This window comes from Polaromonas sp. P1_F8, from assembly GCF_056405635.1.
In genome coordinates this window covers 230,687-339,552 of the sequence record NZ_JBFUBS010000003.1, presented here as the reverse complement: position 1 = coordinate 339,552, position 108,866 = coordinate 230,687, and the positions used below count along the sequence as shown (strand labels likewise).

117 protein-coding genes (2 of these 117 running past the window's edge) are annotated in these 108,866 nt (G+C 62.6%); 69 read left to right on the top strand and 48 right to left on the bottom strand.

Annotation, left to right across the window (positions count from 1 at the left end; translation table 11 throughout):
* On the top strand, positions 1-293 hold the 3' portion of the coding sequence (locus AC1D1J_RS13435; protein ID WP_457279199.1) for a 2Fe-2S iron-sulfur cluster-binding protein. 19 nt of this gene lie to the left of the window's left edge; the window shows 293 of its 312 coding nt (coding positions 20-312); its start codon lies beyond the left edge, outside the window; its stop codon occupies positions 291-293.
* On the opposite strand, the gene AC1D1J_RS13430 is transcribed toward AC1D1J_RS13435, so the two are convergent.
* The gene (locus AC1D1J_RS13430; RefSeq protein WP_477694912.1) at positions 233-904 is read right to left on the bottom strand and encodes an N-acetyltransferase family protein; all 672 of its coding nucleotides are present in this window, start codon (positions 902-904) and stop codon (positions 233-235) included. The genes AC1D1J_RS13435 and AC1D1J_RS13430 overlap by 61 nt on opposite strands.
* A 73-nt stretch (positions 905-977) precedes the next feature.
* On the opposite strand from AC1D1J_RS13430, the gene AC1D1J_RS13425 reads away from it, so the two are divergent.
* From AC1D1J_RS13425 to AC1D1J_RS13380, 10 genes are all read left to right on the top strand, one after another.
* Positions 978-1,910 carry a LysR family transcriptional regulator gene (locus AC1D1J_RS13425; RefSeq protein ID WP_477666325.1) on the top strand — a complete coding sequence of 311 codons (933 nt, stop codon included), beginning with the start codon at positions 978-980 and terminating at the stop codon, positions 1,908-1,910.
* 34 nt (positions 1,911-1,944) lie between these two features.
* The gene (locus tag AC1D1J_RS13420) at positions 1,945-3,042 is read left to right on the top strand and encodes a M14 family zinc carboxypeptidase (protein WP_477694911.1); all 1,098 of its coding nucleotides are present in this window, start codon (positions 1,945-1,947) and stop codon (positions 3,040-3,042) included.
* A 1-nt stretch (position 3,043) separates the two neighbouring features.
* Positions 3,044-3,802 (top strand): alpha/beta fold hydrolase, encoded by a 759-nt coding sequence (locus AC1D1J_RS13415; protein ID WP_477694910.1) that lies wholly within the window; start codon positions 3,044-3,046, stop codon positions 3,800-3,802.
* A 255-nt stretch (positions 3,803-4,057) separates the two neighbouring features.
* On the top strand, positions 4,058-5,143 hold the full coding sequence (locus AC1D1J_RS13410) for a hypothetical protein (protein ID WP_457279203.1): 1,086 nt from the start codon (positions 4,058-4,060) through the stop codon (positions 5,141-5,143).
* A 145-nt stretch (positions 5,144-5,288) separates the two neighbouring features.
* On the top strand, positions 5,289-5,708 hold the full coding sequence (locus AC1D1J_RS13405; protein ID WP_457279204.1) for a hypothetical protein: 420 nt from the start codon (positions 5,289-5,291) through the stop codon (positions 5,706-5,708).
* A gap of 116 nt (positions 5,709-5,824) precedes the next feature.
* Positions 5,825-6,652, top strand: a complete 828-nt coding sequence (locus AC1D1J_RS13400) for a c-type cytochrome (RefSeq protein WP_477694909.1) — start codon at positions 5,825-5,827, stop codon at positions 6,650-6,652.
* A complete protein-coding gene (locus tag AC1D1J_RS13395) occupies positions 6,649-7,935 on the top strand; it encodes a c-type cytochrome (protein WP_477694908.1) in 1,287 nt (428 codons plus the stop codon). The genes AC1D1J_RS13400 and AC1D1J_RS13395 overlap by 4 nt, the downstream gene beginning before the upstream one ends.
* Positions 7,936-8,128: 193 nt before the next feature.
* Positions 8,129-8,680 (top strand): DUF4166 domain-containing protein, encoded by a 552-nt coding sequence (locus tag AC1D1J_RS13390; protein ID WP_477687859.1) that lies wholly within the window; start codon positions 8,129-8,131, stop codon positions 8,678-8,680.
* Positions 8,681-9,031: 351 nt separating this feature from the next.
* Entirely contained in the window at positions 9,032-9,469 is a 438-nt protein-coding gene (locus AC1D1J_RS13385; protein ID WP_477694907.1) for a DUF6678 family protein, read from the top strand.
* A gap of 48 nt (positions 9,470-9,517) precedes the next feature.
* Positions 9,518-9,835 (top strand): hypothetical protein, encoded by a 318-nt coding sequence (locus tag AC1D1J_RS13380; RefSeq protein WP_477687861.1) that lies wholly within the window; start codon positions 9,518-9,520, stop codon positions 9,833-9,835.
* Here AC1D1J_RS13380 and AC1D1J_RS13375 read toward each other — a convergent pair.
* The gene (locus AC1D1J_RS13375; RefSeq protein ID WP_477687862.1) at positions 9,825-11,069 is read right to left on the bottom strand and encodes an MFS transporter; all 1,245 of its coding nucleotides are present in this window, start codon (positions 11,067-11,069) and stop codon (positions 9,825-9,827) included. The two genes, AC1D1J_RS13380 and AC1D1J_RS13375, sit on opposite strands and share 11 nt — an antisense overlap.
* 333 nt (positions 11,070-11,402) lie before the next feature.
* Between AC1D1J_RS13375 and AC1D1J_RS13370 the strand changes: the two genes are divergently transcribed.
* The 3 genes from AC1D1J_RS13370 (at position 11,403) to AC1D1J_RS13360 (ending at position 13,258) form a co-directional block, all read left to right on the top strand.
* Positions 11,403-12,713, top strand: a complete 1,311-nt coding sequence (locus AC1D1J_RS13370) for an NAD(P)/FAD-dependent oxidoreductase (protein WP_477687863.1) — start codon at positions 11,403-11,405, stop codon at positions 12,711-12,713.
* 61 nt (positions 12,714-12,774) lie between these two features.
* Entirely contained in the window at positions 12,775-12,918 is a 144-nt protein-coding gene (locus AC1D1J_RS13365) for a hypothetical protein (protein ID WP_164483755.1), read from the top strand.
* Between the two features lie 7 nt (positions 12,919-12,925).
* Positions 12,926-13,258 (top strand): VF530 family protein, encoded by a 333-nt coding sequence (locus AC1D1J_RS13360; protein WP_477694906.1) that lies wholly within the window; start codon positions 12,926-12,928, stop codon positions 13,256-13,258.
* Here the strand turns inward: AC1D1J_RS13360 and atpE are convergent.
* Positions 13,255-13,491 (bottom strand): F0F1 ATP synthase subunit C, encoded by a 237-nt coding sequence (atpE, locus tag AC1D1J_RS13355; protein ID WP_007868318.1) that lies wholly within the window; start codon positions 13,489-13,491, stop codon positions 13,255-13,257. The two genes, AC1D1J_RS13360 and atpE, sit on opposite strands and share 4 nt — an antisense overlap.
* A gap of 41 nt (positions 13,492-13,532) precedes the next feature.
* On the opposite strand from atpE, the gene AC1D1J_RS13350 reads away from it, so the two are divergent.
* Complete coding sequence (locus AC1D1J_RS13350; RefSeq protein ID WP_477694905.1) at positions 13,533-14,240, top strand: pseudouridine synthase; 708 nt, start codon at positions 13,533-13,535, stop codon at positions 14,238-14,240.
* A 40-nt stretch (positions 14,241-14,280) separates the two neighbouring features.
* Positions 14,281-15,045: an SDR family NAD(P)-dependent oxidoreductase gene (locus AC1D1J_RS13345; RefSeq protein WP_477694904.1), complete on the top strand. Its 765-nt coding sequence runs from the start codon at positions 14,281-14,283 to the stop codon at positions 15,043-15,045.
* A 234-nt stretch (positions 15,046-15,279) separates the two neighbouring features.
* On the opposite strand, the gene ppk2 is transcribed toward AC1D1J_RS13345, so the two are convergent.
* The 10 genes from ppk2 to AC1D1J_RS13295 form a co-directional block, all read right to left on the bottom strand.
* A complete protein-coding gene (ppk2, locus tag AC1D1J_RS13340) occupies positions 15,280-16,185 on the bottom strand; it encodes a polyphosphate kinase 2 (protein ID WP_477695082.1) in 906 nt (301 codons plus the stop codon).
* A 256-nt stretch (positions 16,186-16,441) separates the two neighbouring features.
* Complete coding sequence (locus AC1D1J_RS13335; RefSeq protein WP_457279214.1) at positions 16,442-16,681, bottom strand: HP1242/YdcH family protein; 240 nt, start codon at positions 16,679-16,681, stop codon at positions 16,442-16,444.
* 42 nt (positions 16,682-16,723) lie between these two features.
* The gene (locus AC1D1J_RS13330) at positions 16,724-17,161 is read right to left on the bottom strand and encodes a universal stress protein (protein WP_477694903.1); all 438 of its coding nucleotides are present in this window, start codon (positions 17,159-17,161) and stop codon (positions 16,724-16,726) included.
* 187 nt (positions 17,162-17,348) lie between these two features.
* Positions 17,349-18,323 (bottom strand): Bug family tripartite tricarboxylate transporter substrate binding protein, encoded by a 975-nt coding sequence (locus AC1D1J_RS13325; RefSeq protein ID WP_477694902.1) that lies wholly within the window; start codon positions 18,321-18,323, stop codon positions 17,349-17,351.
* A gap of 28 nt (positions 18,324-18,351) precedes the next feature.
* Positions 18,352-19,068 (bottom strand): class II aldolase/adducin family protein, encoded by a 717-nt coding sequence (locus AC1D1J_RS13320; RefSeq protein ID WP_477694901.1) that lies wholly within the window; start codon positions 19,066-19,068, stop codon positions 18,352-18,354.
* A gap of 157 nt (positions 19,069-19,225) precedes the next feature.
* Positions 19,226-19,507 carry a DUF427 domain-containing protein gene (locus AC1D1J_RS13315; protein WP_348047097.1) on the bottom strand — a complete coding sequence of 94 codons (282 nt, stop codon included), beginning with the start codon at positions 19,505-19,507 and terminating at the stop codon, positions 19,226-19,228.
* Between the two features lie 305 nt (positions 19,508-19,812).
* Complete coding sequence (locus AC1D1J_RS13310; protein ID WP_477687869.1) at positions 19,813-20,475, bottom strand: glycine zipper 2TM domain-containing protein; 663 nt, start codon at positions 20,473-20,475, stop codon at positions 19,813-19,815.
* A 178-nt stretch (positions 20,476-20,653) separates the two neighbouring features.
* Positions 20,654-21,208, bottom strand: coding sequence for a cupin domain-containing protein (locus tag AC1D1J_RS13305; protein WP_477687870.1), 555 nt, complete (start codon positions 21,206-21,208; stop codon positions 20,654-20,656).
* A gap of 86 nt (positions 21,209-21,294) precedes the next feature.
* Positions 21,295-22,338: a methionine synthase gene (locus tag AC1D1J_RS13300; protein ID WP_477687871.1), complete on the bottom strand. Its 1,044-nt coding sequence runs from the start codon at positions 22,336-22,338 to the stop codon at positions 21,295-21,297.
* A gap of 57 nt (positions 22,339-22,395) precedes the next feature.
* Complete coding sequence (locus tag AC1D1J_RS13295) at positions 22,396-23,397, bottom strand: LLM class flavin-dependent oxidoreductase (RefSeq protein ID WP_477694900.1); 1,002 nt, start codon at positions 23,395-23,397, stop codon at positions 22,396-22,398.
* Between the two features lie 125 nt (positions 23,398-23,522).
* Between AC1D1J_RS13295 and AC1D1J_RS13290 the strand changes: the two genes are divergently transcribed.
* Positions 23,523-24,083: a YaeQ family protein gene (locus tag AC1D1J_RS13290; RefSeq protein ID WP_457279222.1), complete on the top strand. Its 561-nt coding sequence runs from the start codon at positions 23,523-23,525 to the stop codon at positions 24,081-24,083.
* On the opposite strand, the gene AC1D1J_RS13285 is transcribed toward AC1D1J_RS13290, so the two are convergent.
* From AC1D1J_RS13285 to AC1D1J_RS13275, 3 genes are all read right to left on the bottom strand, one after another.
* Positions 24,080-25,021 (bottom strand): ion transporter, encoded by a 942-nt coding sequence (locus tag AC1D1J_RS13285; RefSeq protein ID WP_477694899.1) that lies wholly within the window; start codon positions 25,019-25,021, stop codon positions 24,080-24,082. The genes AC1D1J_RS13290 and AC1D1J_RS13285 overlap by 4 nt on opposite strands.
* A gap of 167 nt (positions 25,022-25,188) precedes the next feature.
* Positions 25,189-26,301 (bottom strand): mandelate racemase/muconate lactonizing enzyme family protein, encoded by a 1,113-nt coding sequence (locus AC1D1J_RS13280; RefSeq protein ID WP_477688804.1) that lies wholly within the window; start codon positions 26,299-26,301, stop codon positions 25,189-25,191.
* A gap of 54 nt (positions 26,302-26,355) precedes the next feature.
* The gene (locus AC1D1J_RS13275) at positions 26,356-28,110 is read right to left on the bottom strand and encodes a long-chain fatty acid--CoA ligase (RefSeq protein ID WP_477694898.1); all 1,755 of its coding nucleotides are present in this window, start codon (positions 28,108-28,110) and stop codon (positions 26,356-26,358) included.
* 263 nt (positions 28,111-28,373) lie between these two features.
* On the opposite strand from AC1D1J_RS13275, the gene AC1D1J_RS13270 reads away from it, so the two are divergent.
* From AC1D1J_RS13270 to AC1D1J_RS13230, 9 genes are all read left to right on the top strand, one after another.
* Positions 28,374-29,327 carry a Bug family tripartite tricarboxylate transporter substrate binding protein gene (locus AC1D1J_RS13270; RefSeq protein WP_477695081.1) on the top strand — a complete coding sequence of 318 codons (954 nt, stop codon included), beginning with the start codon at positions 28,374-28,376 and terminating at the stop codon, positions 29,325-29,327.
* 186 nt (positions 29,328-29,513) lie between these two features.
* The gene (locus AC1D1J_RS13265; RefSeq protein WP_457279226.1) at positions 29,514-30,299 is read left to right on the top strand and encodes a GntR family transcriptional regulator; all 786 of its coding nucleotides are present in this window, start codon (positions 29,514-29,516) and stop codon (positions 30,297-30,299) included.
* Complete coding sequence (locus AC1D1J_RS13260; protein ID WP_457279227.1) at positions 30,296-31,084, top strand: transporter substrate-binding domain-containing protein; 789 nt, start codon at positions 30,296-30,298, stop codon at positions 31,082-31,084. Before AC1D1J_RS13265 ends, AC1D1J_RS13260 begins: the two co-directional genes overlap by 4 nt.
* Before the next feature lie 137 nt (positions 31,085-31,221).
* Complete coding sequence (locus AC1D1J_RS13255) at positions 31,222-31,884, top strand: amino acid ABC transporter permease (RefSeq protein WP_457279228.1); 663 nt, start codon at positions 31,222-31,224, stop codon at positions 31,882-31,884.
* Positions 31,885-32,013: 129 nt separating this feature from the next.
* Complete coding sequence (locus AC1D1J_RS13250) at positions 32,014-32,694, top strand: amino acid ABC transporter permease (protein ID WP_457279229.1); 681 nt, start codon at positions 32,014-32,016, stop codon at positions 32,692-32,694.
* On the top strand, positions 32,684-33,469 hold the full coding sequence (locus tag AC1D1J_RS13245) for an amino acid ABC transporter ATP-binding protein (protein ID WP_457279230.1): 786 nt from the start codon (positions 32,684-32,686) through the stop codon (positions 33,467-33,469). The genes AC1D1J_RS13250 and AC1D1J_RS13245 overlap by 11 nt, the downstream gene beginning before the upstream one ends.
* Positions 33,470-33,481: 12 nt before the next feature.
* A complete protein-coding gene (locus AC1D1J_RS13240) occupies positions 33,482-34,150 on the top strand; it encodes a DUF1989 domain-containing protein (protein WP_477694897.1) in 669 nt (222 codons plus the stop codon).
* 200 nt (positions 34,151-34,350) lie between these two features.
* Positions 34,351-35,517, top strand: a complete 1,167-nt coding sequence (locus AC1D1J_RS13235; protein ID WP_477687883.1) for an MFS transporter — start codon at positions 34,351-34,353, stop codon at positions 35,515-35,517.
* Between the two features lie 28 nt (positions 35,518-35,545).
* Entirely contained in the window at positions 35,546-35,824 is a 279-nt protein-coding gene (locus tag AC1D1J_RS13230; RefSeq protein ID WP_477688801.1) for a hypothetical protein, read from the top strand.
* A gap of 33 nt (positions 35,825-35,857) precedes the next feature.
* Here the strand turns inward: AC1D1J_RS13230 and AC1D1J_RS13225 are convergent, their stop codons facing one another.
* Positions 35,858-36,916 carry a DMT family transporter gene (locus tag AC1D1J_RS13225; protein ID WP_477694896.1) on the bottom strand — a complete coding sequence of 353 codons (1,059 nt, stop codon included), beginning with the start codon at positions 36,914-36,916 and terminating at the stop codon, positions 35,858-35,860.
* Between the two features lie 130 nt (positions 36,917-37,046).
* On the opposite strand from AC1D1J_RS13225, the gene AC1D1J_RS13220 reads away from it, so the two are divergent.
* The 18 genes from AC1D1J_RS13220 to AC1D1J_RS13135 all read left to right on the top strand — a co-directional run bounded on the left by AC1D1J_RS13220 (position 37,047) and on the right by AC1D1J_RS13135 (position 54,946).
* A complete protein-coding gene (locus AC1D1J_RS13220; protein ID WP_477687886.1) occupies positions 37,047-37,484 on the top strand; it encodes a hypothetical protein in 438 nt (145 codons plus the stop codon).
* Positions 37,485-37,597: 113 nt separating this feature from the next.
* A complete protein-coding gene (locus AC1D1J_RS13215) occupies positions 37,598-37,933 on the top strand; it encodes a hypothetical protein (RefSeq protein WP_477687887.1) in 336 nt (111 codons plus the stop codon).
* A gap of 8 nt (positions 37,934-37,941) precedes the next feature.
* Complete coding sequence (locus AC1D1J_RS13210) at positions 37,942-39,111, top strand: TolC family protein (RefSeq protein WP_477694895.1); 1,170 nt, start codon at positions 37,942-37,944, stop codon at positions 39,109-39,111.
* A gap of 25 nt (positions 39,112-39,136) precedes the next feature.
* Positions 39,137-40,522, top strand: a complete 1,386-nt coding sequence (locus AC1D1J_RS13205) for a multicopper oxidase family protein (protein ID WP_477694894.1) — start codon at positions 39,137-39,139, stop codon at positions 40,520-40,522.
* Positions 40,523-40,543: 21 nt separating this feature from the next.
* Positions 40,544-41,131, top strand: a complete 588-nt coding sequence (locus AC1D1J_RS13200) for a Spy/CpxP family protein refolding chaperone (RefSeq protein ID WP_477694893.1) — start codon at positions 40,544-40,546, stop codon at positions 41,129-41,131.
* A 50-nt stretch (positions 41,132-41,181) separates the two neighbouring features.
* Positions 41,182-41,676, top strand: coding sequence for a cupredoxin domain-containing protein (locus tag AC1D1J_RS13195; RefSeq protein ID WP_477694892.1), 495 nt, complete (start codon positions 41,182-41,184; stop codon positions 41,674-41,676).
* Between the two features lie 22 nt (positions 41,677-41,698).
* Positions 41,699-42,181: a DUF411 domain-containing protein gene (locus AC1D1J_RS13190; RefSeq protein ID WP_477687892.1), complete on the top strand. Its 483-nt coding sequence runs from the start codon at positions 41,699-41,701 to the stop codon at positions 42,179-42,181.
* A gap of 11 nt (positions 42,182-42,192) precedes the next feature.
* Entirely contained in the window at positions 42,193-42,492 is a 300-nt protein-coding gene (locus tag AC1D1J_RS13185) for a copper-binding protein (protein WP_477687893.1), read from the top strand.
* A 139-nt stretch (positions 42,493-42,631) separates the two neighbouring features.
* Positions 42,632-44,029 (top strand): TAXI family TRAP transporter solute-binding subunit, encoded by a 1,398-nt coding sequence (locus AC1D1J_RS13180; protein ID WP_477687894.1) that lies wholly within the window; start codon positions 42,632-42,634, stop codon positions 44,027-44,029.
* A gap of 248 nt (positions 44,030-44,277) precedes the next feature.
* Complete coding sequence (locus AC1D1J_RS13175; RefSeq protein WP_477687895.1) at positions 44,278-45,258, top strand: ABC transporter permease; 981 nt, start codon at positions 44,278-44,280, stop codon at positions 45,256-45,258.
* 72 nt (positions 45,259-45,330) lie between these two features.
* Entirely contained in the window at positions 45,331-46,914 is a 1,584-nt protein-coding gene (locus AC1D1J_RS13170) for an ABC transporter substrate-binding protein (RefSeq protein WP_477694891.1), read from the top strand.
* Positions 46,915-47,060: 146 nt separating this feature from the next.
* Positions 47,061-47,978: an ABC transporter permease gene (locus tag AC1D1J_RS13165; protein ID WP_477687897.1), complete on the top strand. Its 918-nt coding sequence runs from the start codon at positions 47,061-47,063 to the stop codon at positions 47,976-47,978.
* Between the two features lie 116 nt (positions 47,979-48,094).
* The gene (locus AC1D1J_RS13160; RefSeq protein ID WP_477687898.1) at positions 48,095-49,072 is read left to right on the top strand and encodes an ABC transporter ATP-binding protein; all 978 of its coding nucleotides are present in this window, start codon (positions 48,095-48,097) and stop codon (positions 49,070-49,072) included.
* The gene (locus AC1D1J_RS13155) at positions 49,069-50,169 is read left to right on the top strand and encodes an ABC transporter ATP-binding protein (protein WP_477687899.1); all 1,101 of its coding nucleotides are present in this window, start codon (positions 49,069-49,071) and stop codon (positions 50,167-50,169) included. The genes AC1D1J_RS13160 and AC1D1J_RS13155 overlap by 4 nt, the downstream gene beginning before the upstream one ends.
* A gap of 79 nt (positions 50,170-50,248) precedes the next feature.
* On the top strand, positions 50,249-51,463 hold the full coding sequence (locus AC1D1J_RS13150) for a M20 aminoacylase family protein (RefSeq protein WP_477687900.1): 1,215 nt from the start codon (positions 50,249-50,251) through the stop codon (positions 51,461-51,463).
* A 16-nt stretch (positions 51,464-51,479) separates the two neighbouring features.
* Complete coding sequence (locus tag AC1D1J_RS13145; protein WP_477687901.1) at positions 51,480-52,577, top strand: M14 family metallopeptidase; 1,098 nt, start codon at positions 51,480-51,482, stop codon at positions 52,575-52,577.
* Between the two features lie 74 nt (positions 52,578-52,651).
* Positions 52,652-54,415 (top strand): sensor histidine kinase, encoded by a 1,764-nt coding sequence (locus AC1D1J_RS13140; protein ID WP_477687902.1) that lies wholly within the window; start codon positions 52,652-52,654, stop codon positions 54,413-54,415.
* Between the two features lie 165 nt (positions 54,416-54,580).
* Positions 54,581-54,946 (top strand): response regulator transcription factor, encoded by a 366-nt coding sequence (locus AC1D1J_RS13135; protein ID WP_477671428.1) that lies wholly within the window; start codon positions 54,581-54,583, stop codon positions 54,944-54,946.
* Between the two features lie 10 nt (positions 54,947-54,956).
* Here the strand turns inward: AC1D1J_RS13135 and AC1D1J_RS13130 are convergent, their stop codons facing one another.
* Both AC1D1J_RS13130 and ettA read right to left on the bottom strand, forming a co-directional pair.
* The gene (locus AC1D1J_RS13130) at positions 54,957-55,493 is read right to left on the bottom strand and encodes a DUF1415 domain-containing protein (RefSeq protein WP_477687903.1); all 537 of its coding nucleotides are present in this window, start codon (positions 55,491-55,493) and stop codon (positions 54,957-54,959) included.
* A 143-nt stretch (positions 55,494-55,636) separates the two neighbouring features.
* On the bottom strand, positions 55,637-57,298 hold the full coding sequence (gene ettA, locus AC1D1J_RS13125) for an energy-dependent translational throttle protein EttA (protein WP_457279253.1): 1,662 nt from the start codon (positions 57,296-57,298) through the stop codon (positions 55,637-55,639).
* A gap of 381 nt (positions 57,299-57,679) precedes the next feature.
* Here ettA and AC1D1J_RS13120 point away from each other — a divergent pair, with 381 nt between their 5' ends.
* Positions 57,680-59,413 (top strand): DEAD/DEAH box helicase, encoded by a 1,734-nt coding sequence (locus AC1D1J_RS13120; RefSeq protein ID WP_477694890.1) that lies wholly within the window; start codon positions 57,680-57,682, stop codon positions 59,411-59,413.
* Positions 59,331-59,981: an NAD-dependent epimerase/dehydratase family protein gene (locus AC1D1J_RS13115; protein WP_477694889.1), complete on the top strand. Its 651-nt coding sequence runs from the start codon at positions 59,331-59,333 to the stop codon at positions 59,979-59,981. The genes AC1D1J_RS13120 and AC1D1J_RS13115 overlap by 83 nt, the downstream gene beginning before the upstream one ends.
* Positions 59,982-59,988: 7 nt before the next feature.
* Here AC1D1J_RS13115 and AC1D1J_RS13110 read toward each other — a convergent pair whose 3' ends face one another.
* From AC1D1J_RS13110 to AC1D1J_RS13070, 9 genes are all read right to left on the bottom strand, one after another.
* Complete coding sequence (locus AC1D1J_RS13110) at positions 59,989-60,738, bottom strand: FadR/GntR family transcriptional regulator (RefSeq protein ID WP_457279256.1); 750 nt, start codon at positions 60,736-60,738, stop codon at positions 59,989-59,991.
* A gap of 9 nt (positions 60,739-60,747) precedes the next feature.
* Positions 60,748-61,131 carry a cupin domain-containing protein gene (locus tag AC1D1J_RS13105; protein WP_457279257.1) on the bottom strand — a complete coding sequence of 128 codons (384 nt, stop codon included), beginning with the start codon at positions 61,129-61,131 and terminating at the stop codon, positions 60,748-60,750.
* A gap of 37 nt (positions 61,132-61,168) precedes the next feature.
* A complete protein-coding gene (locus AC1D1J_RS13100; RefSeq protein ID WP_477687906.1) occupies positions 61,169-62,215 on the bottom strand; it encodes an L-idonate 5-dehydrogenase in 1,047 nt (348 codons plus the stop codon).
* 36 nt (positions 62,216-62,251) lie between these two features.
* A complete protein-coding gene (locus AC1D1J_RS13095; RefSeq protein ID WP_477694888.1) occupies positions 62,252-63,007 on the bottom strand; it encodes a glucose 1-dehydrogenase in 756 nt (251 codons plus the stop codon).
* Positions 63,008-63,025: 18 nt separating this feature from the next.
* Positions 63,026-64,096 (bottom strand): ABC transporter ATP-binding protein, encoded by a 1,071-nt coding sequence (locus AC1D1J_RS13090; protein WP_477687908.1) that lies wholly within the window; start codon positions 64,094-64,096, stop codon positions 63,026-63,028.
* Between the two features lie 122 nt (positions 64,097-64,218).
* On the bottom strand, positions 64,219-65,070 hold the full coding sequence (locus tag AC1D1J_RS13085) for a carbohydrate ABC transporter permease (protein WP_477687909.1): 852 nt from the start codon (positions 65,068-65,070) through the stop codon (positions 64,219-64,221).
* Complete coding sequence (locus AC1D1J_RS13080; RefSeq protein ID WP_477687910.1) at positions 65,067-65,939, bottom strand: carbohydrate ABC transporter permease; 873 nt, start codon at positions 65,937-65,939, stop codon at positions 65,067-65,069. Before AC1D1J_RS13080 ends, AC1D1J_RS13085 begins: the two co-directional genes overlap by 4 nt.
* Positions 65,940-66,011: 72 nt before the next feature.
* Complete coding sequence (locus AC1D1J_RS13075) at positions 66,012-67,388, bottom strand: ABC transporter substrate-binding protein (protein ID WP_477687911.1); 1,377 nt, start codon at positions 67,386-67,388, stop codon at positions 66,012-66,014.
* A gap of 130 nt (positions 67,389-67,518) precedes the next feature.
* On the bottom strand, positions 67,519-68,481 hold the full coding sequence (locus AC1D1J_RS13070) for a 2-hydroxyacid dehydrogenase (RefSeq protein WP_477694887.1): 963 nt from the start codon (positions 68,479-68,481) through the stop codon (positions 67,519-67,521).
* A 90-nt stretch (positions 68,482-68,571) separates the two neighbouring features.
* On the opposite strand from AC1D1J_RS13070, the gene AC1D1J_RS13065 reads away from it, so the two are divergent.
* The 7 genes from AC1D1J_RS13065 (at position 68,572) to AC1D1J_RS13035 (ending at position 76,794) form a co-directional block, all read left to right on the top strand.
* Positions 68,572-70,311 carry an IlvD/Edd family dehydratase gene (locus AC1D1J_RS13065; RefSeq protein WP_477687913.1) on the top strand — a complete coding sequence of 580 codons (1,740 nt, stop codon included), beginning with the start codon at positions 68,572-68,574 and terminating at the stop codon, positions 70,309-70,311.
* Between the two features lie 136 nt (positions 70,312-70,447).
* Positions 70,448-71,380, top strand: coding sequence for a sugar kinase (locus AC1D1J_RS13060; protein ID WP_477687914.1), 933 nt, complete (start codon positions 70,448-70,450; stop codon positions 71,378-71,380).
* Positions 71,377-72,258 (top strand): 2-dehydro-3-deoxygalactonokinase, encoded by an 882-nt coding sequence (locus tag AC1D1J_RS13055; protein WP_477694886.1) that lies wholly within the window; start codon positions 71,377-71,379, stop codon positions 72,256-72,258. The genes AC1D1J_RS13060 and AC1D1J_RS13055 overlap by 4 nt, the downstream gene beginning before the upstream one ends.
* A 35-nt stretch (positions 72,259-72,293) precedes the next feature.
* Entirely contained in the window at positions 72,294-72,935 is a 642-nt protein-coding gene (locus AC1D1J_RS13050; protein WP_477687916.1) for a 2-dehydro-3-deoxy-6-phosphogalactonate aldolase, read from the top strand.
* Positions 72,932-73,726 (top strand): SDR family NAD(P)-dependent oxidoreductase, encoded by a 795-nt coding sequence (locus AC1D1J_RS13045; protein ID WP_477687917.1) that lies wholly within the window; start codon positions 72,932-72,934, stop codon positions 73,724-73,726. The genes AC1D1J_RS13050 and AC1D1J_RS13045 overlap by 4 nt, the downstream gene beginning before the upstream one ends.
* Positions 73,727-73,932: 206 nt before the next feature.
* Positions 73,933-76,302, top strand: a complete 2,370-nt coding sequence (locus tag AC1D1J_RS13040; RefSeq protein ID WP_477687918.1) for a heavy metal translocating P-type ATPase — start codon at positions 73,933-73,935, stop codon at positions 76,300-76,302.
* Between the two features lie 90 nt (positions 76,303-76,392).
* Positions 76,393-76,794, top strand: a complete 402-nt coding sequence (locus tag AC1D1J_RS13035) for an SRPBCC family protein (protein WP_477687919.1) — start codon at positions 76,393-76,395, stop codon at positions 76,792-76,794.
* Between the two features lie 2 nt (positions 76,795-76,796).
* Here the strand turns inward: AC1D1J_RS13035 and AC1D1J_RS13030 are convergent, their stop codons facing one another.
* The gene (locus AC1D1J_RS13030; protein WP_477694885.1) at positions 76,797-77,423 is read right to left on the bottom strand and encodes a LysE family translocator; all 627 of its coding nucleotides are present in this window, start codon (positions 77,421-77,423) and stop codon (positions 76,797-76,799) included.
* Positions 77,424-77,542: 119 nt separating this feature from the next.
* On the opposite strand from AC1D1J_RS13030, the gene AC1D1J_RS13025 reads away from it, so the two are divergent.
* Positions 77,543-78,223, top strand: coding sequence for a DNA-3-methyladenine glycosylase I (locus tag AC1D1J_RS13025; protein WP_477687921.1), 681 nt, complete (start codon positions 77,543-77,545; stop codon positions 78,221-78,223).
* A gap of 1 nt (position 78,224) precedes the next feature.
* On the opposite strand, the gene AC1D1J_RS13020 is transcribed toward AC1D1J_RS13025, so the two are convergent.
* The 3 genes from AC1D1J_RS13020 to AC1D1J_RS13010 all read right to left on the bottom strand — a co-directional run bounded on the left by AC1D1J_RS13020 (position 78,225) and on the right by AC1D1J_RS13010 (position 81,033).
* The gene (locus tag AC1D1J_RS13020) at positions 78,225-79,199 is read right to left on the bottom strand and encodes a magnesium and cobalt transport protein CorA (protein WP_477687922.1); all 975 of its coding nucleotides are present in this window, start codon (positions 79,197-79,199) and stop codon (positions 78,225-78,227) included.
* Between the two features lie 84 nt (positions 79,200-79,283).
* Positions 79,284-80,564: an MFS transporter gene (locus AC1D1J_RS13015; protein ID WP_477687923.1), complete on the bottom strand. Its 1,281-nt coding sequence runs from the start codon at positions 80,562-80,564 to the stop codon at positions 79,284-79,286.
* On the bottom strand, positions 80,554-81,033 hold the full coding sequence (locus tag AC1D1J_RS13010) for a MarR family winged helix-turn-helix transcriptional regulator (protein WP_477687924.1): 480 nt from the start codon (positions 81,031-81,033) through the stop codon (positions 80,554-80,556). Before AC1D1J_RS13010 ends, AC1D1J_RS13015 begins: the two co-directional genes overlap by 11 nt.
* A gap of 48 nt (positions 81,034-81,081) precedes the next feature.
* On the opposite strand from AC1D1J_RS13010, the gene AC1D1J_RS13005 reads away from it, so the two are divergent.
* The gene (locus tag AC1D1J_RS13005) at positions 81,082-81,636 is read left to right on the top strand and encodes a PaaI family thioesterase (RefSeq protein ID WP_477687925.1); all 555 of its coding nucleotides are present in this window, start codon (positions 81,082-81,084) and stop codon (positions 81,634-81,636) included.
* Here AC1D1J_RS13005 and AC1D1J_RS13000 read toward each other — a convergent pair.
* Positions 81,633-82,508 carry an MBL fold metallo-hydrolase gene (locus AC1D1J_RS13000; protein WP_477687926.1) on the bottom strand — a complete coding sequence of 292 codons (876 nt, stop codon included), beginning with the start codon at positions 82,506-82,508 and terminating at the stop codon, positions 81,633-81,635. The two genes, AC1D1J_RS13005 and AC1D1J_RS13000, sit on opposite strands and share 4 nt — an antisense overlap.
* Positions 82,509-82,586: 78 nt before the next feature.
* Here AC1D1J_RS13000 and AC1D1J_RS12995 point away from each other — a divergent pair, with 78 nt between their 5' ends.
* From AC1D1J_RS12995 to gloA, 7 genes are all read left to right on the top strand, one after another.
* The gene (locus AC1D1J_RS12995) at positions 82,587-82,916 is read left to right on the top strand and encodes an ArsR/SmtB family transcription factor (RefSeq protein WP_477687927.1); all 330 of its coding nucleotides are present in this window, start codon (positions 82,587-82,589) and stop codon (positions 82,914-82,916) included.
* The gene (locus tag AC1D1J_RS12990; RefSeq protein ID WP_477687928.1) at positions 82,913-83,347 is read left to right on the top strand and encodes a YeeE/YedE family protein; all 435 of its coding nucleotides are present in this window, start codon (positions 82,913-82,915) and stop codon (positions 83,345-83,347) included. The genes AC1D1J_RS12995 and AC1D1J_RS12990 overlap by 4 nt, the downstream gene beginning before the upstream one ends.
* 10 nt (positions 83,348-83,357) lie before the next feature.
* Positions 83,358-83,774, top strand: a complete 417-nt coding sequence (locus AC1D1J_RS12985) for a DUF6691 family protein (protein ID WP_477687929.1) — start codon at positions 83,358-83,360, stop codon at positions 83,772-83,774.
* 309 nt (positions 83,775-84,083) lie between these two features.
* On the top strand, positions 84,084-84,386 hold the full coding sequence (locus tag AC1D1J_RS12980) for a hypothetical protein (RefSeq protein ID WP_477687930.1): 303 nt from the start codon (positions 84,084-84,086) through the stop codon (positions 84,384-84,386).
* A 23-nt stretch (positions 84,387-84,409) separates the two neighbouring features.
* Entirely contained in the window at positions 84,410-84,757 is a 348-nt protein-coding gene (locus AC1D1J_RS12975; RefSeq protein ID WP_477687931.1) for an N-acetyltransferase, read from the top strand.
* Positions 84,758-84,858: 101 nt separating this feature from the next.
* A complete protein-coding gene (locus tag AC1D1J_RS12970; protein WP_477694884.1) occupies positions 84,859-86,574 on the top strand; it encodes an ATP-binding response regulator in 1,716 nt (571 codons plus the stop codon).
* Positions 86,575-86,723: 149 nt separating this feature from the next.
* Positions 86,724-87,134, top strand: coding sequence for a lactoylglutathione lyase (gene gloA / locus AC1D1J_RS12965; RefSeq protein ID WP_477687933.1), 411 nt, complete (start codon positions 86,724-86,726; stop codon positions 87,132-87,134).
* A gap of 100 nt (positions 87,135-87,234) precedes the next feature.
* Here gloA and eda read toward each other — a convergent pair whose 3' ends face one another.
* The 3 genes from eda to AC1D1J_RS12950 form a co-directional block, all read right to left on the bottom strand.
* Complete coding sequence (gene eda, locus AC1D1J_RS12960; RefSeq protein WP_477687934.1) at positions 87,235-87,897, bottom strand: bifunctional 4-hydroxy-2-oxoglutarate aldolase/2-dehydro-3-deoxy-phosphogluconate aldolase; 663 nt, start codon at positions 87,895-87,897, stop codon at positions 87,235-87,237.
* Positions 87,888-89,705 (bottom strand): phosphogluconate dehydratase, encoded by a 1,818-nt coding sequence (gene edd, locus AC1D1J_RS12955; RefSeq protein ID WP_477694883.1) that lies wholly within the window; start codon positions 89,703-89,705, stop codon positions 87,888-87,890. The genes eda and edd overlap by 10 nt, the downstream gene beginning before the upstream one ends.
* 164 nt (positions 89,706-89,869) lie before the next feature.
* Positions 89,870-90,271 carry an OmpA family protein gene (locus AC1D1J_RS12950; protein ID WP_477687936.1) on the bottom strand — a complete coding sequence of 134 codons (402 nt, stop codon included), beginning with the start codon at positions 90,269-90,271 and terminating at the stop codon, positions 89,870-89,872.
* Positions 90,272-90,572: 301 nt separating this feature from the next.
* Between AC1D1J_RS12950 and AC1D1J_RS12945 the strand changes: the two genes are divergently transcribed.
* A complete protein-coding gene (locus AC1D1J_RS12945; RefSeq protein ID WP_477687973.1) occupies positions 90,573-91,118 on the top strand; it encodes a gamma-glutamylcyclotransferase in 546 nt (181 codons plus the stop codon).
* An 87-nt stretch (positions 91,119-91,205) separates the two neighbouring features.
* Entirely contained in the window at positions 91,206-91,730 is a 525-nt protein-coding gene (locus tag AC1D1J_RS12940) for a superoxide dismutase family protein (protein ID WP_477694882.1), read from the top strand.
* A gap of 145 nt (positions 91,731-91,875) precedes the next feature.
* Here AC1D1J_RS12940 and AC1D1J_RS12935 read toward each other — a convergent pair whose 3' ends face one another.
* The 4 genes from AC1D1J_RS12935 to AC1D1J_RS12920 all read right to left on the bottom strand — a co-directional run bounded on the left by AC1D1J_RS12935 (position 91,876) and on the right by AC1D1J_RS12920 (position 95,933).
* Positions 91,876-92,424, bottom strand: a complete 549-nt coding sequence (locus AC1D1J_RS12935; protein WP_477687938.1) for a nucleotidyltransferase family protein — start codon at positions 92,422-92,424, stop codon at positions 91,876-91,878.
* Positions 92,424-94,718 carry a xanthine dehydrogenase family protein molybdopterin-binding subunit gene (locus tag AC1D1J_RS12930; RefSeq protein ID WP_477694881.1) on the bottom strand — a complete coding sequence of 765 codons (2,295 nt, stop codon included), beginning with the start codon at positions 94,716-94,718 and terminating at the stop codon, positions 92,424-92,426. The genes AC1D1J_RS12935 and AC1D1J_RS12930 overlap by 1 nt, the downstream gene beginning before the upstream one ends.
* Positions 94,719-94,744: 26 nt before the next feature.
* Complete coding sequence (locus AC1D1J_RS12925; RefSeq protein ID WP_457279289.1) at positions 94,745-95,203, bottom strand: (2Fe-2S)-binding protein; 459 nt, start codon at positions 95,201-95,203, stop codon at positions 94,745-94,747.
* A gap of 157 nt (positions 95,204-95,360) precedes the next feature.
* Complete coding sequence (locus AC1D1J_RS12920) at positions 95,361-95,933, bottom strand: TetR/AcrR family transcriptional regulator (protein ID WP_477647368.1); 573 nt, start codon at positions 95,931-95,933, stop codon at positions 95,361-95,363.
* 103 nt (positions 95,934-96,036) lie between these two features.
* On the opposite strand from AC1D1J_RS12920, the gene pdxH reads away from it, so the two are divergent.
* Positions 96,037-96,687: a pyridoxamine 5'-phosphate oxidase gene (pdxH, locus tag AC1D1J_RS12915; protein WP_477694880.1), complete on the top strand. Its 651-nt coding sequence runs from the start codon at positions 96,037-96,039 to the stop codon at positions 96,685-96,687.
* Between the two features lie 7 nt (positions 96,688-96,694).
* On the top strand, positions 96,695-97,048 hold the full coding sequence (locus tag AC1D1J_RS12910; protein WP_477687942.1) for a hypothetical protein: 354 nt from the start codon (positions 96,695-96,697) through the stop codon (positions 97,046-97,048).
* A gap of 20 nt (positions 97,049-97,068) precedes the next feature.
* Here AC1D1J_RS12910 and folK read toward each other — a convergent pair whose 3' ends face one another.
* Genes folK through AC1D1J_RS12885 form a run of 5 tightly spaced genes read right to left on the bottom strand, consistent with a single transcriptional unit; the run spans position 97,069 to position 101,701 of the window.
* Positions 97,069-97,569: a 2-amino-4-hydroxy-6-hydroxymethyldihydropteridine diphosphokinase gene (folK, locus tag AC1D1J_RS12905; protein ID WP_477694879.1), complete on the bottom strand. Its 501-nt coding sequence runs from the start codon at positions 97,567-97,569 to the stop codon at positions 97,069-97,071.
* A 7-nt stretch (positions 97,570-97,576) separates the two neighbouring features.
* On the bottom strand, positions 97,577-99,202 hold the full coding sequence (gene pcnB / locus AC1D1J_RS12900) for a polynucleotide adenylyltransferase PcnB (protein WP_477687944.1): 1,626 nt from the start codon (positions 99,200-99,202) through the stop codon (positions 97,577-97,579).
* A gap of 6 nt (positions 99,203-99,208) precedes the next feature.
* Entirely contained in the window at positions 99,209-99,886 is a 678-nt protein-coding gene (locus tag AC1D1J_RS12895; protein WP_477687945.1) for an HAD family hydrolase, read from the bottom strand.
* A gap of 17 nt (positions 99,887-99,903) precedes the next feature.
* Complete coding sequence (gene hda, locus AC1D1J_RS12890; protein ID WP_457279795.1) at positions 99,904-100,590, bottom strand: DnaA regulatory inactivator Hda; 687 nt, start codon at positions 100,588-100,590, stop codon at positions 99,904-99,906.
* A gap of 34 nt (positions 100,591-100,624) precedes the next feature.
* A complete protein-coding gene (locus AC1D1J_RS12885; RefSeq protein ID WP_477687946.1) occupies positions 100,625-101,701 on the bottom strand; it encodes an AI-2E family transporter in 1,077 nt (358 codons plus the stop codon).
* Positions 101,702-101,880: 179 nt separating this feature from the next.
* Between AC1D1J_RS12885 and purM the strand changes: the two genes are divergently transcribed.
* Positions 101,881-102,921: a phosphoribosylformylglycinamidine cyclo-ligase gene (gene purM / locus AC1D1J_RS12880; protein ID WP_477666278.1), complete on the top strand. Its 1,041-nt coding sequence runs from the start codon at positions 101,881-101,883 to the stop codon at positions 102,919-102,921.
* A gap of 169 nt (positions 102,922-103,090) precedes the next feature.
* Complete coding sequence (locus AC1D1J_RS12875; protein WP_457279298.1) at positions 103,091-104,068, top strand: division plane positioning ATPase MipZ; 978 nt, start codon at positions 103,091-103,093, stop codon at positions 104,066-104,068.
* Positions 104,069-104,102: 34 nt separating this feature from the next.
* Here the strand turns inward: AC1D1J_RS12875 and metE are convergent, their stop codons facing one another.
* Entirely contained in the window at positions 104,103-106,451 is a 2,349-nt protein-coding gene (metE, locus tag AC1D1J_RS12870; RefSeq protein WP_477694878.1) for a 5-methyltetrahydropteroyltriglutamate--homocysteine S-methyltransferase, read from the bottom strand.
* A gap of 141 nt (positions 106,452-106,592) precedes the next feature.
* Here metE and AC1D1J_RS12865 point away from each other — a divergent pair, with 141 nt between their 5' ends.
* Positions 106,593-107,516 (top strand): LysR family transcriptional regulator, encoded by a 924-nt coding sequence (locus AC1D1J_RS12865; protein ID WP_477687949.1) that lies wholly within the window; start codon positions 106,593-106,595, stop codon positions 107,514-107,516.
* A 94-nt stretch (positions 107,517-107,610) separates the two neighbouring features.
* On the opposite strand, the gene AC1D1J_RS12860 is transcribed toward AC1D1J_RS12865, so the two are convergent.
* On the bottom strand, positions 107,611-108,462 hold the full coding sequence (locus tag AC1D1J_RS12860) for a SirB1 family protein (RefSeq protein ID WP_457279301.1): 852 nt from the start codon (positions 108,460-108,462) through the stop codon (positions 107,611-107,613).
* Positions 108,463-108,536: 74 nt separating this feature from the next.
* Positions 108,537-108,866, bottom strand: the final stretch of a protein-coding gene (gene murJ, locus AC1D1J_RS12855) for a murein biosynthesis integral membrane protein MurJ (RefSeq protein ID WP_477687950.1). 1,236 nt of this gene lie beyond the right edge of the window; 330 of the gene's 1,566 nt are visible here — the last part of the coding sequence; its start codon lies off the right edge, out of view — the gene reads right to left on this strand; it ends in the stop codon at positions 108,537-108,539.

The following is a 108,866-nucleotide window of genomic DNA, read 5'->3' as shown; positions in this document are numbered from 1 at the left end:
CTGGCGATCCGGCGAATGCGGTTCTGTTCAGCGTCCAGCTGAACCCGGAAGGGGTGCATTTCAGCGCCTCGCCGTCCCTGCCGATCCTGCAATCGGCGCTCCAGGCCGGCGTGGCGATGGACAGTTCGTGCAGAAACGGCACCTGCCGCACCTGCATCCGCCGGCTGGCCAACGGGCAGGTGGCTTACCGCATCGAATGGCCGGGCCTGAGCGCCGAGGAAAAGCAGACGGGCTACATCCTGCCCTGTGTCGCGTACCCACTGTCGGATGTGGTGATCGGGCCAGGGGATTGAACTGGCGGGATCTGCCGTAGACCCACGGGCAAAGCCCCGGGCGACGCGGCGCCGTCGCCCAGCGCACGCTGCATCAGCACCGTGTCCACCCACTGGCCGAACTTGTAGCCGACACTGCCCAGCGTGCCGATACGGGCAAAGCCCAAAGCCTCGTGCACCCTGAGCGAGCCCGTGTTGGCGCTGTTGCCGACCACGCCCACCATTTGCCGGAAACCGCGCTGCTCGCACTGGCGGATCAGCTCACGCAGCAGGGCGCTGCCAATGCCGGACTGGCGCATGCCGGGCGCGACGTAAATCGAGTCTTCCACCGTATGGCGATAGGCCGGCCGCGAACGGTAGGCACTGCCATAGGCATACCCCACCACCTCTGCGTTGCGATGCGCCACCAGGTAGGGGTAGCCGCCCTGCAGGATGTCAGCGCGGCGCGAGAGCATCTGAGCGACGCTGGGCGGCTCCAGCTCAAACGTCGCCAGGTTGGTGGCCACGTAGTGCGCGTATATCGCCTGGATTGCCTCCATATGGCTTTCGGCACAGGGACCGATCACCAGGGAACCCCGAGTTTCAGAGGAAGGATCGGGGCGGGTGGCCTGGGGTATGGGTGTGAGGTGCATGCCGCTATGGTTGCGCAACGGCATGCATAAGTAAATATGTCAAAACTTATCAGGTTGATTAGAATTTCTTTGCATGCTCAACCTGGACCACCTGCGCACCTACGCCCTCATCGTTGAAACCGGGAGCTTTTCCGGTGCGGCCGAAAGGCTGGGCCTTTCACAGCCCGCCGTCAGCCTGCAAATCAGGCAGCTGGAGCAGAAGCTGGGCGTGCGCCTGATCGAACGCGTGGCGCGCCGCGCAACGCCCACACCCGCAGGGCTTGACCTGATGGAAGAAATCCAGCATGTCAACACCGCCGTAGACGGCGTCATGGCCGCCATGGCTTCCCACTCCTCGAATGTGGCCGGCCGCATCACGCTGGGCATTGGCGCCACGGCCTGCCTTTATTTCCTGCCGCAAATCCTGCGCTCATTGAGGCTGCGGTTTCCCAATCTGAGCGTGGTGGTCAGCACGGGCAACACGGCCGACTTCGTCAAGGCGGTGGAAGGCAACATGCTGGACCTGGCGCTGGTCACGCTGCCCGTCAAACGGCGCGCGCTGGCGGTGACACCGTTGTTCAACGATGAGTTTGTGGCCATCGCACCCAAGCGTGATGCCGCCATGCCCGCCAGGATCACGCCGGCCGTCCTGGCAAAGCGCGAGCTGGTGCTGTTCGAGCCGGCGGCCAACACCCGCGTGATCATCGACCAGTGGTTTCAGGATGCGGGCCACGCTCCCAAACCCATCATGGAACTGGGCAGCGTCGAAGCCATCAAGGAAATGGTGGCGGCCGGCCTGGGCTGCAGCATCCTGCCCGCAATGGCGGTCACCGGCCCGGGACAGCATGCCGAACTCGTGGTCCACCCGTTGTACCCACGGCTGCAAAGGACGCTGGCCTTGATCATGCGCAACGACAAACCGGTGAACAAGGCCCTGCACCAGGTGATTGCCGCCATTTCACAGCGGGCGGGCGCCGAGCCGCGCCAGCCGGGCTCCCGGCCTTCCCCGCAAAACAACAAGCTGTAGCACGCCTGTCAAACAACTGTGCAAGGATGGGCGGATGCTCCCTCCGCCACTGAATAGCGCAGCCGACAGCCCGCGCAGCCTTCACAGTCCCTACAGCCTCACGCCGGCGCGGGATGCGGCGGCCAGCTTTTCGGAGATGGAAGAGCTCAAGACAATTTTGCTGGCAGGCAGCGCGCACTTTGACGTGGCCGTTGTGGCCGAAGCGCATACTGCCGGCCCGTCTTTTCCGCTGTATGTGGCGGGCATCGGCTCCCGCGACCCTGCGGCGCCCGCGGTCGGTTTCTTCGGCGGCATCCATGGACTGGAACGCATCGGCACGCAGCTGGTTTTGCATTACATGCGGGCGTTGCTGTTTCGCCTGGAGTGGGACGAGTTGCTGCACCGGCAACTCGAAAAGATCCGGCTGGTGTTCATGCCCATCGTGAACCCCGGCGGCATGTGGGCGCACAAGCGCGCCAACCCCCAGGGCGTGGACCTGATGCGCAATGCCCCCCACAAGGCCGACGCCCGTGTGCCCTTCCTGGCCGGCGGGCAAACCGTGAGCCCCCGGCTTCCCTGGTACTGCGGAAGGCCCGGCATGCCGATGGAAGTGGAAAGCGCGGCCGTACTGCAAGTGGTGCGGGAACAACTGGCCAGCCGGCCCTTCAGCCTGGCACTGGACTGCCATTCGGGCTACGGCTTTGAGGACAGCCTGTGGTTTCCGTACGCCAGGACGCGCCGGCTGATGCCGCACCTGCCGGAGATGTTTGCACTGCGGACCATGCTCGAGCAGTCGCACCCGCACCACGCCTACAGCTTCGAGCCGCAAAGCAACCAGTACCTGCTGCACGGCGACCTTTGGGACCACGCCTACGACCGCGCGCCGGCGGAGAACATCTTTTTGCCGATGACGCTGGAGCTGGGCTCGTGGTTATGGATACGCAAGAACCCGCGCCAGCTGTTTTCGCGCCACGGCATTTTCAACCCCATCAAGGCTCATCGCACGCGGCGCGTGCTGCGCCGCCACGCGGACCTGCTGGATTTCCTGACACGCGCCGCATTCTCCGCGCCGCGCTGGCTGCCTTCGGGCGAACAGCGCGTGCAACTCGCACGGCTTGCCGCGGCGCACTGGCGCCCGCGCAGGGTGTTGTGACATGACCTGGGTGTTGCTCAGGGGCCTGACCCGCGAAGCGCGGCACTGGGGAGATTTCCCGCTGCAGTTGCAGGAAGCCACAGGCCGCAGCCCCGGCCAGGTCATCACGCTGGATTTGCCCGGCAACGGTAAATGGTCCGGGCAGCGCTCCCCACTTTCTGTGGAGAAAATGGTCGAGGCGGTGCGCCGGCAACTGGCGGCGCAGGGCGTACGGCCGCCCTACGCAGTGCTGGCGATGTCCCTGGGCGGCATGGCGGCGGCCAGTTGGGCACAACGCTACCCGGACGAAATTTCGCGGCTGGTGCTTGTCAACACCAGCATGCGGCCCCACGCACATTTTGCGCAGCGCCTGCGGCCCCGCAGTTGGCTGACACTGCTGGCGATGGCTTCGCACTGGCGGAACATTGATGCCGTGGAACAAAAAGTCCATGAACTCACCTGCAAGCGCCAGGAGCAAAGGCAGCAGGATCTCACGCAGTGGCGCTTCATCCGCCAAAGCGCACCTGTGAGCGCAGCCAACGCAGCGCGGCAATTATGGGCAGCCACCCGGTTCACCTGCGCACCTCTTGCGCCGCGTTGCCCGGTGCTGGTCCTGTCTTCAGCCGGCGATGCCCTTGTCAGCCCGGCCTGTTCCGCGCAGCTTGCCCGTGCCTGGCAAACATCGCACCGGGAGCACCCCTGGGCAGGGCATGACCTGCCGCACGACGACCCGCGCTGGGTGTGCCAGCACGTGGCGCTATGGGACAACGCCTGCGCATGAATGGTTCCAGCCCTGCGGGCTGCGTGCCAGCGGGGCGGGACAAATAAGACCCGGCACGGGACAAAAACATCCCACCCCGTCAGGTAACGCAGCGACTGGGTTGGGGTGATATTCCTCTTCGAACGCAAGGGACAAATTGGTCCCGCAGCTCCTGTTTTCTGCGCCAAATACCTTTTGGATTCATGCACTTGCACGCGCTGCTCACCTGGCACAGGGTTTGCGAAGCTTTGCGGCAAAAGGAGCGCAGCCCACACCATGGCAGACCAAAGGATCAAACGGCACGTTTATCTTCCCGGCCTGGCGGCCTTCGACACCGGCCACCGCAAGGCAGCGGTGATGGAAATGGGACACACCGGTGCCAACAACGAGTTCAAACCAGGCACGGTTTTTGTCGACAACATCGAAGCCCAGCGCGCGGTGCGTGCGCACTACGAGGAACGCCATGCCAGCGTGATGGACAAGCTGCTCGCCGGCAACCTGACGATTCCGCAAAAGCAGCAACTGCAGCGCGAATACCGCGGTTTGAGCTCAGCGATCCGCAACGTCAGGGTCGTGCAGCCCGGCATGGCGCCGTACAACAACCGGGAAAACGGCCCCGCCGATGTTCTGTTCGTCAAGGGCCACGGCAGCCCGCGCAATCCCAACTCCATCACCACCGTGGCAACGCCGGTGGATGAAGACGAACACCACCCGCCGGGCCTGTTCGAGCAGGCAACAAAGGTCAACATCAAGCGCGGCTACAAGATGACGCACACGGCGCAGGACATTGGGACTGCGGTGCACAATATTGCCAATTCCGTGAACAGCCCGGGCCTGGACGTCCGGCTGACATCCTGTGGCAGCGCCGGTACGGTGTCGCGCGACCACGTGGCCATCGGCCCGCGCAATTTGGCCCAGACCTTTGCCGGGCAGGTTTCTGCCACGCTGGATGCCCAGCACGCCGATCCGCGTGTACGCGTCAGCGGGTTCCAGGGCGACAGCAACTCCACATTGCCCAGCCGGCAGGGCGCCGACGATGGTTTCGTCACGAAGATCAAGGAAAAACCCGAAAACCCCAACAACCTGCACCACTTTGTCGATGCCATGGAACGGCAGACAGCCAAGCTCGGGCCCTTGCATGAAGCACTTGAACCCATCAAGCAACCCCTGCGTGAAGTGGCGGTGGCGACCAGGCTGAAAGCAAACTTGCCGATGCCCCCGATAGCGTCCCTTGGTGTCGCACCTGCAATGCATGCAAATATGCGGCCTTTCACCAAAATTGTGACCACCGACAACGTCAATACCCAGCGCGTGGCGACCGGAACCCGGACGGCCGCGCTGACACCGATTGACAGGCACTAGGGCGGCACCACGTCCTCCGGGTCCTGTACTTCTTGTAGCGCCAAGGTAACCAGCAACTGAGGTTTGACAAGACTGGGGCTTTTAGACGCCACCGGATGCCTTCGTGACGGCCCTGGTGCAAAATCGGCTGTCTCCCGCCGACACCATGAACAAGCCCAACCCACCTGCTGCCAGCACAGCGCTACACGACACTGCGGCGGCCGAGCCACTTGCAGGTGCCACCACCCGCCGCAACCGGCGCATCTGGGCATTGGCGCTGGGCACCACCGCCGCCATCTGGCAACTGGACCCCGCCCTGACTGAAATGGCGGAAATGATCGGCATGATTGCCTGTGCCGGTAACAAGACCCTGGCCCGGGACGCCATCATGCAGATGCGGGCGAAAGCCGACGCGCTGCGTGCACAGATTCCGCCCTTGCCGGGCAGCGCATTGACCAAGGTGGTCCGGCGCGCGGAAGCAGCCTGCGGTGCGGTGCTGGACAAAGGCGTGCGCGTGAAGGAAGTGCAGACCAGCTGGGACCATTTTCTGGCCTGCGTCCGCGCGTTGCAGGATCCTCGCAAGTAGAGGCGCAAACCCGGCTCCCGCCAGCCGTGCGATTTACGACTGGGACTCTACTGTGGGGCCAGCGCCCCGTCATTTCACCCGTTTTTCATCCGATACGTTTTTCTGGAGGACACCTGATGCTGACACCGGCCACCCATGTGCGGCATGATGGCCCCATGAACCCAAGATCTTTCCCACGCTTTTGCAAGCGTGTGCTGGCCGCGCGGCTGTTGTGGGCCGGCCTTGCATTTGCCATGGCGGGTGCCGCCCAGGCAGCCCCGCCGCCGTTTGAAGACACCATCGCGCAGCGCACCATGGCCTGCACGGCCTGCCACGGGCCCCAGGGCCGGGCAGCACCCGACGGCTATTACCCACGCCTGGCGGGAAAACCGGCGGGCTACCTGTACAACCAGCTGCTGAACTTTCGCGACGGGCGCCGCCACTACGGCCTCATGACGCAGCTGATCGAACCGCTCAGCGACACCTACCTGATGGAGATTGCGCAATACTTCTCCCAACTCGAAGTCCCCTATCCCGCACCCCTGCCCGCTGCCGCATCGCCCGAGGCCATGCGCCATGGACAGCAGCTGGTCATGCAGGGCGACGCCGCGCGCCAGCTGCCGGCCTGCGTGCAGTGCCACGGCCAGGCCATGACCGGCGTGGCGCCTGCCATTCCGGGCCTGCTGGGGCTGCCACGTGACTACCTCAATGCACAGCTGGGCGCCTGGAAGGCCGGGCAGCGCCGCGCGCATGCGCCGGACTGCATGAAAAATGTGGTGGAAAAACTCACCCCGGAAGACATCAATGCCGTCGCCAGCTGGGTGGCGGCGCAGCCCCTGCCGGCGAGCACCAAACCGGCCACCACGCTGCCAGCGCTCACACCCGGCGCTGTGGCCATCACCTGCGGCAGTGCGGCAGACATGCCCGCTGTGCCGGCTTTGTCCATCAGGAAAACGCAAAAATGAAGACCCTCCTCAAATGGGCGGTGGGCCTTTCCACCCTGGCAGCCGCCGCGGTTTTACTGGTATGGGCGCTGAATGTGCGCGACGAAGTCGACGTGAAGGCGCCTGTGGCTACCGCGGCCCCCAGCGACAGCCTGATTGCCCGGGGTGCCTACCTGGCGCGCGCTGGCAACTGCCAGACCTGCCACACCGTGCAAGGCGGCCAGGCCTATGCGGGCGGACGCGGCATCGCCACGCCGTTTGGCACAGTGTTCACCTCCAACCTCACGCCCGATGACAAAACCGGAATCGGCACCTGGTCATCCGCCCATTTCTGGCGCGCCATGCACAACGGCCGCTCCAAAAACGGCCGCCTGCTCTACCCGGCCTTCCCCTACACCAGCTACACGCAGGTCACGCGTGAAGACTCGGATGCGCTGTTTGCCTACTTGCGCAGCTTGCCCGCTGCGGTGCAGCCCAACCAGCCCCATGCGCTGCGCTTTCCCTACCAGTCGCAGGCCGCGCTTGCGGTGTGGCGCGCCCTTTACTTCAGCCCCGGCGTGTACCAACCGGACGCCGCACGCAGTGCCGACTGGAACCGCGGGGCCTACCTGGTCAAGGGCCTGGGGCACTGTGCGGCCTGCCACACCGCGCGCAATGCGCTGGGCGCCAGCGACACCGGGCTGGACCTGGCTGGCGGGCTGATCCCCATGCAGAACTGGTATGCACCCTCGCTGACCTCGCCGTATGAAGCGGGCGTGGGCGACTGGGACAGGCAGCACATCGTGAGCCTTCTGAAGAACGGCGTCTCACCACGCGCCTCGGTCACCGGCCCCATGGCTGAAGTCGTCCAGCGCAGCACGCAATATTTGAGCGACGCCGACCTCGGCGCGATGGCGCAGTTCCTCAAAGAGCTGCCGCCCTCACACACCACGCACCCGGAGCCGACCCCCATCAAAACGCAGGGCGAGTCGGTGGAACGCGCCGCCAAACTCTATGAACAGCACTGCGCCCAGTGCCACGGCACCAAGGGCGAAGGCATTGCCAATGCCTACCCGGCGCTGGCAGGCAACCGCGCCGTCACCATGAGCCAGGCCGTGAACCTGGTGCAGATCGTGCTGAATGGCGGCTACGCCCCGGCCACCGCCGGCAACCCGCGCCCCTTTGGCATGCCGCCCTTCGTGCTGGTGCTGAACGACGCCGACATGGCGCTGGTGCTGACGCATGTCCGCCAGTCATGGGGCAACCGGGCAAGTGAAATCACGCCGGTGGAGGTGAATCGGATACGGGCGAATTCGGGGCGGTAGACGGATCAGTGCGTTTCGTCTGCGAGGCGGGGCGCAATGGTCGTAATCTGAATACAACAGAGATTAAGTCGCCAGCGCCTTCCATCTTGAGAGCGGCGACCCGCCAGCTGCGCACCTAAAATCACCTGCAGTGTGCAGCCCCGCTTCTGTTGATCTGGTTCATGGCGGAACTGCACCGCAACCGAAAGAGCACATGTCGGCAGTCGTTGAAACCTGGTTTGGTGAGGCCTTCGCACAACTGCACCCGTTGCTCCAGGAACTCCATCGGTCTGGAGGCACACTCGCTGGCACAGTCGACGTTCGGCTGGGTACTGGCCTGGCAGGTTGGGTGGGTCGTCGGCTTGCAAGAAAGCTTGGCGTTCCGCCTTGCGACGGGACTGCATCGATGAGTGTTGCCATCTTCAGCACTGACACCGAGCTTCATTGGAACCGTACCTTCAATGAAGCCTCCACGTTTGCCTCAACCTTCACGCCGACAGGTCGTTATCCATCGGGTTACTGGGTCGAGTCATCGGGCCTGCTTCGCCTCAACCTGGGTGTTTCCATTGTCAATGGCGGCTGGGTCTGGCGGCCCATCGGAGGCCGGCTAGCGGGCGTTCCCTTCCCCCTTTGGCTCCTGCCTCGCACGGCCGCATCGAAGCGCATCGACAACGGTCAGTATCAGTTCAACGTGGAAGTCGGCCTCCCATTGCTCGGTACAGTGCTCTCCTATAGCGGGAACCTGTCGTCTGAGCCTCTCATGTGAAAGCGTAGGTGGCTAGATGCATCCAGCCGGATCGAAAGTCGTACTCATATCCTTCAACGGTGCCCGGTGCGCGCCTGAAGATTGTCACCCTGCCGAGAACTATTGGCTCCTGATAGGGACCCGGGGAACCATCGCAGGTCCGGTCAACGCAAACGGCCGCGTGCTGGTCACATTCGATATCCCGGTGAGTGAAGTGGGCCTGACATGCCACAACCCCACACCCAACAGCCTCTACATTCTGGAAACCGACCTTGCGCATTCCCAATAAATTGTTCATGCGTCACAACAACAGCAGGCATCGTGCAGCATCACAGCCAATGCGTCCGTTCATTTTTAAATCAGGCCTTGATCATGCATTCACTACCACTTGTCAATGCCGTCCCTGAGAACGAAGACAAGGAGAAAATTGCGCAGCAGGCGCGCCAGAAGTTCTCAGGCTCGCTGGCGAACGACACTCAATGGAACGAGCTGATCACATACGTGCGCGGCCTTGAATGGAGACCTTCGTATCGCTCGAAGTGGGTCAACGGCCACATTTCGGGCTGGGATGTCGAATGGTTTTATCACCTGCCCTACCCGTTTGTGGGCGTGGAGTGGTTTGACATCGGCTTGCATGGCGAACTCCGCACGGGCCGCCTTCTTGCGCCAAAGATCATTGACTATTCGCCTGTGTTTCTCGGAAGGTTGAAAGAGATCGGCTTCGACTTTGAATACAGAGACGGTGTGGCCAGAATCTGGGGCTATTACCCAAAATCATATGAAGATTTTCCGCTTGGCACATCTGCTTAGTTCTTACGCCATGGATCCACACCACACCCGCATTACGTTGGCCTCAATATGACTCCTCAACAGAAAAAACGTCTCAGCTACCTGAAAGACCGTCGAAATACCTACGGCGAAAATAGCAAGGCTTCGCGCAAAGGAATACCGCTTTCCAAGGCGAGAGGCATCCGGTCTGAGCGACACGCGCAAGACCACAAACTGGCGCAAGTAGTGCGGACTGTTGACCCAGAACAACTCGACGCGCTTGAGAACCAGGTGCGCTCTACCAAGCCACGCCACTGGCGCAAATCTGCGGACGACCCATTGGGTGAAGTGCTGGCCAGTCGAAAGAGCGGGCGGGCGGTTCGAGCCAGCGTGAAAGCTAGTGATTGACCATCTTGTCCCGCCGAGACAGCGACGGAAACAGCCTGAACCACGCCGCAGCCACCAGCAGCGTACCCACCCCACCCGCCACCACCGAGCCCACCGGCCCCAGCAGCGCAGCAGTGGCGCCTGATTCAAACTCACCAAGCTGGTTGGACGCACCGATGAATACCGAGTTGACAGCGCTGACGCGGCCGCGCATTTCGTTGGGGGTTTCGATCTGCACCAGCGTCTGGCGCACCACCACGCTGACCATGTCGGCGCCGCCCGAGACGGCCAGCACCAGCAGCGACAGCACAAAACTGGTCGACAGGCCAAACACCACCATGCACACGCCATAAAGGGCGACTGCCGACAGCATGGTCGGCCCGACGCGTCGCTCCAGCGGCCAGCGGGTCAGCACCGCGGACGTCAGCAAAGCGCCGACCGCAGGGGCGCCGCGCAGCAGGCCCAGGCCCCAGGGCCCGACGTGCAGGATGTCTTTGGCGAACATGGGCAGCAAGGCCGTGGCGCCGCCCAGCAGCACGGCAAAAAGATCCAGCGACGCAGCGCCCAGCAGGGCCTTGCGCTGCCATACAAACTCCACACCGGCCAGCAATGTACGCAGCGTCACCGGCTCACGTGGCGGCGGCGCGTGGTCATAGCGCAGCACCGCGATCAGCACGCAGCCGGTGGCAAAGAGGCAAGCGCAGGTGGCATACACCGCCGTGGCGCCGGCCACAAAAATCACGCCACCCAGCGCCGGCCCGCCGATGACCGCCGCCTGCATGCCGGCCGAGCTGAAGGCCATGGCGCGCGGCAGCATGGCGGGCGGCACCAGCACCGGGGTGAGCGATTGCTGCGCAGGCATCTGGAAGGCGCGGGCCACGCCCAGCATGACCGACACCGCCAGCAACAGCTCGCGCGAAACCCAGCTGTGGTGTATTCCCCCAACTTGCCAGCCCTGTGTGGCCGCCATCAGGATCACCGCCACCGTGGCCTGCGTCACCAGGCAGGCCGCGATGATGCGCCCGCGGTGAGTCCGGTCGGCGACGTGCCCGGCCACCAGCGTCAGCAACAAGGCCGGCACAAACTGGTACAGACCCACCAGGCCAAGGTCCCATGCGCTGCCGGTCAGTTCGTACATCTGCCAGCCCACGGCGACCATCAGCATCTGGTTGCCTGTGGTGGCAAAAATCCGGGCGAACCACATGCGCATGTAGGCGCGCTGGCGGGTGAGTTCCTTGAATGAGTGTGTCGGCATGCGGCCCGAAGCTTAACAGCGCAGTGCCCGCAAAGTACGGCAAGGGGCTACTCTTGAGGGCACGCTTCGGCGGTTGCAATGCTATTGATTTAATAGCTGCTTGCGCACGTCCTGTATAGCAAAACCCAGAATTAGTGCATTAACTCATCCACAGGCATGAGGGCTCTCCCCGGAGCGGGATCATTTTTGCCCGAACCGGGAGACAAACCCGATAAGCCCGCCTGCTGGCCTGAAAATTAGGCCATTGGCTTTAAGTGGGGGGGCGTTTTAGGCGAAACAGGCAGTTAACATGGCGACATAACAGGGCCACCCTGGCACCAGGAGGAAGAAGTTATGCACCGCATCGTCATAGTGGGCGGAGGCGCCGGAGGGCTGGCGCTGGCCACGCAACTGGGCAAACGCCTGGGCAAAAAGGGCCTGGCCGAGGTCACCCTGGTCGATGCCGCCCGCACCCACGTCTGGAAACCGCTGCTGCACCAGCTGGCCGCCGGCAGCTTTGACACCCACGCCGAGGAAATTGAATACCTCGCGCAGGCCCGCTGGAACCACTTCAAGTTCCGCCTGGGCAGCCTGACCGGCGTGGACCGCCAGAACAAAACCCTGCAGCTGGCCGCCAGCCATGACGAAGCCGGCCGCGAGATCACGCCGGCCCAGCAACTGGCTTACGACACGCTGGTGATTGCCGTGGGCAGCCAGACCAACGACTTCGGCACACCCGGCGCGGCCGAACACACCATCAAGCTGGACAGCCCGCAAGCTGCCAAGCGCTTTAACGACCGCCTGATCAACGCCTGCATTCGCGCACAGACCGTACCGCGCATGGCCGGCAGCGGGCGCCTCACAGTCGCAATCGTGGGCGGCGGCGCCACCGGCGTGGAACTGGCTGCCGAGCTCCATGCCGCAGCGCGGGTGCTGGCCAACTATGGCTTTGACCACATCCACCCCGAAAAAGACCTGCAGATCGTGCTCGTCGAAGCCGCACCGCGCCTGCTGGCCCAGTTGCCCGAGCGCCTGAGCGAATCGGCCATGCGCGAACTGCGCAAGCTGGCCATCGAAGTACACACCAATGAAAAAGTGGTGGAAGTCACCGCCGACAGCCTGAAGATGGCCAGCGGCAAGGTCATCTCGTCCAGCATCACGGTGTGGGCCGCCGGCGTGAAGGCCTCCGACTTCCTGCGGACCCTGGGCGATGGCAACCCGCTGGAAACCAACAGGCTCAACCAGCTGGTGGTGAACGGAAACCTGCAAAGCACGGGCGACACAAACATCTATGCCTTTGGCGACTGCGCGGCATGCCAGCAACCCGACGGCACCTGGGTGCCGCCGCGAGCCCAGGCCGCCTACCAGCAGGCCATGTACCTGACGCGCTCGCTCTCCGACCTGATCGCCGGCAAGCCGGTGGCGCCCTTCGTCTTCAAGGACCAGGGTTCGCTGGTGTCGCTGTCGGAATACTCTTCCGTCGGCAGCCTGATGGGCAGCCTCACCAAGGGCAGCTTCTTTATTGAAGGACAGCTGGCCAAGTTCATGTACTGGGGCCTGCACAAGCAGCACCAGCTGGCGCTGGGCGGCTTCAAGAAAACCGCACTGATCACGCTGTCGGAAATGCTGGACCGGACCTATCGCCCGCGCATCAAGTTGCACTGATAATCACGGCATCCCTCTCGCGATTCTTTTATCAACCTCACTCAACCCAACGGAGAAAACCATGGCAAAAGGACAGCAAAACAACAACAAGATGGTCAAGAAGCCGAAGAAAGACACCTCGCCACCCAAGACGGTGTCTCCCGACGCGGTGCGCCCGACCATCGTGACGCAGGTACCACTGCGCGGCAAGCTGAAGAACAAATAAAGCCTTGATGGCCGGCTCTGGCGATTCGCCTGAAAATTTGCGGGAAGAAGTCCCGGCTGCTGCTACCGCACAGCCGGGCAATCCGCTGCACGGCGTCAAACTGGAAACGATCGTCACTACGCTGTCTGACCACTACGGCTGGGAAGAGCTGGGCCAGCGCATCAACATCCGCTGCTTCACCAGCGATCCCAGCGTGGCGTCCAGCCTGAAATTTTTGCGCAAGACGCCCTGGGCGCGCGAGAAGGTTGAAAGCCTTTACCTATTCATGCTGCGGGAAGTCAAGCGCAGCAGCCCGCCGGTTCACAACTTCCCGCCGCCTAAAGCCAAGCCCCAACCCTAGAGGGGATTGGCGAACAAGAGCATCATGGCGATGCCCACACCGATCAGGAAGTTGGCATCGATCAGCCCGGCCAGCAAAAACATCTTGACCTGCAGCGGCTCCATCATTTCGGGCTGGCGCACGGCGCCTTCCAAAAATCGCCCGCCCATCGCCCCTATGCCCAGGCAGGCGCCAATGGCGCCCAGGCCGATGATCAATCCACATGCAATGGCAATGGCACCTGCGTCAGTCATGATTTCTTCTCCTTGGTTAAAAACTTTTCGTTGACTGAATCATGAAGGCCGAGCCGCCGCAGAACAATTACCCCGCAGGTAATGTCATCGACATTCCCGGCGTGAGGCTGCTACACGCCGACGAATTCCTGATGGTGCTGGACAAGCCTTCAGGACTGCTCTCAGTGCCGGGACGCGGCGAAGACAAGCAGGACTGCCTGAGCGCCCGCGTGCAGACCGCCTTTCCAGACGCCCTGATCGTGCACCGGCTGGACCAGGCCACCTCCGGCCTGATGCTGATGGCGCGCGGCGCGGCCATGCAGCGGGCGCTGAGCCGATCGTTTGAAACGCGTGAGGTTGGCAAGCGTTACGTGGCGGTGGTTAGCGGCCGCTTGCCCGCACCGAGTGAGCCGAATGCCCCAGACAGCTGGGGCCTGATCGACCTGCCCATCATCGTGGACTGGCCACGCCGGCCGCTGCGCATCATCGACGGTGAACGCGGCAAACCCAGCCAGACCCGCTGGCGCGTGCTGGCGCATGACACGGCGGCTAACACCACGCGCGTAGAACTCGAACCTGTCACCGGCCGGTCACATCAATTGCGCGTGCACCTGAAAGCGCTGGGTCATCCGATTTTGGGCGATGCGCTGTATGCACCCGAAGCCGTACAGGCGGCTGCGCCGCGCTTACTGCTGCATGCTGCAGCGCTGCAGCTCACGCATCCGGCCAGCGGGCAGGCGATGGCATTTGAAAGCAAGCCCGGCTTTTAGACCGCAAGCAGTTCCATGGCACCGGCGCTACCATGCAACCATGGCACAAAACAACCACCTCACCCTGATCACAGGCGCCTCGCGCGGCATGGGCTTTTCCATGGCACGCCAGCTGCTCACCGCCGGCCACACGGTGCTTGGCATTTCGCGCACTGCCGTGCCCGAGCTGGAAGAACATGCGCAGCATGTCGGCGCTACGGTGCTGCAATGGGCGCATGACCTGGCGGACAGCGGCTCACTGAATGAGAGGCTGGAAAGCTGGCTCAAGGATTCACATGCCAGGAAACCCTGGACCAGCGTCACGCTGATCAACAACGCGGGCGTGATCCCGCAGATCGGCTCGCTGGACCAGATTGGTGAAGCCGACCTTGCAAGGGCGCTGCGTGTGGGGCTGGAAGCGCCGATGCAAATCACCGCCGCTTTCCTGCGCGCTACCGGCAGCTGGCAGGCGCCGCGCAAGGTGCTCAATATTTCGTCAGGCCTGGGGCGCCGCGCCATGGCTTCGCAAGCGGCCTACTGCGCCGCCAAAGCCGGCATGGACCATTTCACCCGCTGCCTGGCACTGGAGGAAACCCTGAAGCCCCACGGCGCCAAAGTCTGCTCACTCGCGCCGGGCGTGATCGACACCGACATGCAGGAGCAGCTGCGCGCAGCCGACCCCAAAGCCTTTCCGGACCGTGAGTCGTTTGTGGGATTGAAAACAGGCGGCGTGCTGACATCCCCCGAAGATGCAGCTGCGCGCATTCTGGCGTTTCTTGCCCGGCCGGACTTCGGCACCAATCCAGTAGCTGACGTGAGGGACTAATTAACTAGGCCCCCACGGTCGCTCACTTCGTGTAGCTCCCTGCCCCCCGAGGGGGCCGCCCGCCTGTGGCCCGGCAAAGCCGGTTCCACGGCTCATGCTTGCATAAAGAGTCACTGGCCTAACCAGTGGGGGTATTTCGCCAGTGGGCGCCGCGGAGCCGGCTTTGCCGGGCCGCTGGCTTCGCCCCCTGCAAGGGGGGAACAGACTACACGCAGTGAGTCTGGACGGGGGTGTTCAATATATTTCCGGTACGACGATGTTTTGTGGGACCGGAGTACGCACATAGTCCTCATGGCGCACCCGTTCGGGCAGCACGATGGGCGGGTGCGGGGTTTCCTGGTAGGGCATCTGCTGCAGCAGGTGGTGGATGCAGTTCAGGCGGGCTTTTTTCTTGTCGTCCGCCTGCACCACCCACCACGGGGCCTCGGGGATGTGGGTGCGGTCCAGCATGATCTCCTTGGCCTTGGTGTACTCCTCCCAGCGGCGGCGTGACTCCAGGTCCATGGGGCTGAGCTTCCATTGCTTGAGCGGGTCGTGGATGCGACCGAGAAAGCGCAGGTGCTGTTCTTCATCGGAGATGGAGAACCAGTACTTGATGAGCTGTATGCCTGAACGCACCAGCATCTTTTCAAACTCCGGCACAGTACGGAAAAATTCCTCGCACTGGTCGTCAGTGCAAAAGCCCATGACGCGTTCCACGCCGGCGCGGTTGTACCAGCTGCGGTCAAACAGCACGATCTCTCCGGCTGCCGGCAAATGGGACACATAACGCTGGAAGTACCACTGCGTACGCTCGCGGTCGTTCGGGGCCGGCAATGCCGCCACACGGCAGACGCGCGGATTAAGCCGCTGGGTGATGCGTTTGATCACGCCGCCCTTGCCGGCGGCATCGCGTCCTTCAAACAAAATCACCACCTTGTGGCCGGTGCTGACCACCCAGTCCTGCAGCTTCACGAGTTCGGCCTGCAGGCGGAACAGCTCACGGAAGTACTGGCGGCGGTCTTCTTTTTCCTGTGCCGCGTCCCTGGGGTTGCGGGCAGGTTGCTCTTCCCCGACAAGCTCGGCCACGGTGCGGTCTTCAATCTCCATCTCCAGCTCTTCATCGTAGCTGTCGATCAGGTCATTGCGGATCCGCCGCATCAATTCTTCGTCGCTTGAACTCAAGGCTCTCTCCTGCACAACCGGAAATCGGTCAACACCCCAGCGTACCCGCGGCACATGGCAGTTTGATGAAACGGCCGAAAACCGTTGGCCATATCACCGGCTTTTCAAGCAGCCCTGCAGGGCAGGAACGATATCAACCTTGTTTTCGCTTCCATTTTGATAGCTGCTTGCGCACGTCCCTATTGGGTTTCAAGGCAGTTTTCCTTAAAAATCAGGAATTCCCATGACGTGATCAGCTTTTCTTGAGGATCTGATAAATCTCGTCCTTGACCTTGAGCCGCCGCTTTTTCAGGTCTTCCAGCGCCTCGTCCGTGATGACACCCACGCCCTGCTCATACTTTGCAATCGCGTGGTTGTCCTCGTCGTAGCGCGCAAAGAGCTCGGCAAAATGTGGGTCAGACACCTTGAGGCTGCGCATCTTCTGCAGGTATTCCGGAAATTCATGTGCAATGTCGTGGTTCAGAAGGTCCATAAAAGCTCCTTTATCGGTGTCACGTCATCAGGAAACGGCGGCTCAGTCGCGCACCACCAGCACAGGCAGGTGTGCATGGGAAAGCACCTGGGCGGTGACGCTACCCAGTACCAGTTTTTCAAGCCCGCGGCGGCCATGCGAGCCCATCACGATCAGGTCGGCATTGATCGCCTCGGCGGTGTCGAGAATGCCGCGATAGATGGCATGGCCTTCCACCACCGATCCGGTGGCGGTGATACCCGCCTCCTTGAAAACCTGCTTGGCTGCGGTGATGGCCTCATTGGCTTCGGCCGTGGCAGCGCTCAGGTATTCGGCCTGCCCATAGGCAAAGTCGGCGCCCACCCCGGTGAAAGCATAGGGGTCTATGACGTAGACGACGGTCACCTCGCTCTTGAATGCCTGGGCGACTGCCAATGCATTGCCGATCGCCTTGCGCGAGGTGGAAGAGCCGTCTACAGGAACCAGAATGTGCTTGTACATGATGGAATCTCCTTGAGCCAGGAATGGATTCTGCGGCCGGCGCCCTTCGCGGGTCAATGCCGGCCAGCGCAGGGCCGCTACGGGCCCGCCATGCATCAGTTATAGGGTATTGGGTGACAGGCCGCCGTCAGACAAGGCGCCGAAACCGCAGCGCCTGCGCTGCGCGGGCGTCACAGCCCCGCGGCACTCATTCAGGTTTGATATTGGCCGATTTGGCCAGTTGCGCATAACGCGCCAGGTCCACCTTGATCAGCCTGGCAAGCGCGGCGCCGTCGCCGCTCAGAGGCTCCACGCCTGCTCCTGAAAGGTTTTCCCTCACGGCGGCTTCAGCCAGCACCTTTTGAACGTCCGCGTAAATTTTGGCAACCACCTCGGGCGGCATTTTGGCCGGGCCCATCAGCGCATACCAGATGGAAAAGTCCAGCGGCTTCAGGCCCTGCTCTTCAAAGGTCGGCACCTGGGGCATCAGGTCATAGCGCGTAGCGGTCGACACGCCAATGCCGTTGAGCTTGCCGGTCTTGATGTGCGGCGCAGCAAGGTTGGCGCTGAGGATGGCCAGTTGCACCTGGCCGCCCACCACGTCGGTCAGCGCAGGGGCACAGCCCTTGTAGCCGACATTGGTAGCACTGACACCAGACTTTTGCTTGACCAGTTCCATCACGAAATGCTGCGGTGTGCCGACGCCACAGGAGCCGTAGCTCAACGCTGCCGGATTGGCTTTGGAATAGGTGACCAGTTCCTGAATCGTCTTGATGTTGGTGCTTTGATGAGACACCAGCGCGATCGGCGTGAGGCCCAGCAGCATGATGGGTGTCAGGTCTTTTTCGGGGTCGTAGTTGAGCTTGCCGTTCACGGCCGGGTTGACCACCATGGTGCTGTTTTGCAGCAGCAGCGTGTAGCCGTCTGCCGGCGCCTTGACCACGGCTTCCGTGCCGATATTGCCGGAAGCGCCCGCACGGTTGTCTACCGCAATGCCCTGCCCCCACAGGGTCTGCAGACGTGCGCCGATCTGGCGCGCCAGGATGTCGGAGCCGCCGCCGGTGCCATAAGGAACAATGATGCGCACAGGACGGGACGGGTAGGCTTGCGCCAGCGCCTGCGTTGCTGTCATGCATGTCAGTGACATCAAGGTGGCCAGGGCCAGGAGCTTGGGAAATTTCATGGTTCGCCTCTTTCGTTTGTCGGGTTGCCTATTCAACGGCGCCGATGCGGCGGCTCCACAGTTCCCATGGCCGCATGACCTGCCCCTCGTTGGTTGCCATGGCCAGGTCCGCTTCTTCGGGCGTCAGGAACTCGATGGGGCCCAAGGCAGATGCCGTGAGCTGCAGCTTGGCATTTTCTTCGGCATAGACCGCCCGGTAAACCGCGCGCTCCAGCGAAGGCGCCACCACGGTCGAGCCGTGGCCACGCATCAGCACGCAGGTGTGCTGGCCCAGCGCCCTGGCGAGGTCTTTGCCCAGCCCCATGTCGCGGATCAGCAGGTCAGTGTTGCCGTTGGACTCGCGGATTTCATACAGCGACGAACCGCTGCCCAAAAAACCGCTCATGTGGAAGATGGGGCGCAGACGCTGGCCGGTCACGCCGAAAGGAATCACACTGGGGGAATGGCTGTGCACCACCGCCGTCACGTCAGGCCGCGCGCGATAGATTTCGCCGTGGATAAAGCGCTCCAGGTAAGAACGCAGCGTGGACTCACCCACCAGGTCCCCATTGAGGTCGTAGGTCAGGATGTCAGCTTTTTTGACCAGGCCGGGGGCGCGGTTGCAGGACAGCAGGAAATGTTCAGGTGACTTGTCGTGGCGCACGCTCACATGGCCGAAGCCGTCCACCACACCCTGGTCGTACAGGATGCGGTTGGCCATCACGAGTTTTTCGATCAGCGCTGGATCGGCCGCGGAAGGCGTCATGAAGTCTCCTTATTGGCAACGGCCCGGAAGGGTCATTTTTAATAAGCATGCATATTACATGGCAAATTTTCCAGGCAAACGCTGAAGATTCAGGGTAAACCCGCCCTCTTCAGGCGTTCATCGGGCCTCCCGGCAGCCGCCACCTCAGGCTGGTGCGTCAGGGCTCGATCTTCACGCCTTTCCAGAACGCAATATGGCCCTTGATGTTGTCGGCTTCGGGCTTGGGATCGGGGTAATACCACGCGGCATCGGTATTCATTTCACCGTTGACCAGCAACGAGTAGTAACTGGCCTGCCCTTTCCATGAGCACATGGTGTGGTGGTTGCTGAAGGTCACGTAGTCGCGGTTGAGCGCGCTTTCGGGGAAATAGTGGTTGCCTTCCACCACCACGGTGTCGTCGCTTTGCGCAATCACTGCGCCGTTCCAGATGGCTTTCATGGGTCTTTCTTTCTGCTCAAGCTGATGTTGAGGCGGGATGTGGAAATCGATCGATTGATCGGGAATTCGGAAGATGCAGGGCTCCATGCTAACCCTCCGCACAGGTCTTGGCCGACCCAGGGATTTATGAAGCCGCCCGACAAGAATGACGGCAAAAAAAAAGCGCCGGTGACAAACACCGGCGCTTTTTATTGAGGCCCCTTCTTAAGGCCAGCATGAGCCGCAGGGCCGGCTTTGCCGGACTGCCAGCGGGCGGCCCCCTCGGGGGGCAGCGCATTACACGAAGTGAAAAGCGTGGGGGCCCATCAAGCAAGACGGAGATTCTTGCCTTCAACAATCACCTTCGAACCCACTGCCACGGCGCTGGAAAGCTCCATGTTGCGCACGGTGCCATCGTCCATGCGAACGCGCACTTCGTACACGGTGACCTTCTTCATGTTTTTCTCGATCTGGTTGCCGGCAAATGCGCCGCCTGCAACACCCAGCACGGTCATGGCGGTTTTGCCATTGCCGCCGCCCATCTGGTTACCGACAAGGCCGCCGACAACGCCGCCGGCCACCGTGCCAAGTCCGATGGTGGTGTTGCCCACGTCCACGCCATTCACCTTGCCCTGGCGTTGGACAGGAGTCACAGCTTCGACGGTGCCGCAGGTTGCGCAGACATTGGCGCGCGGGGTGGCTTGCGCGACTACGACCGGATTGGTGTGCGGCTTGGTAGTTTGGGGGCGTTTGGATGTATCGGCCGCCAGCTTGGCGGTCTGCGCGGGTTCATTGACGGCAGCCGATCCACCCGGCTGCGCGTCGGACCGGTTGACGACCAGCGCGGCGGCCAGTGCCATGACGGTCACGCCGAGCACGGCGACGATGGCGACAAGCGCCTTGCTGTGCTGCAGGCGTTGCGAGAAGCCTGGCTGGTGGGCAGGCTGAGGTTGAACGGCGGGTTGATTAACTTGGTTGTTGGTGTCCATGATGGAACTCCTGTGTGTGAGCCCCGGTTGTAACAATACCCACGGATACATCCTGTAGGACGAAGTGACATTCGTAAGGAAAGCTTTCCGCGTTCACGTGAAAGTGTGCGCTTTTCCGCACTTCTGCATGTGTTCACACCGCCCTCATACAGCCTTCACCCAGGCTTTACACGTCTTTTTAGACGCCCCCTTGGGGATGGGTCGGGTCCACCCACAGCACCGTGTCCGGCTTTTCCACAGGATCAATATCGAGGTTGATAGCAACCGCTTCGCCGTCACTGCGGCACAGCACGCACTCCAGAACCTCGGTCGGGCTGGCGTTGATTTCCTGGTGCGGCACGTAAGGCGGCACATAGATGAAGTCGCCCGGACCGGCCTCAGCGGTGAACTCCAGGTGGTCACCCCAGCGCATGCGGGCTCTGCCCCGGATGACATAGATCACGCTCTCCAGGTGGCCGTGGTGATGCGCGCCGGTCTTGGCGTCAGCGTGGATGGTCACAGTGCCGGCCCACAGCTTTTGTGCGCCCACGCGGGCAAAGTTGATGGCGGCCCGCCTGTCCATGCCCGGTGTCTGCGCCGTGTTGCTGTCCAGCTGATTGCCGGCGATCACGCGCACGCCGTCGTGCTTCCACGGCGGGTCGGCTTCTCCGTGCGCATGGGGATGCTTGTGTCCGGGACCGTGGGAATGATCGTGGTCGTGAGGATGATGCGGAAGCGTGGGGTCATTGCTCATGCTGCCAGCGTACACCAGCGCCGTGCATTCAGTCCAGCACAACGGCCTCCCGCACTGCGCAGCGATGCCGCGCGCGCTGAGCGACCTTACTTGTAGCGTTCCCGCGCCAGCGCCGCACCGGCACCCAGCGCCTGCAACTTCTTCAGCGCAACTTCGCGGTCCATGGGCGCCAGGCCGCAATTGGTGCAAGGAATCAATCGGTTCCTGGGCACATATTTGAGCGCCTTGCCGATGGTGTCGGCCACCTGCTCGGGCGTTTCAATCTCCTCGCTGGCCACATCGATCACGCCGACCATCACGTCCTTGCCCTCAAGCAGCGCCATCAGGTGCGGCGGCACGTGGGAGTGGTAGCACTCCAGGCTGACCTGGCGGATGGTGCTTTTGGCCAGCGCCGGAAACACGGTTTCGTACTGCCGCCATTCCTCACCCAGGGTTTCCTTCCAGTCGGTGTTGGCCTTGATGCCGTAGCCGTAACAAATGTGCACGGCGGTCGTGCAGGTCAGGTCCTGCGCCGCGCGCTCAAGCGCCCTCACGCCCCAGTCGGCGGCTTCCTTCATGTAGACATTGAAGGCGGGCTCGTCGAACTGGATGATGTCGACACCGTCGGCCTGCAGCGCCAGCGCTTCCTGGTTCAGCAGCTCGGCAAACGCCATCGCCATCCTGACCTTGTCGCCGTAGAACTGGTCGGCCACGGTGTCGACAATCGTCATCGGGCCAGGCAAGGTGAACTTGATCTTTTTGGTGGTGTGCGCGCGCAGCAGGCGGGCTTCAGCAGCATGCACCCGGCCCTTGAGCTTGAGCTGGGACACCACCTGCGGCACCATCGCGTCGTAGCGGTTGTCGCGTATGCCCATCTTGACCTTGTGCTCGAAGTCAATGCCTTCAACTTGTTCCAGAAAACCGTGCACAAAGTGCTGGCGCGATTGCTCGCCGTCACCAATCACATCCAGGCCGGCGTCTTCCTGCGCCTTGATCCACAGCAGCGTGGCGTCGGCCTTGGCCTGCCTGAGTTCTTCGCCTTCACTTTTCCACTGAGGCCAGAGTTTTTGGGTTTCCGACAGCCAGCCAGGTTTGGGCAGGCTGCCGGCGATGGCGGCGCTAAAGAGCGGAGTGGCAGGAGGCGTTTGCATGGGTTGGTCCTTGTCTCGATATTTGTTCAGTGCTTTTTTGGGTAGCCGGTTTCATGTTCAGAAAAACTCCCGCGCCAGCAGTTCATAGGAGCGCCTGCGGGCGGCGGGGTCGTGTGTCCAGGTGATCACGACCAGCTCGTCAACCCCCAGTGTATTAGCCAGCGCCCTTAATTTGGCGGCAACTTGCGGGCCGCTGCCTACCAACGCATTGGCCCTGAGCCTGTCTGCCTCCATCTGCTCGACCGGCGTATATGGCCGCTGCGCCACCTCTTCGGGCGAGGGCAGAGCCGCCAGTGCACCTCGGTTACGGTCTATCTTCCAGCGCTCGCGGCCTGAGAAGTGGTGCCAGGCCTCGGCCTCGGTGTCAGCCGCCAGCGCCCACACGCAGAGCACCGCCTGCGGCGTGGGGTGGCGCGGGCTGGGCCGGTAGGTCGAGCGGTAAATCTCCAGCGCCTGCTCCACACCCTGCCCGTCAGTGATGAAGTAAGCAAACGCATACGGCAAGCCGTAGTGTGCGGCCAGCTGCGCGCCGTAGTCGGAGCTGCCCAGCATCCACATCTCCGGCGTGGTCGGGCCCATGGGGTTGGCCGTCACACCACGGCCCGGGTGGCCTTCGGGCAGGTCAACGCCCGCCAGCCAGGCCTGCAGCTCGCGCACCTGAATGGGAAAGTTCTCGGCCAACTGGCGCGGGTCGCTGCTGAGCAGGCGCGCCGTGCGCATGTCCGAGCCCGGCGCGCGGCCCACGCCCAGGTCGATGCGGCCGGGGGCGATAGCTTCCAGCACCCGAAACTGCTCGGCCACCTTGAGTGCCGCATAGTGCGGCAGCATGACACCGGCACTGCCCACACGGATGCGGCTGGTGGTGGCCGCGATGGCCGCCATCAAGACTTCGGGGGCCGAGCCGACGATGCTGGGGTGGCTGTGGTGTTCGCTGACCCAAAAGCGCTTGTAGCCCAGCGCTTCGCAATGGCGGGCCAGTTGCAGGGTTTCACGGATGGAGGCGTCTTCGGTGCGGCCGGTGACGGCGACGGACTGGTCTAGGACGGAGAGGCTGATCATCGGCAAACTATAGCCAGACCCCTTAAATCCCGCTCGGGCGGGGTTACCCCGGGACGACTTTGTTCCCGCTCTGTTCCAATAGAGGGTTCGTTCCCGTCCAGACCCGAGATAAAGAAGTACAGCTTATGGCACTGAAAGCCACCATTTACAAAGCCCAGTTAGCCCTGTCCGACATGGACCGCAGCATCTACGCCGACCACAGTGTGACCATTGCGCGCCATCCGTCGGAGGCCGACGAACGCATGATGATCCGCCTGCTGGCCTTCGCGCTGAACGTGCCGGCCGACGACAAAAAGGGCAACCTGGAATTTGCCAAGGACCTGTGGGACGTGGACGAGGCCGCGCTCTGGCACAAGGACTACACCGAGCAGATCCTGCACTGGATCGACGTCGGCCAGCCCGACGACAAGCGCCTGATGAAGGCCGCAGGCCGCGCCGAACGCGTGAGCGTCTACAGCTTTGCCAGCAGCACACCGGTCTGGTGGAAGAACATAGAAACCAAGCTCACCCGCGCCGCCAATCTGGTGGTCTGGCAGATCGACGCGGCAGAAAGCCAGGCCTTGGCCAAATTGGCCGAGCGCAGCATGCAGCTGCAGGTGACGGTGCAGGACGGCACCGTATGGATGAGCACGGCGCTCGGGTCGGTGGAAATCACGCCGCGCCGGTTGACGGCCGGCGAGTCTTAAACACCAGGACGCCGAGAGGACGCATCTTTCGCGTCCCTGGAATCCTTGTCCCGGTCTTGATGCTGATAAGCCGGCAGCTCTGCACCGCAATGAAAGCAAAAGTCTGCCTCGGGCAGGTGGCCTTCGGTCAGGCATTCATGGCAGGTGCGCGTGGTCGGCAAGGCCAGATGCTGCAGGCGCCGCTCCGCCGCCATTTCGGCTGTGACAATGCCGGTGGGCACAGCCAGAATGCCCCAGCCCAGCAACATCATGAAAGATGAGATTAGCCGGCCCAGGTCAGTCTTGGGCGTGATGTCGCCAAAGCCCACGGTGGTGACGGTGCTGATGGCCCAATACACAGAAGTCGGGATGCTGGTAAAGCCGTTGGACGGCCCTTCGACCACGTACATCACAGTGCCCATCACCAGCACCATCATCACCACGGCCGACAGGAACACCAGAATCTTGCGGCCGCTGGCAGCCAGCGCCCGGCCCAGCGACTGGTATTCGGCCACATAGGCAGCCAGCTTGAAGATGCGGAACACACGCAGCAGCCGCAGCACGCGCACATCGATGAGCGCATGGAGTTCCGGAAAAAACAGCGCCAGGTAAGTTGGCAACACGGCGACCAGATCGATGATGCCGAAAAAGCTTGTCGCGTACTGCAGCGGCTTGCGCACACACACCAGGCGCGCGATGTATTCGGCGGTGAACAGTAGCGTGAAAATCCATTCGATCATCGCGAACGCCCGGCCGTGCGAGGCATGGATCGCCTGCACGCTGTCGGCCATCACCACAGCGATGCTGACCAGGATAAGGGCGATCAGGGTCTTGTCAAAAAGCCGCCCGGCACGGGTGTCGGCCTCAAAGATGATGGTGTACAGGCGCAGCCGCCAGCCATCGAGGGGCTTGTCATCCAGGTCGGTCGAAGGAGGAAGAGGCGGAGCGGGTTTGGCCATGCAGGAAAGGCGCAGCAAGCGCCGCGTGTTCATTGGGTTGACAGAGCAGCACGATACCTGACCGGGAAAGCCTTCACGGACGCACAGGGATTTGCTGCTATTTTTATAGCTGCTTGCGCCCGTCCATTATGGCTCTCAGCCACTTTTTACTAAAAATCCGGGCAACATCAGGATGCCGGCTGGCGGTATCTGGCCCAGGCTGCTTCCGTGGGCGTGGTGCTGGCACCCGGCTGCTGCGGCAGGCTGAAGTGGCCGTCTACCACCTGCGCGGGCTCAAGAAAGCAGTCCTTGATCCAGGGAATGTATTCAAGCACCGCGCAGGCCGGGTGCGCGTGATTCAGGTGCACATGCACCTGGCTCATGTCGCCCGCGTGTGGCGCCACCGGCAACCGGAAGGAATGCGCCGTGTCGCACACCCGCAGCACTTCGGTGATGCCGCCCATACGCGTCACATCGGGCTGCACCCAATGAATGGCTTCCTGGTGGAAGAATTCAGCAAATGCATCGTGCGTGTAGAGCTGCTCGCCCAGCGCGACGGGAATGCTGGTGCTGCGCGCCAGTTGCGCATGGCCTTTCACGTCGTCGTACCAAATCGGCTCCTCGATCCAGTACAGATCAAACGCCTCTGCCGCGCGGCAAAAGCGCTGGCAGGTGGGCAAGTCCCATTTGCCGTTGCCGTCGGTCGCCATCGTGATGGCGGGGCCGATGGCGCGGCGTACCGCCTCCAGGCGTTTCAGGTCACGGTCGACGCTGGAGCCAATCTTGACCTTGATACCGGTGAAGCCTTCGTCGACTGCGCGCTTCGCCCCTGCCACCAGTTGTTCGTCGGGAATGCTGAGCCAGCCGATGTCGGTGTTGTAAGCGCGTACTTTCTCGCGCACCTGGCCGCCCAGCAGCTTCCACAGCGGTACACCTGCAGCCTTGGCCTTCAGGTCCCAGAGGGCGATGTCGATGGCCGCCTGCGACAGCGTGGTGATGCCGGCGCGCCCCACCCACTGCAGGGCCGGGTTGCGCGCCAGCTTGAGCCATAAACGCTGGATGTCTGCCGCGTCTTCACCGATTAACAGCGGCGCATGGCAGGTTTCAATGCAGCGCGTGATCAGCTGGTCGCTCGGCAAATGGGCATGGGTGCCGGTGAAGCCGTACCCGGTGAGCCCGTTGTCTGTGTCTATCTGCACCCCGACCACGCCCCAGTGCGAAATGGTATGGGTGCTGTCGGCAATCTGCGAGCCCGTAACGGGCACATGCAGGATAAACGGCTTGACCGATGTGATTTTCAATTTTGTCTCCGGGTGGCACTCAGAAGGCTCAGAACCCTCATCGTGCCAGAGTCTTCACCGTGCGCCCTGCTCCGCTTCCTGCAACGCGCGCCACATCACTTTGCCCGAGCCGCTCTTGGGCAGTGCATCGACAAACTGCACCACGCGCGGATATTTGTACGCCGCCATGTTCTCCTTGCACCAGTTGATGATGTCGTCTTCCGTCGTCTGGCCTTTGGCCGCGGCGCGCAGCACCACCACCGCCTTGACGGTTTCGCCGCGATAGGCGTCTTTGGTACTGATGATGCAGGCCTCCTGGATGGCCGGGTGCTTGAACATCAGCGCCTCGACCTCGGCCGGCCACACCTTGAAGCCCGAGGCATTGATCATGCGCTTGAGCCGGTCGGTGATGAAGAAATATCCCTGCTCGTCCATGCGCCCCAGATCGCCCGAGCGAAAGAAACGTTTGCCATCGAGCTCAATAAAAGCTTCGGCCGTCGCGTCCGGACGCTTCCAGTAGCCCTGGAATATCTGCGGCCCGCTCATGATGATTTCGCCCTGCTCGCCCTGTGGCACTTCCTTGAGCGTGACCGGATCAATGATGCGCGAGTCGCAGCTCATGAAGGGAACACCCAGGCATTGCTGTTTGGTGGCGTCATAGGGGTTGCTGTGCGAGGGCGCCGCGGTTTCCGTCAGGCCGTAGCCTTCGGCAAAGCGCAGGCCGTATTGTTCCCACAGGCGCTGGGCCACCGCCTGCGGCATGGCCGCCCCGCCGCCGCCGATGTAGACCAGGCTGCGAAGGTCGAAGCTGGCGAAGTTGGGACTACCCAGCAGGTCGATCACCATGGTGGGGATATTCGTCCAGTGCGTCACCCCCCATCGCGAGATCAGGCGCCCGGCCAGCTCGCGGTCCCATCGCGGCATGATGACCAGCGTCGCACTGCCGTAAATGGAAGCGTGCATGACCGACACCATGCCGGTGATGTGAAACATCGGCACCACAGACAGCGTGACGTTTTCAAACGTGCTGCCGCCCCACAGGCAACTGGCCACTGCGTTGTGCATGATGCTGGCATGCGTGTGCATGCAACCCTTGGGCAGGCCGGTGGTGCCGCTGGTGTAGGGCAGCACGGCCAGGTCTTGCGGCGTGACGGTGTGTGGGGGCAGCTCTGCGGTTTCTCCGGCGGTCATCGCATCAGTCCAGCTCATCACCGTGCCGCCGTCCAGTGCGGGCAGCGAGTGGCGCGTTCCCAGCCAGTCGCGCCAGGCGCCAGGCATCGCTGCATCGTCACCGCCGGATTGCTCCATGTCAAAAGCATCGCTGTAATGCGTGACCACCAGGTGCGTGAGCCGGTCGGTGGGTGCCAACTGTGCATTGGCCCTGGCCAGCTCGGACGCCAGGTCGGCCGTGGTGATGGCAACCCGGGCGTCTGGATCGGTGATGTAGTGCTTGAGCTCTTCGGCCCGGTTCATCGGGTTGACCGGCACCACCACGGCGTTGGCCCGCAGGATCGCAAAGTGCGCGATCACCCACTGCGGGCAGTTCTGCATGTTGAGCACCACGCGGTCGCCCTTGCGCACGCCCATGCGGTAAAGCGAGGCTGCCAGGCGCTCCGCCTGACGCATCACCTCGGCATAGTTGAGCACGCGGTTGAAGAAAACCAGCGCGGGCTTGTCCGGAAAGCGCAACGCGCTGACCGCCAGGTTGTGCCAGAGCGAAGTCGCCGGCGGCGTGATGCTGTGCGGCAGGCGCCTGGGCCAGACCTGGTGGTGCAGGTTGTGCGGAGTTGCTGCAGGGACGGCCTGGCCGGTGTTGGAATCAAGGGTCAAGAAAAAGGCTCCAGACAAGTACTGACTTGGGACCCAAGCCTACCCCGAGTCCACATTGCCCACATCCGGGAAGCTCCTGATAAAACACTGTCACTTGAGCGACCCGCGCTCACTATGATGGATTGCACCCCGTGCGAGAGCACATGCTTCCCCCCTTTCACGAAGGAAGTCCTTCCGGCCTCACCGTTTACACGCGGAAATAAAAGTAGAAACATCCAGGAGACACCATGACCCGATTTCTCGCCCTTCGACGCAAAACCCTGATGTCGGCTTGCGCGCTGGCCTTCACAGCGCTGGCCTCTGGCGCAGCGTTCGCGGCTTTTCCCGAAAAACCCATCCGCGTGGTGATCGGTTTTCCGGCCGGCGGGCCGCTGGACCAGCATGCACGCCTCTTGACCGAGCGCCTGCAGGCCGTGCTGGGTCAGCCCATCGTGATCGACTACAAATCCGGCGCCGGCGGCACCGTGGGCGCACAAGACGTCATGAAGGCCGCGCCCGACGGCTACACCCTGATGCTGGCCAACACCGGCGTGATGGTGATCAACCCCGCGCTCTACAGCAAGCTGCCCTACAACACGCTGAAAGACTTCACCCCGATTGCGCGCACCGCCATGCAACCGCTGGCGCTGCTGGTCAACCCCAAGCTGCCGGTCAACAACCTCAAGGAATTCATCGCCTACACCAAGGCCAGGCCCGGCCAGGTCAACTACGGATCGGCCGGCAACGGCGGCATCAGCCATCTGGTGCCCGAGATGTTCAAGAATGCCACCGGGCTCTTCATGGTGCACATCCCCTACCGCGGCAGCGCCCCCGCTTTTACCGACCTGATGGCAGGCCAGGTGCAGTTCATGGGCGAATCGATTCCGCAGGCCGCCAACTATCACAAGCAGGGCAAGGTCCGTGCGCTGGCCGTGACCAGCAAGGAGCGCAACCCCGCCCTGCCCGACATCCCGACGGTCATTGAATCGGGTATCAAGGGGTTTGAGGTGGTGGGCTTTTACGGCTTCCTCGCACCCGCCGGCCTGCCCAGGGACGTGACCGCCAAACTCAGCGATGCCTTCAGGCAAGTCATGGCCAGCCCGGACATCCGCAACCGCATGGTCACGCAAGGAGCCGATCCTGCCTTCATGGGCAGTGACGAGTTTGCCCAGTTCCTGGCCGCTGAAATGCCGCGCTGGGCCCAGGCGGTCAAGGCTTCGGGCGCCAGACTGGACTGACAGGATCCGGCGCGGTAGAGGCGCCGGCAGTCAGAACCAAGCGCCCACACCATTCCCCTTTCTGGTGCAGGCAGCCCCAAAACCTCGCAATTTTGGCCCGCAGGCACGCCAGTCAGGTGCACATAACTTGTATACCAGTTAATTGAACCAGTTTGGCGGCTGGCACGGGATATGCACTACAGGTGCATGGCCACAGCCTCCGACATCTCCAACCGCATCATTGAAGCCGTGATGGCGCAAAAGCTCGCGCCCGGCGCGCGCCTGGGCGAGCAACAACTGGCGATGCTGTTTGATTGCAGCCGCACCATCGTGCGCGAAGCCTTGACCCGGTTGGCGGTGCGCGGCATTGTCACTGTCAGCAGCCGGCGCGGCTGGTATGTCATCGAGCCTTCGCAGGAAGAGGCCCGCGAAGCCTTCGAGGCGCGCCGCGTGATCGAGATGGGCCTGATCCGCTGTACCGGTGACGTCAGCAAGGCCGCCATCAAGCAACTCAAAAGCCATCTCACCCGCGAGAAAGCCGCAGTCAAGGGCGACGACGTGGGCCTGCGCAGTTTTTTGCTGGGCGACTTTCATGTGTGCCTGGCCGAATGCCTGGGCAACAGCCTGTTGGCCGATACCCTGCGCGACTTCACCGCGCGCACCACACTCATTGCCATGCTCTACCAGTCGTCGCACGACGCGGCGCAATCCTGCGAAGAGCATGTGCAGATCGTGCAGGCCCTTGAAAAGGGCGACCTGGCCAAGGCTGAAAAGCTCATGCAAGCCCATATCGGCAGCGTGCAGGCCGCGCTCAAGCTGCAGGTCGGCGCCGGCGACCCGCTGTCGCATCTGCGCAGTGCATTAAGTCCACTGGATGCGCAGAGCCCCAGCAACAAGGCGGCGTCCTCGCCGCCCTCCCGTGTTCGCAAGCCCGGCCGTGCTTCGGCCAAACCCACTGACGATTCCTCAACTTACCTTGGAGCCCTGCTATGAATCCCAGCAAACGCGTTTTTTCTCTTGCCCTTGCCGCAGCCGCCGTGCTGGGCGCCACCGGCGTCCATGCACAGACTGCGCTGGACGACATCATGAAAGCCAAAGAGATCAAGATCGCCATCCCGACCGACTTCCCGCCCTACGGCATGGTTGGCACTGACCTGAAACCCCAGGGCCTGGACGTGGAAATGGCCGGCTACATCGCGCAAAAACTCGGTGTGAAAATCGAGCTCGTGCCCGTCACCAGCGCCAACCGCATCGCCTACCTGCAAACCAAAAAGGCCGACCTGGTCATCTCCACACTGGGCAAAAACCCCGACCGCGAAAAAGTCATCGACTTCACGGTGGCCTACTCGCCCTTCTTCCAGGCGGTGTTCGGCCCCAAGAGCGTCAGCGTCAAGTCGTTTGCCGATCTTTCCGGCAAGAGCATCAGCGTCACGCGCGCCGCCCTGGAAGACCAGGAGCTGAGCAAGGTTGCACCCGCCGGCGCGGACATCAAGCGCTTTGAAGACAACAACACCACCGTGTCGGCCTACACCGCAGGCCAGGTGCAACTGATCGCCACCGGCGCGTCAGTGGCCGGCAACATGATGGCCAAGAACCCGCAACTGAACACCGAGTACAAATTGCTGCTCGCCGACAGCCCCAACTTCATCGGCGTCGCCAAGGGTGAAGACAAGCTGCGCCTGAAGGTCAATGAAGTGATTGCCGAAGCCAAGAAAAATGGCGACCTGGACAAGATCGCGATGAAGTGGCTGGGTCGCCCTGCCGGGAATCTTCCCTAACCCCCGTTGAGGCTCACTTCGTGTAGCCTCCTCCCCCCTTTCAGGGGGCGCCGCTGGTGGCCCGGCAAAGCCGGTTCCACTGCGGCTGCTGGCATGACAGAAGCAAGCAGCGATTCTTTCAACAGAAAGTGATTCAGATGCGTGTTGAACTCGATTTCATGGCCGTGTTGTCGCAATGGCCGCTGCTGGCCATTGGCGTTGCGTGGACGCTGGGCCTGACGGCGATCTCGTCGGTGCTCGGCATGTTCATGGGCATGGCGTTTGCCTGGGCGCGTGCCAGCGGGCCAACGTGGCTGCGCTGGGTGGTCGGCACGTATGTGGAATTGATCCGCAACACGCCCTTCATCGTTCAGCTGTTCTTCATCTTCTTCGGCCTGCCGGCTGCGGGCTTCAGGCTGTCGCCTGAGACGGCCTCGGTGCTGGCGATGGTGATCAACCTGTCTGCCTACGCCACCGAGATCATTCGCGCGGGCGTTGAAGCCACGCCACGCGGACAAATTGAAGCCGCCGAAAGCCTGGCACTCAACCGCGTGCAGATTTATACCCGTGTGGTGCTGCCGCCGGCACTCAAGAAGGTCTGGCCCGCCATGGTGAGCCAGATCATCATCGTGATGCTGGGCTCCGCAGTGTGCGGGCAAATCTCGACGCAGGAACTCTCTTACGCCGCCAACCTGATCCAGGGCCGCAACTTCCGGGCGTTTGAGGCCTTCATCATCGCCACACTGATCTATTTGGTGCTCTCCGTTGCGGTGCGCAAGCTCCTCAACTGGATGGGTCCGAAGTTCCTTTTTGGTCGCTGACTATGCCCCCACGTTCGCTCACTTCGTGTAGCTCTCTGCCCCCCGAGGGGGCGCTGCGCCTGCGGCCCGGCAAAGCCGGTTCCGCGGCCCCTGCTGGCGTCAAGAATCCAGCGCTCAAAAGGAATCGCCGTGATTGAATTCTCAGTCTGGGACATCTTCCGCAACCTGCTGCTTGCAGCGCGCTGGACCGTTGTACTCTCACTCGTCGCCTTCATAGGCGGCGGCATCGTCGGCATGCTGTTGCTGGTCGGCCGGCTGTCCGCCACCCGCGCGGTGCCGGGCGCACAAAAGGCCGCGCTCATTACGCGGCGCGCGCTGGACGGCTATGTGCTGCTGTTCCAGGGCACGCCGCTGCTGATGCAACTCTTCCTGGCTTACTTCGGCCTGGCGCTCTTCGGCATCAATGTGCCCGCCTGGGTGGCCGCCGCGGTGGCGCTGACGCTTTACACCAGCGCCTACCTGGCCGAAATCTGGCGCGGCTGCGTCGACGCCATCCCCAAAGGCCAGTGGGAAGCCGCGCAAAGCCTGGCGCTCAACTTCGGCGAGCAGCTCAAGTACATCGTGCTGCCGCAAGCCGTGCGCATTGCCGTGCCGCCCACCGTGGGTTTCCTGGTGCAGGTCATCAAGGGCACGGCGCTGGCCTCGGTGATTGGTTTTATCGAACTGACCAAGGCCGGCACCATGATCACCAACGCAACCTTCAAACCCTTTGTGGTGTACAGCTGCGTCGCGCTGATGTACTTCGCGCTGTGTTTCCCCGTGTCCCTGTATGCCCGCAAGCTTGAGAGGAAAGCCCGAAATGGACGCTAACGTCGCACCACCCCCTGCAGCCGCCGCAACAACTTCGTCCGACAGGACTCTTGTCGAGATCAATCAACTTCGCAAAAGCTTCGGCGCCAACGAAGTTTTAAAAGGCATTGATCTGGAGGTCAAGGCCGGCGAGGTGATTGCCATCATCGGCAAAAGCGGCTCGGGAAAAAGCACGCTGCTGCGCTGCATCAACGGGCTGGAAGTCTTTCAGAGCGGTACGCTGCGCGTGGACGGCAAGCACCTGTTGCACGACAGTCCGCAGGTCATGCGCGAGCTGCGCCAGCATGTCGGCATGATCTTCCAGAGCTTTAACCTCTTCCCGCACCTGACGGTCGGCAAAAACATCATGCTGGCGCCCACGCTGGTCAAGAAGACGGCTGGCGCTCCCGCCGAAGAACATGCGCGTGCGCTGCTGCAACGTGTGGGCCTGGCCGAAAAATTCGAGGCCTGGCCCGACCAGCTTTCGGGCGGGCAACAGCAGCGCGTGGCGATCGCGCGCGCACTGGCCATGCAGCCTTCGGTGCTGCTGTGCGACGAGATCACCTCGGCACTGGATCCGGAATTGGTGGGCGAAGTGCTGCAGGTCGTGGAGAGCCTGGCCGCCGAAGGCATGACGCTGCTGATGGTGACCCACGAAATGAACTTCGCGCGCAAGGTGTGCGACCGCGTGGTCTTCATGCACCAGGGCCGCGTGCACGAGATTGGGCCGCCCGACGAAGTGTTTTCGAATCCACAAACCGCCGAGCTGAAGCAGTTCCTCGGGATGATCCAGTAATCCGGGAAATCCATGACACCTTGCGCGACACCTGGCACGCTGCATATTCCCGCCGGCCACGGCAAGGCGCTGCGCCTGCAGGCCGGGCAAGCTGTGAAGGTCATCAACACTCACGGCACGCAGGTGGTCGATTGCTGGGCATTCAATGCCTACGACCTGAACGAATTCATGTGCATGGAAACCACCCGCGTGTGGAACCAGCACCTCAATCCCGTCGTCGGCGACTCTTTCGTCACAAACCAGCGCCACCCCATCCTCACCGTGGTGGAAGACAGCACGCCCGGCGTACACGACACCTTCATGGCCGCCTGCGACCGCCGCCGTTATGAACTGCTGGGCGTCAAGGGCTACCACCGCAACTGCTGCGACAACATGTTTGAAGGCATGTTCGAGCTGGGCCTGACGCCGCCGCGCGCCATCCTCGCTTCGTTCAACATCTTCATGAACATCCGGGTGCAGCCCGACGGCATCACACTCAAAACCCTGCCCACGGTGACGAAAGCAGGCGACTCGATCACGCTGCGCGCCGAGATGGACTGCTTTGTCGCGTTTTCCGCCTGTCCGCAAGACATCGTGAAAATCCAGGGCGCGGGCGACAACACGCCGCAGCCGGTCGACCTGGAAGTGCTGCAAAGCAAATCAACCCTGCCCGCCAGCGGGCCCTGGGTCCCGCAAACCTGACGGGGCCGCGCCAGGCCGCCTTTCCCTCGCTCCTGCAGGGTTGGGTGAGTTCCCGCACAATAGTGGTGACGTCTTTTTGTTGCTCTCAATTTGATAGCTGCTTGCGCTCGTTCCTGTTGGGCTAAAGGCCGTTTTGTTGCCCAACCGTTCGTCTGCAACCATGCCTCCGCCCTGATCTGCCCACCGGACTCCTGCTGCCCATGACTGCCATGCCGCCCATTCTCTATTTCTTCGCCCTGTGCAACCTCGTGATCGGCAGCGGGGCTTTTGTGCTCGGCGGCATCCTGCAGCCCATGAGTGCCTCGCTGGGCATCAGCGTGGCGGCCGCCGGCCAGGCCATGACCGCATACGCCGTTGCCACCGCGGTGCTGGCGCCCCTGCTCATCATCCTCACCGCCAGGTGGCCACGCAAACGCGCCGTCCAGCTGGCACTCAGCCTGTTTACGGTGGGCTGCCTGGTTTGCGCCGTCGCGCCCAACTTTCCCCTGCTGCTGCTGGGCCGCGTGCTGATGGGAGCAGGTGCCATGTTCACCGCCGCGGCATCGGCGCTGGCCGTCAGCATGGTGGTGCCGGCCCTGCGCGGCCGGGCGCTGTCCATCACTTTCCTGGGTATGAGCATCAGCTACGCCGTCGGCCTGCCGGTCGGCGCCTGGCTGGGCTTTGAGTTTGGCTGGCGTGTGCCGGTCTGGCTGTCGGCCGGGGCCAGCCTGGCGGCGCTGACTGCGGCGAGCTGGCTGATCCCGGCCGACATGGCCAGCGCAGGCACCAGCTTTGCAGGTTTTCGCGCCGCGGCACGCCAGCCCGCCGTGCTGCGCGTATGGAGCCGAACGCTGCTGTATTTCATTGCCATCTTCAGTGTTTTCGCCTATGTCGGCCCGGTACTGCAGGCACTCAACCCCATGAGTTCAGCGCAGCTCTCCGCCACGCTGGCCGTCTTCGGCCTGGCGGGCGTGGCCGGCACGCTGATGGGCGGCTGGGCCACCGACCGCTTTGGGGCATTGCGCAGCATGCGCGTGCAACTGGCCGTGCTGGTGGCAATGATGTGCCTGCTACCACTGACGCGCGGCCATGTGCCGGCCACCATGGCCGTGCTGGTTCTGTGGGGCATCGCAGGTTTCGGGCTGATGGCGCCGCAGCAAAGCCGGCTGGCCACCTTGTCGCCCGCGCAGGCACCGCTGCTGCTCAGCCTCAACGGCTCCATGCTGTATGTGGGCACGGCGCTGGGCGCTGTGGTCAGCGGTGCGGTGCTCGATCAGGTGGGTTTTGCGCAGCTGGGCTGGGTCGGCGTGCCTTTTGGTTTGCTGGCCATGCTGACGCTGGTGTTCGACCGCATGCCGGCCCGGGTGCAGGTGTCCGCCGCCGCCTGAACGTCTCTTCAAGCGCCACAGCCAGACCATGACACCCCAACAGCAACTCGAAGCACTGCAAGCTGCGCTGCAGCAACTGCGCAGTGATGGCATTCGCGTGGGCACCTTTGCACAACTGGCTGCGCAGCAGCAAAGCCTTGCAGCTGCCTTGCCGGCCCGCTTCAATGATGTGCTGTCGCAACTGCTCAACCGGCTGGAGTCCGCCGCACTGTTCACCGAAGAAAGCTGCTCCTTCAGCCAGAAGGAATTGCTGGACAGCCTGCAGCTCTGGATCGACAAGGCGCAGCTGCAACTTCAGAAAGCCTGAGACCTGTTTGCGGTCTAAACGAGGCCGTCTTCTTCAACCGCCGGAATGCCCATGGCGGTGATGGGCGTCAGGGTAGTGCGCATGGCTGTGGGCCAGCGGCTCATGGCGGTGGCGATGTGAATGCATTCCTGGAACCGCCTGTGCATGCTCATGCGGGTGATGCGCGTCATGCACATGCAGGTGTTCATGTTCCAGCGCTTCGTGCCGATGCATGTGCGCATGATGCTCGGTCAGGTGCAGCCAGATGCCGACGGCCATCAGCAAGGCGGCGCCCACCAGTTGCCAGGTGACGGGCTCGGCAAGAAACACCACGGAAAACAATGCCCCCACAAAAGGTGCCGTCGAAAAGTAGGCGCCGGCCCTTGATGCCCCCAGGTGCCGCAAGGCCACCACAAAAAGCGCCAGGCTCACGCCGTAGGCCAGCAGGCCGACTGCCATCGCGGCGGAGATTTGTGCCGCACCCGGCAACGCCGCACCCGCCAGAAAAGCCAGCAGCAGATTGGTCACGCCGGCTGCCAGTCCTTTCACGCAGGCAATCCATGACGCATCCACCAACGACACCTTGCGCGTGAAGTTGTTGTCCAGGGCCCAAAAAAAACATGCCAAAGTCACGGCGAGCGTGGGCCACAGCGCGCTGAATGTTGACCCTGCAGTGGCCGCTGCCTGCTGCGGCCAGCTCAACAGCACGGCACCCGCCACGATAGCGGCCATGCCCGCCGCAATACGGCGGTCAAAGTTTTCCCTGAACACCATCCACGCAAGCACGGCGGTCAATACCGCCTCGGCATTGAGCAGCAGGGCCGCATGGCTCGAAGGCATCGCCGACAAGCCGTACATCAGCAGTACCGGCGCCAGGCCGCCGCCGCACAGTATGGCCGCGGCCAGCCAGCGCCCCTCGCCGGGGTTCAGGCGTGGCCGGGCAGCACCGCGCAGCCGGCGATAAAGCGCCAGCCCCAGACCGGAGCCCAGGTACAAAAGCCCGGCGAGTATCCAGGGATTGACCTGGCCGAGCAATGACTTGGCCAGCGGCGTGCCCGCGCCGAACAGGAAAGCCGAGGCCAGGGCGGCCGCGACGCCGGGCTTCAAGAGCATGGAATGAAATTTCAAAGAACGAACCTGCCTGTCATGAGTGATCAGACAGTTTCCACTGCCCGCCTTGCGATGGCAAGCTTGATGACTTGCCGTGCGGGAACTTTTTAGAAGCATCGCCTATCATTCACCCATGCGCCACCTGCTCTTCGTCCTGATGATCGCCCTGCTGCCCTTGCGCGGCTGGGTAGGCGATGCAATGGCGACGCAGATGGCGGCTGCCCATGTGCAACACGGGCAGCTTGCTTCCGCAGAACAGTCCGCTACCAAAACGATAGCAGCTCCCGCCCACCACATGGGGGCTGAAGGCCATTCAGGCCACGAGGAGACGTCGCCCGAAGCCACCATGGCCATGCACGACTGTGCCGGGCACACCTCCGGGAACACCCCCCAGTCGAGTGATACCGGCTGTGAATCCTGCGCGGCATGCCAGGCCTGCCATACGGTGGCGCTGTCGCTTGCTGCGCCGGACCACAGCCCCGTTTTCCAAGGGCGCAGCCTGCTGCGTCCAGCGTCAGACCAGTTCGCCAGCGCCGACGCCGCGCTGGGCCAAAAACCACCCATTTCCTGATCTCCAGGCCCGTACTGGGCCTGTACTTGCCGTCCGGCAGGGCCTTTCAGGCTCTTGACGCCGGATACCCGCGATTTTCCGCAAATCGCCCCGCTTGTATTCAGGAGATTCTTGTGACCATTCGTTTCATTTCCCGCCCGCGCACAGCGCTGGCCCTCGCGCTGTTTTTCATCGGTTCTGCCGGGGCCCATGCACAGGCAGATCCCTACCCCCGGGTGAACCCCCGACCCACCGAACAGGCTGCCAGCCCGGGCACGCCGGTGCCATCCACCGCGTACCAGTCGGTATTTGTGAACCGTCCGCAGGGCGTGGAGCCGGCCAGCGATGACTGGAAAAAATCCAACGCCACTGCGGGCCAGTTCAAAAAGGGGCATGCCGACCTGCTGAAATGGGAAGAGGCCCAGGCACCACGCACCGAACCTGCGGCGCCCGCCGCTTCGAAACCATGAGGCCCCGCATGACCTCCTCTGCCGGCCAACGCCACGTCGCTCCACGGCTGGGTTCGCTGGCGCTGCTCATGCTGGCCCTCGCGGGCTGCACAACGGCAGTGCCGGATGGCGGCGTGAGTGGCCTGCAGGCGCTGACCACCACGCAAACGGGCAGCTCCGGCACTGCGCCCCCCGTGCTCATCGCGCGGCCGGGCAAAGACACCAGCGCCGCCGTTGCCGATCTGCTGAAAGGCCCGCTCAGCCCAGAAAGCGCGGTGCGCATTGCGTTGCTCAATAACCCAGGCTTGCAACTGTCCCTGGCCGGCGAAGGCGTCAACATCACGGATGCCGTATCCGCCAGCCCGGCCAAACTCAAGGCCGCGCAAGATATCACCCTGCTGTCCAACGAAACCCGTAAAGCCTGGATCAACGCGGTGGCCGCCGCGCAGACAGCGCGCTTTATAGATGAAGCCAGGGAGAACGCGGAGACCGGCGGCGAGCTGGCGCGCCGCATGGCACGCGCGGGCAACTGGAGCAAGCTGCAGCAGGCCCGCGAACAACTGCTGCTGGCCGAGGCCACGGCGCAGTTGGCGCGCGCCCGGCAGGCCGCTTTCAGCGAGCGCGAAAAACTCGTGGTGGTGATGGGCCTGTGGGGCGCGCAAGCCGGCTTCACATTGCCCGAGCGGCTGCCCGACCTGCCCCCGAAAGCGGAAGACATGCCGGATATCGAAAGCCGCGTGCTGCAGCAGCGGCTGGACCTGCGCCTGGCGACGGCGCAATGGGCAGGGCAACGCGCCATCCGGCCCCAACCCGGTGCCGACGGCCTGTGGGACACCATGGGTGATTCGGCCCGCGTGCGCGAACTGGCGGTCAGGGCGCGCAGCGAAGCACGCGAGGCTTACCACGGCTACCGCACGGCTTACGACCTGGCACGCCACTACCAGACGGAGGTGATGCCGCTTTACCGCTTCATCCAGGATGAAACGGTGCTGCGCTACAACGGCATGCTCACCAGCGTCTTTGACCTGCTGGCCGGCGCCCGCGCGCAGGCGCTGGCTGCTGCCGGCACCATCGAGGCGCAACGCGACTTCTGGCTTGCCGAAGCCGACCTTCAGACGGTGCTTGCCGGCGCATCGCCCGGCACGGCCTCGTCCAGGTCTTCCGGCAAAAACGGCGCCGCCACAGCCGCAGCGCACTGAGCGCCCCCCCAACACAAGGAATCCCATGAATCGACGAAATTTCTTTAACCGCACGGCGCTGACGGCGGTTGCCGCCGCGTCCATCAGCAAGGTGGCGATGGCCGCGCTGCCGGAACCCGTGACGATGAACAAGGCCGACACCGCGCCGCCGCTTGCGCCGCCGAACGGCCGGCCCTACAACCCGGTCGTTACCCTGAATGGATGGACGCTGCCCTGGCGCATGAACAACGGCGTGAAAGAATTCCACCTGGTGGCGGAGCCGGTGGTGCGCGAAATGGCCCCGGGCTTCAAGGCCCACATGTGGGGCTACAACGGCCAGAGCCCGGGCCCCACAATTGAGGTTGTCGAGGGCGACCGCGTTCGCATATTCGTCACCAACAAGCTGCCCGAGCACACCAGCATCCACTGGCATGGCCAGCGCCTGCCCAATGGCATGGACGGCGTTGCCGGGCTGAACCAGCCGGCGATCCCGGTGGGCAAGACGTTTGTGTATGAGTTCGCGGCGCGGCGCCCCGGCACATTCATGTATCACCCGCATGCCGACGAAATGACGCAGATGGCCATGGGCATGATGGGTTTCTGGGTCACACACCCCAAGGAAAAACATCCGCTCATCGACGTCGTCGACCGCGACTTCGTGTTCCTGCTCAACGCCTACGACATCGAACCCGGCAGCATGACGCCGAAGATCATGACCATGCTGGACTTCAACCTGTGGAGCTGGAACAGCCGCATCTTCCCCGGCATTGACCCGCTGGTGGTGCGCAGGAACGACAAGGTGCGCATACGCGTGGGCAACCTCACCATGACCAACCACCCGATGCACCTGCACGGGCACGAGTTCACGGTGACCGGCACCGACGGCGGCCCCACGCCGCGGCCGGCCCGCTGGCCGGAAGTGACGACGGATGTTGCCGTGGGCCAGATGCGCCAGTTTGAATTTCTGGCGGACGAGGAAGGTGACTGGGCTTTTCATTGCCACAAAAGCCACCACACCATGAACGCCATGGGTCACGACGTGCCCACCATGATTGGCGTGGACCACCGCGGCCTCGTCAGGAAAATCCAGAAGGCTGTGCCCGACTACATGGTGATGGGCGAACGCGGCATGGCCGATATGGGGGAGATGGAGATGCCGATCCCCGACAACACCGCGCCCATGATGACGGGCAAGGGCCCCTACGGCGGCGTGGAAATGGGCGGCATGTTCAGCGTGCTCAAGGTGCGCGGGGACCAGAAGCCCGGCGACTACAAGGACCCGGGCTGGTACCGGCAGCCGGCCGGCACGCAGGCTTATGAATGGAAGGGCGCCCTGCCCGACCCGGCCCGCCCCCTGGCTGGCAATCCGGCCGCACCTGCGGGCGGCACTGAAATCAATATCCGCAAACCCCAGGGCCATACCGGCCACTGACCCCGAACCTTGAGGAACATCATGAAAACCCAAAACGCTCTTAAATTGATAGCTGCTTGCGCTTTACTGTCGGGTGCTACAGCCCTGTTTGCCCAACATGGCCAGACGAGGGGTGAAAACCCCGCAGCAAGTCCTTACGCGGGCCAGCAGGCGCGCAGCATTAAAGCCCTGTCGGCGGCGCAAACCGCTGACCTTCTGGCCGGCAAAGGCATGGAACAAGCCAAGGCGGCCGAATTGAACGGTTACCCGGGGCCCATGCACGTGCTGGAACTGGCCGGCCCGCTGGCGCTGAGCACCGCGCAAAAGCAGGCCAGCGAAGCACTGATGAACCAGCACAAGGCCGAGGCCCGCGCGCTGGGCGCCAGGCTGGTAGAGGCCGAGCGTGACCTGGACAGCGCCTTTGCCGGCAGGCAGGTGAACGCGGCACAGGTTGATGCCCTGACCCGGCAGATTGGCCTGCTTCAAGCCCAGTTGCGTGCCTCGCACTTGCATACGCACTTGCAACAGGCAGGTTTATTGACACCGCAGCAGATAAACCTTTACGCGGATTTGCGCGGCTACAGCGATGCGCCGGGCACAGCGGCCGGGCATCCCGGCCACCAACATTGATTTGACTTTGAATTTTTAACTCTTTAACTTCATCCACAAAGGACCACACCATGAACCCACTTATCACCATTCTTGCCGCCGCCGTTTTTGCAGCCTCGGCCGCGCCAGCCTTCGCCCACGGCGATGCTGCCCATAGCCCCAGTGCGGCCCCGGCCCCGAAGGAGCAAAAGCCCTGGGGCATCGCGGGAGATGCCAGTGCAGCCACACGCACCGTCACACTGTCCATGGACGACAACATGCGGTTCACACCAGACAAGCTCTCGTTCAAGCAAGGCGAAACCGTGCGTTTTGAAATCCGCAATCGCGGCAAACTTTTGCATGAACTGGTGATCGGGACCAAAAAGAATCTCGACGAACACGCGGCGATGATGGTGAAGTTTCCGGGCATGGAGCACGACGAGCCCTACATGGCGCACGTGCCGGCGGGCAAGTCGGGCGGGTTGGTCTGGACCTTCAATCGCGCCGGCGAATTCGACTTCGCCTGCCTGATCGCCGGCCACTACCAGGCAGGCATGGTGGGCAAGATCACTGTTGCGGCCCGCTGATCCGTTCACACAAGGAGTACACATGATGCAAAGACGACAGCTCATCCAGGTGACGGCCGCGCTTGCAAGCGCTTCAGCCCTCACCCCGGCACTGTGGGCCCAGACCCAAGTGCCCGTCGAAGTCTGGAAAGACCCTGACTGCGGCTGCTGCAAGGACTGGGTAGCGCACCTGCAGGCCAACGGGTTCCAGGTTCACATTCACGACAGCGGCAACACGGCGGCGCGGACCCGGCTCGGCATCCCGGAAAAGCTCGGATCCTGCCACACGGCGGAAGTCAGCCTGGCCGGCAAGCGCTACGCACTGGAAGGCCATGTGCCGGCCCGCGAGATCTATCGCCTGCTCAAAGAGAACCCGCAGGCCGTGGGCCTGGCCGTTCCCGGCATGCCGGTCGGCTCACCCGGCATGGACGCCCCGCTTTATGGCGGACGCAAGGACCCGTATGACGTGCTGCTGGTTCACCGCGATGGCAGCACCCGCATCTACCAAAGTTATCACCGCACCTGAAAGGATTTCCCGTGAAACGTTTTAACCGCATAGGGGCTGCCCTCATTGCCGCACTGGCCACGTCGCTTGCCCTGGCGCAGGCGGCCCTGCCGCCGACCGAAGGCGAAGTCCGCAAAGTCGACAAAGAGGCCGGCAAGATCACCCTCAAGCACGGTGAGATCAAGAACCTGGACATGCCCGGCATGACCATGGTGTTCCAGGTCAAGGACCCCGCGATGCTGGAAACCGTGAAAGCCGGGGACAAGGTCAGTTTCACCGTGGACAGGATCAACGGTACCTTCACGGTGCTGTCCATTGAACCCGGCAAGTAACCGGCTTGCCGGCGTGGCTGTCAATACGCTCCTGTTTTGATAGCTGTTTGCGCCCGTTCTGATTGGCCTGCAGGCCATTTTTACCAATAGACAAACTTTGCCTGCAGGCCGGCAGCGGCCCCATGCTATGGTTCGGCGCATGCCTAAAACCATTCGCTATACCCTGTTGTCCCTGCGCGATCTGTGGGTCTCCGCCGGCCCGTTCATCCTGCTGGCGGCTGCGCTGCTGGTATTGGCCTATTGGTGGCTGGACCCGAACCCGCCCAAGCGGGTGACCCTGGCGACCGGCCCGGCGCAAAGCGCCTATGAAGAATTCGGCAAGCGTTACGCCAAAGCGCTGGCGTCGGAGGGCATCCAGGTAGTCCTTGTGCCCTCGGAAGGCTCAGCCGCCAACCTGCAGCTGCTGCGGGAAGGCAAGGTGGATGTCGGGTTTGTCCAGGGCGGCACCAGCGACTACACCGCCCAGGATGAAGAAGACCTGTCGTCGCTGGGCAGCCTGTTTGTGGAGCCGCTCTGGCTGTTCTACCGGGAAGATGCGGCGCGCAAAGTAGCTGCCGCAGCACGGGCCGCGAAGGCGCCAGGCAGCCGACTCGCAGGGAAGGCAGACTCCGCGGACACGAGGGAAGACGCCAGCCTCACATCGCTCACGCAATTGCAGGGCCTGCGCGTCAACCTGGGCACGCCAGGCAGCGGGGTCCCCAGCCTGATGGCGAAACTGTTCGACAGCAATCGCATCGACCCCGCTACGATGAAAGTCTCGAGGCTGGAACAGACGCCCGCGACCGTGGCCTTTCTGGCGGGGGAACTGGACGCGATTGTGTTCGCGTCCGCCCCCGAGTCACTGATGGTGCAGATGCTGCTGCAAACCCCCGGCATCAAGCTCATGAATTTTGCCCAGAGCGAAGCCTATTCGCGGCGCTTTGCATTTTTGACGCCGACCCGCCTGCCACGCGGCGTGGTGGATCTGGCGGGCAATATTCCGCCCGATGACGTACGGCTGGTCGCGTCGACCACCTCACTGATCACGCGCTCCGGTATCCATCCCGCGCTGCAGCAGCTGCTGGCCCAGGCCGGCAACGACATCCATGGCGGGGCCGGCTGGTTCAAAAGCGCCCGCGAATACCCGAACCGCGACAACAGCGAATTGCCCATTGCCAAGGAAGCCGAGCGCGCCATCAAGAACGGCACCCCCGTACTGCAGCGCTACCTGCCCTTCTGGGTGGCCAACCTGGTCGAGCGGATGTGGCTGGCGATGGGCATCATCATCGCCATCATGCTGCCGCTGTCGCGCATCATCCCGCCGCTGTACGCTTTTCGTGTGCGTTCACGCATCTTCCGCTGGTACGGCCAACTGCGCGACATCGAAAACCGCGTGGAAATCTCTGGGGAAAACAGTGGCAACGCGGCCTTGCTGGAAGAACTCAACAACCTGGAAAGCCGCGCCGAGAAAATCACCGTTCCGCTGTCTTACACCGACGAGTTGTATGCGCTGCGCAGCAACATCCATCTGGTGCGCAAGAAACTGCAAAGGCTTTGAGGGCCAAAGGACGGGCGGCCTGAGCCTGTCGGGCACCCGCGACAACCGGGCCTGGCCAGCGCAAAGCCCACGGCACCGCACTGAAAGAAAGCCGTACGCAGCTCCCAAAAAAGACGCCGGAAGCGCCGATTTGGGGCGGGTTACGTGAGATTGCGGCAGATTGCAAATTTCTTTAACCCTAAAGTAAACCCCTGTGTCGGCACGACTGTTGCTCTGCTAGTATCGTCCGACACTTTTTCCTTTGGCCGATGCTTGCTTTTATTCTGCGCCGCCTGATTCAGGCCGTGATCGTGATGGTCGTGGTCGCCTTGATTGCCTTCATGCTCTTTCAGTATGTCGGTGACCCGGTGGTGTTCCTTCTGGGGCAGGACGCCACACCGGCGCAGATCCGGCAACTGCGTACCGACCTGGGCCTGGACCGGCCTTTTATCGTCCAGTTCTGGCATTTCCTGGTCAACGCCGCGCAGGGCGAATTCGGCCTGAGCCTGCGCCAGGGCGCCAAGGTGTCGCGCCTGATTTCCGAACGCTTCCCCGCCACGCTGGAGCTGGCGCTGGTGGCGGCCGTTTTGGCCTTGCTCATCGGTATCCCGATGGGCGTCTATTCGGCGCTGCGCCGCGGCTCGTTCCTGAGCCAGGTGTTCATGACGGTGTCCCTGCTGGGTGTTTCACTGCCCACTTTCCTGATCGGCATCCTGCTGATCCTGGTGTTCGCCGTGGGCCTGGGCTGGTTCCCGAGCTTTGGCCGTGGCGAGACGGTGCAGATCGGCTGGTGGAGCACGGGCCTCTTCAAGGCCGATGGCTGGCACCACATCGTCCTGCCGGCCATAACGCTGGCAGTCTTTCAGCTCACGTTGATCATGCGGCTGGTGCGCGCGGAAATGCTGGAGGTATTGCGCACCGACTACATCAAGTTCGCACGGGCCCGCGGCCTGCCCGACCGGGCCATCCATTTCGGCCATGCCTTGCGCAACACGCTGGTGCCGGTAATGACCATTACCGGGCTGCAACTGGGCGGGTTGATCGCCTTTGCCATCATCACCGAAACCGTGTTTCAGTGGCCGGGCATGGGCCTGCTGTTCATCCAGGCAGTGACCTTTGCCGACATCCCCGTCATGGCCGCTTACCTGTGCCTGATTGCGCTGATTTTTGTGGCCATCAACCTGGTCGTCGACCTGCTGTATTTCGCAGTGGACCCCCGGCTTCGCGTCGGCAATGCCGCAGGCCACTGATGGCGCAGGCCGCACCCCTTTCTTTCATTTTTTACACCCGCAAGTCCCCATCCCTTTCACAAGGAGTTCCTGATGAAATTCAAGTCCAATCTGCTTTCAGCCGCTGTGCTGTGCGGCCTCACGGCCACAAGTTTTATCGCTTCGGCGCAAACCCTGCGAGTCGCCAACCAGGGCGATTCATTGTCGATGGATCCGCACTCGCTGAACGAGTCACTGCAGCTGAGCGTGACGGGCAATGCGTATGAAGGCCTGGTCATCCGCAACAAGGACCTGAGCCTGGCGCCTGGCCTGGCGACCTCGTGGAAACAGACGTCACCTTCCGTATGGCGCTTCGAATTGCGCAAGGGCGTGCAGTTTCACGACGGCACGCCGTTCACCGCCGATGATGTGGTGTTCAGCTTTAACCGCACCCAGGCCGACGGCTCGGACATGAAGAGCTACACCAACGACTTCAAGGAAGTGCGCAAGATCAACGACCATGTGGTCGAGATCGAAACCAAAACACCCTTTCCCATCCTGCCCGACGTGATCACGCTGGTTTACATGATGAGCAAGAAATGGTGCGAAACCAACCAGGCGACCAAACCGGTGGATCGCCGCAAAGGCATTGAAAACGCTGCATCCTTCCGTGCCAACGGCACCGGCCCTTACCGGGTACGGGAGCGTCAACCCAATGTGCGCACCACCTTTGTCCGCAACGGCACCTACTGGGGCAAGATTGAAGGCAACGTTCAGGAGGTGGTCTTCACCCCCATCGGCAACGACGCCACGCGCGTGGCAGCCTTGCTGTCCGGTGAAGTCGACGTGATGGAGCCCGTGCCGGTGCAGGATATTGACCGTGTCAACAGCAACGCCGCGACCCGTGTTCTGGCCGGCCCAGAGCTGCGCACCATTTTCCTGGGCATGGACCAAAAGCGCGACGAACTCCTGTATTCCAGCGTAAAGGGCAAAAACCCGTTCAAGGACAAGCGCGTGCGCCAGGCCTTCTATCAGGCCATCGACATCGAAGGCATCAAGAAAACCGTGATGCGTGGCGGCTCCAACCCGACAGCGCTGCTGATCGGCCCCGGTATCAACGGCTTCCAGGCCGACCAGAACAAGCGCTTGCCCTACGACCCTGAAGCCGCCAAAAAACTGATGGCAGATGCCGGCTATGCGAGCGGCTTTGAAGTGTCCATGAACTGCCCGAATGACCGTTATGTGAACGACAGCCGGATTTGCCAGGCTGTGGCAGCCAATCTTTCACGCATCAACGTCAAGATCAACCTCCAGGCTGAAACCAAAGGCACCTATTTCCCCAAGATTTTGCGTCGCGACACCAGCTTTTACATGCTGGGCTGGACACCCGGCACTTATGACGCCCACAACGCCATGAATGCCCTGGTCGCCTGTGTCGACGACAAGGGCGCCGGCCAGTTCAATCTGGGCGCATATTGCAATCCGAAGTTTGACGAGCTGACCAGGAAGGTTCAATCCGAAACCGATAAGACCAAACGCAATGCCATGATCAAGGAAGCATTCGACATCCACGGGGCCGACATCGGCCACATACCGCTGCACCAGCAATCGCTCGCCTGGGGCATGAACAAGAAGGTCGAACTGGTCCAGATGGCCGACAACTTCATGTTCTTCAAGTGGATTACCGTGAAGAAATAAGACCCCCTGTCGCCTTTTCGCGTCGCGTAACGGCCTCTCCCCTGCAGGGGACAACAGCTGCGGCCCGGCAAAGCCGGTTCCGTGCTGTTGCTGGCACAGGACTCGCTTTACTCGACCCTAGTTAATACGGACTACGCATTCTTTTGATGACAAAAACTCTTGCGCGCTGGTTTGACAGCGATGTGGGCCACAGCTTTCGCACCTCGCCGGTTGCGATGGTGGCGGCAGCCATTGCGCTGGTCTGCATTTTCTGTTCGGTGTTCGCCGGCTGGGTGGCGCCGCATGACCCGTTCAACCTCAGCACACTGGAGCTCAGCGATGCGCGCCTGCCGCCGGCCTGGAGCGCGCAGGGCAGTTCGAAATACCTACTGGGCACCGATGACCAGGGGCGCGACATTTTGTCGGCACTGATGTATGGCGCGCGCATTTCACTGGTCGTCGGCGTGGCCTCTGTCATCCTGTCCATGCTGGCAGGCGTGTCGCTGGGCTTGCTCGCGGGCTTTCGCGGCGGCTGGATCGACGCAGCCCTGATGCGCGTATGCGATGTGATGTCGTCTTTTCCGCCCATCCTGGTCGCGCTACTGATCGCCGGTGTGGGCCGCGCGGTGTTTCCTGACGCGAGTCAGCTGCTCGCCATGGGTGTGCTGATTCTGTCTATTTCGATGGGGCAGTCGGGCTGGGTGCAATACGCGCGTACCGTGCGTGGCTCCACCATGGTGGAACGCAGCAAGGAATATGTACAGGCTGCACGCGTCACCGGTGTCTCGCCCTTGCGCATCATGCGGCGCCATGTGCTGCCCAATGTGATGGGGCCTGTACTGGTGCTTGCCACCATCCAGGTGGCGACTGCCATCATCACCGAAGCCACGCTGTCTTTCCTGGGCGTGGGCGCGCCGCCCACCTCACCCTCGCTGGGTACGTTGATCCGCGTCGGAAACGACTACCTGTTCTCGGGCGAGTGGTGGATCACCGTGTTCCCGGGCCTGATGCTGGTGCTGATTGCGCTGAGCGTGAACCTGCTCGGTGACTGGTTGCGTGATGCCCTCAATCCCCGTCTAAGGTAGGCCGAAAAATGAATGCCCCACGCATGTCACTACGTGTACTACGGGAGCGCATTTTTCCTTGGGGCGGCCCGGTGGAAAAACCTTACTCATCGCTCACTTCGTGAGCTGAACCGTCAATGAGCCTTTTACAAATCAAGAATCTTGTGGTCGAGTTTCCCGGCCGGCGTGGCACGCTGCGTGCGCTGGACGACATCACATTTGACATCGCCCCCGGAGAAATCCTTGGCGTGGTCGGTGAATCGGGCGCGGGCAAGTCGCTGACCGGCGCAGCCATCATCGGCCTGCTGGAGCCGCCCGGGCGCGTAGCGGGCGGCCAGATCCTGCTCGAGGGCGAACGCATCGACAACCTGCCCCATGAGCGCATGCGCCACATCCGGGGGCGAAAGATAGGCGCGATCTTCCAGGATCCGCTGACCTCGCTGAATCCGCTCTACACCATAGGCCGGCAATTGGTGGAAACCATCCAGGCTCATTTGCCTGTCAGCACGCAGGAAGCCCGGGCGCGCGCCATCGAACTGCTGGATGACACCGGCATTCCCGCCGCCGCACAGCGCATAGACCACTACCCGCATCAGTTCTCGGGCGGTATGCGCCAGCGCGTGGTAATCGCCCTGGCGCTGGCGGCCGAGCCCAAGCTCATCGTGGCCGACGAACCGACCACCGCGCTTGACGTATCGATCCAGGCACAAATCATCACCCTGCTCAAAAACATCTGCCGGCAGCGCGGTGCCGCCGTCATGCTGATCACCCACGACATGGGCGTGATCGCCGAAACCTGCGACCGTGTGGCCGTGATGTATGCCGGGCGGATCGCCGAGATGGGCCCAGTGCACCAGGTGATCAACCACCCTTCGCATCCCTACACCGCGGGCCTGATGGCCGCGATCCCCGACATCACCGTGGAGCGTGAGCGCCTGTATCAGATCGACGGCGCCATGCCGCGCCTGAACGCCATCCCCCAGGGCTGTGCCTTCAACCCGCGCTGCCCCAAAGCATTCGACCGCTGCCGTCAGGAACGGCCCGACCTGATGCCGGCTGGTGCCACGCGGGCGGCCTGCTGGCTGCATGACACGCACGCAGGGGTGGCGGCATGAGCGACATTTTGAGCACGTCCCAAGTCAGCGGAGAATTTTCCGCCGGGCCGCCCCAAGGAAAATCGGCCCTCTCGGGGGGCAGCGAAGCACGCGAAGCGACAAGCGTGGGGGCGTTAGTCCAAGCCCACGACCTTGCGAAAACCTTCGATGTGTCGCCACCCTGGCTGAACCGGGTGCTCGAACGCAAACCCAGGCTGCTGCTAAAGGCCGTCGACGGCGTGAGCTTCGACATCGAGAGAGGCAAGACGCTGGCACTGGTCGGCGAATCGGGCTGCGGCAAAAGCACCGTCGCCCGCCTGCTGGTGGGTCTCTATGAGCCGACGCGCGGTGGATTGACCTTTGACGGCCAGGATGCGCATTCCGCTTTCAAGACACCCCAGGGCCGGCAATTGCGCAGGCGCATCCAGATGATTTTTCAGGACCCCTATGCCAGCCTGAACCCGCGCTGGACGGTGGAAGACATCATCGCCGAACCGTTGCACGAGCACGGCATCCTGAGTGACAGTGCAGCACTCAAGGAACGCGTGGACGAACTGCTGAGATCGGTGGGCCTGTCTGCGCTGGACAAGCCCAAGTATCCACATCAATTCTCGGGTGGGCAGCGCCAGCGCATATCGATCGCACGCGCGCTGGCCACGGAGCCCGAGTTCCTGGTCTGCGACGAACCGACCTCGGCGCTGGATGTGAGCGTGCAGGCACAGGTGCTCAACATCATGAAAGACCTGCAACGAAAGCGCGGCCTGACTTACCTCTTCATCTCGCACAACCTCGCGGTGGTGCGCCACGTCAGTGACCAGGTCGGCGTGATGTACCTGGGCCGCCTGGTCGAGATGGCCGACAAGCACAGCCTGTTCGACACACCGCGCCATCCCTACACACGCATGCTGCTGGATGCCATCCCCAAGATGCACGACACCGGCCGGGCCCGCACGCCAGTGTCGGGTGAAGTGCCCAACCCGCTGAACCCGCCCAGCGGCTGCACCTTCCACCCACGCTGCCCGCATGCCAACGAGCGTTGCCGCAGCGAAAGGCCGGAGTTCCTTCAGCTTGAAGGCGTTCGTGTGGCCTGCCACGCAGTTGAAGAGGGCCGGATTTAGGGAACAAATACCAGGACCCAGGCACGGTCATGCAAAGCGGAACCGGCTTGGTTACTATGTACTTTTAGGGGACATCGCCATGAAAATCATTGAATCCATCCTGGCCGGAGCGGCCGACATCGCCGCCGTGCGCCGCGACATCCACGCCCACCCTGAACTGTGTTTCCAGGAAGTACGCACTGCCGACGTTGTCGCGCAAAAGCTCGAATCCTGGGGCATCCCGATTCACCGCGGCATGGGCACCACCGGCGTGGTCGGTATCGTGCACGGGCGTGACGGCGGCGCCTGCGGCCGTGCAGTGGGCCTTCGCGCCGACATGGACGCGCTTCCAATGCAGGAATTCAACAAGTTTTCCCATGCCAGCAAACACGTCGGAAAAATGCACGCCTGCGGACATGACGGCCATACCGCAATGTTGCTGGCCGCTGCACATCACCTCGCCCAAAACCGGAACTTCGAAGGCACGGTCTACCTGATCTTCCAGCCGGCTGAAGAAGGCGGCGGCGGCGCACGCGAGATGATCAAGGACGGCCTCTTTGAAAAATTCCCCGTCGAAGCGGTCTTCGGCATGCACAACTGGCCGGGCGCGGCTGTCGGCACTTTCGCGGTCAGCGCGGGGCCAGTGATGGCATCAAGCAACGAGTTCAAGATCACCATACGCGGCAAGGGCAGCCACGCCGCGATGCCGCACTTCGGCATCGACCCTGTGCCTATCGCCTGCCAGATGGTGCAGGGCTTCCAGACCATCATCAGCCGCAACAAAAAACCGGTTGATGCGGGCGTCATCTCGGTGACCATGATTCACGCCGGAGAAGCGACCAACGTGGTGCCGGACTTCTGCGAGTTGCAGGGCACAGTGCGCACGTTCAGCATTGAAGTGCTGGACATGATTGAAAAGCGCATGAAGGAAGTGGCCGAACACACCTGTGCCGCGTTTGAAGCACGCTGCGAATTCGAGTTCACGCGCAACTACCCGCCCACGGTCAACAGCGCCGCCGAGGCCGACTTCGCACGCCGGGTGATGAGCGACATCGTGGGGCCGGCCAACGTGCTGCCGCAGGAGCCCACCATGGGCGCCGAAGACTTCGCCTACATGCTGCAAGCCAAACCCGGCGCCTACTGTTTCATTTCCAACGGTGACGGCGCGCACCGCGACATGGGCCACGGCGAAGGACCCTGCACGCTGCACAACCCGAGCTACGACTTCAACGACGACCTGATCCCCCTGGGCGGCACCTACTGGGTCCAGCTGGCTACGCGCTGGCTGGGCACGGTTCCTGAGGCGCGCCCCTGACAACGCCAACAACACCATGAACACACACGCGGCTTTTTCAGCCAGTTATGCGGCTGCGCGCGCCAAATTCCTCGAGGCGGCTCGCGCTGCCGGCATGGCGCTTCGCGCCTATGAACACCCGCTGAAGGGCCGCGAGGGCGAAACCCTGGCCATGGACGTCGCCCTGGACGGCTCACCTGACGCAAACAAGCTCTTCATCATCAGCAGCGCTTGTCATGGGGTGGAAGGCTACTGCGGCTCAGGCGTGCAGGTGTATGCCGCACACGATGCCGAGTGGCGCGCCAAGGCCCGCGCGGGCGGTGTGGCGGTGCTCTACATTCACGCGATCAATCCCCACGGCTTTTCCCATGCACGGCGCACCACGCACGAAAACGTGGACTTGAACCGCAACTTCCATGACTTCGGCCAGCCCTTGCCTGTCAATGAGGCTTACCGCGAGCTCCACGATTTGCTGCTACCCGCGCGGTGGCCCCCTACAAGCGAAAACCAGGCCGCCATTGCGGCCTACATTGACACCCGTGGTGTGGCACGCTACCAGGCGGCCGTGTCGCAAGGCCAGCATGAATACGCCGATGGCATGTTTTTCGGAGGGACGGAGCCCACGTGGAGCAATCGCACCTTGCGCGAAGTGCTGCAAACCTTCGGGCAACGGGCTAAACGCATCGCCTGGATGGACCTGCACACAGGGCTGGGCCCCAGCGGGATTGGTGAGCGCATTTTTGCCTGCGACAACGACCCCATAGCCCTGGCACGTGCGCGTGCCTGGTGGGACGGCGGCGGCGCCACCCCCGTCACCTCGTTCTACGACGGCTCCTCCAGCTCGGCGCACCTGACGGGTTTGATGTGGGCGTCGGTTCCCGACGAATGCCCGCAGGCCGAATACACCGGCATGGCCATGGAATACGGTACGGTGCCCATTCTGGACGTCATTGCCGCCCTGCGCGCCGACCACTGGCTGCACAATCATCCTGAGATGCCCGCGGAGCAACAGGCGACGATCAAGCGGCAGATGATGAACGCGTTTTATGTCGACACGGACGAATGGCGCTCACAAATCGTGGCTCAGGCGCGCCAGGCCATGTTCCAGACCGTGGGCGGACTGAACACCCCCTGAACCAGGGCCGCATAATGACTCGGGTGCAGCCATTGCAGCAGCCCTCTTTTCAACCTGAGCACGAAAGCCGCGCCATGCCGTCCGACGCCGACCTGCAACTTCAGCTCAAGCAGCTGCAACAGCAATACCAGGCGTTAGAGGCCGACTACCGGAATTTGCAGCTTGAAAAGCAGAAGCAGGAGACATCCGCCAACCTGTGGCTGGAACAGCGAACCCGCGAACTTCAGGTCGAAGCACTGGAGCAAAAAAAAGCCGAAGCCCTGCAACGGGTTTTTTACCGCATTGCCGAGCGTGCAGCAGCAGACCTCTCTTTCTACGATTTCCTGCAGTCGGTTCACGGCTTGCTGGGAGAGCTGCTATATGCCAAAAATTGCTATGTGTGCCTGTACGACGCGCAGAAACACCGAAAGGATTTCCCCTATTACGTGGACGAGCGCGATGGCGATGCGCTGCAACTGAGCAATGTGCCGTACCGCAGGGGTCTGACCGAATTCGTCCTGAGTACCGGCAAGCCGCAAATTATTGACGCCATGCGCCTCAAGGTACTGGAAGCCGCCGGTGATGTGACGGAAGGCAGTGGCGACATGACTTTCAGTTCCTGGCTGGGCGTGCCCATGCACATACGCGGCACCATAGGCGGCGTGCTCGCGGTGCAGGGCTATGAACCGGGCGTGGCCTACAGCGACACCGATGCCGACATCCTGTCCTTTGTCGCCAACCACGTCAGCAGTGCGATTGAACGCTATCAGGCGCTGGATGAATTGCGTAAATCGGAAGAGCGCTACCGCACGGTGATTGAAAACGTCGGTGTCGGCGTGGTGGTGGTGCAGGACGGCCGCATGGTATTTGCCAACCCCAGCCTGGAGCGCATCGTGGGCCACCCGCGGGAGTACCTGCTGTCCCAACCCTACACTGCGACCGTCCACCCCGACGACCTGCCGCTCATGCGCGATCGCCACGAACGCCGGTTGCGCGGCGACGAGGTGGATTCGATGTACGGATTTCGCGTGATCACCCAGGCCGGCGAAGTACGCTCGCTGGAGCTCTCCGCCGTGCAGATCGAATGGGGCAAGCGCGAGGCGACCCTGATCTTCGTGGTAGATGCGACGGCCCGCTTGCAGGCCGAACTGACGCAGCGCCAGACCCTGCAGCGGCAAACCGAGCTCAATGACATGAAGTCGCGCTTCATCTCGGTGGCTTCCCACGAATTCCGCACGCCGCTGGCCTTTATCCTGTCGTCCGCCGAACTCCTCAAGCACTACGGCGACCGCCTGCCCGAACCCGAAAAAGCCGACGTCATCGCCACCATAGAAACCGGCGTACAACGCATGACCCAGATGCTGGACCGCGTGCTGCTGCTGGGCAAGGTGGAGGCCCAAATGCTGGCGTTCCAGCCGGCGGAGATCAATCTGCAACTGCTTTGCCAGAACCTTGTGGAGGATGCGCGCATCCAGCATTCAGAGGCGGGCTGCGAGCTGGCCCTGGAATTCGGGGCCCGGCCGGAGACCGGAATTTTTGATGAAAAGCTGCTGCGCCATATCTTCGGCAACCTGCTGTCTAACGCCATCAAGTATTCGCCGCAAGGCGGAAAAGTCTCTTTTCGCGTGTTTTCGTCGGAAGGACGTGTGGCCTTTGAGGTGGCGGACCAGGGCATAGGCATTCCGGCCGAAGAGCTTCCCCACCTCTTCGAATGGTTCCACCGGGCCAGCAATGTCGGCGAAATCCAGGGCACGGGCCTGGGCCTGGCCATCGTCAAAAATTCGGTCGACCTGCACGGCGGCCACATCAACGTAACCAGCGTCGTGGGCCAGGGCACGCGCTTTACCGTCACGATTTGAGTCGCGGAACCTGGTCGAACCAACCGGTGCACCAGGCAGATTGGGGAAACCGGGGTAAGGCTATAAGATGGACACCAGCCCGGCACGGCGGCAGAGCCCGCCGGGTGGTTCAGGGAAATCAGCCCCGTCGACGGTGAAACGCGGGGCCTTCAATGCGAAAGAAAAATGGCGCGCATTCTGGTGATTGAAGATGAATCCCATATCCGGGACAACCTGCTGCGCTTTGTCCGGCTGGAGGGCCACGAAGGCCTGGCAGCGGCAGACGGCCATGCCGGCCTGCAAGTGGCCAGGGAGCAGCAACCGGACCTGATTTTTTGCGATGTGATGATGCCGCTGATGAACGGCATGGAGGTTCTGGCCGCGCTGCAATCGGAACCTGCCCTCAAGCAGGTGCCCTTTGTGTTCCTGTCGGCCAGCGCGGAGTCAGAGCGGCTGGAGGAAGCCTTGCGCCTGGGTGCCAGCGGCTACGTGACCAAGCCCTTTAATTTCGCGCAGCTGCACGCGGTGCTCAAGCAGCACTTGCCCAAATAAGGCCTCAGCGTTACAGGCCCAGCGCCTTCCAGCCCGCGTGGCCCAGCTTTTCGAGCGTCTGGATGTTCTGCTCAAAGATAGCCTCAGCCTCGGGAAACGCCTCCACGGCCCGTTCCACGCTTTCCTCGCGCAGCAAATGCAGGATGGCAAAGGGTGCGCGGTTCGTGTAGTTGCCAATGTCGTCGGGCTCGGTGCCATCGAACTGGAACTGCGGATGAAAGCTGGCCAGCTGGATCACGCCTTCGAGGCCATGCTCATCCACCACGCCTTCGGCGATTTCCAGGAAATCGTTGAAGTCCAGGAAGTCGTCAAATAGCGTGGGATGAATCAGCAGCGTGGTGTCAACCTCTTCAGCCGGCGTCGCCGCCAGCAAATCCAGTTCGCGGTCCAGTTCTTCGAGCAGGCCGTCCGCGTGTTTCGCATGGCTCACCACCAGCCGCACCTGGTTCTTGACGTAGACGGCCTTGGCGAACGGGCACAGGTTAAGCCCGATCACGGCTTTTTCGAGCCAGTGACGGGTTCGGGTCAGGACTTCATCATCGGTCATAGCCGTCTCCAGGGAACTACACGCAATGAGCAACGCGAGGGCTCTTCATTTCAGCAGGGGCCGCGGAACCGGCTTTGCCGGGCCGCAGGCGCAGCGGCCCCTCGGGGGGGCAGCGCATTACACGAAGTGAAAAGCGTGGGGGTCTAATGCAGTGCTTTGAAACGCACACGCTTCGGTTTGGCGCCCTCTTCACCCAAGCGCTTCTTCTTGTCGGCTTCGTACTCCTGGTAGTTGCCGTTGAAGAAGGTCCACTGGCTGTCGCCTTCGGCGGCCAGGATGTGGGTGGCGATGCGGTCCAGGAACCAGCGGTCATGGCTGATCACCAGCACGGAGCCGGCGAATTCCAGCAACGCGTCTTCGAGCGCGCGCAGGGTTTCCACGTCCAAATCGTTCGAGGGTTCATCAAGCATCAGCACGTTGCCGCCCGCGATCAGGGTCTTGGCCAGGTGCAGGCGCCCGCGCTCTCCGCCCGACAGCATGCCGACGCGTTTTTGCTGGTCGGCGCCGTTGAAGTTGAAGCGGCCGGCATAGGCGCGGCTGGGCATGGTGAACTTGCCGACGGTCAGCATGTCCAGGCCGCCCGAGATGTCTTCCCAGACGGTTTTTTCATTGGCCAAATCATCGCGGTGCTGGTCGACGAAAGCCATGCGCGCGGTCTTGCCGATGGCGACTTCGCCGCTGTCCGGCGTTTCCTTGCCGGCGATCAGCTTGAACAGCGTGGATTTACCCGCGCCGTTGGGGCCGATGATGCCGACGATGGCACCGGCCGGCACTTGGAAGCTCAGGTTGTCGATCAGCAGGCGGTCGCCGAAGGATTTGCTGACATTCTTGAATTCGATGACTTCATTGCCCAGGCGCTCGGCCACAGGGATGAAAATTTCCTGGGTTTCGTTGCGCTGCTGGTATTCGAAGTCGGAGAGTTCCTCGAAACGGGCCAGGCGCGACTTGCTCTTGGCCTGGCGTGCCTTGGGATTCTGGCGCGACCATTCGAGTTCTTTCTTCAGGGCCTTGGCGCGGGCTTCCTCGCCCTTTTGCTCCTGTGCCAGGCGCTCGCCCTTCTGGTCCAGCCAGCTGCTGTAGTTGCCCTTCCATGGGATTCCGTGGCCGCGGTCCAGCTCCAGGATCCACTCGGCGGCGTTGTCCAGGAAATAGCGGTCATGGGTGATGGCCACCACAGTGCCTGAAAAGCGCTGCAGGAACTGCTCCAGCCAGTCCACCGATTCGGCGTCCAGGTGATTGGTGGGTTCGTCAAGCAGCAGCATGTCGGGCCGGGACAGCAGCAGGCTGCACAGGGCCACGCGGCGTTTTTCGCCGCCCGAGAGCACGCCGATCTTGGCGTCCCAGGGCGGCAGGCGCAGCGCGTCGGCGGCGATTTCAAGCTGGTGCTCGGAATCGGTGCCGGCAGTGGCGATGATGGCTTCCAGGCGGGCCTGCTCGGCGGCCAGCGCATCGAAGTCGGCATCAGGCTCTCCGTAGGCGGTGTACACAGCTTCGAGCTGGGCCTTGGCGGCGAATACCGCGCCCATACCGGCTTCCACGCTTTCGCGCACCGTGTGCTCGGGGTCCAACTTGGGTTCCTGCGGCAGGTAGCCGATGTTCAGCCCCGGCATGGGAGTGGCTTCGCCCTCGATTTCCGTGTCCAGGCCGGCCATGATCTTGAGCAGCGTGGACTTGCCGGAACCGTTGGTGCCCAGCACGCCGATCTTGGCGCCCGGGAAGAAACTGAGCGACACCTCTTTAAGGATATGGCGCTTGGGCGGCACGATTTTGCCGACCTTGTTCATAGTAAATACGTACTGAGCCATCAGAATTAACTTTGGTAAAAATGAAAAACAATGCAGGAAAACGGGCTGCTTGCCGCCTGTACATGCTATTTCTACAGGCTGTCAGCAGGCTTTCTTGCGGGCTGGAACGACACGCCGCGCCTGGGCGCAAACGCCTTTTGGCAAAGCGTGTTTTATGCGTGAATGCCTCCATTATCGTTGCTGTGCGACAATACAGGCGTTGCTGGCTCCAGTTGCCTTCAACATTTGGGCACATCCGGGTACCGCTTCAAGTGGCTGCTTACGATGTAAAACGTAATGTTTAGGGCCCACTTTCTGACCCCATCTGCCTTTGACTGGCGGGTTTGCCTTTCAACAAGGCGCCCAACAGGCCGATCTAAAGCGCCACACAGGCGCAACATCATGACATTTGAAGAATTGAATCTGGCTCCGGCCATTCTGAAGGCCGTGCTCGAGCAGGGCTACGACACCCCCACCCCCATCCAGGCCCAGGCGATCCCCGCCGTGCTCAAGGGCGTCGACCTGCTGGGCGGCGCCCAGACCGGCACCGGCAAGACCGCTGCCTTTACGCTGCCCTTGCTGCAGCGCCTGTCCACCGAAGCGCGCCTGACCAACCGCCGCGGCGTCAATGCCGTACGTGCCCTCATCATGACCCCGACCCGCGAACTCGCGGCCCAGGTCGAAGAAAGCGTACGCACCTACGGCAAATACACCGACCTCACCTCCATGGTGATGTTCGGCGGCGTTGGCATGGGCGCTCAGATTGAAAAACTGCGCCGCGGCGTCGACATCCTGGTCGCCACCCCCGGCCGCCTGCTGGACCACGCGAGCCAAGGCACGCTGGACCTGAGCCAAGTACAGATCCTGGTGCTGGACGAAGCCGACCGCATGCTGGACATGGGCTTCATCCACGACATCAAGAAGGTGCTGGCCCTGGTGCCCAAGCAAAAGCAGTCGCTGCTGTTCAGCGCGACCTTCAGCGATGAAATCCGCGAGCTGGCCAACGGCCTGCTGAAGAACCCCGAATCCATCCAGGTCACACCACGCAACACCACGGTGCAGCGCATCACGCAGACCATCCACCCCGTGGGCCGCAGCAAAAAGAAAGCGCTGCTGACCCACATCATCAACGAACACAACTGGAGCCAGGTGCTGGTGTTCACCCGGACCAAATTTGGCGCCAACAACGTGGCCGAGCACCTGACCAAAAACGGCATCCCTGCTATGGCGCTGCACGGCAACAAGAGCCAGACCGCCCGCACCCAGGCCTTGGCCGATTTCAAGAGCGGAACGATTCGCGCCCTGGTGGCCACCGACATCGCCGCCCGCGGCATCGACATCGACGAGCTGCCGCACGTGGTGAACTACGAAATCCCGAATGTCAGCGAAGACTACGTGCACCGCATCGGCCGCACCGGCCGCGCCGGGAACAGCGGCGAAGCCGTCAGCCTGGTCTGCCTCGATGAAGAAGGCTTCATGCAGGACATCGAGCGCTTCACCAAGCAGAATATCGAAAAAGTCATCGTCCCCGGCTTTGAAGCGGAACCCGGTGAACGCGCCGAGCCGCTGGCCATGGGTCGCCAGACCATCTGGGGTGGCCTGGGCAAGCCGCCTAGCCGCGACGTGATGCAGGCTGCCGCCAAAGCGGCCCGTACTGAAATGATGCAGCGCATCCGCGATACCAAGGGGGCACAGCCCGCGCGCGGCGCAGGCGGTGGCAACGGGGGCGGCAACGGCGGCGCCCGTGGACGCGGCCCCGCCGGCGGTGGCAATGGTGGAGGAAATGGCGGCGGCCGCGGCCCGCGCACCCCCAACCCCGGCCAGCCGCGCCAGGCTTCCGGTTATTCGCAGAACGGTCAGCCGCCACGGCAGGCCCAGGCGCCGCGCCATCGCGACGACCAGCAGCCGCGCGCGCCCCGCAACGAGTCAAGGGAGCCACGCAATGACTTCGACAACCAGCAACCTGCCAGCCACGCCTCCTCCGGCTTCCCATCCTCCGGCCAGCCCACAGGCGGCAACCGCGGCAACTACCGGGGCGGCAACCGCTCCGGCGGTGGCGGCGGTTCGGGTGGCGCTGGTGGCCGGGGCAACGGGCCTCGTCGGCCAGGCGGTCCTGGCTCGTTTACTGGCCGATAAGCGCTATTCGGCGGTTCACTGTGTAGGCCGCCGTGCGCCTGTGCAGCACGACGCACGGCTGGCCGTGCACCTGACCGATTCATTCGCGGACTTCACGGCGCCGCCAGTCGATGATGTCTTCATTGCACTGGGCACCACGATCAAAACGGCCGGCAGCCAGGCAGCTTTCAGGGCCGTGGATTTCGACGCCGTGCTGGCCGTAGCCCGCGCTGGCCGCATTGCCGGCGCTACACGGCTGGGTGTGGTCAGTGCCATGGGCGCTGATTCGCACTCCGCCCTCTTCTACACGCGCGTTAAAGGCGAAGCGGAAGAAGCACTCGCACTACTGGGCTTTTCCACTCTGGTGGTGGTGCGGCCCTCATTCCTGGCGGGTGAGCGCGAGTCTTTGGGCCAGGCGCCGCGCGCCGGTGAAAAAATCGCACTCGGCCTGAGCCGGCTCCTAAGCAGGGTGATCCCTGCCAACTACCAGTCCGTTTCAGCGGAAAGCGTCGCACGTACGCTGGTTGAAGAAGTGGCCGTTCGCCGGGGCCAACACGTGGTGCTGTCGGGCGAGATGCAGCAACGCTAGGGTCTGTTCAGGCAGCTTTCAGTTGCTTGGCCGGGTCGCTCAGCTTGGGCAAACGGCGCCGCGAACCGAGCACCAGTTCGATATCCTCGCGCGCACCGTCAATCAACACCAGAATCGCTTTTTCAGCTTTGGCCGGGTTGCGTGCAATCACGGCGTCCAGCACGGCACGATGCAGCGGGAGTGAAAGCTTGGGCCCGTCCTTGCGGCTCGTGGAAATCTCAAAGCTGGTACGCAGCAGCGCACTCAAGGCTTTGCTCATCTGGACGAGCATGCGGTTATGGGCGGCCCGCAATAGTCCCTGATGAAAGCGCAGATCATAGGTGACATAGTCGCCGCCGCCTTCAATGGCACGCTTCATGCCTGCATAGGCATCCTCGATTTCAGCGACTTCTGCGGCTGTTGCCCGCTCGGCTGCCATGCGTACGGCAGCAGGCTCCACCAGGCGCCGCAACTCAAGCAGGTCACGCAAAAATTCGGGTGTGATGCCGGCCTTGGCCTTCCAGGCGATGACGTCGGGATCGAACCAATTCCAGTGCTCCTCGGTCAGCACGCGGGTACCCACTTTGGGCCCGGTGGTGACAAGGCCCTTGGCGATCAGCGACTTGACCGCTTCGCGCACCACCGTGCGGCTCACGCCAAGCTCCTCACAAAGAATAGGCTCCGGTGGCATAGACATGCCTGCGGCATAACGCCCCGCGACAATGGCTTCCCCGATGTGGTCAACCGTGTTGCCGTGGACGTTTTTCATGGTGGCCATGGTGTTGCCTTAACCCCGCACAAACAGCGTGACCAGCGGGTCCGGCCCGACCTGGCGACTCCAGTGGCCGTGCAGGGCCGGGTCAAAGGTGGCGCCGGTCGGTAACACGTCGGCCGAGTAGAAATGCTGGCCCGGCTTGAAGATGCGGGAAACGCCGCCCTGCAGGCCGATTTCCATCTCGCCACCCAGGATGAACACCCACTGCGGGTTCGGCGTGCAATGGAACTGACTGCGAAACCCCGGCGGGCTGTGGCGCAACTGGTAACCGCCCGAAGCAAACAACGTGGACAGCATGGCCTGCGGCGAGCCTTCGCCAAGCGGGATCGTCTCATCCCGGAATTTGGCCCGACCGTCGGTATCGGTGTAGAGAATGACTTTGGGGAAAACGGTCACAAGGGACTCCGGTGAATGGATATGAAAAGCAGGCGCCTCATGAAGTTTCGCCGCCGAAGGCGATTTGCACTTTCATGGATTGGCGCTTGTCGCCGGCGAGTGTAAAGGCATGCGTGGCCTGATCGAAGGCGACGATGTCAGTGATGACGGGCCGCCCGTCGATGAGCCGCCGGTTCAGGAAGGCCACCGCCACAGCGAATTCAGGATGGAAGCGGAAGGTGCCGCGCAACTCCAGTTCCTTGGCGACCAGGGTGTTGAGCGGCAGGGAGATATTGCCACCCAGACCCACCGTCACGATGACGCCGCGCGGCGCCACCACATCCAGACCGGCGACCAGGGCTTTCTCATTGCCCGAGGCCTCGAACATCACATCGAACTGCCCCTTGCCGGCGGCAAAGGCCGCCAGGGCGTCGGGTTCCTGGGCCAGGTTGATGGTCTGGTCAGCGCCCATTTTTTTGGCGCAGGCAAGGGGAAGCTCGGCAATGTCGGCCGCGACGATGCGGGCCGCACCCGCGCGGCGCAGGCCGGCAATCAGCAAGGCGCCTATGGGTCCGCAACCGGTGACCAGCACCTGCTTGCCGAACACCGAGCCGGCCCTCGAAATGGCGTGCAAGCCTACCGACAGGGGCTCGGCCAGCGCGGCCTCGGACAAGGGAAGGTCATCAGCCACCGGATGCGCCTGGGCGGCCTCTATGACCAGGGTTTCGCGGAAAGCGCCCTGGATGTGCGGAAAGCGCATTGCGCTGCCGTAAAAGCGCATGTCCATGCAGTGGTTGTGCAGGCCTTGCTGGCAGAAACGGCAGACGCCGCAAGGCCGGGACGGTGAAATTGCGATGCGCTGGCCGGCGCGCAGGCCGTTAACCTCACTGCCCACGGCCTCGATCACGCCCGACACCTCGTGGCCCAGCACCATGGGCTCCTTGATGCGCACCGTGCCGAAACCGCCGTGCTGGAAGTAATGCAGGTCGGAGCCGCAGATTCCGCCGAAAGCCACCCGTACCCGCAACTGCTTCGGACCCAGGTGTTCGGTATCCAGCGCGTCAAGACGCAGGTCTAGGGGTGCATGACAGACAAGTCCACGCATGATGTTTCTCCCTGGTTGCGCGGGCTGGCGGCGGCTTCACAGCGTCGCCGTCACCCCGCCGTCGACATACAAAACATGGCCATTGACAAAGCTGGAGGCATCGCTGGCCAGGAACACGGCAGCGCCGGCCAGTTCTGCCACTTCTCCCCAGCGCCTGCTGGGCGTCCGCGCGGTAAGCCAGGCGCTGAACTGCTCGTCGGCCACGAGCTTTTCCGTCAATTCGGTCTTGAAGTAGCCGGGGCCCAAGCCATTGACCTGGATGCCATAGGGGCCCCAGTCAATCGCCATACCCTTGGTCAGCATCTTGACCGCACCCTTGCTAGCCATATAGGGCGCGATGTTGGGCCGCCCCAGCTCGCTCTGCACCGAACAGATATTGATGATCTTGCCGCTGCGGCGTTCAATCATTTTTCGGGCTACAGCCTGCCCGACAAAAAAGACACTGTCGACGTTGGTGCGCATCAACTCATGCCAATCTTCAGCCGGAAAATCCTGCAGGGCCATGCGTCGCTGCATGCCGGCGTTGTTCACCAGAATATGGACAGGGCCTATTGACGATTCAATGTCATCCACTGCGGCCTGCGCGGCCGATGCCTGGGTCACGTCAAATGCGCGCGTGTGAATAGTCAACCCTTCGTTTCGCAGCGTGCTTGCAGCTCGCTCCAGCTTGAGGCTATCGCGGCCGTTAAGCACCACGGCAGCGCCGGCCTGAGCCAAACCACGTGCCAGCGCAAAACCAATGCCGCCGGAAGACCCTGTCACCAGCGCCAGTCGACCATCAAGACTGAACATGCCTGCAGCCATTGCGCCTCAATCCAGACGGGCACCGCTGGCGTCGTCAAAGACATGGCTCTTGCCGGTCGCGATTTCGAGATGAACGATATCGTCTGGCCGCACCGCTGTTCGGCCGTGCATCACCAGTATGACGTTGGCGCCACCGACATCGAGCAAAAGTTCAGTTTCAGCACCGGTGGGCTCCACCACAATCACCTTTGCAGGAATGCCCTGCCCGCTTGTCGATAGCGAGATGTCACCGGGCCGTACGCCATAGTGCACCGGCTGGCCGTCGCGCGCCTGCGAAATCGTGCCAATGGGCCACCGGTGTCCTTGCGCCTCTACCCAGGCTTGTCCACCCGATTGGCGCAAAACGCCCTTCAACACATTCATGGACGGGGAACCAATAAATTGCGCAACGAACAAATTACCGGGCCGGTCGAACAGCTCCAGCGGCGTACCTATCTGCTCGATGATGCCGTCGTGCATTACCACGATGCGGTCGGCCATGGTCATGGCCTCGATCTGGTCGTGGGTGACATAGACAGTCGTGGTCTTCAGGCGCTGGTGGAGCGCCTTGATCTCGGCACGCATGGCCACACGCAGCTTGGCATCCAGGTTGGAAAGCGGCTCGTCGAACAGGAAAACCTTGGGGTCGCGCACGATGGCCCGGCCCATGGCCACGCGCTGGCGCTGCCCGCCCGACAATTCGCGCGGGAAGCGATCCAGCAGCGGGTCCAGGTTAAGGATACGGGCGGCGTCGCCGACGCGCTTGTTGGTGAGCTCGGTATCAGCCTTGCGCAGCTTCAGACTGAAAGCCATGTTGTCGCGCACCGTCATGTGCGGGTACAGGGCGTAGCTCTGGAACACCATCGCGATGTCGCGGTCCTTGGAATCCAGCTCGTTGATGACTTTGCCGTCAATCGACATTTCACCGCCGCTGATTTCCTCGAGTCCGGCCAGCATGCGCAGCAGCGTGGACTTGCCGCAGCCCGACGGCCCCACCAGTACGACGAATTCGCCGTCGGAGATGTCGAAGCTGATGCCGTGAATGATCTTGACCTTGCCGAAGGCCTTCTCGATATTGCGAAACGATACAGATGCCATGAGATTCCCGTTATTTCCTGATAAAGACCGAGCCCCAACCGGCGCCGGGCCGCCCCAAGCCGGCTGCGGCGCCCTCAGAGGGCGGCGCAGTACACGAAGTGACAAGCATGGAGGCCATATTTTTAGCTTTTCACGGCGCCGGCCGTCAGGCCGGACACCATGTAGCGCTTGAATGTGTAATAGATAGCCGCCGGAGGCAGCGCGTAAATCAGGCCGGTGGCCATCAGCAGCTCCCAGGGTGAATCGTCGGCCGCCAGGAAATTACCCAACGCCACCGCCAGCGTCACGCTGGTGTCCCTGGACAGCAGCAGGAAGGCGTAGAGATACTCGTTCCAGGCCAGCAGCAGCGCATAGGTGCCAACCGCCACCAGCGACGGCACCATGAGCGGCAGGTAAACCAGCCGAAACAGCTGCATCGCGGTAGCGCCGTCCATCTTGGCCGCCTCGTCGAGTTCGTAAGGTAGTTTGTCGGAGGCCTGCTTGAGCACCCAGATGCAATACGGCGAGGCGATGGTCACCATGGCCAGAATCAGCGACCACTGGTGGTTGAGCATGCCGTAGTTACCCATGGTCTTGTACATGGGAACGGCCAGGAAGGCGGCCGGAATGAAGTAGGTGAAGAGCGCCATGTTCATCACCGTGCGGCCGCCGCGCACTTTGAGACGGCTGATCGCAAATGCCGCAGTGGTGGAAATCACCAGCGTCAGCACGCCCACAGACAGCGCGATCACCAGCGAGTTGCCCAGTTGCACCCAGAAGTGGTCGAGGTAGAAATGCTTTTGCCAGAACACCGTCTCGAAATTGCTCAATGTAGGATTTTTAGGCCAGAGCCGCCCCGTCGTGGCTTCGTTTCTTGGTGAAATTGCAAACAGCACCATGTGGTAAATCGGAATCAGCGTCCACAGCAGCACCGGAATGCCAATCAACAGCAATCTGGCCTCGCGGCTCACCTTGCGAAGTGTGATGCGGCTCATTTGGACAACCTTTTCATCATGAAATACACCAGCGGCAAGACGAGGGGAAGGGCCACGACAATGGACGCCAGCGACAGATCCACCTGGTCCAGGCGCAAATAGCGGATGCCGAGCGTAGCCAGCACATGGGTCAGATCGGCGGGCCCGCCGCCCGTGAGCAGGTAAACGCTGTTGAAGTCGCCCAGCGTCCAGATCATCGACAGGATGGTCGACGTCAGGTAGAGCGAGCGCATCGACGGCCAGGTGATGAACCGGAACTTCTGCCAGATGGTGGCACCGTCTACCGACGCCGCTTCATACTGTTCGGCCGGAATGGCCATGCGGCCGGCAAGCAAAATCAGCGTCCAGAACGGCAACGACTTCCAGATGTGGGCCAACATCGAAAAACACAGCGCCAGCGTCGGATCATTAAGCCAGTTGGGCCCGTCAACGCCGGTCATCTTGTAAATGAGCGTATTGATGACACCCCACTCAGGATTGAGCATGAAGCGCATGGACAGGATGGTCGGAATCGACGGCACCGCCCAAGGCAGGATAAATACGACCGACAGGCTCTTGACCCACCAGCGCGTGTTCAGGAAAAAACCCGACAGGAATAACGCGACCACCATCTTGACGTTGACCGCCACGACGATAAACACCACGGTATTGACCAGCGAGCGGAAGAATATCGGGTCGGCAAAAAGCCGGACATAGCTCTCGGGATGGCGTGCGAGCCACAAACCATACCCTACCGGGTAAATAACAAAAACCAGAAATATCAGCAGGTAAGGAATAACCAAAACCAGCCCCCACTTCTCCCATGAAGTCATGGCTCCGCGCTCTGCGCGCAAAGAGGGGCCGGCCTGGTCGATGATTGCAGTGCTCATGCTTTTGGTACGCGCGCCACCCGTCTGGGCGATCCAGTCCGGGCAGCGCGGCTTTCTTCAGTCAGCGAAAGGTCAGTTGGCCACGGTTTTGATGCGGGCAATCATTTCATCAACAGCCTTGTCCACCGGCACTTTTTCATTGATGACGCGGTTGGCCGCCTTGGCCCAGACGTTCTCATTGTTCAGGATGGTGAACTTGTAGTTCTTGGTGAACTCAAAATTGACCGTGCCGTTCATGAACTGGTTGTAGACCGACTGGCGGTGCGCGTCAGCCTTCCAGAACGGTCGCTGCTGCGCAGTCTTGGTCACAGGGAACCAGCGGCCCAGCGAGCCCTCCACGTAAGGCGTCAGGTTTTCCTCCTGCATCAGGAAAGAAACGAACTCTTTGGCGCGGGCCTTGTTCTTGGCCTGATTGAAGACTACACCGACTTTGACGGCGGCACGGTAAACCATCTTGCTGCCATCCGGCTTGTTAGGGAATCCTGCCGTGCGAATCCGCTCGGTGTAATTCTTTTTCGCAAGCTCACGCTCCTCCGGTTTCAGGGAAGCGTTGTTCATGTCGTCCAGCCATTTCGCGGCGATGGAGATCGTGGCGTTATGGGTCAGGATGGTGGTCTTGTTGTGGAAAGCGACATTGTTGTCCGGGTCTTTCCAGCTGGTGGACGACGGTGGCGTACAGCCCTTGGCATATGGCTGCGTGTAGTCGGTCAACGCACTGATCAGGCCGGCACGGACTTTCGGGTCATCAACCAGCAGCTTGCCGCTGTCGCTGACCAGGCTCACGTTATAGGCGTCCATAAAGGTCAGGAACGAATAAAAGGAATCGCTCGAATCCACGCCCAGCGGCTGGCCGATACCGAAGGTGCGATTGCCGCTCTTCTGACGATAAGCCGGCTGCACCTTGTCGCACCAGAATGACCAATAGTCCTTCCAGCCGGTAGGAATGTCGGACTCCTTGAAGCCGGCTTCGTTGAGCATGTCCACCCAGTACTCGATGTGCATGGTCTGCTGCTTCATCGGAAAGGCGTAATAGGCCCGATTCTTGGCGACGTCGTTATAGAGAAATGCGGTTTCAACCGTGTTGGGTGCAAAACGCGCACGCATGGGGTTGATCACGCTGCTGATGTCTTCGAGCTTGCCGTCAAAGGCCCACTTGCCTGCAACCTGGAAGTCATAGACGTCGGCATAAGCCACGTCGGGCGGACTGCCGGAATCGAGGGCCGCGACGGTTTTCGGGATCATGTCCTGCACCGGGTACTGCGACAGCTCGATCTTGACGCCTTTGTGCTTGTCTTCATACTTCTTGATGGCAGCAAACAGGGCGTCGTCTTCGGCCTTGTAAAAGCCTTTGACCCACCAGACGGTGAGCTTTTCCTGGGCGGCAGCCTGCCCCGCCGTGATGAGGCCAGCCGCGACCATCGCGGCGGCCAGAATTGTCTTGAGTCTCATTGGGTTTGTCTCCTCTGCGGGTGGGTTGTTGAACGGCAAAAAACTCAAAAGGGTTCGTTGACGCATTGTTATCATATGATGATTAAACCCCGATTCTTCTATGGAAAACCCGAAGCATCCCGCCCCTGATTCAATGCCATTCCGGCACAGGGGTAAAGAGGGCTTGCCCGGAAAAATGGGCATGCAGGTTGTTCACGGCCAGGTTGGCCATGGCATGGCGCGTCTGCACTGTTGCGCTGGCCATGTGCGGCGTCAGCACCACGTTGTCCATGGACCAGAGCGCCTCCGTGGGATGCGGCTCCTTCTCGAACACATCAAGCGCCGCACCGGCGATTACGCCTTGCTGCAATGCGGCAACCAGGGCCGCCTCATCGACCACCGAACCGCGCGCCACGTTGATCAGGTAGCCCTCGGGCCCGAGGGCCTTGAGCACCTCCGCATTGATCATGTGGTGCGTTCCGGCACCGCCCGGCGTAATCACGATCAGGAAATCCACTTGCGCGGCCAGTGCGTGCGCAGTGGGGTAAAAGGTGTAAGCGAGTTCCGCCTTCGCGCCGCGCCCGGTGTAGGCGATCGACATGCCGAAGGCCTCCGCCCGGCTCGCGATGGCCTGGCCTATGCGGCCCAGGCCGACGATGCCCAGGCGCGCGCCCGAGACCTTGCGCGCCAGCGGCATGGACCCTTCCTTTGCCCAGCGCCCGGCCCGCACATAACGGTCCGCCAGCGGTATGCGGCGCGCCACCGACAGCATGAGGCCTATGGCCAGGTCAGCCACCTCGTCGTTGAGCACGCCGGGCGTGTGGGTAACCGGAATGCGTTTTTCCAGCGCGGCGGCGACGTCCACACCGTCGTAACCCACGCCCATGATGGAAACAATTTCCAGCGCGGGCAGTTGCTCCATCAGGGAACGCGGTACCTTGGACTCCCCGCCTCCGGCGATTCCCCGAATCAGCGGCGCCACCCTGGCGAAAGCCGACGGATCGCTTTCATGCAGCCTGTCATGGACTTCATAAACCGCCTGCAGCGGCTCCATCAGGAAGGGCGGGAGCTTGGCGACGGTAAGGATGTGCGGACGGGTGGACGGGGCGGACAAGGGGCGAGCTCCTGTGGTCATGGTTTTCACTAAGATAGCCCGGCCAATGGTATGACGATAATATGTTTGACGATTTAAGGACTTTCCCGCATGAGCACACCACCCAAGAAAAAACCCGCCCACGAACTCCGCAGCCAGCAATGGTTCGGCCGCCAGGACCGCGACGGCTTTGCCTACCGCAGCTGGGTCAAGGGCAAGGGCGTTCCGCACGACCAGTTCGACGGCAGGCCGGTCATCGGCATCTGCAACACCTTCAGCGAGCTGACGCCCTGCAACTCGCATTTCCGCACCATCGCCGAGCAGGTCAAGATCGGCGTCTATGAGGCCGGCGGCTTCCCGCTGGAATTCCCGGTGATGTCGCTGGGCGAAACCCTGCTGCGTCCCACCGCCATGCTCTACCGCAACCTGGCCAGCATGGACGTGGAAGAAAGCATTCGCGGCAATCCGATCGACGGCGTGGTGCTGCTGATGGGCTGCGACAAGACCACACCCTCACTGGTGATGGGCGCCTCCAGCGTCGATCTGCCTACGGTGGGTGTCAGCGGCGGGCCTATGCTCAGCGGTAAATGGCGCGGCCAGGAGCTGGGCTCGGGCACCGGCGTCTGGAGCATGAGCGAGCAGGTGCGGGCCGGCACGCTCAAACTCGCCGAGTTTTTTGAGGCCGAAAGCTGTATGCACCGCAGCCACGGCCACTGCATGACCATGGGCACGGCATCAACGATGGCCAGCATGGTCGAGGCGCTGGGCATAGGCCTGCCCGGCAACGCAGCGTATCCGGCAGTGGACGGCCGGCGCAATGTACTGGCCCGCATGGCCGGTCGACGTGCTGTCGAGATGGTGCACGAAGACCTCACACTCTCGAAGATTCTCACGCGCGAGGCGTTCGAAAATGCCATCAAGACCCTGGCTGCCATTGGTGGCTCCACCAACGCAGTCATTCACCTGATCGCCATCGCCGGGCGCATCGGGGTCAAGCTGACGGTCGATGACTTTGACCGCCTGGCCAGCGAGCTGCCCTGCCTCGTCAACCTGCAGCCTTCCGGCAAATACCTGATGGAAGACTTCTGCTACGCCGGCGGCCTGCCGGTCGTGATGAAGGAAATAGCGCAGCATCTGCACACCAGCGCCATCACAGCCAACGGCAAGACCATCGGCGAGAACATTGCTGATGCGGAAAACTACAACACTGATGTCATCATGCCGCTCTCCACACCCTTCAAGGACAAGGCCGGCATCGCCGTGCTGCGCGGCAACCTGTCGCCGCGCGGCGCGGTCATCAAGCCCAGCGCGGCCACACCCGCACTCATGGTGCACAAGGGCCGTGCCGTGGTCTTTGAAACCATTGAAGATTTCCATGCGCGCATCGACGATGAAAACCTGGACATCGACGAGAACTGCGTGATGGTGCTGAAGAACTGCGGGCCCAAGGGCTACCCCGGCATGGCCGAAGTCGGCAACATGCCGCTGCCGCCCAAGGTGCTGCGCAAAGGCATCACCGACATGGTCCGCATCAGCGACGCCCGCATGAGCGGAACAGCGTATGGCACCGTGATATTGCACACAGCGCCCGAAGCCGCGGCAGGCGGACCACTGGCCCTGGTGCAAAACGGCGACATCATCGAACTGGATGTGCCCAACCGCAGGCTGCACCTGCATGTCAGTGACGAAGAGCTCGCCAGGCGCATGACCAGCTGGAAAGCACCCGAGCCACCGCTGTCTTCAGGCTACTGGAAGCTGTACATCGATCACGTGCTGCAGGCCGATGAAGGCGTAGACCTGGATTTCCTGGTGGGCAAGCGCGGTTCGTTCGTGCCGCGCGACAACCACTGAACCGGGTACAGCGCGGGTACGGGGCCGCCCCGGCCCGCGGGTACCATCGGGGGTTTGAAGCGCGACGTGCTTTCAGGTTTTTCTTCCCTGAAAAGCCCCGCGCCGGGATGCCGGAAGAAGCCAGGAAACCCAATCAATGCAAGCCAGAAAATTCGATGTCGTCGCGCTCGGCGAAGCCATGGTGGAATTCAACCAGACCACTGCCGGCCAGCCTAACTACCTGCAGGGTTTTGGCGGCGACACCAGCAACGCCGTGATCGCGGCGGCGCGCGCCGGCGCCAACACCGCCTATCTCACCCGCCTGGGCTGCGACACTTTCGGCCACTCGCTAATGGCCTTGTGGACCGCGGAGAAGGTTTCCACGGAAGCGGTCCAGCAGGACAGCGAGGCCAGCACCGGCCTGTACTTCGTCACCCATGGCCCCAAAGGCCATGAATTCAGCTACCTGCGCGCGGGCTCCGCGGCCAGCCGCATGACACCGGCCTGGCTGCAGCAGGCCGGCGCGGCCGATGCCGTGCGCCAAGCCAAAGTCCTGCACGTCTCGGGCATATCGCTGGCAATTTCCGCGGGTGCCTGCGATACGGCTTTTGCCGCCATGAAGCTGGCCAAGGAAGCCGGCACGCTGGTGTCTTTTGATTCCAATCTTCGGCTCAAACTCTGGCCGCTGGACCGGGCGCTTGCCTGCACCCGCCACGCCGTTTCACTGTGCGACATTTTCCTGCCGAGCCTGGAAGACATCACCACCCTCAACGGCATGACAGACCCCGACGCGGTGATGGACTGGGGCCATGCCCTGGGCGCCAAAACCGTGGTGCTCAAGCTCGGCGGCGACGGCGCGCTGGTCAGCGACGGCACGCGGCGCGAGCGCGTGCCCGTGCACAACGTGAAGCTGGTGGATGCCACCGGTGCAGGCGACTGCTTTTGCGGCAACCTGCTGGCGCGCATTGCGGCGGGCGACAACGTCTTTGATGCGGCCCGCTATGCCAATGCAGCGGCCGCCCTCACGGTGCAGGGCTACGGCGCGGTCGCTCCGCTGCCGCGTCCCGAACAGGTCAGGGCCCTGCTGTGAACCGCCTTCTGGCAGTCGACTGGGGCAGCTCTTCACTGCGCGGCGCGTTGATCGACGGCGCCGGCACAGCCCTGGACGAGCGTTCCTTCGCACGCGGCATCCTGACTGTCGCTCCCGGTACCTTTCCGGAGGTTTTTGCAAGCTGCTTTGCCGACTGGATGACGCCTGGCACGCTGTGCCTGACCTCCGGCATGGCCGGCAGCAAACAGGGCTGGCGCGAAGCGCCCTACTGCGCCTGCCCCGCCGGCTTTGACGCGATCGCCGCCGCACTGGAATGGGTGGAGCCCGGCCGCATCGCCATCGTGCCCGGCCTGAGCATAGACAAGGGCGGCGTGCCCGACGTCATGCGCGGCGAGGAAACGCAGATCTTTGGCGCCTTGCAACTGTTGGGTCTGACCCATGCCCGGCTGGTGCTACCCGGCACGCACAGCAAATGGGTCACCGTCGAAAACCGGCAGGTCACAGATTTTTCGACCTGGATGACCGGCGAGTTCTATGCGCTGCTGCGCCGCCAATCCATCCTCGCACGCATGCTGCCCGACGACGAACCCGCGCTGGACGCCGCCGCCTTCGATCAGGGCGTGGCCCATGCGCTGGCCGGCCCCGGCCTGCTGAACACCGCCTTCAGCACACGCACCCTGTCGCTCTTCCAGCGGATGACCACCGAGTCCCTGCCCAGCTACCTGTCAGGCCTGGTCATCGGCGAGGAACTCAAATCCCAGGCACTGCCGCGCGGCGAGCCTGTGGTGGTGATGGGCGCGGAAGTCCTCACGGCCCGCTACGAACAGGCACTGGCCCAGATCAATGTGTCCGTGAAGCGCGTGGGCGCGGGCGCCACCTGGCGCGGCCTGCGCGCCATCGCCGATACCCTGGCCTGACCGGCGCAGTATTGCGCCTCAACCCACAGAACACCATGAACAACGCACATCAAAAATTTTCCCAGGCCCTCAACGCCCTGCCCCTGGTGGCCATCCTGCGCGGACTGACGCCGGCGGAGGCCCAGCCTGTCGGCCAGGCACTCGTTGCCACGGGCTGGACGCTGATCGAAATTCCGCTCAATTCACCCCAGCCGCTGGACAGCATTGCCGCCATGGCCAGCGCCTTTCCGCAGGCCCTGGTCGGTGCCGGCACGGTGCTGACTCCTGAGGCGGTGCGTGACGTGCACGCAGCGGGTGGCCAGCTCATCGTTTCGCCCAATTTCAACCCGGCGGTGGTGCGTGAAGCTGTCCGCCTCGGCCTGGTGTGCCTGCCCGGCATCATGACTGCCAGCGAGGCATTTGCTGCGCTCGAAGCGGGTGCGACAGGGCTGAAGATTTTCCCGGCCGAAATGATCACCCCGGCGGTCGTGAAAGCCCTTCGCGCGGTACTGCCCGCGCAAGCCGCAGTGCTACCGGTCGGCGGCATCACGCCCGCCAATATGGCGCCCTACCTGGCCGCGGGTGCCAACGGTTTCGGTATCGGATCGGCACTCTACAAACCAGGTTCTTCCGCCGCCCAGGTCTCCGAATCTGCTATGGAATTCATAGCTGCTTGCGCTGGTACCATAAGGGCATGAGCATTATTTCATCTACAGATACTGCCCAGGTATCGTTCGGGCTGGCGGGCCGCGTCTGCATCGTCACCGGCGGTGCCCAAGGCATCGGCGAGGCCTGCGCACGGCGTTTTTCGCGCGAGAAAGCCGCGGTCGTCATCGCCGACATCGACGACGCGCGCGGCGCTGCGCTGGCCACCGAACTCGGCGGCCTCTACGTTCATTGCGACGTGGGCGACAAGGCCCAGGTCGATGCGCTGGTGGCTCGCACCGTGGCCGCGCACGGCCGCATCGACGTGCTGGTGAACAATGCCGGCATATTCAAGGCTGCGGAGTTTCTGGACGTGACGGAAGCCGATTTCGACGCCGTACTGCGCATCAACCTCAAGGGATCCTTCCTGGTCGGGCAGGCCGTGGCGCGCGTGATGGCGGCCGCCGGCAAGGGCAGCATCGTCAACATGAGTTCGGTCAACGGCGTGCTCGCCATTCCCACCATTGCCAGCTACAACGTCAGCAAAGGCGGCATTAACCAGCTCACGCGCGTGATGGCGCTGTCGCTGGCCAGCCAGGGCGTGCGCGTCAACGCGGTTGCCCCCGGCACCATCGCCACCGAACTGGCCGCCAGGGCCGTGCTCACCAGCGACGAGGCCAAGGCCAAAATCATGAGCCGCACTCCCATGAAGCGCCTGGGCGAGCCTTCGGAGATCGCCGACACGGTGGCCTACCTCGCCAGCGACGCCGCCAGCTACATCACGGGCGAAATCGTCGTGGTCGATGGTGGGCGCATGACGCTGAACTACACCGTGCCGGTGTAGCCTGGCATGCACGCGAAAGCGTGCCGGTTTTCCGCTTTCAGTTGACGTGGATCATGCAATCCACCGCGGAAGGCGCTGAAGATCACCAGAGCCTTGCAGGGGAAACTCTCCTCCAATCCAGAGGGACTTGACCTTCCCACAGGGGGAAGGTCTACCCTTGTTCATGGGCCTGGTCCAGGTCTGCAGAACACCAAAGGAAGCCCTCCATGAACCACACCTCCCACGCCACACCGGGAACCACACAGGTAAATGCTCACCTGCCGCCCACCACCCCGGACGGACTGAAAGACCCGGTCTGCGGTATGGACGTCACCACGGCATCCGCGCACCATCTTGAGCACGAGGGAAGGCCTTACTACTTCTGCAGCGCCGGCTGCCTGAAAAAATTCTCCGCCGACCCGACGGCCTACGTCAACGGGCTCAAGGCAGCGCCCGCCACCGAAGCAACGCGCGAACCCGATGCCGGCCAGACCGGTGAAACCCTTTACACCTGCCCCATGCACCCGGAAATCCGGCAGGACCATCCCGGCAACTGCCCAATCTGCGGCATGACACTGGAGCCCGTCATGCCCAGCCTTGACGAGGACGAAAACCCGGAACTCGTCTCCTTCACCCGCCGCTTCTGGTGGACGCTGCCGCTCACTGTGGTGGTGACGGTGCTGGCCATGTTCGGCCACCAGCTCGGCTGGTTCGACATGGCCGTCCAGAGCTGGATCGAGCTGTTGCTGAGCCTGCCGGTCGTATTGTGGGCAGGCTGGCCCTTCTTCGTGCGCGGTGCGCAATCGCTCGTCCACCGCAGTCCGAACATGTGGACCCTCATCAGCCTGGGGACGGGCGCCGCCTTTGTCTACAGCGTGGTCGCTACCCTCGCGCCCGGTGTATTCCCCGACTCGTTTATCTCCATGGGCCGTGTAGCGGTGTATTTTGAAGCGGCGGCCGTGATCATTTCCCTGACGCTGCTCGGCCAGATGCTGGAGCTGAAGGCGCGTTCGCAAACTTCCGCCGCAATCAAGTCATTGCTGGGGCTGGCGCCCAAAACCGCACGGCGCATCAAGGCCGACGGCACCGAGGAAGACGTTCCGCTGACCCACGTGCACGTGGGCGACAGCCTGCGCGTGCGCCCCGGCGAAAAAGTGCCCGTCGACGGCGTCGTTACCGAGGGTGGCAGCGCCGTCGATGAATCGATGCTGACCGGAGAACCCCTGCCCGTGAGCAAGCGTCCGGGCGACAAGCTGATAGGCGCCACGCTCAACACCAGCGGCGCGCTGGTCATGCGCTCCGAGCGCGTCGGCGCGCAAACCATGCTGTCGCAAATCGTGCAGATGGTCGCGCTGGCCCAACGCTCGAAGGCACCCCTGCAGCGTATGGCTGACCAGGTGGCTGGATGGTTTGTCATGGCCGTGGTGGCCGTGGCCGTGCTGACCTTTCTGGGATGGGGATTTTTCGGCCCGCAACCGAGCTGGGTTTACGGCCTGATCAACGCGGTAGCAGTGCTGATCATCGCCTGCCCCTGCGCGCTGGGCCTGGCCACGCCGATGTCCATCATGGTCGCCACCGGCAAGGCGGCTGGCCAGGGCATTCTTTTCCGCGATGCGGCGGCGATTGAACACCTGCGCACCGTCGACGTACTGATCGTCGACAAGACCGGCACGCTGACGGCCGGCAAGCCGGCGTTCGACCGCGCGATTCCCGCCGACGGCTTCCGTGCTGATGAGGTGTTGCAGCTGGCCGCCAGCCTGGACCAGGGCAGCGAACACCCGCTGGCCGAGGCCATAGTAGCCGCAGCGCGCGCTCGCAGCCTGCCGCTGGACACGCCAGAGAACTTCGAGTCCGCCAGCGGCATCGGCGTCAGCGGGCATGTGGCTGGTCGGCTGCTCGCGCTAGGCAATACGGCGTTGATGGCGCAGGCTGGTGTTTCAGTGGATTCGCTGCTGGCCCAGGCGGAAACCCTGCGTGCCGAGGGCGCCAGCGTGATGCACCTGGCGGTCGACGGCCGGCTTGCGGGCCTGCTCGCTGTGGCCGATCCGGTGAAAGCCAGCACGCCCGAGGCGCTGGCGGCGCTCAAAGCCGCCGGCCTGCGCGTGATCATGGCCACAGGCGACGGCCTGACCACAGCCAAAGCCATCGCCGGGCGCCTGGGCATTGACGAAGTGCACGGTGGCGTGCAGCCGGCAGACAAGCTGGCACTGGTCAAGCGCCTGCAAGATGAAGGCCATATCGTTGCCATGGCCGGCGACGGCATCAATGACGCCCCGGCCCTGGCCCAGGCCAACGTGGGCATTGCCATGGGCACGGGTACCGATGTGGCCATGAACAGCGCCCAGATCACGCTGGTCAAAGGTGATTTGCGCGGCATTGCACAAGCCCGGAAAATCTCGGAAGCGACGATCGCCAACATGAAGCAGAACCTCGGCTTCGCCTTCGTCTACAACTCGCTGGGGGTGCCGCTGGCCGCGGGCTTGCTCTTTCCCTTCACCGGCTGGTTGTTGTCGCCCATGATTGCGGCCCTGGCGATGAGCCTGAGTTCGGTGTCGGTGATCAGCAATGCGCTGAGGCTGCGCGGAAAGCGTTTGTAACCGGCGCTTATCAGGGCTGACTTCGCCCGGTTTGATTGCTATGCTGCAATGACAAGGTGCCACCCCGGCGCCAGCCAGACTGGGGTCACCATGGCCACGATCTACAAGGAATTCACGGTCGACGCGGGCATAGGCAGCGTCTGGGACGCGCTGTGCGATTTCAACGCGGTGCACCGGCGCCTTGCGCCGGGCTTCGTGGTCGACTGCAAGCCCGGCGAAGGCGGCCGGACCGTAACCTTTGCCAACGGGATGGTTGCGCACGAAGTGCTGGTGGGCATCCATGAAGGGATGCACCGCCTCAGCTACACCGTGGTCGGCGGCAAGGCCACCCATCACATGGCTTCGGCGCAGTTGTTTTCCGAGGGCGAAAACCGCACCCGCTTTACCTGGGTTACCGACGCGCTCCCCGATGCGCTGGAGGAATACATCGACGCGATGATGACCCAGGGCGCGGCGGTGATGCAGCAGGCACTCGGCAGGCCGGCCGCCTGAATTCAGGCCGGCCGCTTGGCCAGCAAGGCCCAGACGCCCGCCATGGACAGCAGCGAGCCGCCCGCGAAATTAAAACGCCGCTGGGCGCGCGGCGAGGCCAGCAGCGTGCGGGCCGACGCAGCAAACACCGCGTACAGCGTGGCGTTCAGGCTGGCCATCACCACAAAGGTCACCGCCAGCACCCAGAGCTGCCGCGTCACGTCGGCGCCGGGGTTGATGAACTGGGGCAGGAAAGCCACGAAAAACACAATGCCCTTGGGGTTGAGTGCGGTGACCAGGTAGGTATTACCGAACAGCTTCCACAAGGAGCCCGGCGCCTCGGGCGCTGCCGCCTGCATAGGCGAAATTCCGGCGCGCAGGAGCTTGATGCCCAGGTAAAGCAAATACAGGCCGCCCGCCCACTTGACTACCGTGAACCAGAAGGCCGATGCCGCGAGCAAGGCGCCCAGGCCGAACAGCGAGACTACCAGGGCCGTCGAGTCACCCAGCGCCACGGCGCCCACCAACGGAATGTTGGCACGCTTGCCGTGCGCCATCGAGTAGCTGATGACCGTCAGGATGGTCGGGCCCGGGATGATGAGCAGGACGGTGGTTGCGGCGACGAAAGCTAGCCAAAGCTGGATGGACATGGTGCGTTGTTCCGAAGTTGTGGATCGATGAGAGGGAGCGTGCTTCATGATACTGCCGGGCGGCAAAAGATGAGTCACCTCACCCGCACAGCCCTGCCCGCATTTGCCTAAAATTGCCCATGCCTTCCGCCATCCCGCCCAAGCGCCTCAAAGTTGCACCCTCGCCGGCTACCAGCCTTTTTATCGATGACACCCACACCGCGCGCTGCGCCTGGTGCCAGGCAACGCCCCTTTACCGCAACTACCACGACAGCGAGTGGGGCTTTCCGGTGGACGATGAACGCCAGCTCTTCGAAAAAATCTGCCTTGAAGGTTTTCAGGCTGGCCTCAGCTGGCTGACCATCCTGAACAAACGCGAATCCTTTCGCAACGCGTTCGCCAACTTCGATGCCGAGCAGGTGGCCCGCTTTGGCGAGCGTGACATCAAACGCCTGGTCAATGACGCGGGCATTGTGCGACACGCGGGAAAGATCGCCTCGACCATCAACAATGCAAAGCGCGTCATCGAGCTGCGAAAAGAATTTGGCTCACTGGGCGCTTTTGTCTGGCGGCTGGAGCCCGAGGCCAAGAGCCGGCCCGCACGCATCACGCACGAGGCCGTGAAAGCCATGCCGACTTCTCCGGCCTCCATCGCACTGTCCAAGGATTTGAAGAAACGCGGTTGGAGCTTTGTGGGCCCAACCACGATGTATGCCTTCATGCAGGCCATGGGCCTGGTCAATGACCACATCGAAGGTTGCGCCAGCCGCAAGCCCGCGCTGGCAGCGCGCACGGCGTTTACCCCGCCTCGCGTGTCGTAACTTAAAGCCAGCGTGCGCGCTTGAAACGCCAATAGAGTAATGAGCACGCCACCACAATCATGCTGATGGCCATGAGGTAGCCGTAGCGCCATTTGAGTTCGGGCATGGCTTCGAAGTTCATGCCCCATATGCCGGCAAACGCCGTGCAGACCGCAAAGATACTGGCCCAGGCTGCGAGTTTCTTGGTGACTTCACTCTCTTCAATCGTCACCATCGCCAGGTTCACCTGGATGGCCGTGCCTATGGTGTCGCGCATGTTTTCGATCAGCGCGTTGATGCGCGACAAATGGTCGACCACATCGCGAAAATAGTCCTGTACGCCGCTGCAGATCTGGGGAACCCGGCCGCCGTAGAGCTTGCTCGCGCCTTCCAGCAGCGGTGCTACTGCGTGCTTGAGCACCATCACGCTGCCCTTGAGTTCGTAGAGCCGTTCGATGTTCTTTCGCGCAGCACCGGGCGTGAAGATTTCCTTCTCGATCAGCTCCAGCTCGGTTTCAAGCGCATCAAGAATGGGAAAGTAGCGGTCGACCACCGCGTCCATCAGGGCGTACAGCACAAACCCCGAACCGTTGCGCAGCAGCTCGGGTTCGCGTTCGCAGCGTTCGCGCACACCCAGAAAACCTTTTTGACTGCGGTTGCGCACGGAGAGCACATAGTTCTTGCCGGTAAATACATCCACCTCGCCAACGTTGAGCTCGCCCGGCTTGTCGGCGGAAGGCTCGATCAGGTGCAGCACCGAGAACAGCGAAGCGCCGTATTCCTCGATCTTGGGCCGCTGGTGGCCGTGCCGGGCATCTTCTACCGCCAGTTCATGCAGGCCGAATTCCTCCCGCATTTCCTCGAGCTCTTCTGGTGTGGCGTCTTGCAGCGCCACCCAGACGAACGCGTCAGGCCGGCAAATGTACTCGCTGATCTCGGTGACCGGGATATCGGCGAGCTTGGTGCCGTTCTGGTAGACCACACAATTGATGAGCATCTGATGTTTCCCCGCAAGTTGCTTGCAAGGATTCTGTCACAGCGACTCTCAAGTGCAATAGCGGGGACACCTCGTCAAGCGCCTTCAGGCCGCCGCCTTGGCGGCCATTTGCCGCGGCAACAAGGCTTCACGGATAGGCAGATTCACCAGCGCGGCGCCGACAGCCAGAACAATGTCGATGTACCAGACCCAGTCGTAGCTGCCGGTGGCCTGGAATATATAGCCGCCCAGGTAGGCCCCCAGAAAGCCACCCACCTGGTGCGACAGCATGACCACACCGAACAGCATGGCCATGTTGGCCGTACCGAACATCTTGGCGACCAGGCCCACCGTGGGGGGAACGGTCGAGAGGAAGGTCACGCCCATGACGGCGGCGAAGATCAGCATCACGGCCGGCGTTTTGGGCGCGAGCAGGAAGATGAGCACAGCCAGGCCGCGCGTCGCGTACAGCAGGGCTAGCAAGGACTTCATGCGCCATTTCCCCACGGCCCAGCCCATGGCCAGGCTGCCGACGATATTGAAGAGGCCGATCATCGCAAGCGACCAGCCGCCGATTTCAGGCGGCAAACCGCAGGCCGCTATCACGCCGGGGAGGTGAGTCGCCAGAAATGCCACATGAAAGCCGCAGACCAGGAAACCCGCAGCCAGGTAACGATAGCTGGGCGTGCCTATTGCCTGACTGATAGCCTGGCGCGCGCTGAGTGCTTTCGTGCCTGAAGCTGCTGCGGCCTGCGCCGCCAACGCTTTCGAATTGCCCTTGAGCACCAGCGCCGCAGGCACCGCCAGCAGGATCAGCGCGCCCAGCCATTGCATGGCGCTGGCCCATCCGACAGCGGCGGTGAGGCCGATGGCAATCGGCGCCATCGCAAACTGTCCAAACGAGCCGCCCGCATTCACGATGCCGGTCGCCAGGCCGCGCTTTTCCGGTGGTACCAGACGCGTGCTGGCCGCCATCAGCACTGAGGGGCCCGCCATGCCGGCGCCGCCCGCGGCCAGCACACCGATGGCAAAGATCAGGCCGGCCGTGCTGGTCATCAACGGAGTGATGATCGTGCCAATCGCCACCAGCACCACACCCAAAAAGATCACACGGCCTGTGCCGATGCGGTCAGCCACCGCGCCGGCAAAGGGCTGCGTCAGCCCCCACCAGAGCTGGCCGAAAGCAAAGGCCAGGCTGATGCTGCCGATGCCCAGTGCGGTAGAGGTGTTCAGCGCCGACAGGAACAGGCCCATGGTCTGGCGAACGCCCATCGTCAGGGCGAAAGTGCCGCCGGCTGCCAGCAGCACCAGCCACATCGCGATGCGGCGCGCGGGCAGGACAGCGGAAGACGCGGCGGGATTGGAAGGCTCGGGATTACTCATCATCAACTCCGGATTCGATGGGGGACAAAAGCTCTAAAGATTCATTGATCAGGTTGTGCAAGGCCAGCACACGCCCGGTGCCCAACAGCGCGTTGAGCTGCTCCTGCGCCGCCCTCCACCGCGAGCGGGCTTCTTCACGCTTGGCGCGGCCTGCGTCAGTCAGCACCACGGTTCGGCTGCGCGCATCGGTGCCTGCTGCGAGTTCAATCCAGCCGGCGTCGATCAGCGGCTTGAGGTTGCGCGTGAGGGTGGAGGCACTCATCTTCATGCCACGCGCCAGCTCGCCCGGTCGCATGGGGCCCAGCTTCAGCACATAAGTCAGCAGGGAATACTGCGTTGTCTTCAGGCCCGCCTTGATCATTTCAAGGTCGTAGTGGTGCGCGACGCGGCGCATCAGCTGGCGCAGCTTGACATTGGTGCAGCCCTGCACTTTGAGTTCGGCCTGGGTTGACAGGCGGGTTTTCTCGCTCATAATTTAATTGTAGCTACAATCATTGTATATGCAACATTTATAAATACCATGACCCTGCAAGACACATTGACTCAATGGATGGAACAAAGCGCCGCGGTGCGCGCCCGCATGGTCGGCGGTGGCGGCAAGCCGGGCCTGGCACGGCCGGAAGACGTGACGGGCAAGACCGGCATGGAAGTGATGCAGGCAATGCTGGCCGGTGAGCTGCCCTACCCCCACATTGCCGAAACACTGGACTTTGCGCTGATTGAAATCGAGCCCGGTAAAGCCACCTTTCAGGGCACACCGCAGCTCAAGCACTACAACCCGCTGGGCACCGTGCACGGCGGCTGGTACGCCACGCTGCTCGACTCCGCCGTAGGCTGCGCCGTGCACACCATGATGCCGGTGGGCCGGGCCTACACCACGGCCGAGCTGAGCATCAACATCGTGCGCGCCGCCTCACACAAGACCGGGCCGCTGCGCGCCATTGGCACCGTCATCCACTGCGGCCGCCAGCTGGCCACCGCCGAGGGCCGCATCGTGGGGCCGGACGGCAAACTGTATGCACATGCGACGACGACTTGCCTGGTGTTTGAGGTGCCGGCACCGATGGTCGGCTAAGCGACACCCAAGGCGTTGACAGGAATCTTGAGATAGCTCACGCCATTGCCTTCAGGCGGCGGCAAGCTGCCCGCCCGGATATTCACCTGGATGGAAGGAATGATCAGCGTGGGCATGCCCAGCGTCGCATCCCGGGCCGCGCGCATGGCGACAAAAGCCTCTTCGGAGATGCCGTCATGCACATGGATATTGGCGCGGCGCTGCTCACCCACAGTGGTTTCCCACTGAGGCGCACGTTCTCCAGGCGGGTAGTCGTGGCAGACGAAGATCCGGGTTTCTGCCGGCAGTAATAGCAGCTTGCGGATAGAGCGGTACAACTGGTGGGCATCGCCGCCCGGGAAATCCGCGCGGGCGGTGCCTACGTCGGGCATGAAGAGCGTGTCGCCCACAAACACGGCGTCACCCGCAAGGTAGGCCATGTCCGCGGGCGTATGGCCGGGTACATGCAGGGCGCTCATCTCCAGGTTGCCCAGCCTGAATATCTCGCCGTCCCTGAACAGGTGGTCGAACTGGCTGCCATCCGGCGCAAACGAATGCTCCAGGTTAAAAATCGATTTGAAGGTGGCCTGCACGGCGCGTATATGTTCGCCAATGGCAGTCCTGCCGCCGGCCTGCGCCTTCAGGTAGTGCGCGCCCGAGAGATGGTCAGCGTGCGCGTGGGTTTCCAGGATCCACTCGACCTGAAGGCCCTGCCGCGCCACATGGGCCAGCACCTGGTCGGCCAGTTCCGTGCTGGTGCGCCCCGATTTGAAGTCATACCCCAGCACCGGGTCGATGATGGCCGCCTGCCCTGTGCCGCTGTCCGCCACGACATAGGTGACGGTCCCGGTCACGGGATCAAAAAATGCCTGGGGATCCAACGGGCTTGGCATGGACTGTTCTTTCATCGGAGAGGCTTTTCTCCACATTATATGTTTTCATATAATATCAAGAAGCCCCAACGTACGGCCATGAAATCATCCCCTCCCGTTTTGGACCCCGGACTGCTTCGCGACGCGGCTGCGCAAGCCGTGGGTGTGCTCAAGGCACTGGCCAATGAAGACCGGTTGCTGCTGCTCTGCCAGCTCTCGCAGGGCGAGCGCTGCGTGAGCGAGCTCGAGCAGGACCTGGGCATACGCCAACCCACGCTCTCGCAGCAGCTCGGTGTGCTGCGCAATGAAGGCGTGATCATCCCGCGCCGGGACGGCAAGAACATTTATTACCGCGTGGCCGAACCCGGGACGCTGGAAATCCTGGCGCTGCTCTACCGCCTGTATTGCCCTGAAGGACGCAAGCAATGACCCTGGACTGGAACGCTTTCACACCCTGGTCCGCACTGGCGGGCGGCCTGCTCATAGGCCTGGCCGCCGCGATGTTCGTGCTGCTCAACGGGCGCATCGCCGGCATCAGCGGAATTCTGGGTGGATTGCTCAAACCGGTACGCGGCGACGTCGGCTGGCGGATAGCCTTTATCGCCGGGCTCGTCGGCGCTCCATGGGCTTATGCCGCATTCTTGGCCTTGCCCCCCATGCGGGTGGATGCCGGTTATGGCCTGCTGGTCACCGCCGGCTTGCTGGTGGGCATCGGCACGCGCTATGGCGCGGGCTGCACCAGCGGCCATGGCGTGTGCGGGCTTTCAAGGCTGTCGCCGCGTTCGCTGGTGGCCACGGTGACCTTCATGGGCGCCGGTTTTGCTGTGGTGTTTCTGGCGCGCCATCTGTTCAAACTTTAGGAGAAAGACCATGCTACTGCTGTCTTCCCTGCTGGCGGGCCTGGTGTTCGGCCTGGGCCTGATCGTCTCGGGCATGGCCAATCCCGCCAAGGTCCTCGGCTTCCTGGATCTTGCCGGCCCCTGGGACCCGTCGCTGGCCTTTGTCATGGCCGGCGCCATTGCCGTGGGCCTCTTCGCTTTCCTGCTGGCTAAAAAAAGGCGCCGTTCCCTGTTGGGCGCCGATATGAAACTGCCGGCTGCGGGCCCTGTGGATCACAGGCTGGTGGCCGGCAGCGCCCTCTTCGGGGTGGGGTGGGGGCTCGCCGGTTTTTGCCCCGGCCCGGGCCTGGTGGCCCTTGGCATGGGTGAACCCAAAGCCGCCGTGTTTGTGCTTGCCATGCTGGCCGGGATGGCGGTCTTCGAGTTGCTCGAAAGACGGCGGCTCTAGCCCCCACGCAACTACGCCACTTGGCCGGCATGGCCCTCCAAAAAGCCGGTTCGATGATCTGACCGAAAGATATCCTTGAAGAAGGGCTCGCACCAGGACCAAAGGTCCCGGCCGACTGTCCGCATGCAGACAATTTATGTTCTTTTTTCGATTCGACCCGCTATTCAAGCGGAATATGCGGGGAAGCCCCTGTTATATCTGACAGGGTAAGGCTTGATTCAGCCTTGCACGGCGCATAGACTGCGCGAACATCAAAAGAAGAATAAGAGCATTTGGCAAGACAAGCACTCAACCTGGAAATGCAACGCAATGATTACCTCCCCGAACGACCATGCGCCAACCCCCTTTCAGGTTCTGCACCAGCCGATGGATGCTCCAGGCGCCATTTTCCTCACCGGGGGAACACCCTTCATTTCGGCATCTCCCCGGGGAAACTTCGTCGAGGAAATCACGCTCTGCCATCTGGATACTCCGTTAAAGATGGAAAAGGTCCAGAGCCTGCGCGGCCACATCAACCTGCCGTCCGGATGCCGTGACGCGCGGTTTTTTGAACAAGAAAAAAAAGAGACGAATTGGGCTTTGTGTTTGCGTTTGAGTTCCAACGCGTGGTGATTGGCACCTTGAGGCTGGTTCCCATGCACAAGGGGCTGACCTCACTTGAAAAGCTGTTGGCGGAAAAACAATTGATTGAGCCAGAGACCTGCCGAAACAGCTGGGAAATCGGGCGCCTTGTGCTCAATCCCGATTACAGAAGCGGCCCCGATCTTGTGAAGCGATGCATATTTTTGGGTGTTTCGTATCTTGCGCGGCATACTGATGGGCAAGACCTCTTTGCCTCCTGCACGCCGGTGCTGAGCCGCTTGTACAGGCGTTTCGGGTTTTCCACCATCGCCAACAATATACGGGTGGATGGGGCGGACGAATCGTTTGCCCTGATACATGGACAGGTACCGGACATTCTCAAATCGTCTGACTGTCAGTAAGTCATGCACGGGAATATTTCATATTGCAGCCGCATCCTCCACCAGAGACCGGAAGAGGCTGCTGTTGATGGTTTTCCCGCGCCAACAGAATTGAAATATATATGGGCTGGTTAAAAAGACTCTTTGGCCACTACGAGGCTTACCACGCACATGGAAGGCCGTTGCTCAAATACATTGGCATCGTAGGCGCCCTGACCTATGTGGTGTTTTACCTGATACGGTTCACGAAACCCAATCCTCGTCCCTACGATGACCTGGGAATGCGGGTGCTGGTCGTAATTCTCTTTACCGTGCTGGCCATGAAAAATCACTGGCCACAGAAACTTAAAAAATACTACTTTTCCTACTCCTATTGGGCATTGATTTATTGCCTGCCATTTTTCAATGTCTTTCTTTCGCTGAAACGGCACGGAGGCATCCCCGCGATCTCCAACTGTTTTATCGCGCTCAGTTTTCTGGTCATGATCGCCGACTGGCGCAACACAATTGCCATGTTGGTGATCGGTTGCGGCAGCGCGGCGTTGCTGTACGTCGCCATCACGCCCAACCCTTCAATACCCATGGACATGGTGGCCCAGCTTCCGGCCTACCTGCTGATTCTTATCGGTGGCGCCGCATTCAAGCTTTCGGAAAAGCAGATAGATGCCGAAAAATTGCGCATCGCAAACTCCCTTGCCGGCTCGATCGCCCATGAAATGCGCAACCCGCTCGCACAGGCCAAGATGAGCCTGGAGAGTATCGGGGAAATGCTGCCCGCGAACGGTATCGCGGTCTCCGCCGAACACACTTCCCGCATGCGCCAGTTTGTCAACATGGGGGAGATCGCTGTACACAGGGGTAACCAGGTGATTGACCTGATCCTGGGCTCCTTCAAGTCCAGCGCGGTGGACCGAAGCAAATTTGAGTATTTATCCGCCGCAAAAATAACTCAGAAGGCGGTGGACGAATACAGTTTTTCCGATCGGCACCTGCGCGGTGATGGTGGCAACTTACGTGACAGTGTCACGGTGAATGTCGTGAAGGACTTCACCTTTTACGGAGACGAAACCCCTTATGTTTTTGTGCTCTTCAATCTGATCAAGAACGCGCTCTATTACCTCGACCAAAAGTCCGGCGCAACAATCGTACTGACGATAGACGATCACAAGGTGACCGTCAGAGACACGGGCCCAGGCATCGACAAGGAGGTGTTGACGCACCTGTTCGAGTCTTTCATGACCTCCGGAAAAGCCGAGGGGACAGGCCTTGGGCTGTCGTACTGCAAACGCACCATGCAAAGCTTTGGTGGTGACATTCATTGCGACTCCGTGGTCGGTGAATTTACACAGTTCACGCTAACCTTCCCCCCAATACCGCAAACCGGGATGGGCAAGGCCGCCATAGCTCCGGAAGTGCCTCGGCAGGCAGCCAGCCCGGCCATCCCCGGCAATGTGCTGGAAGGCAGAACCGTCATATTGGCCGAAGACGACGAACTTAACCGCATCATGGTGGGCGAGCGCTTGAAAAGCTGGGGCTTGACAGTACTGGAAGCGGAAGGGGGGCGCCAGGTTCTGGCCCACCTGGACAGCACACCATGCGTCGATTTGATCTTGATGGATATGAACATGCCCGGTTTGAACGGCGTGCAGACGACTCAGGCGATTCGCTCACGGGATTGGGAGCATCAGGGTATTTTTATCCTCGCACTTTCCGGGAACTCCGATGAGCTTGATGTCAGGACAGCCTTGAACGCCGGCATGAATGGCTACATCCTGAAAAATGGCGACATGAAGTTGCTGCAAGGAAAAATGCTGGAGGCTTTGGCGGCAACAAGGTAGCCCCGGGGAGAAATCCAACCCCGCGAAGCCCCCCATCGGTCATTGCGCAGCATGCATCGCCATCGCCTTTGCATCCCTACGCAAGCGGCCTGCACAGGGAGCGAAGATTGGCGACAATGGGCAGTCCGCCACTCCCCACCTTCATCACCATGCGACTCCTACACACCATGCTGCGCGTTGGCAGTCTCCAGCGCTCCATCGACTTCTACACGCAGGTTCTTGGCATGAAGCTGCTGCGCACCTCGGAAAATCCCGAGTACAAATACAGTCTGGCCTTTGTCGGCTATGAAGGCAACCCGGCGCAGGCCGAAATCGAGCTGACCTACAACTGGGGCACCGAAAGCTACGACATAGGCACGGCTTTTGGCCATATCGCGCTGGGCGTGCCAGACGCCTATGCGGCCTGCGAGAAGATCAAGACGGCGGGCGGCAACGTCACGCGCGAGGCCGGCCCGGTCAAGGGCGGGACCACGGTGATTGCCTTTGTGACGGACCCGGACGGCTACAAGATTGAGCTGATCCAGCGTGATGAAAGCGCTGCGGGCGCTGGCCTGCGTTAGTTCATTGCGCTCCGCTGCTATTCTTTTAATAGCTGCTTGCGCTCATCCAGAAAGGCTGGCAGCGCTATTTTCCTCATAAATAGCGGGTGGGCTGCCTAGCTCAGGCAGCATTGCGTGCCAGCTGGCAGGCCTGAAAAGCCAGCGCGGTCACGTGTGACCAGTTGCCGCGAGCCAGCGTGTCCGCAGGGGTCAACCAGGAACCGCCCACACACACCACATTGGGCAGCGCCAGAAACTCAGGTGCATTGGCCACCGTGACGCCACCCGTGGGGCAAAACCGCACGTCGCCGAACGGTCCGTTCCAGGCCTTCAACATGGCCGGGCCGCCCGCCTGCATGGCCGGGAAAAACTTGAGTTCCGTCAGACCGTCCTCCTGCGCCATCATGATCTCGCTTCCGGTAGCCACCCCTGGCAGCAGCGGCAGGCCGGCATCCTTGCAGGCCTGTCCCATCGCACGGGTGTAACCGGGGCTCACCGCAAAGCGTGCACCGGCCATGGCGCAGGCCTGGGCATCGGCGGCGCTGCGCACAGTGCCGGCACCCACCACGGCTTCCGGCACATCGCGCGCAATGGCCTCAATGCAGGCCAGCGCTTGCGGCGTGCGCAAGGTGACTTCGAGCATCCGAATGCCGCCGGCCACCAGCGCACGTGCCAGCGGCACCGCCTGGCTCACGTCGGTCAGCACAATCACGGGTATCACCGGGGCATCCTGCATGATCTGCAGGGGGCTCAGTTTTCCGCTGACGTTCAGGTTCACATCCACGATAAAGCTCCTTCTTCAGCCGTCAGCGCGTGACGGCGCATACCGGCAAACAGCTCCCGTCCCATACCGATGCCGTTGGCCGCGCGCAAATCGGCAGGCATGGTGTCGACCGGCCTGGCGGTCCATTCTGCATCGTTTACCAGTACCTTCAATTCGCCGGTGATGGCATCCACACGAATTACATCACCGTCGCGCACTTTCGCCAACGGGCCGCCGGCAGCGGCTTCGGGCGACACATGGATGGCGGCCGGCACCTTGCCCGAGGCGCCGCTCATGCGGCCGTCGGTGACCAGCGCAACCTTGAATCCCTTGCCCTGCAGCACGGCCAGCGGCGGCGTCAGTTTGTGCAGCTCGGGCATGCCGTTGGCTTGCGGGCCTTGCCAACGCACCACGCAAATCACGTCACGCTCCAGTTCGCCGGCACTAAAAGCCAGATGAAGGGCTTCCTGCGAATCAAACACCCGGGCTGGTGCCTCGATGACATGGCGGTCGTCGGGCACGGCGGAGACCTTGATCACGCTGCGGCCCAGGTTGCCCTGCAGCAGCTTGAGTCCCCCTGTAGCGCTGAAAGGTTTGGCTGGCGTGCGCACGATGGCCTCGTCTTTGGAAGCGCCCACGTCGTGCCAGGCAAGCGCCGCGCCGGCCAGCGCCGGCTCGCGTGTGTATTCGCGGATGCCGCCTTCACGCACCGTGAGCACGTCTTCATGCATGAAGCCCGCGTCCAGCAATTCGCGAATGATGAAGCCGGGGCCGCCTGCGGCCTGGAACTGGTTCACGTCGGCGCTGCCGTTGGGGTAGACGTGGGCCAGCGTCGGCACTACGTCGGAGAGGTCGGAAAAATCATTCCAGTCGATCACGATGCCGGCCGAATGCGCGACGGCTACCCAATGGATCAGGTGATTGGTGGAGCCCCCGGTGGCGAGCAGGGCCACCATGGCATTGACAATGGCTTTTTCATCGACGATCTGGCCGATGGGCGCAAAGCGCTTCGCCTTGACGATGCCCAGCACGGTGCGTGCCGCCTCGCGCGTGAGCTCCTCACGCAGCGCGTTGCCGGGGTTCACAAACGCGGTGCCCGGCACGTGCAGGCCCATGGCTTCAAGCAGCAGCTGGTTGCTGTTGGCGGTGCCGTAGAAGGTGCAGGTGCCGGGGCTGTGATAGGACTTGAATTCGGAATCAAGCAGGGCCTCACGGCCGACCAGGCCTTGCGCGGCCTGCTCGCGCACATGGGCTTTTTCCTTGTTCGGAATGCCCGACGTCATGGGACCGGCCGGCACAAACACTGTGGGCAGGTGGCCGAAATGCAGCGCGCCTATCAGCAGGCCCGGCACGATCTTGTCGCATACACCCAGCATCAGCGCGGCGTCGAACATGTCGTGCGACAACGCAACGGCCGTGCCCATCGCAATCACGTCGCGGCTGAAAAGGCTGAGTTCCATGCCGCTGGTGCCTTGCGTCACGCCGTCGCACATCGCGGGCACGCCGCCCGCAACCTGCGCCGTGGCACCCAGCTTGCGCGCCTCGTCCTTGATGAAGGCCGGGTAGGCCTGGAGCGGGGTATGCGCCGACAACATGTCGTTGTAGGCAGTGACGATGCCAATGTTGGGCTTGCGCTCGGTCACCACCTTGAAGCGGTCGTCCAGCGGCATGCCGGCAAAGGCATGCGCGACATTGGCGCAACCCATGCGGTCCAGGCCGGGTTCGCGGCTGGCGGCAGCGCGCAGGTGCGCAAGGTAGGCGCTGCGCGTGGGAAGGCTGCGCTCTGCGATGCGGGCGGTGATTTTTGAAACTGCGGGGTGAAGGGCCATGTTGTAACTCCGGTCATGGTCAAGTCACTGGGTATGTAACTTTATTACTGACTCTATGGTAACGGGTTACCGGCCTGTTTACCGCCGCACGGTTACCAGGTGGTTACGAAACGCAGCCGCAAAAGCTGTTCTGCAAAGTTCTGAAACAACCCGTGGGTGCGGCTTTACTGGAGGGTAATTTCCACACGCCGCGCTTCGGCGTCGCTGCCGCCACCCACAAGCTGCTCGGGTTTTTTCAGCACGATCTGGCGATCGGAAACACCGGCCTGCTTCAGTGCCTCGCGCACGGCAAGGGCGCGCTGCCGGGCAAGCGCTGCATTTTTCTGGGCGTCCCCTGTGGCATCGTGAAAACCGGTGATCACCAGCGTGCGGCCAGCCTTGGCGGCCTTGACCACTTCACCCAGGGCAGCACCCGCACCGTCCGCAAGGTCTGCATCGCCCGAGGCAAAATAAAACCGCACCGCGCCCTGCTCCACCTTCACGCTGGCGGCGTCGGCCGCAGCCTGCGAAGCCTGGCCGGCAATGCTCGCGGCACCGTCCACGGTGCTGGCTGGCAGGGCAGGCATCGGCGCCACCTCCGGCGCTGGCATAGGCTGGGGTATTTGGGCAGGGGCAACAGCGGCGGAAGGCGCCCGGCTGAGCCGATGCATGCAAAGCCCCACCACCAGCGCGATTACGAAAGCCACGAGGCCGAGAACGACCGCCAACACCAAGCCTTGCTGGCCCTCATCGTCCTGAGAAAACATTGCCCCACTCCCGTCACTAAATCCGTCACAAAAACTCAACGCATTGTAAAGTGCGGCTGTGGAAAATTCAGCCAAACAAGCCGCCAGCCCAGGCATCAGCGTTTCCCGCAACCCGGACCACATGCTTGAGACCGTCATCCGCGAATGGGGCGGTAAAAGCGATCTCTGGATCTTCGCCTATGCCTCGCTCATCTGGCGTCCGGAGTTTGAACATGCCGAGGAACGTTTTGCGACCATCCACGGCTACCACCGCGCCCTGAAGATGTGGAGCCGCCTGAACCGCGGCACGCCGGAGTGCCCGGGCCTGGTGTTTGGCCTCCTGCACGGCGGCAGCTGCAAGGGGATGGTGTTTCGGATACCGCAGGCGCAGGTTGCCGGCGCCCTGCCCGCGCTGTGGGAACGCGAAATGCCCAACGGCGTGTACGACCCCAAGTGGCTGCGTTGCCAGACTGCAGAGGGCAATGTGCGGGCGCTGGCCTTCACCTTGTCCAAGCGCAGCCCCAACCATACGGGCGTGCTCAGCGCAGACGTTTACCGGCAGATTTTTTCGGACTCGTGCGGGCGCTACGGCACCACGCGCGAATATGCGCAACTCACCTACGACAAACTTAAAACCCTGGGAATTCACGACCACGCACTGGGCAAGCTGCTGGAGCTGGCCAAATAGGTCCAGACAGCGGAGGCCCCGGCCTTGTCAGCAGGGGCAAGGCGCCCTACAGTCAGCCATTGAATCAACCATCAGGAGACCTGCATCATGAAATACCACCCGGCACCGCTCGCCACCGCCCTTGCCGCCGCCTTTGTACTGGCCGCTTGCGCCTCATCCATGAACGGCCCGCGCGCCGCGGCCCAACTGCAAAGCACTACCGGCAATACCGCCTCCGGCACCGTCAGCTTCGTGCAGAGCGGGGACAAGGTACTGGTTTCGGGTGAGATACGCGGGCTCAAACCCAATGCCGAGCATGGCTTTCATGTGCATGAAAAAGGCGATTGCTCCAGCGGCGACGGCATGAGCGCGGGCGGGCACTTCAACCCCACGGGCCAGCAGCACGGCAGCCATGCCGACATGGCCCACCACACCGGCGACCTGCCCAGCCTGAAAGCCGATGCCAGCGGCGTCGCGAAATTCAGCTTTGAATCAAAGACCCTTTCAGTTGGCAACGGCACGACCGACATCGTCGGCAAGGGCCTGATCGTTCACCGCGACCCCGACGACTACAAAACCCAGCCCACCGGTAACTCCGGGCCACGGCTGGCTTGCGCGGTGATTAGAAGCTAGCCCCCACGTTCGCTCGCTTCGCGTAGCTCTCTGTCCCCCGAGGGGGCGCTGCGCCTGCGGCCCGGCGAAGCCGGTTCCGCGGCCCCGGCTTGGATGAGCCCGCCACGGCGGTTCGCCGTCTCTCGGGCTGGCGTTTACTTCGCAATCAGCGCGTGGAGAATCGTTCCCCAGCGCGGCGCAGGTCGTCCAGCGTGTCGATATCGGTGACTGCGCCTTCATCGGCCACGTCAATGAATGCTACAGAATTGATAGCTGCTTGCGCCCGTACAACGGGCGCCGCACCCTGATTTCCCTTTAAATCCAGCAACGCATCGCGGCACGCGGCCGAAAACCCGACCGGGTGGCCGCGCGTCCCCTTGAACATCGGCACCACCACCGCATGCTGCGCCAGTGCGTCGGCCACCGCCTGCAGCGTGGCGCTCTGCACCAGCGGCAAATCACCCGGCAAAATCAACCAGCCCGCAGCTTCGGGCGTGGCCCGCACGGCGGCCGCGATGCAGTCGCCCATGCCCGGGTGGCCGGCATCTTCCAGGTGCCAGGGCAAGCCGCTGGCAGCCACGGCGTCCAGCGTGTGCTGCAGCACCGGCTTGCCGGCCAGCAGCGCCTGCAGCTTGTGCGTGCCCCCGCCCGACGCGGCAAAGCGCTCACCCCGGCCCGAGGCCAGCACCAGCACCGTGGGCTTGCCGCCTGCCATCACGCCAGCTTGAAAGGCAGCTCGCGCGGCGCCGGTTTACCGGTGAGCTTGGCGATCGCATTGGCAAAGGCGGGGGCCAACGGCGGCAGGCCGGGCTCGCCCAGACCCGTGGGCGCATCGGCGCTAGGCACGATGAAGACGGCAACCGTCGGCATGTCGGTGATGCGCGGCACCGGGAAGTCGCCAAAGTTGCTTTGCTCGACCACACCGTCCTTGAGCGTGATGGCCGCACCCGGCAGGCACATCGACAAGCCCATCAGCGCCGCGCCCTGCACCTGCGCTTCAATGCTGGTCGGGTTGATGGCGAGGTTGCAATGCACGCCTGCGGTGATGCCGTGCAGCACCGGCGTGTTGTCCTTGACGGATGCCTCGACCACATAAGCCACCACGGTGTTGAACGACTCATGCACCGCCACACCCCAGGCGCGCCCGGCGGGCAAAGTGCGTTTGCCGTAACCGGATTTGTCGACCGCCAGCTGCAGCGCGGCCGCGTGGCGCGGGTGCTTGCTGCCAAACTGCTTCATGCGGTAAGCCACAGGGTCTTGCCCGCTGCTGCGCGCGACTTCGTCAATCAATGTTTCCATGACGTACGCCGTGTGGGTAGAACCCACGCTGCGCCACCAGAGCACCGGCACATTGAGCTTGGGGTGATGCACAGACAGACGCATCGGAATATCGTAAGGCTCTTTCATGCCTTCAACCATGGTACCGTCCACGCCGTCCTTGACCATAAAGGCTTCAAACGGCGTGCCGCCGACGATGGACTGGCCGACGATGACGTGGTCCCAACCCAGGATCTCGCCTTTGTCGTTAAAGCCGATCTCGGCGCGGTGCACATGCATGGGACGGTAGTAACCGCCCTTGATGTCGTCTTCGCGGCTCCACAGCGTGCGCACCGCAGCCGTCAACCCTGCGCCGCGCGCCGCCTTCGCCACATTGCAAGCCTCCACCACGTAATCGCTGGTGGCAATCGCGCGCCGGCCAAAGCCGCCGCCGGCCATCTGCACACTCATCTTCACGTTTTGCGGCGCCACGCCCAGGGCCTTGGAAGCGGCCATGGTGTCCAGGCCTGGCATCTGCGTGCCCAGCCAGAGTTCGGCCTTGGCGCCTGCGCCCTCGCCGCTCAATTGCACCGTGCAATTGAGCGGCTCCATGGGTGCATGGGCGAGGTAAGGAAAGACAAACTCGGCGCTGATCTTCCTGGGTGCAGACACCAGCTTGCTGATGTCATCCTTGTACTTGAGTGCGCCGGTTTTCTGCGCCAGCGCGCGGTAGCTGGCCAGTTGCTGCATGCTGTCGACCTTCTCGACGCCGCTGGTGTCCCACTCGACCTTGAGCGCATCACGGCCCTGCTTGGCGGCCCAGTAGCCTTCGGCCACTACCGCCACGCCTTCGCCGCCGCGGTCCAGCGGCACGCGCAGCACGGCCTTCACGCCGGGAATGGCTTTGGCCGCGGTGTCGTCCAGTGACTTGAGCTTGCCGGCAAACACCGGCGGGTGCGCCACCACTGCCGTCAGCATGCCGGGCAGGCGCACGTCGATGCCGTAGCTTTGGTTGCCGGTGGATTTGGCGCGTGCATCCAAGCGCCCTGTAGGCTTGCCGATGATGCGGAACTGTTTCGGGTCCTTGAGCGTGACGGCCTCCGGCACCGGCAGCTTCATGGCCGCTTCGGCCAGCTCGCCGTATGTCAGGCGCTTGCCGCCGGGGCCAATCACCACGCCTTGTTGGGTGCGCAGGCTGCCGGCATCAACGCCCCACTGCGCCGCGGCTGCCGAGACCAGCATGGCGCGGGTGCGCGCGCCCAGCTCGCGGTACTGCGTGTACGAGTTTTTGATCGAGCCCGAGCCACCCGTGAGGTGCATGCCGAAAGCCGGGTCCACATAGGCCGGATCGGCGTTGCCATGCTGGCTCTTCACAAGGCTCCAGTCCGCGTCGAGTTCTTCGGCCAGGATCATGGGAAGGCCAGTCTGCACACCTTGCCCGAAGTCGAGCCGGTTGATGGTGACGGTCACCGTGCCGTCCTTGTCGATGCGCACGAATGCGGATGGCTGCTGGGTGGGCTTCAGGCTGGAGGCAGCGGGTGCGCCGGCTGTGGCCATGGTTTGCGCTTGCGTCAACATCGGAAAAGCGCCGAGTGCAAAGCCACCGGCGGTCGCGACCTTGAGAAAGCTGCGCCGCGGCAGTTCAGCATCTGCTATGGTTTTGGTAGCTGCTTGCGCCCTATTCATAAGGGCCTGAAGACCTTTTGGCAGTTGAGAAGCGATATCAAAGGTGTCTGGGGAATTGGAATACATGATGTTGTTCTCCTTCTTTAAACCAGTTAAGCCAGTGCCTGGGCGGCGTCTTTGATGGCGGCGCGAATGCGTACATAGGTGCCGCAGCGGCAGATGTTGCCGGCCATGGCGCCGTCGATGTCGGCATCGCTCGGTTTGGCATTGGACTTGAGCAAGGCGGTGGCGCTCATCACCTGGCCGCTCTGGCAATAGCCGCACTGCGCCACGTCATGTTTGACCCAGGCGTCCTGCACGGCTTTGCCGACGCGGTCGGTGGCAACCGCTTCGATGGTGGTGATCTTCTGGCCAGCAGCGGCAGAAATCGGCGTGATGCACGAGCGTATGGCCGCGCCGTTGAGATGCACGGTACACGCGCCGCACAGCGCCGCACCGCAGCCGAACTTGGTGCCGGTCATGCCCAGCGTGTCACGCAGGGCCCAGAGAATGGGGGTCGATTGGTCGGCGTTGACGGATACGTCCTTGCCGTTGATGTTGAGGGTGGGCATCGTGGAACTCCTTGCGGTTTTTGTTAGGGGGAAATCAAAAGGGAGAAAAAGGGAGCGCTACTTGTCGAATTTATATTCGCTTAAATCAGGGTTTTATCCGTAAAAACTTGGGCATGCAGAAATGAGGGGTATTGCCTTTCAGAGGCGTTTCAAAGATTCAGGCCTTGATGGCGTCCCAGCAAAGGGTAAATGCCGCCTGGTGCACCGCCTCGTCATCGGGCAGCACCTGGGTGCGTATCAGGTTGGCGGTTTCCCGCACCGAGCCCACCAGGGTAGCCGTTAACAACGGCAAGGGCACAGGCTTGAAAATCTCCTGCTTCTGGCCCTCCTCGATCAATGCAAAGAAGCTCGCCGCCAGCCGGGTCGACAACTCGCGGTTTCCCTGCGTAAACCAGGGAGAGTTGTAGTACTGCTCCTGGAACACGACCTCGGCATAACGCTCCAGCCGGTGCCGCAGCAGGTTGCCCCAGAGTCGGCGTACCCGGCTGCGCAGAGGGGTCCCGGGCACCACACCATCCATCAGGCGCAGCATGGTCGCGGTCTTGGCTTCTTCATAAAGCTGGCTGATCAGCTCGTCTTTGGACGGGTAGTAGACGTACAGCGTGCTGGTGGCGATGCCGGCGGTGCGGGCAATGTCGGCCATGGTCAGGCCGCTCAGGCCGGTCTGGGCCACCAGGTTGAAGGTGGCCTCCGCAATGGCGCGCTGCTTTTCGTCGTCTTTGGGCTTCATGGAAGGGTGTGAATATAAACGAATATTAATTCGGTATCAAGCCCGCCCTCTGTCGAGGTCTACCGCAGGCAAGGACATGGCCTGTGCGGGCACAATCAGAGCCATGAGCCAGCCCACCCTCTCCATTGCCGACCTGCGCAAAAGCTATGAACGCGCCGAACTCAACGAAGACGCATCAGCCGCAAACCCGCTCCAGCAATTCGACCAGTGGCTGAAAGAAGCCATCACCGCCGAAGTGCCCGAACCCAACGCCATGACGCTGGCCACCGTGGCCAGCAACCTGCGCCCCTCCACCCGCATCGTGCTGATCAAGGGCTATGACGAGCACGGCATCAGCTGGTTTACCAACTACGACAGCCGCAAGGGCCAGGAACTGGCCGGCAACCCGTATGCGGCATTGCAATTTCACTGGGTAGAGCTTGAACGCGTGGTTCGCATTGAAGGCGTGGTCGAAAAAGTCTCTGCCGAAGAAAGCGACGCTTACTTCAGCACCCGCCCGCTGGATTCGCGCATAGGCGCCTGGGCCAGCCCGCAAAGCGAAGTGATCGCCGGACGCAGCGTGCTGGTGGCCAATGCGGCCAAATACGGCGCCAAATTTTTGCTGCAACCCCCGCGCCCGCCGCACTGGGGCGGCTACCGCCTGAAACCCGACAGCTGGCAGTTCTGGCAAGGCCGCAAAAGCCGGCTGCATGACCGGCTGCGGTACACGCTCCAGGATGACGCGAACTGGCTGCGCGAACGGCTGGCGCCCTAAGGCTGAAATGAAGTGGATCGCAAAGGGGTTTCTTGTTGCGGCCGTCGGAGCTGGAGTGTTTGCTCTGCATACCCTCCTGCAGACTTTTCTTCACGGCGGCCCCTTCAGTGGCCTGCTCATGTGGATTGCAACTTCCGGGTGTTTTGGGTTTCTCGTGGGCGGCATTCTTGCATTCGACCCTGAGTCCCCATGCAAGGTCAAAGAGAATTCATTCGCGCGCACTCTTATCGGCGCTGCCTCAGGCGCAGCCTTAGCCTTCCTCTGGAACTGGTCTGGCGATGCGCTAATGTTGGCCACTCTGCTCGGCGCCATTCTTGGATGTATGGGAATGATTTGGGCCAAGTATCTCCAGCATCTGTAAATGTCAAACCATCTACCTGCTTAGGTGCGGTCAATTAGGTGGTCCAGCCGCGTTATGGACTGATGCGCCACTCCCGCCAACTGCTCTGCGCTGACCCATTCAGGCGCGATCTCCGCCAATGGCACCAGTACAAAAGCCCGCTGCCTCATGCGCGGGTGCGGCAGCGTAAGGTGCTCTGACTCCATACGGGCGCTGCCGTAGAGCAGCAGATCCAGATCCAGTGTGCGGGGTGCGTTGCGGTACGGTCTTTCCCGGCCGGCCTCCTGCTCGATGTGTTGCAAGTGATCCAGCAATGCGGGGGCGGTCAAACCAGTTTCGAGTTCGACTACGGCGTTGAGGTAATCGTTGCCGGGGGCCGCAGATTCCTCGTCCGCATCGGTATCCAGCGGCGCTGTTTGATAGAGGCTGGAAGATTGGCGGACCTGCGTGAGCGGCAGCTGGCCTATCGCCTGAACGGCTTGCCTCAAGGCCGCCGCAGCATCACCGAGGTTGGCGCCCAGGGCAACGTAGGCGCAAACCATGCGGCTATCAGGCGTTGGGAGTGCTGTCCGATGAAGGCGAAGCAGCAGCATCGCCGCCTGCACCTCCGGCCCCGCCTGCTCCACCACGGTTGGCTGGCTTGCGGCGGCGGCGGCGCTTTTTGGCGGGGGCGGCGTCGCCCTGCTCGCCAGAGACATCCGCCGCATCGGGCGTGGTGCGTTCGGCTTGCGCTGAGCCAGGCTCGGCATCCGGGCGCTTGACACGCACACGCGGTGCCTGCGGCTTGTTCTGCTGCGCCTGGCGCGCCTCTTCAATCATGGCGTGGCGCTCGTCGTCGTAGGCGGTGCTGAATTTTTCCCACCACTCGGCGAGCTCCATTTCGATCTCGCCGGTCTGCGCGCGCAGGCGCAAAAAGTCAAAGCCGGCGCGAAAGCGGGGTTGGTCCAGCAGCGAATACGGCGCGCTGCCGGTGCGCTTTTCAAAGCGGGGCTGCATGGTCCAGATCTCGCGCATGTCGGTGCCCAGCTTGCCGCGGCCCGACACGTCGCCGATCTTGGCGTTGAAGGCATCGTCAATCGCGTCTTGCAAAGCCGGCATGAGGTGTTCGCCGCGCTTTTTGCGCCGCTCCCAGCCTTCGCGCACGTCAAACCACAGCACGCACGACAACAGGAAGCTGGGCGCCACCGGCTTGCCTTCGCCGACGCGGCGGTCGGTGTCTTGCAGGGCGAGCTTCAGAAAAGGTTCGTCAGCGTTTTCCACCACCACGTCGAGTAACGGATAAATGCCGGTGCCCAGCCCGAGGAATTTGAGCTGCGCGATGCTGGCCAGTGAATGGCCGGTCTGCAGCAGCTTGAGCATTTCGTCAAAAAGGCGTGACTGCGGCACATCAGCCAGCAGGCCCTTCATCTCGCGCAGAGGGGCCACCGTCTTGTCTTCAAACTTGAAACCCAGCGCGCTGAGCTTGGCGGCAAAGCGCACAGCCCGGATGATGCGCACCGGGTCTTCGCGGTAACGCACGGCCGGGTTGCCGATCATGCGGATGATCTTTTTCTTCGCGTCCTTGATGCCGTTGTGATAGTCGACCACCACCTGCGTCTCGGGGTCGTAGTACATCGCATTGATGGTGAAGTCGCGGCGCGCGGCGTCTTGCTCGATCGGGCCCCAGACGTTGTCGCGCAGCACGCGGCCGGAGGCGTCAACCGCATGCTTCATGCCGGCGAGCTCGCTCTTGCTGGTGCGCTCGTTGCCGCCAACCTGCTCGGCCAGGCTGCTGTCAAGGTGCGCGCGGAAGGTCGAGACCTCGATCACTTCATGCTCTCGTCCGCGGCCGTAGATGACGTGCACGATGCGAAAGCGCCGCCCGATGATGAAGGCGCGGCGAAACAGCGACTTGACCTGCTCGGGCGTGGCGTCTGTGGCAACGTCAAAGTCCTTGGGGCGCAGGCCGACCAGCAAATCACGCACCGCACCGCCCACGATGTAGGCCTCGTAGCCGGCGTCTTTCAGCGTGCGCACCACGTCCATGGCGCGGTCGTCCACCAGCGAGACGTCAATGCCGTGTTCCTTGACGGTGACATCCTGACGCTGACCGAAAGGTGATTTTTTGACCCGCTTGGTGCCGGACTCTGTGCCGTCTGATTTGCCAAACAGCTTGTCGATAAATTTTTTGATCATGGATAACTAGATAAACAGGTCAAGTATGCGCCATCCGCGCTCTGCCGCCAGGGCCCGCAGGCGGGCGTCCGGGTTGGTGGCGACGGGGTGGGTGGCCTTCTCCAGCAGGGCAATATCGTTCAGGGAGTCGGTGTAAAACGTGGTTTCCACGTCGTTCCAGCCGAGGTCTCGGGCCGCCAGCCATTGTTCCACGCGGGTGACCTTGCCTTCGCGCGCCGAGGGTGTGCCGCTGATCTCGCCGGTCACCCAGCCGTCGGCGTCGCGCTCCAGCTCGACCGCGATCAGCTCTTTCACCCCGAAAGCGTCGGCGATGGGCCGCGTGACGAACTCGTTGGTGGCAGTGACGATGACCAGTTCATCGCCCGCGGCCCTGTGGCCATCTACCAGCGCCAGCGCCTGTTTTGTGATGGCTTTTTGCACCACGTCCCGCATGAATCGGGCGTGACCAGCTCCTGAATTGATAGCGCCCTGCTTGCGGATGGCTTCAGTGGCAAAGCGCACGTATTCGTGGATGTCGAGCGTGCCGGCGCGGTAGTGCTCAAAAAATTCATTGTTACGGCGCTTGAACTCGGTGCTGTCGCACCAGCCCAGCGCAATGGTGAATTCGCCCCATTCGTAGTCGGAATCGATGGGGATCAGCGTGTGATCCAGGTCAAATAAAGCAATCTTGCGGGAAGCAGTCATTTCGCAGTCACAGTCACTTATTCACTCTCCAGCATCGATTTGATCAGGGGAATCGTGATAGCCCGTTTGGTTTGCAGGGCGTATGCATCCAGTTGGTCAAGCAGCTGCATCAGGCTGCCCAGGTCGCGCGAAAAGCGGGTCAGCATGAAATCCATGGCCTCGTCGCTCAGGAACACGCCGCGCGCATCGGCCTCGCGCCGCAGCACGGCGCGCCGCTCGGGTTCGGTCAGGGCTTGCAGGGCAAACACATGGCCCCAGCCCAGGCGGGTGCGCAGGTCTTCGCGCAGCGCCAGGTCGGCCGGCGGCATCTGGCCGGCGGCCAGCACCCAGCGCGGACGTCCGTCGGGCGCGCTCAGCGCATTCACAAACCAGTTGAAGGCCGCCTGCTGCTGCACCGCGGTGTAGAGATGGCAGTCGTCCAGGATGACGGCCGCCCAGGATTCGTTGAACTCGGGCGGCTCCAGCATGGAGGCGTCCATCCAGCCGCTGGCGGCGCCCTGCTCGCGCAGCGCTTCGCGCACGGCTTTCAGCAAATGGGTTTTCCCGCTGGCGGCTTCACCCCAGAGGTAGGTAGGCACCGGCGAGCGCAGCGTGTTGCCGGCCCACAGTTCCAGATGCCGGAGCGCGGCTTCGTTCGGCCCGCCAAAAAAATTGGCGAACGACGGAGCTGAAGCCAGCCCGATGTCCAGCGCAATCTGTTTCATGCCCGCCATGCGTTCATCCTGACCCTGTTGAGCCTTAGCCGGCCTTGTTGTAAAGCCGGCTGGCCATATAGCTGGCTTTAATGCGGCGTATGCCCACCAGCAGCACCGCACTGGCCGGCAGCGCCACCAGCACACCGACAAAGCCGAACATCTGGCCGAAAGCCAGCAAGGCAAAAATCACCGCCAGCGGGTGCAGGCCGATGCGCTCGCCCACCAGCCGCGGCGTGAGGTACAGGCTTTCCACCAGTTGCCCGATGCCGTAGACCACGGCGACCATGACGAGCGCCTTGAGCGAAGCGAACTCCAGCAGGCCGGCCAGCACCGCGAGCATCAGGCCCAGGCCAAAGCCCAGGTAAGGAATGAACATCGCCAGGCCGGTAAAAACACCGATGGGCAGGGCCAGGTCCAGGCCGAACAGCGCCAACCCCACGGCATAGAACACCGCCATGATCAGCATGACCAGCAACTGGCCGCGCAGGTACTGGCCCAGCACCGAGTCGGCTTCGTCAGTGAAGCTGTCAAAACCCGCGCGCAGGTGCGGCGGCACCAGTTCGAGCACGCGAGCGACAAACTTGTCCCAGTCCATCAGCAGGTAAAACAGCGCCACGGGAATCAGCACCGCATTGCCGATGATGGCCAGCGCCACGCTGCCGCCCAGCTTGAGTGACGACATCAGCGAGCCGAACAGGTCTTCAAAATTGGCATTGAGGTATTTGAGTACAAAGGCCTTGATGCTGCCCACGTCCAGCGCGACATGGATGCCGAACTGCGCCAGCCACGGCGCCAGGCTGGTGTTGAGCCTGTCGGCCAGCAGCGGCACTTGCTCGCGCAGCACGGGCAGCTCCTTGGCCATGATGGGCACAATCAGCAAAAAGAGGCCGAGCAGCGCCACGATGAAGAGGAACTCCACCAGCACCACCGCCACCACGCGCGGCAGGCGGCCCTTGCCCATGTCGTCCAGCCGGTTCACGAGCGGCGTCAACGCATAGGCCAGCACGGCTGCAATGACAAAGGGAGCCAGCACCGGCCCCAGCAGCCACAGCGCCAGGATGACCAGCGCGGCGATGGCGCACCAGGCGGTGGCGCGTTTTTGGGTGGTGGTGAATTGCATACAGCCTTGGGTTGAGCTTGCCGGAAGGAACCTTGGAAAATGTCCCTGGAAAGGCCCGAAAGGCGCCTGATGGGCAGCCTTTAGAATCTCAGGCTGAATTCTATCGGGCTTGCAGGCCGCTTCCGGGCTGCAAATCCGCCTTCTGACCGCCTGCCCTCCCACTGCATCAAAGCCGACACATGACCACCTCCTCCACTTCCCCCCTGAGCTACAAAGACGCAGGCGTCGACATCGACGCAGGTGACGCGCTGGTCGAACGCATCAAGCCGCTGGCCAAAAAAACCATGCGGGAGGGCGTATTGGCAGGTATTGGCGGCTTTGGCGCCTTGTTTGAGGTGCCCAAGCGCTACAAGGAGCCCGTCCTGGTCAGCGGCACGGACGGCGTGGGCACCAAGCTCAAGCTGGCCTTTGAATGGCAGATGCACGACACCGTGGGCATTGACCTCGTGGCCATGAGCGTCAACGACGTGCTGGTACAAGGCGCCGAGCCGCTGTTTTTCCTCGATTACTTCGCCTGCGGCAAGCTGGATGTGGACACGGCCGCGGCTGTGGTGGGCGGCATCGCCAGGGGCTGTGAGCTGAGCGGCTGCGCCCTGATTGGCGGCGAGACCGCCGAAATGCCCGGCATGTACCCCGCGGGCGAATACGACCTGGCCGGCTTTGCCGTGGGCGCGGTCGAAAAGTCCAAGATTTTGACCGGCAAGGACGTGAAGCCCGGCGACGTGGTGCTCGGCTTGGCCAGCAGCGGTGTGCATTCCAACGGTTTCAGCCTGGTGCGCAAGTGCATTGAACGCGCCGGCGCTGCGGCTCCGGCAAAGCTGGACGGGAAACCCTTCAAGCAGGCCCTGATGGAACCCACACGCCTGTACGTCAAGAACGTGCTGGCCGCGCTGGCTGCCCACCCGATCAAGGCGCTGGCCCACATCACCGGCGGCGGCTTGCTCGAAAACATTCCGCGCGTGCTGCCCGAAGGCACGGCCGCCCATCTCAAAAAGGGCAGCTGGCCACAAACCGAGCTGTTTGCCTGGCTGCAGAAAACCGCCGGTATCGACGACTTCGAGATGAACCGCACCTTCAACAACGGCATCGGCATGGTCGTGGTGGTGGACGCCGCCAATGCGCAAGCCACAGCCAAAACCCTGCGTGACGCCGGCGAGCAGGTGTATGAAATCGGTGTGATCGCGCCCAAGGGCGACGGCGCCGCCGTCACCGTCGGTTAAATCTGCCGCAACCGCCCTCTCGCGCCCCACGATCCGGGGCCGTCCGCTCCTTCGGCCGGGCCGTTTTGCTACAAAAACACTAGCTGCGTGCGCCCATGGCGCTTGGGGTCACTGGACTTTTTGTTAGTTATGTATCAAACTGTTCCATCGATCCGTCTTTGGAGCAGTCATGCCGGTTATCGCAGTCGTCAACCGCAAGGGAGGCAGTGGCAAGAGCACGCTGGCCGCGCACATCGCCGCCTGGTGCGCGCGCAATGGCAGCTCGGTCATGCTGGGCGATGTAGACCGCCAGCAGTCGGCGCGAAGCTGGCTCAAGCGCCGGGACCCCGCGCTGCCCGCCATCGCGCCCTGGGCCGTCGACCAGAAAAACATGCTGCGTGTGCCCACCGGCATCACGCACGTGGTGCTTGACACGCCGGGCGGCATGCACGGCTTTGAGCTGGCGCGCGTGGTGATGTTTGCCGATGTCATCGTCATGCCGGTGTGCAATTCGATGTTTGACCGTGAATCGGCCGCGCAGTGCCACGCCGAGCTGATGGCCATGCCGCGCGTGGCCAGCGGCCGCTGCCGGCTCGCCACGGTGGGCATGCGCATCGACGGGCGCACCAGTGCCGCAAAAACGCTGCAGGCGTGGTCTGAAAGCCTTGGCATGCCTTTTCTGGGTGCCCTGCGCGAAACCCAGTTGTATGTACGCAGCCTGGAGCGCGGCATGACGATATTTGACCTGCCGGCCAGCGCCGCAACGCAAGACCTGCAGCAGTGGCAACCGATCCTGGAGTGGCTGCGCCCCACGTTGTATCCGCCGCAAGCCGCCAACGACGCGCCCGAAAGGGGGCACGCGACGGTGCCGGCCAAAGCCCCGGTCCGGATGATCGCGCCCCTGCCCTCGACCGCCGCAACGCTGGGTGCCCGGCTGCTCAACCCACCGCCCGCTGCCAAAGCCGCGTCCGCGCGCCTGGGCAGCTCGCTCCCCAACAGCCTCATGCCCGCGCAGGAATCCCTGGTGCATGGCGCGCGCATGTCCGCACAAAGCACCGCACGCGCAGTCGGCCGGCCTGTGCAGGTCAGTACGGCGCCGGCCATGTCGCGCAATGTGGACTCTCCTGACGGCATGCAGATTCCGCATTTCCTCAAGCGCGGCACCTGACTCGACCCTTCCTCCCGGCGTCCGGCGCACCGAGTCAGGAAGCCGCCAGCTCCTTACGCACTTCTTGCGCGGCCCGCACCATGTTGCCGAGCGCCGCTTCGGTTTCCGGCCAGCCCCGCGTTTTCAGCCCGCAGTCGGGATTAATCCAGAGGTTTTCCGCCGGGATCACGCTGGCGGCCTTTCGCAGCAAGCGCACCATGGCGTCCACGGTCGGAACACGCGGTGAATGGATGTCATACACACCCGGCCCGATTTCGTTCGGATACCTGAAGGCGCCAAATCCCCGCAGCAGTTCCATGTCGGAACGGCTGGTCTCGATGGTGATCACATCGGCGTCCATTGCTGCGATTTCCGGCAGGATGTCGTTGAATTCGGCGTAGCACATGTGGGTGTGGATTTGCGTCTCGTCGCGCACACCCGAGGCACTGATGCGAAAAGCCCGCGTGGCGGCGCGCAGGTACGCGGCCCAGCTCGCACGGCGCAGCGGCAACCCTTCGCGAATGGCTGGCTCGTCGATCTGGACGATGCCGATGCCGGCCTTCTCAAGGTCCACCACCTCGTCGCGTATGGCCCAGGCAATCTGCTCGCAGGTCAGGCTGCGCGGCTGGTCGTCGCGCACAAAAGACCATTGCAGGATGGTAACGGGGCCGGTCAGCATGCCTTTCATCGGCAGCTTTGTCAGGCTCTGCGCATGGGCCGTCCATTCGACCGTCATGGGTGCAGGTCTCGCCACATCGCCGAAGATCACCGGCGGCTTGACGCAGCGCGAGCCGTAGGACTGCACCCAGCCGTTGGCAGTGAAGGCAAAGCCGTCAAGCTGCTCGCCGAAGTACTCCACCATGTCGTTGCGCTCGGCTTCCCCATGCACCAGGACGTCAAGGCCCAGTGCCTCCTGCTTGCGTACCGCCAGCGCAATCTCGGCTTCCATCTTTTCACGGTAGCCCGCCGCGCCGAGTTCGCCGCGTTTGAACGCTGCGCGCGCAGCGCGGATCTCCGGGGTCTGCGGGAACGAGCCGATGGTGGTGGTGGGCAGCGGCGGCAGCGCAAGGCGGGCACGCTGCAGGACCTGGCGCACCGGAAAAGGCGAGCTGCGGCAGTCGTCGCCTGCAACGCTGCGTGCAAGACGCAACGCCACGTCGGCCCGGTGCACACGGGGGCTGCGCCGGCGCGCCGCAACAGCTGCGCGGGCTGAAGCAAGCTCCCTGGCAACCAGAGACTCTTCTCCCGTGAACGCCGCACGCAACATGCGCAGCTCGCCCAGTTTTTCCACCGCAAAGGCGAGCCAGGCGCGCAGTTCCGCATCCAGCGCACTCTCGGCTGCAAGGCTGAAAGGCACGTGCAGCAGCGAGCAGGAGGGCGCGATCCAGAGTTCGCCCTGGTGCCTGGCAGTGGCCGCGCGCAGCTTTGCCAGCGCCGTGTCGGGGTCTGTGCGCCAGATGTTGCGGCCGTCCACAATACCCACCGACAGCACCTTGTGCGCAGGCAGCCAGTCGGCCACCCCCACCAGTTCCTCGGGCGCACGCACCGCATCGACATGCAAGCCCGCCACCGGCAGCTGGCAAGCCAGCCTCAGGTTGTCGGCCAGCGGCGAAAAGTAGGTGGCCAGCAGCAGCTGGGGTGCGTTGCGGGCAAGCTGCGAATAGCTGCGCTCAAAGGCGTAGCGCCACTGCTCGGGCAAATCCAGGCCCAGGATGGGCTCGTCCATCTGCACCCACTCCACACCTTGCGCCTTCAGCCGCCCGAGAATCTGCGCATACACCGGCAATAGTTTGTCGAGCAGGCTGAAGCGGTCAAAGCCGGGCTCATCGCCGCCTGTCTTTTCCTTGCCAAGCCACAGAAAGCTCAGTGGCCCGAGCAGCACCGCCTTGACCCGGTGGCCGGCGCCCTGGGCCTGCGTCACTTCATCGAAGAGGCGCTCCGAAGCAAGGCTGAATTGCGTCCCTGCATTGAATTCGGGCACCAGGTAGTGGTAATTGGTGTCAAACCATTTGGTCATTTCCAGCGCGAAGCTGCCGCCGCCCGCCTTGCCATCCGCGCACGCACAGCCGGCACCGTGTGTATGGTCGCTGTGCGCATTAACGCCGCGCGCCATGGCGAAGTAGCGGCTGAGGGCAGACTCCTGACCGGTGAAGCCAAAGCGCGCCGGCTCGCAACCCAGCATCTGGATGTGATTGGCCACGTGGTCGTAAAAAGCGAAGTCGCCTACCGTGACAAAGTCCAGCCCGGCTTCTTCCTGCACGGCCCAGTGCCGCTCGCGCAGGCCGGCTCCGGTGGCTTCCAGCGCAGCCAGGTCAATCTCGCCGCGCCAGTGTTTTTCCAGCGCGAATTTCAGTTCCCGGTTCGCGCCCATGCGCGGAAAACCGAGGGTATGTGTGTGGACCATCCAGTTATCTCCCAATGCGAATCACAGAAGAACGCATGGTCGGCCAGATTCAACTATTATTCAAACGAAAGAAATTGCCTTTCAACATGAAAATAATTGATTCACCGATTAATTTGCTAATTGATCTGCAGGGAACAACTGATGAGCCCGTCCATCCTTGAGCTGCGCCACCTGCGCACGCTGACCGCCCTGCGCGACAGCGGCAGCCTGGTGCGCGCGGCGCAATTGCTCAACCTCACGCAGTCGGCACTCTCGCATCAGGTCAAGCTGCTTGAAGAGCGTTACGCCACGCCGCTGTTCGAGCGCAAGTCCGTCCCCCCGCAGTTCAGCACCACGGGCCTCAGGCTGCTGGCGCTGGCCGACGCGGTGCTGCCGCAAGTCGAGGAAGCCGAGCGCGATGTAGCGCGGCTGGCCACGGGGCGTTCAGGACAGTTGCGCATCGCTGTGGAATGCCACACCTGTTTTGACTGGCTGATGCCGGCCATGGATTCGTTTCGCTCACGCTGGCCCGAGGTGGAGCTGGACATTGTTTCGGGCTTTCACCCCGACCCGATTGCACTCGTGCTGCAGGACCGCGCCGACATCGCCATCGTCTCGGAAGAAGACGCCAGCGAAGCGGTGGATTTCCACCCGTTGTTCCGCTTTGAAATCATGGCGCTGCTGGCGAATGAGCATGCGCTGACGGCGAAAACGCATCTCACGGCCAGGGACTTCGCCAACGAAACCCTGATCACCTACCCGGTACCCGACGAAATGCTCGACGTGGTGCGCCAGGTGCTGGAGCCGGCCGGCGTCAGGCCTGCGCGCCGTACGACAGAGCTGACAATTGCCATGCTGCAGCTGGTAGCCAGCGGCCGCGGTATCGCAGCCTTGCCCAAATGGGCCGTGCAAAGTTACCTGGACAGAGGTTACGTGAGCGCAAGGCCGATCGGCAAAAAGGGCCTGACTGGGCGCCTCTATGTCGCGTGCACGCAAGCCATGTCAGGCCGGCCCTGGCTGGAAGACTTTGTGGCGATCACACGGGAAAGCTGCTTTCTCACGCTCAGCGAGATCGAACTTCTTTGAGAAAAGTGCCTGCAGCGCCCTGTGGACGGGCGCAAGCAGCTATTAAATCAATAGCAATGCCGGAGCAGACAAACCGGGGACGCAGCAGGGCAACTCAGTGGCGGCTCTGGCGCAGCTGGGTCAGCCGCTCGGCCATTGTGTCAATGTCAAGCGCGTCTTCGGCGTTGGCAAGATAGATTTCCAGGTCGGCAATGGCACGCTCGGGCTCGCCATGCGCGGCCCAGGCCAGGCCGCGGTCGCGGTATTCGGTCCATGCTTCGGGCTGCAGAACGATCAGGCGGTCCTGCACGGGAATCAGGCGCTGCCAGTCTTCCTGAGTCTTGTGGATTTCCTTGAGATTGCGCAGCATGCGGCTGATGATTTCGCGCGGCGGCGCCGACTGCAGGTACAAGCCCATCGGCACTTCAAACTCTTCGTCGGCGCTGCTGCGTTGCCGGAAAGGCTCCAGCCGCTCGGACAGTTCTTCGCGGCTGAGCGACTGGCCGCTGAACGGATCAATCACAACCTGGCCTTTGGGCAGGTTGACCTTCACCATGAAATGCCCGGGAAAGGCCACGCCGCGCGCGTTGAGGCCCAGGCCCAGGGCCAGCTCAAGCCATAGCACCGCCAGCGTGATGGGAATGCCGCGGCGTGTGCGCAGCACGGCATTCAGGTAGCTGTTGTCGGGGTCGTAGTAATCATTGACGTTGCCGCCAAAGTTCAGGTCGTGAAAAAAGAACTGGTTCAGTGCCCGCAGGCGCTGCAGCGCGGGAGCATCGGCAGGCAGGCGGCGCTTGAGGCGGGCCAGCAGCTGGTCTACGTCGCCCAGCACCTGCTGTACATCAAGGTCGGGGTATTCGTCCTGCGCCAGGCTGACGGCGGCCTCCAGCAGGGGGAAATGCTCGTCGCTTTCCACAAGGCTGGAGAAATACTGCAATGGAGACGGTACGGTCAGATTTAATTGCATACCCTACTGTCTCATAAACCGGCGCAAAAAGGGAATCAAGGAATGCCCTTGAAGAGTCTGAAAAAGGCGACAATTCAGTGTTTCAGGAGTTTTCGCACCTTCAGGCCCGACGCCCATAGCGCTATAAAATAAATAGCGCCTGACGCAATGAGGACAAGCGCCAGCAGCCCTATTCTCTCCAGGTACTGGCCTTTCAGGCCGACCCAATTCACAGCCCCGGCCGCCCACAGCAGGAAAACTGCCAGCAACGCACTCGCGCCCACCACCTGTGCCGAAAACATGCCCCAACCGGGCGCCGGCGTGTAGCTGCCGCGCCGCTTTAGCCCCCACAACAACCAGAGCGCGTTGATGAGCGCGCCAATACCGATGGCCAGCGCCAGCCCGGCATGTTGCAAAAACGGCAC

Bases quoted from the DNA above. Each gene is read 5' to 3' on its own strand.
- AC1D1J_RS13430 (WP_477694912.1), bottom strand. From the start codon at position 904: ATGCACCTCACACCCATACCCCAGGCCACCCGCCCCGATCCTTCCTCT.
- AC1D1J_RS13425 (WP_477666325.1), top strand. From the start codon at position 978: ATGCTCAACCTGGACCACCTGCGCACCTACGCCCTCATCGTTGAAACC.
- AC1D1J_RS13420 (WP_477694911.1), top strand. From the start codon at position 1,945: ATGCTCCCTCCGCCACTGAATAGCGCAGCCGACAGCCCGCGCAGCCTT.
- AC1D1J_RS13415 (WP_477694910.1), top strand. From the start codon at position 3,044: ATGACCTGGGTGTTGCTCAGGGGCCTGACCCGCGAAGCGCGGCACTGG.
- AC1D1J_RS13410 (WP_457279203.1), top strand. From the start codon at position 4,058: ATGGCAGACCAAAGGATCAAACGGCACGTTTATCTTCCCGGCCTGGCG.
- AC1D1J_RS13405 (WP_457279204.1), top strand. From the start codon at position 5,289: ATGAACAAGCCCAACCCACCTGCTGCCAGCACAGCGCTACACGACACT.
- AC1D1J_RS13400 (WP_477694909.1), top strand. From the start codon at position 5,825: ATGCTGACACCGGCCACCCATGTGCGGCATGATGGCCCCATGAACCCA.
- AC1D1J_RS13395 (WP_477694908.1), top strand. From the start codon at position 6,649: ATGAAGACCCTCCTCAAATGGGCGGTGGGCCTTTCCACCCTGGCAGCC.
- AC1D1J_RS13390 (WP_477687859.1), top strand. From the start codon at position 8,129: ATGTCGGCAGTCGTTGAAACCTGGTTTGGTGAGGCCTTCGCACAACTG.
- AC1D1J_RS13385 (WP_477694907.1), top strand. From the start codon at position 9,032: ATGCATTCACTACCACTTGTCAATGCCGTCCCTGAGAACGAAGACAAG.
- AC1D1J_RS13380 (WP_477687861.1), top strand. From the start codon at position 9,518: ATGACTCCTCAACAGAAAAAACGTCTCAGCTACCTGAAAGACCGTCGA.
- AC1D1J_RS13375 (WP_477687862.1), bottom strand. From the start codon at position 11,069: ATGCCGACACACTCATTCAAGGAACTCACCCGCCAGCGCGCCTACATG.
- AC1D1J_RS13370 (WP_477687863.1), top strand. From the start codon at position 11,403: ATGCACCGCATCGTCATAGTGGGCGGAGGCGCCGGAGGGCTGGCGCTG.
- AC1D1J_RS13365 (WP_164483755.1), top strand. From the start codon at position 12,775: ATGGCAAAAGGACAGCAAAACAACAACAAGATGGTCAAGAAGCCGAAG.
- AC1D1J_RS13360 (WP_477694906.1), top strand. From the start codon at position 12,926: ATGGCCGGCTCTGGCGATTCGCCTGAAAATTTGCGGGAAGAAGTCCCG.
- atpE (WP_007868318.1), bottom strand. From the start codon at position 13,491: ATGACTGACGCAGGTGCCATTGCCATTGCATGTGGATTGATCATCGGC.
- AC1D1J_RS13350 (WP_477694905.1), top strand. From the start codon at position 13,533: ATGAAGGCCGAGCCGCCGCAGAACAATTACCCCGCAGGTAATGTCATC.
- AC1D1J_RS13345 (WP_477694904.1), top strand. From the start codon at position 14,281: ATGGCACAAAACAACCACCTCACCCTGATCACAGGCGCCTCGCGCGGC.
- ppk2 (WP_477695082.1), bottom strand. From the start codon at position 16,185: ATGCGGCGGATCCGCAATGACCTGATCGACAGCTACGATGAAGAGCTG.
- AC1D1J_RS13335 (WP_457279214.1), bottom strand. From the start codon at position 16,681: ATGGACCTTCTGAACCACGACATTGCACATGAATTTCCGGAATACCTG.
- AC1D1J_RS13330 (WP_477694903.1), bottom strand. From the start codon at position 17,161: ATGTACAAGCACATTCTGGTTCCTGTAGACGGCTCTTCCACCTCGCGC.
- AC1D1J_RS13325 (WP_477694902.1), bottom strand. From the start codon at position 18,323: ATGAAATTTCCCAAGCTCCTGGCCCTGGCCACCTTGATGTCACTGACA.
- AC1D1J_RS13320 (WP_477694901.1), bottom strand. From the start codon at position 19,068: ATGACGCCTTCCGCGGCCGATCCAGCGCTGATCGAAAAACTCGTGATG.
- AC1D1J_RS13315 (WP_348047097.1), bottom strand. From the start codon at position 19,507: ATGAAAGCCATCTGGAACGGCGCAGTGATTGCGCAAAGCGACGACACC.
- AC1D1J_RS13310 (WP_477687869.1), bottom strand. From the start codon at position 20,475: ATGGACACCAACAACCAAGTTAATCAACCCGCCGTTCAACCTCAGCCT.
- AC1D1J_RS13305 (WP_477687870.1), bottom strand. From the start codon at position 21,208: ATGAGCAATGACCCCACGCTTCCGCATCATCCTCACGACCACGATCAT.
- AC1D1J_RS13300 (WP_477687871.1), bottom strand. From the start codon at position 22,338: ATGCAAACGCCTCCTGCCACTCCGCTCTTTAGCGCCGCCATCGCCGGC.
- AC1D1J_RS13295 (WP_477694900.1), bottom strand. From the start codon at position 23,397: ATGATCAGCCTCTCCGTCCTAGACCAGTCCGTCGCCGTCACCGGCCGC.
- AC1D1J_RS13290 (WP_457279222.1), top strand. From the start codon at position 23,523: ATGGCACTGAAAGCCACCATTTACAAAGCCCAGTTAGCCCTGTCCGAC.
- AC1D1J_RS13285 (WP_477694899.1), bottom strand. From the start codon at position 25,021: ATGGCCAAACCCGCTCCGCCTCTTCCTCCTTCGACCGACCTGGATGAC.
- AC1D1J_RS13270 (WP_477695081.1), top strand. From the start codon at position 28,374: ATGTCGGCTTGCGCGCTGGCCTTCACAGCGCTGGCCTCTGGCGCAGCG.
- AC1D1J_RS13265 (WP_457279226.1), top strand. From the start codon at position 29,514: ATGGCCACAGCCTCCGACATCTCCAACCGCATCATTGAAGCCGTGATG.
- AC1D1J_RS13260 (WP_457279227.1), top strand. From the start codon at position 30,296: ATGAATCCCAGCAAACGCGTTTTTTCTCTTGCCCTTGCCGCAGCCGCC.
- AC1D1J_RS13255 (WP_457279228.1), top strand. From the start codon at position 31,222: ATGCGTGTTGAACTCGATTTCATGGCCGTGTTGTCGCAATGGCCGCTG.
- AC1D1J_RS13245 (WP_457279230.1), top strand. From the start codon at position 32,684: ATGGACGCTAACGTCGCACCACCCCCTGCAGCCGCCGCAACAACTTCG.
- AC1D1J_RS13240 (WP_477694897.1), top strand. From the start codon at position 33,482: ATGACACCTTGCGCGACACCTGGCACGCTGCATATTCCCGCCGGCCAC.
- AC1D1J_RS13235 (WP_477687883.1), top strand. From the start codon at position 34,351: ATGACTGCCATGCCGCCCATTCTCTATTTCTTCGCCCTGTGCAACCTC.
- AC1D1J_RS13230 (WP_477688801.1), top strand. From the start codon at position 35,546: ATGACACCCCAACAGCAACTCGAAGCACTGCAAGCTGCGCTGCAGCAA.
- AC1D1J_RS13225 (WP_477694896.1), bottom strand. From the start codon at position 36,916: ATGCTCTTGAAGCCCGGCGTCGCGGCCGCCCTGGCCTCGGCTTTCCTG.
- AC1D1J_RS13220 (WP_477687886.1), top strand. From the start codon at position 37,047: ATGCGCCACCTGCTCTTCGTCCTGATGATCGCCCTGCTGCCCTTGCGC.
- AC1D1J_RS13210 (WP_477694895.1), top strand. From the start codon at position 37,942: ATGACCTCCTCTGCCGGCCAACGCCACGTCGCTCCACGGCTGGGTTCG.
- AC1D1J_RS13205 (WP_477694894.1), top strand. From the start codon at position 39,137: ATGAATCGACGAAATTTCTTTAACCGCACGGCGCTGACGGCGGTTGCC.
- AC1D1J_RS13200 (WP_477694893.1), top strand. From the start codon at position 40,544: ATGAAAACCCAAAACGCTCTTAAATTGATAGCTGCTTGCGCTTTACTG.
- AC1D1J_RS13195 (WP_477694892.1), top strand. From the start codon at position 41,182: ATGAACCCACTTATCACCATTCTTGCCGCCGCCGTTTTTGCAGCCTCG.
- AC1D1J_RS13190 (WP_477687892.1), top strand. From the start codon at position 41,699: ATGATGCAAAGACGACAGCTCATCCAGGTGACGGCCGCGCTTGCAAGC.
- AC1D1J_RS13180 (WP_477687894.1), top strand. From the start codon at position 42,632: ATGCCTAAAACCATTCGCTATACCCTGTTGTCCCTGCGCGATCTGTGG.
- AC1D1J_RS13175 (WP_477687895.1), top strand. From the start codon at position 44,278: ATGCTTGCTTTTATTCTGCGCCGCCTGATTCAGGCCGTGATCGTGATG.
- AC1D1J_RS13170 (WP_477694891.1), top strand. From the start codon at position 45,331: ATGAAATTCAAGTCCAATCTGCTTTCAGCCGCTGTGCTGTGCGGCCTC.
- AC1D1J_RS13165 (WP_477687897.1), top strand. From the start codon at position 47,061: ATGACAAAAACTCTTGCGCGCTGGTTTGACAGCGATGTGGGCCACAGC.
- AC1D1J_RS13160 (WP_477687898.1), top strand. From the start codon at position 48,095: ATGAGCCTTTTACAAATCAAGAATCTTGTGGTCGAGTTTCCCGGCCGG.
- AC1D1J_RS13155 (WP_477687899.1), top strand. From the start codon at position 49,069: ATGAGCGACATTTTGAGCACGTCCCAAGTCAGCGGAGAATTTTCCGCC.
- AC1D1J_RS13150 (WP_477687900.1), top strand. From the start codon at position 50,249: ATGAAAATCATTGAATCCATCCTGGCCGGAGCGGCCGACATCGCCGCC.
- AC1D1J_RS13145 (WP_477687901.1), top strand. From the start codon at position 51,480: ATGAACACACACGCGGCTTTTTCAGCCAGTTATGCGGCTGCGCGCGCC.
- AC1D1J_RS13140 (WP_477687902.1), top strand. From the start codon at position 52,652: ATGCCGTCCGACGCCGACCTGCAACTTCAGCTCAAGCAGCTGCAACAG.
- AC1D1J_RS13135 (WP_477671428.1), top strand. From the start codon at position 54,581: ATGGCGCGCATTCTGGTGATTGAAGATGAATCCCATATCCGGGACAAC.
- AC1D1J_RS13130 (WP_477687903.1), bottom strand. From the start codon at position 55,493: ATGACCGATGATGAAGTCCTGACCCGAACCCGTCACTGGCTCGAAAAA.
- ettA (WP_457279253.1), bottom strand. From the start codon at position 57,298: ATGGCTCAGTACGTATTTACTATGAACAAGGTCGGCAAAATCGTGCCG.
- AC1D1J_RS13120 (WP_477694890.1), top strand. From the start codon at position 57,680: ATGACATTTGAAGAATTGAATCTGGCTCCGGCCATTCTGAAGGCCGTG.
- AC1D1J_RS13110 (WP_457279256.1), bottom strand. From the start codon at position 60,738: ATGGCCACCATGAAAAACGTCCACGGCAACACGGTTGACCACATCGGG.
- AC1D1J_RS13100 (WP_477687906.1), bottom strand. From the start codon at position 62,215: ATGCGTGGACTTGTCTGTCATGCACCCCTAGACCTGCGTCTTGACGCG.
- AC1D1J_RS13095 (WP_477694888.1), bottom strand. From the start codon at position 63,007: ATGTTCAGTCTTGATGGTCGACTGGCGCTGGTGACAGGGTCTTCCGGC.
- AC1D1J_RS13090 (WP_477687908.1), bottom strand. From the start codon at position 64,096: ATGGCATCTGTATCGTTTCGCAATATCGAGAAGGCCTTCGGCAAGGTC.
- AC1D1J_RS13085 (WP_477687909.1), bottom strand. From the start codon at position 65,070: ATGAGCCGCATCACACTTCGCAAGGTGAGCCGCGAGGCCAGATTGCTG.
- AC1D1J_RS13080 (WP_477687910.1), bottom strand. From the start codon at position 65,939: ATGAGCACTGCAATCATCGACCAGGCCGGCCCCTCTTTGCGCGCAGAG.
- AC1D1J_RS13075 (WP_477687911.1), bottom strand. From the start codon at position 67,388: ATGAGACTCAAGACAATTCTGGCCGCCGCGATGGTCGCGGCTGGCCTC.
- AC1D1J_RS13065 (WP_477687913.1), top strand. From the start codon at position 68,572: ATGAGCACACCACCCAAGAAAAAACCCGCCCACGAACTCCGCAGCCAG.
- AC1D1J_RS13060 (WP_477687914.1), top strand. From the start codon at position 70,448: ATGCAAGCCAGAAAATTCGATGTCGTCGCGCTCGGCGAAGCCATGGTG.
- AC1D1J_RS13050 (WP_477687916.1), top strand. From the start codon at position 72,294: ATGAACAACGCACATCAAAAATTTTCCCAGGCCCTCAACGCCCTGCCC.
- AC1D1J_RS13045 (WP_477687917.1), top strand. From the start codon at position 72,932: ATGAGCATTATTTCATCTACAGATACTGCCCAGGTATCGTTCGGGCTG.
- AC1D1J_RS13040 (WP_477687918.1), top strand. From the start codon at position 73,933: ATGAACCACACCTCCCACGCCACACCGGGAACCACACAGGTAAATGCT.
- AC1D1J_RS13035 (WP_477687919.1), top strand. From the start codon at position 76,393: ATGGCCACGATCTACAAGGAATTCACGGTCGACGCGGGCATAGGCAGC.
- AC1D1J_RS13030 (WP_477694885.1), bottom strand. From the start codon at position 77,423: ATGTCCATCCAGCTTTGGCTAGCTTTCGTCGCCGCAACCACCGTCCTG.
- AC1D1J_RS13025 (WP_477687921.1), top strand. From the start codon at position 77,543: ATGCCTTCCGCCATCCCGCCCAAGCGCCTCAAAGTTGCACCCTCGCCG.
- AC1D1J_RS13020 (WP_477687922.1), bottom strand. From the start codon at position 79,199: ATGCTCATCAATTGTGTGGTCTACCAGAACGGCACCAAGCTCGCCGAT.
- AC1D1J_RS13015 (WP_477687923.1), bottom strand. From the start codon at position 80,564: ATGATGAGTAATCCCGAGCCTTCCAATCCCGCCGCGTCTTCCGCTGTC.
- AC1D1J_RS13010 (WP_477687924.1), bottom strand. From the start codon at position 81,033: ATGAGCGAGAAAACCCGCCTGTCAACCCAGGCCGAACTCAAAGTGCAG.
- AC1D1J_RS13005 (WP_477687925.1), top strand. From the start codon at position 81,082: ATGACCCTGCAAGACACATTGACTCAATGGATGGAACAAAGCGCCGCG.
- AC1D1J_RS13000 (WP_477687926.1), bottom strand. From the start codon at position 82,508: ATGCCAAGCCCGTTGGATCCCCAGGCATTTTTTGATCCCGTGACCGGG.
- AC1D1J_RS12995 (WP_477687927.1), top strand. From the start codon at position 82,587: ATGAAATCATCCCCTCCCGTTTTGGACCCCGGACTGCTTCGCGACGCG.
- AC1D1J_RS12990 (WP_477687928.1), top strand. From the start codon at position 82,913: ATGACCCTGGACTGGAACGCTTTCACACCCTGGTCCGCACTGGCGGGC.
- AC1D1J_RS12985 (WP_477687929.1), top strand. From the start codon at position 83,358: ATGCTACTGCTGTCTTCCCTGCTGGCGGGCCTGGTGTTCGGCCTGGGC.
- AC1D1J_RS12980 (WP_477687930.1), top strand. From the start codon at position 84,084: ATGATTACCTCCCCGAACGACCATGCGCCAACCCCCTTTCAGGTTCTG.
- AC1D1J_RS12975 (WP_477687931.1), top strand. From the start codon at position 84,410: ATGCACAAGGGGCTGACCTCACTTGAAAAGCTGTTGGCGGAAAAACAA.
- AC1D1J_RS12970 (WP_477694884.1), top strand. From the start codon at position 84,859: ATGGGCTGGTTAAAAAGACTCTTTGGCCACTACGAGGCTTACCACGCA.
- gloA (WP_477687933.1), top strand. From the start codon at position 86,724: ATGCGACTCCTACACACCATGCTGCGCGTTGGCAGTCTCCAGCGCTCC.
- edd (WP_477694883.1), bottom strand. From the start codon at position 89,705: ATGGCCCTTCACCCCGCAGTTTCAAAAATCACCGCCCGCATCGCAGAG.
- AC1D1J_RS12950 (WP_477687936.1), bottom strand. From the start codon at position 90,271: ATGCCTGCCCTGCCAGCCAGCACCGTGGACGGTGCCGCGAGCATTGCC.
- AC1D1J_RS12945 (WP_477687973.1), top strand. From the start codon at position 90,573: ATGCTTGAGACCGTCATCCGCGAATGGGGCGGTAAAAGCGATCTCTGG.
- AC1D1J_RS12940 (WP_477694882.1), top strand. From the start codon at position 91,206: ATGAAATACCACCCGGCACCGCTCGCCACCGCCCTTGCCGCCGCCTTT.
- AC1D1J_RS12935 (WP_477687938.1), bottom strand. From the start codon at position 92,424: ATGGCAGGCGGCAAGCCCACGGTGCTGGTGCTGGCCTCGGGCCGGGGT.
- AC1D1J_RS12930 (WP_477694881.1), bottom strand. From the start codon at position 94,718: ATGTATTCCAATTCCCCAGACACCTTTGATATCGCTTCTCAACTGCCA.
- AC1D1J_RS12925 (WP_457279289.1), bottom strand. From the start codon at position 95,203: ATGCCCACCCTCAACATCAACGGCAAGGACGTATCCGTCAACGCCGAC.
- AC1D1J_RS12920 (WP_477647368.1), bottom strand. From the start codon at position 95,933: ATGAAGCCCAAAGACGACGAAAAGCAGCGCGCCATTGCGGAGGCCACC.
- pdxH (WP_477694880.1), top strand. From the start codon at position 96,037: ATGAGCCAGCCCACCCTCTCCATTGCCGACCTGCGCAAAAGCTATGAA.
- AC1D1J_RS12910 (WP_477687942.1), top strand. From the start codon at position 96,695: ATGAAGTGGATCGCAAAGGGGTTTCTTGTTGCGGCCGTCGGAGCTGGA.
- folK (WP_477694879.1), bottom strand. From the start codon at position 97,569: ATGGTTTGCGCCTACGTTGCCCTGGGCGCCAACCTCGGTGATGCTGCG.
- pcnB (WP_477687944.1), bottom strand. From the start codon at position 99,202: ATGATCAAAAAATTTATCGACAAGCTGTTTGGCAAATCAGACGGCACA.
- AC1D1J_RS12895 (WP_477687945.1), bottom strand. From the start codon at position 99,886: ATGACTGCTTCCCGCAAGATTGCTTTATTTGACCTGGATCACACGCTG.
- hda (WP_457279795.1), bottom strand. From the start codon at position 100,590: ATGAAACAGATTGCGCTGGACATCGGGCTGGCTTCAGCTCCGTCGTTC.
- AC1D1J_RS12885 (WP_477687946.1), bottom strand. From the start codon at position 101,701: ATGCAATTCACCACCACCCAAAAACGCGCCACCGCCTGGTGCGCCATC.
- purM (WP_477666278.1), top strand. From the start codon at position 101,881: ATGACCACCTCCTCCACTTCCCCCCTGAGCTACAAAGACGCAGGCGTC.
- AC1D1J_RS12875 (WP_457279298.1), top strand. From the start codon at position 103,091: ATGCCGGTTATCGCAGTCGTCAACCGCAAGGGAGGCAGTGGCAAGAGC.
- metE (WP_477694878.1), bottom strand. From the start codon at position 106,451: ATGGTCCACACACATACCCTCGGTTTTCCGCGCATGGGCGCGAACCGG.
- AC1D1J_RS12865 (WP_477687949.1), top strand. From the start codon at position 106,593: ATGAGCCCGTCCATCCTTGAGCTGCGCCACCTGCGCACGCTGACCGCC.
- AC1D1J_RS12860 (WP_457279301.1), bottom strand. From the start codon at position 108,462: ATGCAATTAAATCTGACCGTACCGTCTCCATTGCAGTATTTCTCCAGC.